Here is a 115,343-nt window from a genome sequence, read left to right as displayed (position 1 = left end):
GTTCCTAATGACATGGATGGTATTCCAGGGGTTACTCAGAATGCCGTTCAACCCGGAGAAACTTTCCAGTATGAATTCACTCCTGAAGATGCAGGTACATATATGTACCATACTCATCAAAATGCAGTCGAACAAATGGATAAAGGGTTATATGGATCTTTAATTGTCGAGCCAAAGGAAGTCAGCTATGACAGAGATTATACGCTCATGCTCGATGAATGGATAAGCGAAGAAAAGAACTCGGGTATGGATGAGATGGAAGGCATGGACCATGAAAAAATGAATTCAGAAGGGGGTCAGAACGAAAACTCTGAAAAAATGGAGAACGATGAGGAAAATTCTATGGGTCATGATATGAGTGAGTACGATGTATTCTCCATAAACGGTAAAAGTGGGGAAGCAATAGAACCACTCAAAGTCAATGAAGGTGAAAAGGTTCGACTTCGCCTTGTGAATGTTGGCTTCATGTCCCACAAAATACATTTACATGGACATGATTATAAAGTAGTCGCAGTTGACGGTCAGGAAATAACGAATCCACAGAAACTTAAAGACGAAGTTGTCTCCATCGCTCCAGGCGAACGCTATGATATCGAATTCAATGCCGACAATCCCGGTGAGTGGTTCCTCGAATGCCACGGTGAAATGGAAGGCACAGAAGGTATGAAGACTTTAATAAAATATGAAGGTGCAGAGACCAGCGTAGATAAGTCAAATCAAGCTCAAAAATTGCCGGAATTTAACTTTACATCGTACGGGGAACCTGATGAGAATAAGTTCACCCTTGATCAACAATATGATGTTGAATATACAATGGATTTGAATACCGCAATGAACGACGAGGGAATGGCCTATACCATCAATGATAAAACATTCCCTAATACAGAAAATATCAAGGTAAATGAAAACGACCTTGTAAAAGTTACATTGACAAACAATTCGAAAAGTGATGACCATCCCATGCATTTACACGGACACTTTTTTCAAGTATTAAGTAAAAACGGTATACCAATAGAAGGTTCTCCAATTTGGAAAGACACAATAAATTTAAATCCCGGCGATGAATACGTAGTGGCATTTAAGGCAGATAACCCAGGAAACTGGTTATTCCATTGTCATGATCTTCATCATGCAAGTGCTGGGATGGTGAATATGGTGAAATACAGTGGTTTTACACCAAATTTCACTCCAGACCCAGAAGCGAATAACCAGCCTGAATGATAAGTGTGATTGCTGATTAATAAAAGCCCTGTATTTTTGAATAACCTACAGGGCTTTATGTCTTATTTCTTTTTTTATTTCTTTTCATCTTGAAAATTAAATAGCCTAGGACCATTACTGAAGCAGCAACCATTAAAATCAAACTTCCCTGCGATGCTTCAATTACATTTATAACAATTAACGCTTCCAATAAAAGAGCTGGAATTTTCCCAATGGTGCTGATTATCGAAAATGCCAAAATATGAATGTTGCTGAAAGATGCAGCCACGGTTACCACACTCGAAGGAATAAATGGTACAATTCTAAATGCAAACAACAAGAATATCCACTCATTCCCCTGAGCATTTTTTAATTTAACAAAATATTTGTTTCTTGTTACTCTATCAAGTTTTGAAGCTGAAATCCCTTTTCTATACAATATAAAGCTGATTATAGCTCCTAAAGATTCACCCAGGATTGATACTACGATTCCTGTTTTTAGACCAAACAGAGTTATATTCATTGCTGTTATAAAAAAGGTTGGTATTACACCAATAACGCTTATAAAAATATTTATGGCTATACTGAATAAAGCAGTTAAGAATAAATTCTCCTTTAGAAATTCATCTATAACGATAACACAAAGTTGCGACAACCATTCCATATTATTCTTCATTCCTTCTTAATTAGCTCACATATTACTTATTCCTGAAAGTCCAATGAATTCAATTCAATCAAACTTAAATTCCACCAAACTTTATAAATTCATGATTCAGCAAAAACTTGTTGCAAAGACAGGTACTTCTACCTCTAATAGATGAACATGAAGATATTCTCCTTATGTGGATCCAAGATAACCACACGGACAAGGGTTCAAAAGAATTGCTCGGGTACTTTCCCGATCAAATCAAAGTGTAACTTCACTGCTTCTTAAAGCCCTTGAAATTAATAATACTTGATGTATACCGCTCTTTAAAGAAAATTTTCACTTTCTACCAGCTTAAAATAATAACTGCTTTCACCCCTCTTCCCCTATATTTAAGGGTATGGTTACACTATGATATTTTTGCTGGTTGGCTTGTATTTGAAAATGCTTTGTAGCTACCATCGTCTAAGTCATGGTTAATTTAAAATGAAGCCATGAGTTATTAAGTTTAAAATAGTGTATCTATACACCTACATTTTTGAAAGTACTGAATTTAATGCAAATTATATTTTAAAGGTAACTTAGGAATGGTCTGTCTTTTCTTCTCATATCATGTAAGCAAACAAAGGCGGAGATAACGATTCAACCATATCAACTATTTATTTCTTTCACTCTTTTACTCTTAGTCTTGGTTTGTATAATTATGGGTAAAATATTTAAAGAACGGTTACTTTCCATGTCATACATGATGATTTCCATGTATACAGGAATGTGTATTGGATTGACGCTGGGAGTAATGTTCGGCGCACTATACCAAGGGGATTTATTCTATACCACTTTATTATCTATTGGGATAGGAGGTACTGTCGGACTGATGATTGGAGTCATTCATAGTCATTATCTTCCATCGAAGGTTTAATGGCAGGTTTGATGGGTGGCATGATGGGAGCAATTTTTGGAGAAATGATTTCTCCTAACGAATCTATTGTGATTTTGAAAATTTTGTCTGTGCTTTCGTTAAGTTCTATATTTCTATTTTTTATTTTTCTGCGAGCCAAACCTGACCAATACTTAATTACGAAGAAATGGCTATTTAAGCCTTTGATTGTCTTTGTCACCTTCCTTATATTTTTGGTTTCTGGTGAACTAATTTTTAAATCTGCAACTATGCCCTATGCAGACTCACCTAAAGAACAGACGGGGCATCAATCGCAATATATTCATAACAGTTCAAACCAGCATGAAGGAATACACACAATCAACATCATTGCATCCGATATGCGCTATCAGCCATCCACCTTAACTGTGGCAAAAGGCACAACTGTCAGAATTGTGTTGCAAAACGACGATCAAGTAGAGCACGATATTGAAATTAAAGGAATTACAGCTAATTTTACTGATTCACCTGGTGGCGGGCCCGACCACTCTTCTCAATCTAATAAATCATTCCATCTTCATGCTCAAGTAAACAGTTCAAATCAACTAGAATTTCATTCTGCTGAAAAAGGGGTATATGATTTTTCTGCACCATCCCTGGGCATAAAGAAAAAGGTATGACCGGTTTACTGATCGTAACTTAATATATATTTAAAGAACCTCTTCTAAGGGGTTCTTTTTTGTATTAGATAGCTGTTTCGATAGCAATGTAATTAAACTTTTCCCCACACTTAAAGCTCCTTTCTTACTTATTACATTTTACGTAATCAGTTAATCAAAAAAATACTCACACGAATAAATTCATCGAGTAAATTTTGAATCCATTGGTCTGCATACAATCTGCAAATTATTTGGGGAAATATCTAATTACATCTTATATTTTTAGGAGGATTCGATGAAAACACATAAACAATTAGAAGAGTTTGCCAGTAAACCAAATAATTATAATGATCGCGCAGTGGTTAATCTTAAGACATATGATACGAAAAATGTCTCGAGACTAAATACAGATAATACGCTGGAGGCTGCAATCTATACTTCCCAGATGATCTGGCCGGCCACACATGATGAAACGAGACCTGGCACGGTTATTCTTTTCCCGAATAAATCGTGGAGTATTGGCTTGGCCTCGGTAAATTTTATTCATCACCCAAATAACGGACCTGTTTTTCATTTTGACTCGGAAGGTGTATCGGAAGAAGTACTTAATGAAATCGACAGACTACAACCTAAAGGAAATTCTGAAGGGATTCAAATTATGGTTATGGGAGACATTACTGATCATGTGAATGAACAATTGGCTTCTTATAAAGTTAAATCGTTAACAGCAGAGACGGCTGCTCAGTTTGCTTTTAAAGTCGATGAGGAATATGCAAGATTGACAGATGAGTATCCTGAAAATATCCTCGTTGTATCCTCCGAGGATCATGCAAAGCTTTTTTCTCTAGTAGCTGGTTATTGGATTGCTCATATGCCTGAGCCCATTTTATATGTAGAAACGAATGGCGTTCCATTAGAAACAATTAAAGCCCTTAAGAAAAGAAAGAATCCAAATATTTATATTGTAGGGCCTGAAAAAATAATTTCTAAACACGTAGAAGAAGAACTGAGCACATATGGTAGCGTTACTAGAATTCCAGGAGATAATCCCGTCGAAGTCTCAATTGAATTCACAATGTTTAAAGACCAGGATAGTGGTTTTGGATGGGGTATCGACAAGCCAGGGAGGGGGCTTTCCTTCATCTCAACTTCCCAGCCTGAATTGGCCATTACTACAGCTCCATTTTCCCACCTGGGAAAGCATTGTCCGCTAATTTGGCTGGACCAAGGTAAACTGGAGGACTCTGTTTATCATTTTCTTGCAAAGATTAAACCTACTTTTCAAGATAGTCCCCAAGAAGGTCCATATAATCATTCCTATTTAATGGGGAGTATTGAAACCATCTCTTATGAAACCCAGGGGATAATCGATAACAAGCTTGAAATCGTTGCAGAAAGTGACGGGGGACACCACTAAATCATGAAATAAAAAAAGATGGAGCCAAGTATCGCTCCATCTTTTTTTAGTAGTTATTCACACACGCTGACATATTCTCCTTCGATGTTTGAGGGTGGCAATGAGATTCTGGGTCTTCTTCCGGCTCCACTTTCACCACAATCCACTTGTCACGATGAAATTGTAGGGTTAGTACGACGGCTCTAAAGGCAATATCCAAACCAATCGCCATCCAGACACCTAGCAGCCCCCATCCAAGCTGAATGCCCAATACATAAACAAGTAACGTTCGGATAGCCCACATACCGATTCCTGTTAAATACATAGGAAATTTTGTATTATTCGCTCCTTGAAAGGCACCTGTTAAAACAAGGACAACTGCCAAAAATGGCTGAAACACTCCTGAGACTTTCAATGCTGTTCCAATGTTTCCGATCACTACTTTGTCTTCTGTAAATAAACTGCCTGCCCATCCGCCTAAGCTAAATAATATGAGACCAAAGACAGCCATACTTCCAACTGCTAAAAACACACACAGTTTTGCATATGTTTTCGCTTCATCAAACTTACCGGCTCCAACCTGCTGACCTACCAGAATCGTTGCTGCTGTGGCAAATCCAAACCCGATCATGTAAGAGAAGACTTCAATGTTACCAGCAATCTGATGAGCTGCGAATACATTGGTTCCAAGAGCCACAACAAATCCAAAATAAACAATTTGACCTGCCCTCATAATCAATCGTTCTCCTGCTGCGGGAGTCCCTAGGATAAACAGCTCTTTTAAATGAACAGGATCTACTTTCCAATATTCTTTTTTGAAAGTTAATGAAGTATTTTTTTGAGTATAGCGAAATAGTATAAAAGTTCCTAGTGCACGTGCTACGACTGTAGCAGTTGCTGCACCGACTATTCCCATTTCAGGTATGACCCAAAAACCAAAGATAAAAACGTAATCCAGTAACGCATTCACAATGTTGATGATAATACTCGTCTTCATCGGGGACTTTGTGTCGCCTGCCCCCCTGAGAATAGCACTCAAAACGAACATCAAGGCCATAAATACAGATGGAATGGCAACAATCCTAAAATATGTCACCCCTGCATCCAGTACATTGCTCTCAATCCCCATTAATTTAAGCAACGGCTCTGCAAAAAATATAGTAATAATTCCAGTGATTATACCCACAACAATCGTTACAATAATTGATTGTTGTGCAATGTGCCGTGCCTTCTCTATTTTATTGGCACCTATAAAGTTAGCAATATATACATTAGCCGCGACCCCAAGGGCCATGAATAGAGCGAAATATATAGCGAGTATAGCATTTGTTACCCCTACAGCCGATACTTGTATTAGGCCCAATTTCGAAACAAAGTACGTATCAACAAAACCTAAGATAGTCTGAAAAAAGTTCTCCACAACTGCGGGTAGTGCGAGTAGAAGGATCAGCTTTATCTTTTTTCTGTTAGTATCTGCTTCTTGAACCTTTTTCCCTTCAATGTTTGTCGTCAGTTTTCACCACTCCTAACATTATTTTCTCCCATACCTATATCTTTCCCTGAAAATATGAATAATTTATGCAAAACAAAAAAACGCATATGTATTAAGGATAAGCATTCACTTGAAAAGTCAAAATATCGTTTCTCATTTTGATTTCATATTTTATTTAATTGTTGAACATAAAACAGGGGAGACATTTGAACTGTCTCCCCTGTTTAGGTTTAAGCGATTTTTTTACACTCTTCTGCACAATTAAAGCAGGCATCTGCACATTCTTGACAATGATCATGATCATGTTTCTTACATTCTTCTCCACACGTTTCACAAATCTTCGCACACACTTGAGCCAGTTCAGATGCGAATGGTGTCCCTCTCACTAGGGATTGTTCTAAGTATGCACACATATCCGCGCATTCTCGATCTAACCGAATGCACTCTTTCATCATATTGATATCTTCTTCCTTTAAACAAGCATCATAGCAATGATTACAAGCTTCCATACACTCATGCAGCGATTTGATAGCAGATTGGTACCTTTCATGTGACATCTTACATTCCTCCTTTGGGTTTGAGTTATTTGTTACATAATTACTATATCCATTTATCATGCCAGTAAACGGATAAATAATTTTTTATCGCTCGTAAAAAGATATTTTTTCATTTGCATGGATAGTGCATATTTTGTGGGTATAAACCGTAAAGCTTACCGGAGATATCTGGTCAATTGATATTTGTGTTCAGCAAAAGAATTTGCATTCCAGCGTTTTATAAGAGAAAGGATCGTCAAGTAAAAAAACCGCCGAAATTTTCGGCAGTTTTAGATAGAAATCAAACCATGTGCGCTATGTCAGATGCTGTTGTAGGGTATGCGTAAATTATCTGTTTTAATTCTTTTGTGGAAGTACCAAAATGAATTGCGGTTGCAAAATGGTTAATTAGTTCATCTGCTTCATTACCTACTAAATGTGCACCTACAATTCGATCTTCATCTTCGTCAATCAACAATTTATAAGCAGCAAATTTTTCATTTGTCCGTTTATACGTAAACCAATCTGAAATATTTTTTGATTTTACAACGATGTTTCGCTTTGTAGATTTGGCTCCATCTTCCGTCATACCTACCATAGCCAACTTAGGTAGTGTGAATACAACCGATGGTAATGGAGGGTATACAGCTTCCTTACTGTTTCCTTTTAACAAATTCGTCGCTACAATATGAGATTCCATACTGGCTACAGGCGTAAGAGGTAATCCTTCTGTTGTTGCAGCATCGCCAGCTGCATATACATAAGGGTTACTTACACTTTGTAAATATTCATTGACGTGGACACCACCGTTCTTCTTCTCCACGTTCCCCTTTTCAAGATCCATGTCTAAAGCTGGGACACGTCCGGCACCATGGACTGCAAGGTCTGCTTGAAACTGAACAACTTCCTCATCTTTTTTTGCATGTATGATGAGCCTATCTTCTTTTTTTTCGATGGATTCTACCGAATGTTCCAAGTGTACTTGTACTCCGATATCCTTTGATTTTTGCAACAAGATATCGACAAGATCTCTATCGAAATTTTCTAATGGTCTTTCGCCTCGATGGACGATGTGAACATCGGAACCTGCACGTGCAGCGATATGTGCAAACTCAAACGATATATATCCTCCACCGACAAATACGATTTTACGAGGTAACTCATCCAACTCTAAAAATTCATCGCTGTAAGTAAGGTGTTCCTCTCCCTCTATTTGCAAAGGGGTCGGCATTGCACCACTTGCGATCAGTATATATTTCGCTTCCAAAACATCTCCATTTACATCTATTTGATGCTCATTAAGAAAGGATGCCTTACCATGATACGTATCAATTCCTTTTTTATTTAGTGCCTGTTCTTTCTTTTCAGGAACTGGTTCTGTAAATGTACGTTTAAAAGTCATCAGTTCTTCCCAATCAATTTTTGCCTCTGACTTAACACCATTTTTCTGCATTCGTTCGATCCAATCAATTAACTCTGCAACTCCATGTAATACTTTTTTAGGGTCACATCCTCTTAATGCACATGTGCCGCCAAAGGGTTTTTCATCCACCATAGCTACACGCCACCCTGCATTATTGCATTTCGAAGCTGTAACGGAGCCTCCGGAACCGGAACCAATTACAATGAGATCATAGTTTTTCGTCATTTTTAGCCTCCTCAACATATTTTTGTTTTTAGTTTTCCTTTTCGATTGATTACTTAAACCCTGTACCTTCTCCATGGTTGTAATTTCTGACATGTTTTTATAAAGCAATAAAAGAAACGATTATCCGAGTATCCTTCTCATTATTAAAGAGATACTCGTCATCTAAATAAACCCGTGAGTCATAAATATTTGGTACAAGTATTGTTTACCCTGCACAACAGGACAGCTTATTTACGTCTTTATCCAAAGTTAATGCAGCAAGCTTTAATCCTTCAGCCATCGTTAGGTAAGGAGCCATCGTGTTTTTTAAATCTTCTGCTGTTAATCCAAATTGGACAGCCAAAGTTGCACCATAAATTACTTCCCCGGCGGTTTCAGAAACAACATGAGCCCCTAATATTTTCTGGGTCTTATTATCAACGATCAATTTGATTACCCCATCTGTTTCACGGTTGACAAGTGCCCTCGGAACACTATCTAATGGAAGAATAGAACTCTTCACATCATACCCTTTATCTTTTGCTTGCTTTTCGGTTAAACCCACTGTAGCAATAGAGGGATTTGTGAAGGTTACTCCGGGTACAAACCTGAGATCCACTTCTTTCCGCACATCGCTAAGTGCGTTTTCAACTACGATTCCGCCTTCATAAGCAGCCACATAGACAAATTGTGGTCCTAGTGTGACATCGCCTGCCGCATAGATGTTTGGATTGCTTGTCTCCAAGTAATCATTAACAATGACTTCCCCTTTTTCACCTACTTGGACATTTGCTGCCTGTAGATTAAGTGAGCTTGTATTCGGTCTTCTACCTGTAGCAACCAGTACCTCATCAGCTTGAATCACCTGCTCTTTACCATCCACTTCAATAAAAATTTTTTTTGTTGAGCCGTCTTGCTCCACCTTTTTATACGTGACACTAGTGATGAACTGAATACCCTGGTTAGTTAAAGCTTGATTCATAGCTTCTGAAATTTCTGGATCGTATTCTCTAAGGAGTCGTTCACTTCTCTGCATCAAAGTAACTTTGGATCCCAGATTATTGAATAACTGTCCTAATTCCATGGCGATATAACCAGATCCGATCACGGCAAACTTTTTCGGAACTTTTTTTAACTCTAATGCAGTTGTACTGGTAAGAAAGCCCACATCTTTTAGTCCTGGAATATTCGGTACTGATGGGGACGCACCTGTTGAAATCAGAAACTTGTTAGCTGTGTATTTCTTTCTATTGACTTCAACCGTTTTTTCATCAATAAAAGTCGCCTCTCCTTTTATTAATTCAAAACCGTAATCATCAATGAGATCGACATACTTTTGTTGCCGCATCTCTTGAACAAGTTCTTCTTTTTGATTTGTTAGCTCTTCCATATTTATAGCTTCAGCACTTGTATTTAAACCAGCAAATGGATTTCTGCCTGAAAGATGGTTGATTTCACCTGCACGAAGCATTGTTTTTGAAGGAACACATCCAATATTTACACAAGTACCTCCAATGGTACCTCTTTCAGCCATAGCGACCCTCGCCCCTTTTTCGACAGCTTTGATTGCTGCAGAAAAAGCTGCCCCGCCAGAGCCTATGATAAATAGATCATACTCAGCTTCATTACCTAACTGTACCATTTCTTGCGATTGTACTTCTTCTCCTTTTCCTGGTTGATATTTCGCATCAGTGATCGCTTTTTTCGCTGTTTCAACCTCTAAGCCATTCGGCAGCTCAAATACAGCTTCACCACGGCAGGAATCTACATCAACCCCTCTTGCACCCATGTCTTCTAGAGCAACAGCCACATGCTTTTCACAGCCCGTGCAGGTCATCCCTTGAACGTCTACTCGATACTTTTTCATATTAATATTCCTCCATGCTACAATTATCTTGTTTCGTTGTCCTTTCTTTCTTTGTTTCCTTTTTAGTTTGTGGATCAAGTTTCCTCCAACCCATGAAAAGAGCATAAACAAACACCAGACCTATCATGACGAAAAAAATATCTTTATATTCCGTGAAGTACGATGCCAATGCTGTTCCTGCAAATATTGGAAGCTATAAAACCAGATGGCAGGGGCATGTGATTAGAGTGACAAGAAACCAACCTGTGCTTTTTAGTGTATTTTTCATCCGTTTCACCTTTTATTTTTTCATCAGTGTTTCAATAATAGGACATTCGTAAATATCTTTGTTTTCGGGACATCTTTCTTTAAGATCCACCAGTATTCGTTCAATTCTCTTAAGATCTTCAATTTTACACTGGATGTCCTCTATCTTAAGAATAGTGAAATCATACATATCACGGCACTTGGTTTCGTCACGATCGACTACCCCTAGCAATTTATCAATTTCATATAAGGTAAATCCCAGTTCCTGCATCCGTTTTATAAAACTCAATCGATCGATGGTTTGTTCAGAATACATTCGGTATCCATTTTCAGTACGATCTGGCTTTAGAATTAATCCTAACCGTTCATAATATCGTATGGTCTCCTTGTTAACGCTACACTTTTCCGCCAGTTCTCCAATACGAATTTGCATTTATCTCACCTCATATAAAGTATAAACCCTGTACCATAGTACAGGGTCAAGAGAAGAAGTGTTATTTACTAGTTCACTTTCAATAAGCCTTACTCAACAGCAGGCACCTTGATGGAATAAGGTATGATTATTTGTTCCCTTACGATAGCTTTCTATATAATGAAGCCCTAGATACATTTGTAATTTCACAAATTTGATTTACAGTCATACCTCCTTCTTTATATATCTTTACTGCAAAATCATACCTGCGTGATTTTTATGATAATTCTTTAATCTGCCTTTAAACTTTCCTTCTTTCTTGGCCAGCTCCATACCTTTACGTTGACGCATACGGATAAAATCTCGCTCTAATTGGTTAACACCAGCGATAACCGTAATTAAAAATTGGCTGTATGGATTATCTTCTGATAAATCTAGCCATGTATCCTTGAGTGATTTTAAGCTTGCTTTTTTTATTTCGTATAAATCAATCAATTCAAATAAATTCTGCGTACTTCGAGTGATCCGAGTTAAGTCTGTAACATAAATAATGCCACCCTCCTGTAAATCCTTCAACATTTTTTGAAGTTGCTTACGATCATTTGTTGCTCCAAAAACTTTTTCTTCAAGATAATATCCATTCCGATTTCGTGCAATTGTTGAAATTGCCTTGAAGGGTTTTGGCTAGTTGAACTGACACGTATATAACCTATTTTTCGCAGAATACCACCCCATTTTTGAGACAAGTCCTATGAGACACTCTTAATTACAAATTTATCAGCCTATTATACTTGTATCAATAGAGTACACTCTATTGATATATAAAGGATGATCGGACAACAATCAACCGTCATTACTATGAAATCGCTTTTTCAACAGAACTTCGTGAGCATGTAAGAGCAGGGAGATGCTTCCATTGTTAGTAGCAGACAATATAGAGATTTTAAGGAATATTTATTTTCAGAAGATACATGGAATCAAACGAAGGAGATTACTAGATTATCAGTTAGTTTATCATTCGAAGATTATATGAAGGAAAGAGCCAACAGTCTTAATAAAAGGTTAAAGTGGATAACTACCAATTTTCGTTTTTCTTGAAAAAGGAAAGCTATTACTTTCACGCTTAGAACAAGATGTTCCAGAAGAGGAAAAAAATTTTAGTGCAAACCTGTATCAGATGCTACCAAGAATAAAATTAACCAATTTTTCACTGGTGGATATTGTTTATATAACAGGATTTCATGAGCAATTTACTCATGCTTCCAATAGTCGAAAACCGGATAAAGAAGAAACGATAATTATATGGCTGCACTTTTAGAATGGGGATGAATATAGGTTTAAGCAAGATGGCTGAAGCAACACCCGGACTTACATATAAGCAATTAGCCAATGTATCTCAACGGCGCATGTACGAAAATGCAATGAATGAAGCCCAAGTTGTATCAGAAAATTTTTATCACCAATTACAATTATCTTCCTTTTTGGGAGACGGTACAACATCCTTATCAGACGGTATGAGAATACAGCTAGGTGTATCATCAATACATGCAGATGCAAATCCATCTTATGGAACCGGAAAAGGAACCACCATCTACCCTTTTACTAGTGATCAATTCTCTTCTTACTACACAAAGATTACTCATACTAATTCAAGGGATGCGATTCATGCTTTGGATGGTTTGTTGCACTATGAGACGGATCTAAACATAGAAAAGCATTATACAGACACAGTTGGTTACATAGACCAAATATTCGGATTGACTCATTTATTAGGGTTTAAATTTGCTCCAAGAATAAGGGATTTATCAGACTCGAAATTATTTACTTTAGATAAAGCAAGTGAATATCCAAAATTAGAAGCCATTTTACGTGGACAAACAAATACAAAGGTCATTAAAAGAAATTTATGAGGATGATTTGCGATTAGCTCATTCTATAAGGGAAGGAACAGTTTCAGCATCCTTTATTATGGGGAAACTAGGTTCTTATTCAAGACAAAACAGGTTGGCTACGGCTTTACGTGAAAAAGAACCATTTCTATTTAGGTACAACTTTATTTTAAAAATGACCACGCACATTACCATAAAAGTTCACAAAAGCACACAATTGAATATTTAATGGGTTTTTTCCGTAAATTCCTTTACATTAAAACGACCTAAATGGACTTATTTTAACGTATTTAATAACTCAACGTTCGCTGGCAGCCAAAAGGTCAGCGGTTCGATCCCGCTATGCTCCATACCGAAAACCCTTGATATTCAAGGGTTTTTTTTCTTAATAAACAATCTATGTCAATCAAAAACAGACCACTTAATTAAAAGTGGTCTTGTTTGGTTAGTAAACACTGAAACAGGTTTCAATTATTTTATTTTTAATAGTCGAAGAGCATTTAAAATGACGATGATTGCAGCTCCTGTATCGCTTAGGACTGCCAGCCACAAAGTCAGCCAACCTGGGAAAATCAGTGCCAGCGCGATGACCTTTACCATCAATGAGAACCATATGTTTTGTTTGATGATCGTTAGTGCTTTTCTGCTCAAATTGATCGTGTGAGGAAGTTTTTCAAGATTATCCGCCATTAACACAATGTCGGCCGTTTCCATCGCAGTGTCTGTGCCTGCACCGCCCATGGCGATTCCTAAATCAGCGGTGGCAAGTGCAGGGGCATCGTTAATGCCATCCCCGACCATGGCTACTTTATGACCTTCGCTTTGCAGTTTCTTGATCGCATCGACTTTATCTTGGGGCAATAGCTCTGCAAAGTAGCGATTGACGTTTGCTTCCTTTGAAATCATGTTGGCGGTACCTTCATTATCACCAGTCAGCATCACTACCTGGTCAATACCTGCTCCCTTCAAGCCGTCAAGTGCTTTTACAGTTGTTTTCCTGATCGAATCAGCAACCGATATGACTCCAAGTACACCCTCCTTTGTACCAATGATCACGACGGTCTTCCCTCTGCTCTGTAAATCTCGACCAATTGTTATCGCTTCGCCTAAAGGGATATTCATTTCCTCAAAAAGCCTTGGATTACCCGCATAGTGGATGACACCTGCTATAGTTGCCTGCACACCTTTCCCCACTATACTTTTAAATAACTCGCCACCTTTCGATTCAATTCCTTTTTCATTCGCAAATTCGACTATGGTTTTTGCAATCGGGTGGGTCGAATAATTCTCTAAAGTCAGAGCAATGGATAACAACTCTTCTTCTGTTAAATGAAATGCCTTAACTTCAGAAACCTTTGGCTTTCCTTCGGTTAAGGTACCCGTTTTATCAAACGCTATGGCCGAAATCGCCCCGGCTTTTTCAAGGAATGTGCCACCTTTAATTAAAACACCGTTCTTCGCTGCATTCCCAATTGCCGAGACAATCGCGACAGGTGTAGAAATGACCAGGGCACATGGACAGGCAACGACTAATAATTCGAGCCCTTTATAAAACCATTCTCCCCAAGTACCAAAGCCAACCAGTGGCGGGAGAACCATGACGACCAGCGCAAGTATAAACACAATCGGCGTATAGACAGCTGCGAACTTATCGATGAATGCCTGGGTCGGTGCCTTCTGCTCCTGTGCTTCTTCGACCAGGTGTATGATTTTTGCAATGGTTGTATCTTCAGCCAGCTTCGTGACCTTTATTTCAAGAGAGCCATTTTCGTTAATCGTTCCCGCATAGACTAAGTCCCCGGCTTCTTTATCCACAGGGATGGATTCACCTGTAATTGGAGCTTGGTTGATGCTTGATACACCGGTTATGATTTCACCGTCCAGAGGAATTCGATCTCCAGGTTTTACGATTAAAATATCACCCACACCAACTTCTTCAACAGGCTTCTTCTTTAACTGCGACCCATCTTTGATCCACGCCTCCGATGGTGCCAGATTCATCAGGTTTCTGATGGAACTTCTCGTCTTCTCGATCGACATCGTTTGAAGAGTGGTTCCAAGTGCAAACAGCCAGACCACCGTGGCCCCTTCAAGCCATTCCCCGATCAGCGCAGCTCCGATGGCTGCAACCGACATCAATACATTCATATCTAATGAACGGCTCTTGATAGAGTAATAGGCACTTTTAACCGGCTTATGACCACTTATGAACATAGCAGCTGCGTACATCAGGGTGATTACTATAGAGGAAATCCCTGTTAACGTTCCTATGAACCCCAAAGCAATCAATATTCCTGAAGTGATGATGGCTCCAAACTCTTCTTTTTTATTGGATGCAACAGTGCTCCCATCACGTTTTGAAAGCAAGGATGCTTGGAATCCAATCTTAGAAACTTCAGAGACGATTTCTTCCACACTGTTCTCATGATCCACTTTCATTTTTCCCGAAGAAAAATTGACGCTTACATGCCGGACTTGAGGAATCGTATTCAAGTGGTTTTCAATGCTCTTGGCGCAGCTCCCGCAATCCATCCCCTCGATAGTGTATGTTCTCAAGTTATTGTTCTGATGGATTGGTTCAATCTTGAATCCAAGCTTATGAACCTCCGACTCGACTTGATCAAAGCCGCTGTTTCCTGCTACCTGAAGTTTGGCAGAGTTATAGTGGACTCTGGCCTCATCAATTCCATCCAGCTTTACAAGAGCTTTTTCAATCGACATTGCACAAGAAGGGCAATCCATCCCATAAATCCGGTATTCAGCCTTGTGGGATACAGAAGAAGGCTCATTTCCCTTTTCACCGTTTTCATTTTTTGATGTACAGCAGGACCCTTTTAAGTCAATACTGTCCTTCTTGCCATTGCTGCAGCATGAGCTCGTATCGCCGCTATGTGACTCTTCACTCTTGACCGCCGCCAATGATTCTTCCTTTTCAGGCTCTTGAAATTGTTCCTGACTGCCGCAACAGCCTTTAGGGTCTTGTTTTTTCTCCTCACCTTGACTACTGCAGCAGCTTTCTTTTTCAATCTCTTTGCTTGTTTCTTTTTTTCTTGAGTTGCAAGATGACTCTCCCATTCAATTCACCCTCTATACGATATGATTGTTACAGCACGCAACATCGTTTTCAACTTCATCAAGTACGACATCAAACATATTTAGCAAATCGAGGACATGCTGGTTGCTTAAACTATAGTACGTATACTTTCCTTCCTGACGGCCAACAATCAACCCGCATCCCCTTAAACAAGCAAGGTGCTGGGAAATACTAGACTGACTCCCATCTAGCTCCCCGACAATTTGTGAAACCGTCTTTTCTTCCGTTTTTATACTCTCTAATATCTGTATCCTGATTTTGTGGGCAAATCCATGCAGGAACTTCACCTTTGTATCCAAATTCATTTTTGTACTCATATCTTTGTCTCCTATCACATTAGATTTTTCTAATATGTACAACTATCATATTAGCAATACCTAATATGTGTGTCAAAACTTTTCTTAATATCTGAGCTGAACTGCACCGATCACTTTGAAGTAATGAAAAAGAGCTCATCCATTTGGACAAGCTCTTCAAAAAGTACTGATCGTACCAAAATAGCTGCATGCGGTATGCGCCCTTATTTATTGTCAGGTGCTGCAACAGACCCTGAATGCTCACCTGTTTGTTCCAACTTCTTAAGCTCTTTCGATGACTTTCTCTTAAAAAACAGAACTATAAGACCTGAAGGAATCGATAAAACCAAATAGACCAATATGAAGTTAATAATATCCATCTTCTCATTCCTTTCTTTTAGCATCACCATTCAAATGCCGTTGCTCCTGTCATACGGTGAAATAAGGTTGTCCTTTTTTCAGTGAGTGCTTCTTCCGTACAGAATGAATTTGCTTCATAATCAAGTTCATCAAGTTTCGCAACCGTTGTTTCTTCCAAGAAATTGGTGGCATCCGCCTGATTGAAACAAGGAGGTGCAATATAAGTCTTTTGATCATGATCGAGGATCACCCTGGTTGAATCCGGGGGGCTTAAGTTAAATGGGACATAAAAGAACACAACCATTCCGACAATCAAGACGATACTCGCTATCCGAATATATTTTAATAAACCCAAATCTGCTGCACCTTCTTTCTACTGAACATTCACATCTACTTTTGGCATGTTGTGAAGGTCCCTTGCCGTTACATGGGCAATGATGAAATACTTCCCTTTTTCATCGAACGTATAGTCGATGGCATATTTTCCATCCTCTTTATGCTCGGCTTCTTTCTTTATGTGATCTTCTTCAGATGCTCCTTCCTTCCAGATTTCAAACAGGACTTCATCTGCATCGGACACCTTTTCCTCACCTTGGGTAACGATGGCGTTTACTTGAGTGGTATTACCCGCCGAGAGTTCAGCCGGATCGGTTTTTACTTTTACATCTAGCATTTGAGGCATTTGACCTTCTTCTTTGTCTTTTAGATTTTCGTCGGACCCGCATGCTCCCAATATCCCCATTAATAACATGATACTAAACATAAAAATGATTCTTTTTTTCATCTATTTCACCCTATTCATACGATTTCTTCAGAAGCTTGATGTCTGATACGATTTCTTCATAAGGGACATCCTGTACCCCGCTGTAATTCTTAACCACTTTCCCTTCTTTATTCACCAAATAGAAGCTGGTGCCGTGTATGACTTGATCAGAGGAGGGATCATCCCTTACCAATACCTTAAACGACTCTTCAGCAAGTGTGCTGATTTCTTTTTGATCATAACCAGTGAGAAGATCCCATTTGTTTGTATCTGTTTCGTAATTGCCTATGTATTCTTTCAACTTTTCCGGTGTATCGACTTCTGGATCAACGCTAAACGAGACAAACCTAATATCGTTAATTCCCTCCTCTTTTAATTGTTTTTGAATTTTGGTCAGATTATATGTCATTGGTGGACACACAGTTTCACAACTGGTAAAGATGAAATCAGCTATCCAAATGTCACCCTTCAAATCTTTTAACCCCACCTCTTCACTCTTTTGATTTGTATAATTGAAGTCCTGTACCTGCCAATCCGTTTCGGCTTCAAATTCTGCACACCCTGAAAGAAGAAGCATAGCAGAGATAAGAATGCTCCCCCAATAAAATTTCTTCATTATTCATCCTCCTCCTCCTCTGTAATATTTATCATAAATGTACCATGAGTATCAGGCCGGACATAGTAAGAAAAATGATCATAATGTGACAAGTTATCATAAATAAAAGGAGCAGAATCAGTCCTGCTCCTTTTACTTATTTTATTGCTTTTGCCTTTCCCCAAGCATTACCGTAAGACTTACCAACGTGACCAAAATGGTTGCTCCCATATCGGATAAGATAGCAATCCACAATGTTAATAACCCTGGGATAGTCAAGAGCAAGGCGATTAGTTTTAATCCCAATGCCAATGAGATGTTAATTTTTATAATTTTATTGACTCGTTTAGCAATCTTTATGGCTGATGGCAGCTTCCCAAGATGATCCTGCATCAGTACGATATCGGCTGTTTCAATCGCACTATCCGTTCCTTTGCCCATCGCGATTCCCAAATCCGCTGTAGCCAATGCAGGAGCATCGTTAATACCGTCCCCAACCATGGCAACCTTGCCTTGATTTGTGAGTTCCTTTACTTTAGAAACTTTTTCATCTGGAAGGAGACCAGCATAATAGTTTGTCAACCCCACTTGTTTTGCCACTTTTTCTGCTGTCTTGTCATGATCTCCTGTCAACATGACCGCATTTTTAATACCTGCTTTATAAAGGCCTCCAATAATCTCTTTACTTTCTTCCCTGATTTCATCCGTAATACCAAATAGCCCAAGAACTTCTGTATCACTTGACACAATTACTAGCGTATATCCCTTGTCTTTTAGCGATTGAATCCTTTGATTCACTTCAATTGAGATGGTAATATCGAGGCTTTTTTCATTGCCGACTTTGTAAGTCTTCCCATCGATTACAGCGGATACACCTTGACCAGAGATCGTATTGATTTCTTGTGGCTCTGAATATGCCTGGTTATGAGAGCCTTCGTTTATCTTTTTCATGACTGCCTTTGCGATTGGGTGTGAAGAAGTTTTCTCGATTGAACCTGCAATTCGGAAAAAGTCTTCTTCATTGTAAACGGCTATTTCTTCTACATAAGGATGCCCTTTGGTTAAAGTACCTGTTTTGTCAAATGCAATCGTATCAATTTTCCCGAGTTGCTCAAGGAAGACTCCTCCCTTGACAAGGATTCCGTTCTTCGCATTTCGGGCAATTCCAGAGACAATGGCTATTGGCGAAGAAAGAATCAAGGCACATGGACAACCGACAATGAGAACAGCCAGCCCTTGATAAAACCATGAACCCCAATCTCCATTAAATAGAAGCGGTGGTACTAGCATGACTAAGGCGGAAACAACCATGATAAGTGGTGTATAATATCGGGCAAACTTGTTGATAAATTGTTCTGTCGGAGTTTTGGTTTCCTGTGCTTCCTCCACCAGATGCAGTATTTTAGCAAGTGAAGAATCTTTATATTCTTTAGAAATCTTTACCTTTAATACCCCTTCATTATTGATACTTCCACCAAATACCTTTTCTCCGGGTCCTTTTTCGACGGGCATGGCTTCTCCGGTGATGGCTGCTTCATTGACTGAGCTTTTACCTGACTGAACCATTCCATCTGAAGGAATCTTTTGCCCAGATTTGACCAGGACGATGTCTTCAATTTTTAGTGAACTGATGGGAACCACCCGTTCTTTCCCACCTTCAACAAGAATCGCTTCCTTAGGTGCAACCTTAAGTAGTTCTTCCATGGACTTCCTAGCTTTCTCCATCCCCATTCCTTCTAAGAGTTCATTGAGACCGAACAGAATAGCGACCAGTGTTCCTTCCTTCCATTCTCCGATTGAAAAAGCTCCGACAAGTGCGATTGTCATGAGAGTATCAATATTAAATTTAAACTTAAATAAATTTTTTACTCCTTTGAGGAATGTCGAATACCCGCTTGTTGCTGCTGATGTCAAATACAAAAGTACTGGTACAATATTATCCAGTTGTGAATCTACATAAATGGCAGAAAGAAATATGATTGTCGAGATTCCCAGCAAGATCTTCATTGTACTGCTATTTGTATGAGAATGGTCGTGATCATGAGGTTCATGGTCACCTTCCTTATCTTTCAAGATGGCAGCTCCATCTGAGGAAAGGATTTTTTCAACCTTATTTAAATCAACACCTTCAGTCAGCATCATTTTACTGCTGTTATAAAGTATTCTGGATCCTTCTCCGTGCTCAAGCTTATTGATCTCTTCTTCCATTTCCCTCGCGCAATTTCCGCATGTGAGCCCTTGTAATTTATATTCATCCATATTTAGTCCCCCGTTAAAACATTAGTGATGTCTGGCATGGTGTATCGTCTGTTGAAGCATATTCATTACGTGATCATCATCCGCTGAGTAATATAAAGTTGTTCCTTCCCTTCTATATTTAACTAAGCGTAAATTCTTCAAGAAACGAAGCTGATGAGAAACAGTGGTTTGTAGTAAGGATAGTTTCTCGGCAATCTGATTTACTGAATGCTCTTCCTGGGCAAGCAGATGAAGAATCTTTACACGAGTAGGTTCTGATAAAGCCTTAAAGGTTTGTGTGACAATAAAGAGCGTTTCCTCATCAATGTCTTCGCAGATACACATTTCGGTCTGTTTGACCTTTGCTTTATTTAATTCAATTAATTTCTCGTCTTTTTCATTTTTCCCCATACTGACACTCCTATCCTATTCCATTATATGATTATATGTTCATGTATTGTAATTTTAATGATAAAAAAAAGATCTGCTTTTGTCAAACAGACTTCCTTTACGTTTCAAATAAATGCATCATCGCGTAGATTAGCGAGCCTATCGACACACCCACAACCCAATTTGCCGTATGCTCATTCACTTGATAATTAGTCCCAGCCAACATAGAAAAATAAAATACCACTGTAATTAATATTCCAGAAGCAACTCCAAGGGCAAGGTGCATTTCACTTCTTTGTTTTAACAAGAGACTTGCCATGCCTATCCCTTCTCCTAAGTGATGAATGAACATTCCTTTCAATTGTTTCAACGCTAAAACCCAGTCAATGACAGCAGTTATCCCGATGGTGAAACCAGTCGGAATACTATGTAGCATAAAGCCTGAAATCAGTGCTATAAATGGCAACCTTTTATTTATGCTTTTTTTTCGATTAGAAAGTTGAGCTAATGCGAAAAAAATGATTATAGCACTTGTACTTCCTAACAAGACACCCTTGTAATTGTACTCTCCAATAATTTGTGGGATTAACTCCAACATCAGATATAATAATATACAAAACCCAATTAATTTAGAGAGGATTCTTTTATAATTTCCAATCATGGAATAGGTGAATATACCGGTCATAACACCAATGACTAAAGGAATTCCCACGTATAAACCTGTATAAATGTGAATACCAACTCCCCCTATTCCTACTAGAAATCATATTCAGGGAAAAGGACATATATTCTTTCGTAAATCTGTTGATATAATCGATATAGAGAAAAAGCATTTAATGAAATAATTCATGTTAAAGTTGCTGTTGATTTTAAGATAATCAAGGAACTCCACCCAGAGAAATAAGCTGAAGTTATCTGGGGCAACTTCAGCTTGTTTTTTAATCATCTTGTTTCTTTTCTTCTAAAAATCTTAACAAGTCTCCATAAACCACTTGATCCGAATAATCTAATTCGTCTTCTGCCTGTTTGATATAGGGCTCACATGCAGTTTGTTCCGTCAGCTTTTCTGTCCTTTTGTCATAACACTTCTGATCGGTATACACGTATTTATCTGTAATGAAGCTGCCGTCTCGGAGTACGACAAATTGATCAGGATCCTTCGTAAATAAATCCGATCCGAACTGGATGTCTTCATCTGGCTTTATCCCCAACATGTTTAATATGGTAGGTTTCACATCGATTTGTCCGCTTACATTTGATATGGTGCGTCCATTTGTTTCACCTGGAATATGAACAATCATCGGGACTCGTTGAAGCTGGGTATTTACGAATGGGGTGATTTCTTTACCTAAATACTGCCCCATTGCATCATTATGATTTTGAGAAATTCCATAATGGTCTCCCATGATGATGAAGACTGAGTTCTCGTATAAACCTTCTTCTTTCAACCTTTCAAAAAATAGCTTTAACGCTTCATCTTCATATCTGACTGTAGTGAAGTAACGATTCACCGTTCCGTCATTTGATGTCCATTCCGGGATCGATTCATCTTCTTGTTCAAGAGAAAAAGGGAAATGATTCGTTAAGGTAATGAATTTTGAATAAAATGGCTGTGAAAGATCTTTTAAGTAAGGAATTGATTGTTCATAGAACGATTGATCTTTTAATCCCCACCCGATTGTGTTTTCACTATTCACCTTGTAGTATGACTCGGAAAAGTAGTTATCATATCCCAAATTCCGATACATAACATCCCTGTTCCAAAAGCTTTTGTTATTGGAATGGAACACGGATGTTGTATACCCTTTCTCTTTTAACAATGATGGAAGCCCTTTATATTGGTTTTGAGCATGTGTAAAGAATGCTGCTCCTCTCGGCAGTCCATATAATGAATTTTCAAACAAGAACTCAGAATCGGATGTCTTTCCTTGTCCCGTTTGATGATAGAAATTATTGAAATAATACGTATCCTCTTGACTGATTAACTGATTTAGAAAAGGAGTAATTACTTTTCCATCCACTTTATTATTAATGACAAAGTTCTGAGTGGACTCAAGTGAAATCACAAATACATTCTTTCCTTTTGCAGCCCCAGTCATTTCTTCGTTTACCGGTCTTTTAATGGATTCTGTATAGTTCAAGACTTCAGCCAGCTCTGAATTATCCGCAAGGGCCCGATTCATATTCGTCTTGGCTTGCAGAAATCCGTCATAAAGATGATAATTGTACACTCCTAAATTTTTCACAAGCATTTGACGGTCAAAGGATCTGGTCAGTAGCTGGGGCCTTTCTATATTCGCAAGACCGATATTTAACAATAAAATGAGAACAGATGCGAATGCAAATTTGAAGTGTTTTTGCTTATTTCTAACGAAATTCACATATTTGAATAGATAAAAGATGAGCAAAAAGTCAGCAATTAAAAAGATATCCAATGGATTCATCAAACTAACTATACTCCCTCCCAAATCCGACGCGTTGTCTGTTTGAAAGAGTACCGGCATTGTAATGAAGTCATTGAAAAATCGATAATACACCACGTTAAAATAGAGAATGGACGTTCCTAGGATATTGGTGACCAAAAGCTTCCATTTCAGTGTTTCTTTCTTACCGATCGCCACTAAGGAAAGAATGAGCATGATAGACCCTGCATTCGCCAGGAATAGAATCAGTTCCTGCATGACATTCTCAATCTCCAGATTAAAGACGAACCGACTGACTACGTATGATTTTGCAATTAAAAAGATGAGAGTCAACAGAAAGAAGTTGTCTCCCATTTGTTTCTTTAATAAATCCAATTTGTATCAACTCCATAAATCTATTATTGTTTATTTTATATTACATGAATGGTGAACGTTATGTGAAAACCGCCTTAAACGTTTGAGCTGACTCGCTTGAACCTGTTAATATATGAACATATATAAATATAATACCCAGTTTAACATGAAAGGACTACTATGAAAAATGAAAATTAATTTTTCCTTATTTACAATTAATATAACGATCGTTGCACTAATTCTTGGAAATTTGGTAGTTGCCACTAATTCAGGCGATGCCTGTGGTACTGATTGGCCATTCTGTAACGGGAAAATCATTCCGGATATAACCGATTATCACATTGTAATCGAATATTCTCACCGTTTATTTACTACTCTGCTCGGGCTGGTCATTCTTATCAACGCAATCTTGGCATGGAAGAAATCATCCGATAAAGCAGTAAAAGTCATTTCGGTTCTTTCAATGATTCTCTTATTTATCCAAGCTATGATTGGCGGGATGAATGTATTACTGGGAACACCAACCGGCTTCACGACACTTGATGTGATGTTTAGTCTATTTCTATTAATCTCTCTCATTTTCCTTTATGCAGGGTTAAATAAAAGACCTGAAAACAGGGATCTGGAAGAAATAAGAATACCTTTGTTTTTTGGATTTACAGCTCTTATGACAGAGGTGCTAGTAGGTGCTCTCTTTAAACATTTTGAACTAAGTCAACTTCTATTCGAAATAAACACCACAGAAATCAAACTGGCAACCTTCGTATATTTGATGCACGGTGTTTTAGGAATGGTCACACTATTCTCTACGGGATATGCACTATTCCTTTCGTTCAGGTATAAAGTGATGAAGAAACAAACCTTGCTATTGATTTTGCTGGCTGGATTTACAACCTTTGGAGGATTTATTGCCAAAACGGAGGAACTCAGCCCAATCTCTTCATCTCTACACATGATTTTTTCCATTCTTACCGTAGCATTGCTTAGTCATATGACAGCAATCTGTTACTTCAACCAAAAGAAGAAAAACTAGGCAGCTTCTTCTGCCTAGTCTTCTTTTATATGAATTTCTATAGTGGAATGTTTAATATGAAGATGTGAAACTAAATCTCTTACCTGCTCTTTTATCTCTTCTTGTTTTTCGCATGCAAAATCCTTCGAAGTATATAAATGAGTACTCATGGCATTCTCTTCTCCATCGATCGACCAGATATGAAGATGGTCAACCTCCTCCACACCGCTTATACTCTTAATTTGTTTACCAACGGCATCCAAATCAACTTCATCCGGCACTGCATCAAGAAAAATCTTTATCGTTTTAATAAGGTTTCTAACTACGTTAAATAGTACAAAACACGTAATCACAATGGAAAGAATGGGGTCCAGAATATGTATATCCTTAAACATCATCACGATACTGATGATCAGGACCCCTACCCAGCCGAGAATGTCCTCAAGAAGATGCCAGGACAGAACCTTTTCATTCATGGAGCTCCCACTATGTAACCTCCATGCAGCGAATCCATTAATGGAGACACCCAATATTGCAAACCACAACATCCCCTGGGCATCTGGATGAGTTGGATTAAACAATCTGGGTATAGCCTCAGTCAAAACGAATATCGATCCGAATAGCAATACGGTCCCGCTTATCAACGCGCCCAGTGCTGAAAACCTCTTGTATCCGAAGCTGTACCTGTTGTTCCCTTCTTTATTTGAAAGTCTCTGTAAATACCATGATCCCCCGAGCGACAAACTATCACCCAAATCATGTACTGCATCGGATAATATAGCCATACTATTGGTGAGGTATCCTCCAATAAACTCGATAATGGTGAAAATTAGATTTAAGAAAAAAGCTAACCTGGTATTTTTGGTTGATGAATGACTCTTAGACAATTCGAATCACGCTCCTCTTACATTATTTTTTCATCTTATTTCCTTTCTTATAAGCAGCAAGGATAAAGAACCTATAAAGAAGGACAATGATCAAAATAAATAAACACGTTAGTAGAAAGGCAGTCTCCACAATTTGAACCTCTTTCTTCTTTAATATCCCAATATGAACATATATACACATATAAATGCAAGAATAAACATCGCATAAACCACAGACGATTTCCTAATACTAATCCATATCCATCCCCATTAATCGAGGTGATACACCATGGAATCAGTCGGTATAACATCAAATGAACTAATTACCATTATCAGTGCGATTGTAATTGGAACGATTGCAAGGATCATAACCATCAAAGAAGACTTCAGGCAGTATCCCAGTTACCCCAATGGTTATCTTATTCAAATCATTACGGGTTTTGTAGCAGCGGCTCTCGGGGCCGTGGCAATTCCTGCGTTACTAAGCAAAAACTTTGTGGCGGTGACGTTCCTAACATTGGCTCTTCAACAATTTAGAGATGTACGAAAAATGGAAAAGGAAAGTTTGAGTGACTTGGAGGAAACAGAATTTACTTATCGGGGAAAGGCATACATAGATGGAATAGCCAAAACATTTGAAGCTAGAAATTATATTGCTTTTCTCGTCGCACTCGTCACTTCCTTCACAATTTCCCTGCTCCGAGGCACTCTCGATTTGAAAAATCTAATGATTTGTATAATCGGGGGTGCATTGGCGGGTTTCGCACTCTTGTATTATTTGCAAAGATTCACGAAAGGCAAGACGATCGGGGATATTGCAGAGGTAAAGGAGGGAAAAGTAGTCGTAAAAGATTCATCCCTTTATGTAGATGATATGTATGTCAGCAACCTGCTCGGAACGGACAACGCTGAAAAGCTATTTACAGAAGAAGGAATGGCCGTCGTCATCTACCCTAAAGAAAATCATTTCAGGATCAATCTGGATAACTTCGGACAACGGCAGGCCGCTTTATTTGAAGCATGCCGGGCATTGGGTGTCAAACGCTATCAGTTCACAAGAAAAGATTACGTGGATGGCAAGGTCATGATCACTCTTGTTCCGATCAAGCGTGACATAGATGCCTTCATCGAGGCCGTAAAAAAATGCCCCTTACTTGAAAGTACGAAAAAATCTCACGCTGTGATGAAAACCAACTTGAAAGGGTGAGTCTTCTTGGGCAGGGAAAATTCAATGAAACCTCCATATCAAATATTGGCTTATTTAACTTCAGATCGTGACAGGGTGATAAATGGAGGACCGCTTCTTTTATACAGTGACAATCTTGAGGAATTGAAACAAATGACGGTCGATATAGCGAAAGGTTTAAAAGCAGATGTTGTGCAGATGACGAACGGTGATTACCTGGTTATCAGAATATAAAATGAGCCATGATATTTCATGGCTCATTTGCTGTATAGCATTTCCATTTCACTTGAATATCGCTGCTTAATTACTTTTTATTTGCTGATAGCAGGGTGAAAATAGTGATAAATACAAAAGCTGTGAGGGCCAGGAATGGAATCGTGATGAATCCGAGCCAATTAATATATTCGGCATTGCAGGGAACACCACTCGCACAGGGCTTGATCCCTCCGAACCCTTCAATTTTTTGTTCCAAATAATGCAATATGGAAATCGTGCCTCCGACGATCGACATAGGAAGTATGATTTTTCTAAGTCCGCTATCATTTTGAAACGTCGCCACTCCCAGAATCAACGTCAATGGATACATGAATATCCTTTGAAACCAGCATAATTCACAAGGAATGAACCCTCTTATTTCACTGAAATATAAACTTCCGAGTGTTGCAATGATTGAAACGACCCATGCACCATAAAGAAAATATTGACTTTTGCTAACTTCCTTCATCTATTCTTGCCCTTCTTCAATTAACGATTTAATTCGCTCGTAATCATACGGATCCTCAAGTTTTACCCCATTGATGATCACTGTCGGTGTCTTTTCCACCTTGAACTCTTCCACGAGGGAATTATCCACCTCGAGTTGTTCCTTGAACGTTTGCTGCTCTATGTCTTTTTTTAACTGATCAAGATCCATATCGGTCGTATTACCCGCCACTTCCAACAGTTTTTCCACTGTAATCCACGGTGCATCATGATCTTCTTCAGGCTGCTGATTAAATAGTTCTTTTTGAAATTCCCAATAAGAATCGGGATCATTTTTAAATACTGACTCGGCTGCTAACGCACCCAGGGTTGATTCCTCACCGTGAAAGAGCACATTTACATAGGATACATTTGCTTTGCCTGTATCAATGAAATCTTCTTTTAGTTGAGGATATATCCTTTCCCCCCATGCCTTACATGCAGGACACTTAAAATCACCGAACTCGACCACTGAGACAGGTGAATCCTTTTCACCTAAAAGGGGCTGATTTTTTGTGTCTGGGTGAGACTCCAAGGCTTCATCCTTGTTTTGCGCCTTGTTGTTCAGCATAACGATCGCCGCCAAAATGACAGCCACTAACACAGTAAGTAATACCAGATATTTCATCGGGGATGATTTTTTCATAAAAGTACACCTCTTCAAAATTATTAAAACTAGCTTCATCATATCAGCTGTCAGAATCCTCAAGAACCACAATTATTACAGAATTTCAACAATCTTCTGAACTCCGTAAAAATGCCTTGCCCTTCTATTGCCCGAAATAAACTAAACTGTTAATTTAAATGTACATTCAAATATATATTAGATTCAAACATATTCTACTAGAAACTGTGAGGGAAAACAATGAAAAAAAGCAAGAGAAGATTGGTACGGACGGGCATTTTACTTGTATTGATCTCTGCTGTAGTCTATACACTCTATCTAAATGCTACGAAAGATCGAGCTATCATAGGGGAAGGGGACATGGCACCCGGTTTTAAATTAGAAACGTTAGACGGTGATACAGTTCAATTAAGTGATTATAGAGGGAAAGGTGTATTTCTGAACTTCTGGGGCACTTGGTGCAAACCGTGTGAAAAAGAAATGCCATACATGGAAAAGAGCTACCAACAATTTAAGGATAAAGGCGTTGAAACGTTAGCAGTTAATATCGGAGAGTCTGATTTCCTTGTCAACAAATTCGTTAATAAACATGGTCTGAGCTTCACTTTTCCAATGGATCGAAATCGTGATTTAATTGACACATATGGAATAGGACCCATCCCGACGACATTCCTTATAAACCCTGAAGGAAAAGTATTAAAAGTAATTACGGGAAGTATGTCACAGCAAGACATTCATGATTATATGAATATGATCAAGCCAGAACAATAAAGGAGGATTGAAATTGTGCAAGAATTAAACATATTATTCGCTTTCGGGGCAGGCTTGCTATCTTTTCTATCACCATGCACGCTCCCCATCTACCCAGCTTTTTTATCGTATATAACAGGTATGTCCATAGATGAATTGAATAACCGCAAAGGAATGCAGCAAAAAGCCATTTTACACACGGTTTTCTTTTTGATCGGTTTTTCTATCATCTTCATATTCTTAGGAGTGTCTGGATCTTTCATCGGGAATTTTTTCATACTGAACAAAGAGTTGCTCCGCCAGATTGGGGCTATACTCATCGTATTTTTCGGATTGGTGGTATCAGGTCTCCTTAAATTCAATTTTTTGATGAAAGACAAAAGGATTCAATTCAAGAGGCGGCCATCTGGTTATTTGGGCACGATGTTAATCGGTATCGGTTTTGCTGCCGGATGGACCCCTTGTACAGGTCCCATCCTGGCGGCAGTCATTTCTCTTGGTGTTACAGACCCTAATGCAGGGTTGTTCTTTATGGCGTGGTACATTCTTGGCTTTGCCGTCCCGTTCTTTGTGCTAAGCTTTTTCCTCGGGAAAGCAAAGTGGATCAATAAGTATAGTGCAAGAATCATGAAAAGCGGCGGGTACTTAATGATCTTTATGGGAATCATTTTATACTTTAATTGGATGAATCCCATCATTTCTTTTCTTACGAACTATTTATTTGGCGGTTTTACGGGATTCTAGGCATCCATGTAGAATTTATTACAATTTACTAACTCCGTGACATTCCAGACATTTAATAAAGATGAAAGGAACTTAGTGACTTTTAAAAAAGGGAAGGGGATTCATTCTATAAAATGAGTCCCCTTCCCTTTTTATATGTGCTGAAATACACGACTTAGATTACCAGATTCTGTTGGAACGGGAACCGTGATACAATGTAGATAGTTCTATTATTACTATGAGGTGACTGAATTGAAAAACACAGATATATGTGAAATTACTTGTATAGATAGTGAAAAAGTATCCTTAATAAAGAAAAAAATAGAAAAGCAAAATACCTTGAATACTGCTCAAATGTTTAAAGTTCTTTCAGATGATACACGTTTAAAAATTGCCTATGCACTCTCGCTGGAAAAAGAACTTTGTGTTTGCGATGTTGCAAACATAGTAGGCTCTTCTATAGCCACTGCTTCTCATCACTTAAGATTATTAAGAAACCTGGGCTTAGCTCAATACCGAAAAGAAGGAAAACTTGTTTATTATTATCTAGTTGATGAACACATTAAGAGCTTAATACAGAATTCATTTGGACATTCTTAGTATAAAGTTTTTTTAGACTCCATCTTTGATTTAATTTTATTTGCAATAAATTCTGCATCCTTTCCCACTCCCAACAGCAGTGCAGATCCTCTTCGGTATTGCCATGAACGTCCTAAAAGATAGAATCCCTCAACATTTGTTACTCCCCTATCATGAGGGATGGACCGATCTTTGAAGAGTTCTGGTATGTCTACCATTGAATAGTCATCCCTGTAACCTGTAGCCCATAAGATGCAATCAGGATTCAAAGTTTCGTCATTACTAAAAATGGCTGCTTCTCCTTCAAAATCAACCGTCCGCGGTTTAGTCCTTATTTGATCATGTTTTAGATATGGTCTGATTTCTTTACCAATTATCGGATCATTTTTTCTTAAAATCCTTCCTATAAAGGAATCCTTAGTAGCTCTTGCAATCCTTAGCTTGTCAAACCACCAAAACAAACTTTTCCCAAGAATGATACTCGGAACTATCTTCATATATTTCCCCACAGAAAGGGTTGTTTGGAAATTCTCCGAAAGTTCTATCGCTATTTGGACACCTGAGTTACCTGCACCTACTATTAGCACGTTAGACCCTTTTATTTGTGAGGGGTTAGTATACTCCGAAGTATGCAGCTGCTGAATATTCGGAGCAGCCTTTTGAGATATATTTGGAATAAATGGTTTTTGAAATGGTCCGATTGCCGTTACAACAGTGCGGGACACTATGTAGCGCTTATCACCTGTCATCACCTGATAAAAATCAGATTCCTTTTTTATGCTGTTTACGCTTGAGTTTAACTGAATATTCAATTGGAATTCTTCTGCGTAATCCTCCAAATAATCAGCTATTTCATCTTTACTGGGAAAGCCGTCAGGATCCCCAGTAATTTTTTTCCCTGGTAAGGCACTGTACTCCCTGGGAGTGAACAAAACCAGAGAGTCATATCGATTTCTCCATGAATCTCCAACTCTTTTACTTTCATCCAGAATAATATAGTTAAGGTTCAAAGCTTTTAAATGATATCCTAGCGACAGCCCGGCTTGGCCACCCCCAACTACAATAACATCATAAATTTTATCGATTTCGCTCACCTATTCTACGTATTTTTCTATCATTCCAGCTTTTTTTCAGCCAGAAGGAGAAGCTGCTTAGCTACTTTTTCCCTAGTGGCGTAATCAAAAGGTTCTCCTCACGGCCGGCCAAGTTTAAATGGAACGTGCAGTGACATTGGTATCTTTGCCTTTTGTGATACTTCTGGAAGAAGAGTAACCATAACTGTATTAATGCATTTTCCTCTAAACTACGAGCATACAGCCCAAGTACATTGTGACACTCACCTCAGCCATGTATTAGTATTACGCTCTCCACTTCTTTCTGTTTCAGCAGCTTTAGCACTCTTGGGGGCAGTTACCTTCTCTCATGTGATTCATGATTTAAGGTTCCCCTTTTTGAAATATTTTTGTTGTTATTATTTTATTGACCAAGTCTAGTTTGTCATTAAGAAAAAAATTTATAAATATGATCGAGGAAAATTGAGATTCTTCAACCAATCACTTACAGCTGTTCATTAAAACATATTATTTACAATTAACGTTTACCAAAGCACGTTATTCTGCTATCCCAAGGAATCTGTTAGTCAGTTAGTATCTTTTAAAACTAAAAAAGCCGGACATGGTAAGAGCTTCTCCAACTATAATGAAAGTAAAATTAACGAAATAACTAAAATTTCAAAAACATTAAAAGTTGCTTTAGTTGGTATATTGACTAATATCAAACTGAAAAGTTAGTACAACAAAAATTTCATTTTAATCTCTTTTGATTATAAGTTTTTGAATTAAGTTTGGATATATCATTTTTATCAAAGTAATATGATGATATTCTTTCAACCTCATCAATTGAGATGGGCTGCAATTTGTTTTCAAGTATTTGTGTTATGAATTTTATATGACTCCCACGAAACATTTTTAGTGCTTCATTATACGAAAGTAAATTTTTTTCATTATCTCCTTTGATAATCTTTTTAGAATTAATTTTAATTTGTTTTTTTATGCCATCTACGCTGCATTTGCTTATTCTTGCAATATGGCTATTAGTACAGGGAGAATTATCATTAATTAATATTGACAAGTCACATAATTGTTTAGTTACATATGCCGGTATTCCAAGCTCGTATGCAGTTTTATTTATAGATAAACTTTTATCTTTATTTTTTATGAAGGTTTCCAAACTCTTTCTATTTACTAAAATTAGTTTTTTTTCGTTCCTTTCCTTTATTACCCCCTCAATCTCACCAGACCTAATAAATTCACTAATTTTTTATAATCAATCTTTAGAATCTGCCTTGTTTCCTCAGCAGTAATATATAATTTATCTTCAGCATTTTTAAACCTTTTTAAGTGTCCCCCATTCCAATACTCCAGAAAATAGTTTTCAACTCCTTGTTTGATAAATAAATATTTTGGTTTACTAAAATGAACATTGATTTCACGATTAAAATTCCCAAACTCTTGTTTTATTCCCGACAACCTTTGGGCCTTTGGTATTTTTCTGTATTCTTCTAGAAATGAATACAGATTGTTTGGCCAATCGTTAAATATATTAAAAACGCAAATTAAATTTTCTTGAAGAATTCGTATTGATATTTGAGTTGTGAATTTTATTGGTTCTTGGTGGGCACCATACTTAAGACTTTGGAGGCAGAAATATTTTAATATAAAAAGAATCTCTCTTAGTTCAAGTTCATAAAGCGGATTACCAGTTGAAGATGGTTCATTAAAATTTGCTAATTTAGAGTGAATTAAGTTACTAAGAATTATGTCACCTTTAGAAACAGTAATGGTATTAGATTTTCTTAGATAAAACCCACAATCACATAAATCTAACTTTGAACCTTTTTTGAAATTCCTAATTTTTTTTTTTACATTTTGGACATTCTTCTACTAGTAGTATGCTATGTTTAGAACAACAAGTATAAAAGAATAAGTCCCAAACTTTTCTATAATAGAGTTCTTCAGTTAAACACTTAGGGCAAATTCTAGTTCTGGATGATAAAACATGCCATTTTTGCATTGAGATTAATTCAAGAGGATCTGTAAAATAATACACGCCGAAATGGTAATAAAAAGTTAATGATTTTAATTCTTCTATTGAATTATTACTTATTAATGATAAATTCCCCAGATCAACTTCTTCTGTTATAAAACTCAAGTTAGTATTAGACCCGTTATGAAAATTCGATTTTTCATATATCCAATTTATGGTTCGATAACAATTAAGACTAGTTAATCTTAGTATATACCCTCTTAAGCTTTCATCCTTAAACGGCTTAGGACTTAATAATAATCTATGCATTATAAAACCTTCCTCTAGAAAAGACCTAAGATTTTTTTCTCTTAGGTCTTTGTCTCGAATGATTTATGAAACATTCCTGAGAAGTATGCATGAATTCCGTTTATTCATGAAAAATAATCCGGAGAAATACGACTGAATTCCGTCTATTTATGAAAATTTACAATCAGCCTCTGTGCGATTTTTTCGTTTTTGGTTATACACACTGAAGGCCCCACTATCTATCAGACAATAATAGTCATCATCTTCTAGGATTCTACTCCAGTTTTTTTGATGGCGAATATGAAAATAATTTAATAGAAGAAAGTTTCCCCCTGCTGCTTTGATCAGATTTCTTATTGCAGGATCCCTTTCAGCTCCTGAAGCAAAAAAACGCAGACTGTTTAACGATAACCGTAACAATCCATTCTTTAACCGCTTTACCAGGGCCTGTTCTTTAAATACTTCAAAAAGTATTCCTAATAATGCAGAAGTGTATTTTGTGAATCTCTGCAAGTCATTTCTAATAGCTGTACGATTAAACCATACAAAGTGGATAGATTTTCTTAATTGTTTTCGTGAAATTTGAATATCACTTCTTCCAACGCTTGTCTTTATTACAAGATACTCCTGCGATAAGTTCACGAAATAATTAATCCTACCTTGAACAGTGTGAAAGTATCCTTGCTTCTGAAGGTACCTTATAAACCTTCTTTCCTCTGTTCTTGCCTTTAACTCGTATTGTTTTATCATAGCTTTTCTCCCTTTTCATTAATGAAAAAGAGAGTTATTGCTTAGCAATAACTCCCACTCTGCTTAATTTGTTATTTAGAATCCCCCACAAGGCATTGATAATAAGTCAATTTGTTCATATTCAGATTCTGCCTTTTTAATAAAATCCAGAAGGGAAATGGGTTTTCCCTTTTCATACCGCATCGTATGGCCCATATCTTTCTCCATTTGAACAAGCTTAGCAAATTCCTCAGGATGATGTTTAGAAATTGAAAGCATTTCCTTTGGAGAAAGAAAAATACAAAACTTACAAGAACATCTGCTCACCTTATATTTGGTATAACAAGGGTGAAGATCGATTCCTGCTAATTCCATTAGTCTCAATACTTGGTCAGTACTCAAATGAAAAATAGGGCGATACCAGTCAACTAGACGTTTTTTAGTCACAGCAGTAGCGGTTTTATAAGGTTTAAAATTCTCCTTAGCCAAATTTTTAGCACGGCGACTACTCTCAGCGGCACGCTCTCCAGAAAGGCATAAATATCTTCCAGGTCCCCTTCTTCTAGCCCACTTACTATAGACATCTCTCTTGAGCGAACTTGTACAATATTGTGAATTTGGACCCGGCCACATACCTCTTTCCATTACTCTCTGCTTAAGCCCCTTATCGGAGTGTAAAAAGATCAATTCTAAATTGAACATTTTTGCTACTTCTTCAATGTAAGAATCTGTCTCTTTGTAGTCGAAGAAGGCTGGATTATATTTAGGATCCCCATCCACCCGAAAATGGACTAATTTAATTTTTTCTTTAGGCAATTTATATCCAAATAGTAATAAGACCATCATTGCCCAAGAATCCTTGCCTCCAGACGTATTAATATGAAATTCATCATATTCATCAAATGATGGTATTCCAGATGGCAGTGGAACCGCTAAACTTCGTGCATATTCGTAAAGTTCTTTATTAATAGACATATAGATACACCCATAGCAAAAGAAGGACAGAGGGCCCTTCTAAGTCGCTAGAGGGGCTCTATCCTCCCTTATTAGTTTTATAAGATTACTTTTCTTCCTTTTCCAACTTAATATCAACATAATTCATTGCCTCAATTTGTGTTGAGAAAGTAAGCTTTTCTTCCTCTACGCCTTCTTCTAAAGGCACATATTCTCCAGTAAACGTGTAAAACTCACCAATTACCCAACCATCTCCATCTGGATTCCTTAATACATGGTACTTAGGTTCATCAAATTGAGGAATAAGTATATGGTGACTAAAGAAACTTTCACTTACGCTCTCTTTCCAGTTAGGGATTGTTTGAACAATCTTCACCTGCAAATAATTCAGAATGTTTCGAGTTGCTGCAGCATCGTCTAAGTCTGCAAATCCCAATTCCTCACATTTAGTGATTTGTTTATTGTATTCCTGAATAATTTCTTCATCCTCCCAGTTGTCTGAATGCATGAAGATTTCTAAAAAGACTTCATCTTCATTCCAGTATTCTTGTAGGACCGGATGGAATGATAAAGGACTCGAACATAATAAGTCCCCGATGTAGTCTCTAACCTGGTACAAATTAAGATCAGAAGCCAACTCTTTTTCATCATTATTCATTGAAATTACACTAAAACGTATTAACTCCTCTTTAATTAACATTTTTTGTCCTCCTATAAATTAATAAGTTGAAATAAACTCGCTAAATTCTTTTTTAAAATTATTAAATTGTTCGAAAGTGAAAATGTGGGAACCTGGACCATTCCATTCTCGTAAAGGAATGCCTCCAGCAAGCCCTTCTATTTGATGGATGGGCGAGTGATCAGCACTTACAAGTAGGCTACTGAGTCTATCCTCTGTCATCCATGAAATGGTGTAACTTTCAAATTTATAATACTTCTCCGTCTGATCATCTTTTTTATAGAATGCAAACTCTTGTAAGCCATCTTCGCTAAAGGAAACATTCAGCAATAGTAGTGAGTTCCATTCAAAATATTTAAATGGAACCTGAGTACAATTGATCACTGTGTTGACTAGTTGTTTCAATCCATCATAGTCAAATGCAAACTGAAGCATTTCTAATCCCACCGGCATGAATACGTAGTGCTTCCCTTTAAAAGTTAACGCCAATAAACCTTTTTTCAGCATTAAGTCGTTAACTTCTTTTTCATTACATTCTTCAAATCCAATTACTTCTACATCATTCCTCGAATACAATTTATTTTTTGTTAACATGCCAAAACACCCTTTCAAAAAGTTTGATAAATAAATAGAAAAAGACCATTATCAAGGGTCAGCCTTGGTAATGGTCTTAATCAAACAATGTTTAATATATGTCCCAATCCTTCTCCAAAAAAGCAAAAAGAGCCCATGTGGAGCATGGAAGATAATCCATGAACCGCATAGGCTCTAACATTTAATAGTTAACCGCTAACCATGAAGGTTGCAATAGAAAAAGAAAAAAGAAAGTGAATATAAATTTATTATATCAATGTCATATTACTAAAACCATAGAATAATAAAAATTGTTTCATCTAAATTATAACTAACAATGACATAAACAGATGTAAATCATATTTATATAATAACGATTGTCATAAAATATATCTTTAATTGTCATAGATTATAAGAAGAAATGTCAGTTTTGTATGTATAAAAAATGAGATTTTTAGAGATATTAATATTAGGAGTGGTAGATCTTTAAATTGCCGGCAAGCCTGCTGTCTCCTGTTTCACCCACAAACTAAGCTCGAGCTGATGGAATACCAATATCGCCAGCGAAAGGTACATATAGAGTATGTAACGTAGCGGCACACCGGTTGAGGTATTCAGAGTCCTTTCTGACGAGAAAAGGGCTCTTTGTGGTGTGAAAAAACAAGTTGGTCCAATTGGACACAACTTGTTTAATTTAAAATAATGATAGTTGTTCAATATTCAATGGTTCTAATACTTCCACTTCAAGATTAACACTCAATTTTTGATTTTTTAGTAATTCAATTTCCTTTTCTGAAATTGGTTCTTCTATTTGAAAATCTGTTAGGTGAAATCGTCCTTTATAGCATCCATTTAAAGAATAAACATTCGCGGTACAAGCGGAAATGTTTCTTGTGGGTTTCAGAATACATGATTCATTATTCTGAAGCTCTGATGTGCTTTTATTCGCCGTATATATAGCTGATACAAAATGTTCTTCGTTTTTAAATTTGAATACGGGTTCTTGATTAATTACTTTATCTTTATGGTGTCTTTGATAACAGTTACATTATTCTTTAGCTTCTGGATCTATCTCTTCAAGAACACAAGATAGCTTACCCATAGAACAAGAATTCCAATTACTACATGCGCTAAAATTGTTTTTAGAAAATCCTAATTTTGTAAAACCCGTCCTTGGTTTATTCATTATACTTCTACCTCCGAATCTAATCTCAAGTCATCATGCCAATCTATATAAATTCCCCTACTTTCAAAATAGTCCTTGTCCGCCATCCAGTTTGAATAAGGGTCAGTAATTAGGTCTAGGTCTTTTTTTGATATAGGTTGGTTAACTTGACTCCATGCCTTTAATTTACGGTCTTTCATTTTCTTTTTGATTTCATATAAACAAAGATACATCTCTTCTGCCGCCTCTTGAAATTCGTAGGCTTCCATAAATTCTCCACTGTTTAGTGCCAAGGATATGTAAACTCTAAGTGGTGAATAATGCTCATTTCCTCTAGAATTAGTTTTAAGGAAGCCATCTCAGTTTTGTAACATATATATCCTCTTTGACTCCTCACTGGCTGTCTGACAAACCCAGCGCGTTCAAAACAGTATCCTGCGTTTTTGGATTGGACGGAGGCAGGATCAACATACGAAATATAACCATCCTCAGGAAATTCTCCCCATTCTTTATAAGTGGCATATAGGGGTACCACCAACAGTTTGACATAAAACCCACGCTAAGCAAATTTCGACATAAAATAAGCCGATGATTCTCTACGCTAAGGAATTATCGGCTTATTAGTAACTATTCTAGCCGTTTTATTATCTGTTTAAATCTAGACATATTTCCATTTGGTTATTCATGATAATCAATCCAAACATGCTGGTACTTGTCATTTTTAGGGTTCCTTTGTGGTAACTCCTCAGTTTTTTCTATTGAAATGTTAGTTAGCCCCTGTGTTGCAAAGTAATCTAATAGGGCTTCATAAGCTGCACTCTGTATTAGTGACAGGATATGACCAATGCTATATTTACTTTAATGATCCACTAGCAAACACAAAGAATAAAAAGGCCAAAATAGCAGACTTTGAAGCTGCACGGGTGCAACTGGGTAGACAAGCAATTACTTATATCAAATAGTTAGTTGGTTAAGGTGTATTCCATTATTTGTAAATAAGAAAAACAAAAGTCCCAACTGTTAACTAGAGGGACTTTTGAAGATTATTTTTTAATAATTTATTTAACTCAAAAGGGCACTGAAAGTTTCGTTCTCCACCATGATATAGATTCCTAAACCAATAAAGACAATGGGTATAATCCACCTACCGTAATTCTCTAAGGTTTCAGAGACATGTTTAAAAGCCGCCAATCGATATCCAATAAAACACCAAATTGCAACCATAATAAAGAAAGTAATAACCGTTACTGCTAGTTGGTTCATGGTTAAAGTAGAGAAGAAAGGAACGTATATTCCAATGTTATCTCCGCCATTAGCAAATGTTATAAATGCTACACTTAAAAAGACACTATTATACTTTCCAGAATTTAAACTTGAAAGAATTGCATTTTCATCCTCATCTTCTCCCTTTATAAACAACATAATCCCTAAATAGATTGGAATTACTCCAAGTAATCCTACCCATTTCTCTGGAATTAACATAACTCCAAAAGTTCCTAAGAGACTTACTACTACTAACAAGGTAAAACCTAGATATTGTCCAATAATTATATCCTTAGGGGATATATACTTATTCTTTGTCTGGTTACCTTTTAAACCTTCACTCGTTTTCACCTGTGCTTTTGCCTGTGAAAATAGCAGCATCAAAACAAAGATATCATCAATATTGGTAACTATAAATGCCCCTATTGCAGAAATAACGTTCAAAATTAAAGTCAATTACATCAACTCACTAACTGATTTTTTATTATATTTAGAAGTTGTACTAATAATGAGCCCATTTTAGAAAAGGAATTTCCATCTGTCTGGAAGAGCCCTTTTTAGCACTTTTCCCTTTATTCTTTCACTCTCATTAGTCGCAAACCATTTAGAGCTACTAGAAGGGTTGCGCCCATATCGGAAAGAATGGCAATCCAGAGCGTTAACCAACCTGGGATAACCAATAGTAAGGCAATAAATTTAATAGCAATTGCAAAAGTAATGTTAGCTTTGATTATATTAAGAGTTTTCCGGCTAAGTTTTACAGTGAATGGAAGTTTTCTTAAATCGTCTCCCATTAGAGCGACGTCTGCAGTTTCTAAGGCTGTGTCTGTACCAGCTCCACCCATTGCAATACCAACTGTTGAGGCCGCCAATGCAGGTGCATCATTGACCCCATCTCCTACCATTGCTACGTTGCCATACTCGGATCTCAACTGTTTAATAAAGTCTAATTTGTCCTGTGGCATTAATTCTGCCTCTATATCAGATACTCCAACCTGCCCTCCGATAGCTTTCGCAGTACCTTTGTTATCACCAGTAAGCATAATTGTTTTTTTGATGCCAAGTTGATGTAACTTTTGAATAATTTCCTTACTTGACTCACGAACTTCATCAGCAACTGCAATAACTGCAAGTATTTCTTTTTCGGTTCCAATAATCATGGCTGTCTTACCTTGATTTTGAAGAGTAGTAACATTTTGCTCTAAGTCTTTATCGAAATCATTAGTCAATAATTCCTTAAAGAGTTTCGGGCTACCGATATAATAAGTCGTCCCGTTTACGATACCCTTTATACCCTTTCCTGTGATAGAAGAGAAATCCTCTACCTGTACGTCAGAATAAGTAATGTTTTCTTCTTCTGCTTTTTTCATGATGGCTGAAGCAAGAGGATGCTGAGAACGATACTCCAATGCAGTAATAATGGATAGTAATTCTTTTTCATTTATCTGTTTGTTCAACACATTATAATCAGTTACAGCTGGGACCCCTTTTGTTAATGTTCCTGTTTTATCGAATGCAATAGCCTTTAAGGCGCCCATTTCTTCTAAATACACTCCACCTTTTACAAGGACCCCTTTTTTCGCAGCATTTCCAATCGCTGAAACAATAGAAATAGGAGTCGATATAACCAACGCACAAGGACAACCAACAACAAGAACAGCTAATCCTTGATAAACCCATGTTTCCCAACTGCCATCAAAGAATAATGGAGGGACTATAGCAACTAATGCTGCAATGATCATAATGATCGGTGTGTAATATTTTGCGAATTTATCAACAAATGCTTGCGAAGGAGCACGTTCCCCTTGTGCTTCCTCTACAAGATGAATAATTTTAGAAATTGTTGTATCTTCTACAAGTTTCGTTATTTCTACTTCAAGTAATCCTTCTTCATTTAAGGTACCTGCAAATACTTCATTATCAACCGTTTTCTCAACAGGGACTGATTCACCTGTAATAGCTGCTTGGTTAACGGCAGAGTACCCACTTACAACTACACCATCCATCGCAATCTTTTGACCAGGTTTTACAATCATGATATCCCCAACAGCAATATCATCAACATGAATCATTATTTCTTGTCCATTACGTCTAACAAGTGCCTCTTTAGGAGCGATATCCATTAATGAACGAATCGATTGTCTTGCTCTATCCATAGAGAATCGCTCAAGTGCTTCACTGATTGCAAAGAGAATAACAACAATGGCAACTTCTGCCCATTCTCCAATAATAGCACCACCTATAACAGCCACTGTCATAAGGGTTTTCATATCAAATTCAAAACGTAGTAAGTTTTGCAAACCAACTTTAAAAAGTGATAATCCTCCGATAAACATGGATGCTAAAAACAATAAGGTAGTAACAATGTTCTCTTCTCCATTCACATACGAGGAAAGATAACCAAAGGCAATCAATAAGGAAGCATAAAGTAGAGCACTATGCTTTTTATAAAACGGCACTTTATCTTCTTTCGTATCTTCTTTTACCTCTTGTGATGCTTGGCGAGCAGATTTTTCAGGTGTCACTTTGAGATTCTCAAATGCACCTGCTTTTTCTAGTTCTTCTATCGTTGCATTACCATAAACAGCAATTTTAGATGCACCAAAATTTACTTTTGCATCCTCAACTCCAGATAGCTGTTTTACATTTTTTTCGAATTTACCCGCGCAGTTTGCGCAAGTAAAACCTTGTACACGATAGGCCTTCATTTCTTGTTCAGATGTTATTGCCTTTTGATCAGACATTGACATTCACTTCTTTCTTATGTTCTAGTACAATCATCATTATTTGTCTAATATGTTCATCGTCTAACGAATAAAACGCTAGTTTTCCTTCTTTTCTATATCTTACAATCCCCTGCTTATGAAGGGTCCTTAAATGATGAGAAGCATTTGCCACCGTAATACCAATAATATTTGCTATATCACACACACATAACTCTTCATCTTGACACAAAGCATAGGTAATCTTTGCCCTATTTTCATCTGCAATTGCTTTTAACATTTGGGCAACACTAACAATATCGATTGTTTTTAAATCACCTTGTATTCGATTGACCTTTTCCTCGTCATAACAAAAAATTTCACAAGTGTCTTTCTTATTCACATTATCACCCCATTGATATTCAAGTGTTCACTTGAATATAGTATATACCTTTCCTTGGTTAATATTCAAGTGAATATTTGAATGAAAAACATAAAATAATTTTTCTAATAGTAATTCCCATTAACGAACGTTTTAGGGAATTTTTTTACACGCTTATATTTACATAGTTTTGAACTGTTTACCATTCCCTAAACTATTCCCTTTAACTTATTCCCTAAAATTGACGGTACCCTCGTATTAGGGAATAATTAATTTCAGGAGGGGAATAGAATGGGGAAAATTTTTGGATATGCTCGAGTTTCTACTCAAGATCAAAATTTAGAATTACAAATGGATGCCTTACAAAAAGCTGGTGCAGCTGTTATCTACAAGGAAAAAATGACGGGCACAAAAAAAGAGCGTTTAGAATTAGAGCAACTCTTAAAAGCAATAAGTGAAGGAGATACAGTGGTTGTCTATAAACTAGATCGTATCTCAAGATCTACCAAGCACTTAATTGAATTAGCAGAAACCTTTGAGGAAAGAAAAGTGAATTTTGTTTCTATAAGTGACAACATTGATACGTCAACTGCAATGGGACGTTTTTTCTTCCGTACCATGGCAAGTATTGCTGAGTTAGAACGGGATATCATCAGTGAACGTACTAAAGCAGGGTTACAATCTGCAAGAATTAGAGGTAGAAATGGCGGAAGACCAATTAAGGATCCAAAATTAGTAGAACGAGCATTAAAACTACATGCTTCTAAGGAGTACAGTATAAAAGAGATTTCAGATATGACTGGTGTTAGTAAATCTGTGTTGTATCGAGCTATAGAACGTATATAGAAATGAACAGGAGGCATTATCTTGTATTTGAGAGCAAGAGAACTACTTACACCTGAACAACGTATAGATTTCATGACAATTCCAGCTGATATTAGCGAGTGGGAAATAGCTACCTCCTACACTTTATCACCACATGATTTAGAAGTGATTAAACGTCGAAGACGAGACTATAATCGACTTGGATTTGCCGTTCAGTTATGTCTGTTTCGCTTTCCGGGATGGACATTATCGGATATTAAAGAAATACCTAAGACAGTTTTACGGTTTATTGCCAATCAAATTAAGGTTGACCCCTTAGAATTTCAATCATATGCCGAACGGGAACAAACTAAGCATGAACATATGGTTGAAATTCGGAAAGAATATGGTTATAGGAACTTCTCAACAAGAGAATATCGTAACATCTCTTCTTCTTTACTAAGCCATGCAATGGAAAATGAGAACTCAATGTATTTGATTAGGACGGCTATCGAAGAAATGAGGAAGCGAAAAATTATTCTTCCAGCTATGTCGACTATTGAACGTCTGGTTTGGCAAACACGTCATCGAGCTGAACAAAAAATATATAAGATATTATCGCGGTCTCTATCCTCTTTGCAAAAGGAAAGTTTGATCCTAATGACGGAGTCTACTCTGGATAGTGGAAAAACACCTCTTGCTTGGTTAAAAGAAATCCCAGGACAATCTTCACCTGATGCCTTCTTAAAAGTCATTGAACGATTAGAGTATGTGAAAAAACTTGAGTTATCTATTGATTATAATGACATACACCCGAACAGGCTTCTTCAATTGTCGCGTTTAGGTGCGCGATATGAACCTCATTCCTTCCGAAGATTTAATGAGTCTAAAAAATATGCCATTCTTGTGGCTTATCTCTTAAATCTCAGTCAAGACTTAATTGATCAAGCCATTGAAATCCACGATCGCCAAATTATGATCTTGCAGTCAAAGGGCCGTAAGGCCCAAGAAGAAATGCAGAGACAAAACGGTAAAACAATTAATGAAAAAATCATACAGTTTGCTGACATCGGTGCTGCACTAATAAAGGCAAGAAATGAAGGATTGGATCCGTTTACTACATTGGAAACCGTCATGTCCTGGGAGAAAATGATTGCATCGGTGGAAGAGGCCAAACAATTATCACGTCCTATCGACTATGATTATTTAGATCTTTTAGAAAGACGATTTTTTTATCTTCGAAAATATACGCCTACCTTACTTAAATCACTAGAATTTCAATCGACCCAATCAGCAAAACCATTGATAGAAGCACTAGATATTATTAAAAATATGAATGATTCAGGTAAACGAAAAGTTCCAGAAGGAGCTCCTCTTGGATTTGTCTCTAACCGGTGGCAGAAACACGTATATGACGAGGATGGAAGTATCAATCGACATTATTATGAAATGGCAGCATTAACTGAATTACGAAATCATATTCGATCTGGAGATGTATCTGTTCGAGGCAGTAAACAACATAAAGATTTTGAAGAGTATCTAATTCCAAAAGAAGAATGGTTAGAAACTGGATTACATCATAATCGCCTTGCTGTAGGCAGTTCTGCTGAAGAATATTTGACCGAAAGAATGGATTCTCTTCGAAAACGGCTGCAAGCTATGTCCGATAACGTTGATGAACTAGAGGGTGTCAGTATAAATAAGGGGAAATTTCGCATTGACCGTCTCGAAAAGGATACTCCAGAAGAAGCCAAGACGTTTAGTTCATCCCTATACAGCATGTTGCCACGGATAAAACTAACAGATCTGCTAATGGAAGTTGCAAGTTGGACAGGTTTTGATGAACAATTTATTCATGCTTCTTCAAGCCGTCCTCCCAAAGGAGAGGAAAAGTCGATCTTATTAGCCACGATAATGGCGCTGGGTACAAATATTGGCTTAACAAAGATGGCAGATGCTACACCCGGAATTACCTATCACCAAATGGCTCATGCTTCTCAGTGGCGTCTTTATGATGATGCGATGAATAAAGCTCAGGCAACACTTGTGAATTTCCATCATCAGCTTGCTTTATCTTCATATTGGGGAGATGGAAGTACTTCCTCTTCAGATGGTATGAGAGTACAAGTTGGCGTGTCTTCTCTACATGCAGAATCAAATCCTCATTATGGTTCTGGTAAAGGAGCTACGATTTATCGCTTTACAAGTGATCAGTTTTCTTCTTACTACACAAAAGTCATTAATACCAACGCTCGTGACGCAGTTCATGTGATAGATGGGTTGCTGCATCATGAATCTGAATTGAATATTGAAGAACATTATACAGACACAGCTGGTTATACCGATCAAGTTTTTGGACTGAGCCATCTACTTGGTTTTCGTTTTGCACCTCGCCTTCGAGATCTGTCTGATACTCGACTATATGTAATAGAAAAACCTGGTGAGTTTCCAACAATAGAAAAATTACTACGAGGGCGTATTAATACAAAGGTTATTCTAGAAAACTATGATGATGTTTTACGTCTAGCCCACTCCATTCGGGAAGGGAAAGTTTCTGGTTCACTCATTATGGGAAAGTTGGGGTCCTATTCAAGGCAAAATCGTTTGGCTACAGCACTCCGTGAAATGGGTAGAATTGAAAAAACAATCTTCATATTAGACTATATTTCAAATGAAGCAATACGTCGTCGAATTCAACGAGGGTTAAACAAAGGGGAGTCTATGAATGCCTTAGCACGAGCCTTATTTTTTGGAAAACGAGGTGAACTAAGGGAAAGAGCGTTACAAGACCAGCTTCAACGTGCAAGTGCATTAAATATCATCATTAATGCTATCACTGTATGGAATACAGTTTATCTCACAGAAGCAACAAAAGTTCTAAGTGAAAAAGGGATACTACGAGAGCAAATGATAAAACATATTTCACCATTAGGATGGGAACACATTAATTTCTTAGGAGAGTATACTTTTGACATAAAAAAAATGACAGGACTCAACTCTTTAAGACCATTAGATCGATAAACTCCAGAGCCGGTACCCTTAGAGTAAAGGATATCGGTTTTTATATGGTAAAAAATGTCTTAAAGTGGGTTTTGTGTCAAAATGTTGGCGGTACTCCTTTACATAAAAAAAGCATTTACGGATGAAAATCCATAAATGCTCTCTTTTCTAATATCATTAATTCATAATCATCGTTTTTTTAAAATGGTAAGTCATCGTCCGATATATCAATCGGCTGACCACCGTGAGAATCTTGCTGGTACCAATTGTTATTAGTACTCTGATTTCTTCCCGGGCCATTTTGATCGCCTTGATTATTATTAGTACGTTGGTTTCTCCTCTGATTACCTTGATCACTTTCTCCATCATTTGAAGTTTTTTGATCAAGGAATTGAACAGATTCACAAACAACTTCTGTCATAAAAACCCTGCGGCCATCCTGACCTTCAAAATTACGAGTTTGAATTCGACCTGTCACTCCAGCCATACTTCCTTTCTTAAGGAAATTAGCAACGTTCTCAGCAGGTCGACGCCATACTACACAATTAATAAAATCTGCTTCCTTTTCGTCAGCTTGATTTGTAAAATTGCGATTTACCGCTAAAGTAAAACTAGCAACTGCCACTCCACTTGGGGTATATTTTAATTCTGGGTCTTTTGTTAAACGCCCTACTAATACAACAGAATTTATGCCACTCATGTTCAACACTCCATTTGTTTTATTTACATTACTACTCTCTCTTTTTATACAACCTAATTTCGATTAGTCTTCTAGCTCAAAGAAATAATTCATTACTGCCTTAATCTTCGTCTTCAAAGATTTTTTTGAATAGGATTTTGTTAAGTTACTTCCTAAATGGAAATTTTTTTCATTAAAGAATCTCCAAGCGACAGTATCACCAGTCGCTTGCTGCATACAATCCACAAAATGAAGAATCTCATGAACCGCTTCATCTTTGTGTAAAGATTTACAGCGAATAAACCGGCGTGTTCCATCACGAAACATAACTTCCGCTTTAATTCGGCTTCTTTTTGTTACCACAGTAGGTTTTGAAAAATGTTCTGTTACAAGATCTTTCTCCCTGTTTAATAATTCAACTAATTGCATTGTCAAATACACCCTTTCGAAAGTTTTTTTTGCGAATAAACGCAAAAAGAGCCCTTCGAAACGTCTGGTAAATATACCTCAAAAAGGTATATAAGACGCTCCAAAGAGCTCATAGTTTAATAAATAACCGCTAACCTAAATAAAGGTTGCTAAAAAAGAATAAAGAGTAAAGTAATATACTTTTAGTATACTCTTTATCCTTTAATTACTCAATACTCCATCTTTAATTATAGAAAAAAGAAGAACTAAAATAAATTTAGTTCCCCTTTTGAAAAAAACGATCTATATTGCAAGTGTAAATTGCCCTTCACAATTCTCCTCTATCTTTATTAAACTTCGTGAGGGTTTAACAGGCTCTTTGCCTAGTGTGACTAACACCTTATTTATTTCAATAAGCTTTTGCAAATCATAATAGGGGTCTTCCATTAATATTTCAGCCTTTTGATAGTATCGTGTAGCAAAACGATCCCAATCCATCTCTTCAGTTGGCTGGGGTTCATAAAGCCATTCTTCTATCTTTTTAAAAGCTTTTTTCTCACTATCCACATCATCAGCAGCAACTAAGAAGTAAGCAATATTCCATGCGAATGCTTCATCTTCTCCCATATCACAATGATTAATATAGTAAAAAAACGATTGACATGTCTCTTGTTCTTTTCGTTCTAGGTACTCAACAAGTTCGTCTCTTCCCAATGAGAAGTCTCTATGGACCCAATATTGAGGGTTCTCGTTGGTTGTTTCCTGTTTATTTAAAGAACCTTCACCGTCAAACACAATTGCACCATCGTATTGCCAATCCAGCGGTGTAACCTGCTCTTGAGTAACTTTATACCCTTCTTCCTGCCATACTTTAATTATTGCCTCAACAACATTTGCTCCAATTAGTTCGAAACCTGTTTGTTCTTGAATTGCTAATAACTTACGAGTCAGTAAAATTCGCGCTTCAATTGTAAAGGATCCTGGACTATATTCCACATCGTCCGCACGATCGAAGTGCTCATACTCTGCTTGCTTTTGCTGAGTTAACTGATTACCATGGTAATCGAGTAAGCCATCATCCAAGAGGTCTAATTGATTCTTCTTCAAGTCTTCCTCAATTAACCGTTTATGGGCTTTTTTTAAGACCTTCCGCTTAAGTGGCATACGGTAACGAGCATCATTGCGTATTTCCGCTAACAGGAGTTTATAATCATATAAAGGCTGCAATGAAGGATCCTTTATTACCAAATCTTTCATCATCTTATCTTCCTTTACAGCGGTGCATACGTAGCACCCATTTCTCCCATTTCCGCATGAATTACCTTGCTCTCCATCTGTCTTAATGGAACATTCAAAGATATTCTCAGGATAAAATTCTTGTAACTCTGAAACAAGGGTCCCCCAAGGGAATACCTCAAAATCATAAAAATAACCCCATATTTCACTTCCACTTAGTTCCTTTATAGTATGGTAAACCAGCACATTCGAGCGAGACTGGTGCCTGGCAAACTTATCTTCTAATTGAAATTTATTAATACTAGCAGTTCTAGAGGCACTCTCAGAATCTCTTACACCTAAATGTAATAAAATATCATATTGATCACCTAATCTAAACGCACTGTCTTTAATAATGTAATCTAAAATATCATTAATGGGATTTATTTTTAGCTTTGATGAACACCAACGAAATCTAGATTTATAGCTAACCGGGGGATTTCCTTTTCCTAATACATTCCAATAATAATTATTCTTCATTGATGGGGTAACCAAGTGAGGAATAATTGGAAGTTTTTTGTTTTCAGCTGACTCTGTAAGTCTTTTTACAGAGTTTTTGATGTAACGTTCTAAGTATGGTTCTTCAACCTCGGTATTTGAAGTAATAACATGAACCTTTTTGGTACGCTGAGACTCCGATAAACCTTCTAACATTTCCCATATTAATAAAAGCATCATTGTGCTGTCTTTACCGAATGAAACACCAACTACCCACTCTCGGGCATCTCTAAGATATAATTCTTTTAACTCTCTTTTGATTTTGTTAAATACATCATAAAATGACATTTATATTCCTCCCTTAATAATAAAAAAGGATACAGCTAGACTAGCTATATCCTTGTCTAATAATTATTTGATTTTTCTCTAACTGGATTTCCTCAAAGAAGCACGAATTCGCTGGTCATGGTACATAGCAGTGACTCTTCTATCTACATCAAGTTTCATAACAATAAAGTCAAGCGGCATATCAATTATCGTTTTAAATTGTTTGACCTCTTTTTCAGAGATCCACCCATTTAAAATAATACTTTCTAATAATTGAGAATCCGGTTTACTATGCTTAATAAGAAACTCATGCCCGAAATCTTCAGTAATTTTCTGTATATCGTATTGTGGTTTATTAGATATTACAGTTACTGATCCATACTTGTGCTTCAGTAACTTTTTCAGCTGCTTAACCTCGGATTGATCTTTATATTGATGAATAATATCTTTGACAATCGAACATTTCATCATTTCCCTTTTCAATTCCTCATAAGCATTCTCGTAGTATTCAGATACCGGTATAAGGCGATTTAAACCTTTAGCCAACATATCTGTCTCAACACCTTCGAATGTCTCTTCAGAAGGCCTTATGAGCTCCTTCCCACTTTTATTAAAGGAAGGCTGTATATAAAAGGATAGTGGCAATTGATAATTTGCCAATTGATTACAAAGCTCTTCATCTTCCTTAATAACAGTATGATCAACCTTTGCAACATGTAATAGCAGTCCATAATGGTCATGTAAATATTCATTTAATCCCTCATAATCAACCTTATAGGTGCTTTTAGGGACAAATTTACAGACCAAATTATGCTCTTCCATTTCATGTCTACGGTTATCTGATCCTTTTAATTGGCGATGAAATTCATTTTTAATTCCTTTCATCCTGGATGCAACTTCTTTCATTTCAGAATATAACCCTTGATGAAGGAATTCTTCCATGATAATAGCCGCATAACCAGGTGCCGGATTAAAAAAATCTAACTGAGTTTCTGATAACTCCCTAAAATTTAGTCTCTTCTTCATAATGTTCCTCCCGATTACTCCCCCACCTAGCAAGGAGAGTAAAGATTGATAATTCTCCCCGCTAGAAAGGGTCGGAAGTATTTAATTAGCCTTTAACGCTTGCTTGATTTCTTTGTATAGCAAAGGATTCCGAATTTGTTTCAGTTTCCCGCCCATTAGAGTAATTTCCAAATCTCCATGTTCATTTAATAAGTACACCACGGGCATGCCCTTGTGTTCTAGGATATATTGAGGAAGTGCTTCTCTTGTGATTGAAGCCTTCTCTGATACTAAGCAATCATCATTAACTGTAAACCCCATGTATGTCATATTTTCACTCCACTTTGCTCTTTTGTTAAGTTCATGACTATTTTCATTAAAACTGCTTTCGCCTCTTTGGGATCAAGATTATCAACGAGGTTAAAAGCCTTATATTCAGAATCCGTTGTCATTAATTTTCGATAAATTTTTGATATCTTTTTATCCGACATAACAGATCCTCCTCAACTGATAATCTTGACCGCTACAATCATATAGGCACGGCAAATTCTTTATAAACATAGTCTTATCCCCTCTCCAGACCCTTCTTGCTGTTCAACAGATTTATGAATTTGAATATCTAAAATGACTGCAGTCGGATGGCTGGCTTGAATAAATTCAATTGCGTGAAGTTCATCAACTGTCACACAGCTATACTTTTTAAAAATTGTCCGGCCGTCTTGAGTAACTTCAAAATTCACTTCATAAACTTGTTTTTTCGGGTTTATTTCGCCATCGTATACTTCAAAATGTGGAAGAATACTGGTGACTGGTTTTGTTCTAACAGTTTGTGGAGGACAGAAAGCATTTCCATTTACAATAAACCATGCTGGATAACCCAGCATAAGGTAAAATACAAATACATTTCCTTCAGCAATAACCTCCCCATTTCTTGAAATAGCGGATTTGGTTACTGTAAATTGGTTATCATCAGTATAGAAATCAAAAATCATACCGCGACACCTCCATCATTGAAAAGGTCATATTCAATAGGAGTAATTTCTTCTCTTATCAAATCAACCTCTCTTAAGAACTCTGCAAGCTTTGTGTACTTGCTCTTTTTTCTCAATTGGATGTTTACGGTATGGACCGGTAAACAGCAAATGCCTATACTTCCTTTGGTAAATATTCCATTTAAGCTACCTGGCTCAAATGATGGTCTCTTATTAAATTCGTGGATCCAATCTTGTTGGTATTTATTCGGATGTACGAGATCAAATTCAACTGCTTGAATATTGGGTTTGAAACAGCTCATACTCATTTCGAATAGATACAATCCTCCATCGATCAATCCATCAAAAAAGACTCGATAGCCATATGATTCTTGAAATTCACCTTTTGGTCCAAAAGGTGAAATTAAGAATGAATGTCCGTCGAGTCTCCACTCAAAGCCTTTAGTTGTTTGTTCAAAGTGTAAACCTTTTAAGGCTTCACCAAGTTTATCAGGATGAACAGATGCAAAAGTTGTTAACTTAAACATGTTAGGTCCACTCCTTCCCCAGTCAAAAGACAATCATCACAACAATAATTGTGTCCTTTAACTTTAAAGTAAATGTCCTTACAATCATTTTTACAACAATTACACCCTATCCTTTCTACACTCTTTACGTTACCTTCCTTCTTTAAAAGAAGACTCATACACTTCGTCAATATTGACATGTCAAAACACCCTTCCTACAGTTTATTAAGTATCTTTCCAATGAACGCAAAAAAGCCCCTGGACAAAGGTTTAATAAATACTCATGAGAGTAATTAACCTTAGCCCAGAGGCTACACGTTCAAATTTAATAAAAAAACCGCTGACCTTATCTTAATGGTCGCCAATAGAAAATAAAGAAAAAATACTTATGAATTAAGTATACTATTGGGGACCAGGTGTTTCAATAATATGTTCAAATAAATACCGTTCTAATTATTTTTAAGAAGTTCCAATAATTCCTTATTAACAGCAAATAGATTATTACTATAATTATCTTGAAGGTAATCAACTTCAGACTTTTTTAAAAGAAATTGTTCTCTAAATTTCTTTTTTTCATGGATTACTGTAGCAATATCTTTAGGAAGAGAACTTAAATCAATATGTCGTGAATCGTATTCAATTGGTTCTGCTCTTTCTGAGATATCTCTATCGGTTTCAATGCAATTGCTACGTAAAATATAAACTAACTCCATAGCTTTACTTTCATCCAAATAATGATATGTTCTCTTAAAAAAGTAGCTTCTTTCAGCTAATGCCATAAATTTATCGCCCTTTATATTTCGCTTTTCGTTTAATAAATACATATCATTTCCCTCGCCTTGAACTGTTATTTACTATAACTATACCCAAATTCATATACATTAATTGTGGTATTCAACAATAATTATCAAAGTTATAAAATAATTGAGGTTATTATTCAAAAAATCAACAAATATCCCTAAAACAAAGATAGCTATCTTTATTAGTATCGTATTTTATAGGAGAAATATTAGTACTAGGTGATATGTATATATAGGAATTATATCCTAAAGACATGATAAATTAAAGTGTTATAAGTAGAACTTTATGTAATTTTATACATTTTATACCAAAAATTATTTAGTTTGAATATATTTTTCTAAGTTTTTTTAAAATACTAGTTTCGCTTGGAAGTGCCAACGTGATCTGCAGCATTTATTATTTAGTATGTAGAGCTATTTAAGTTCACAAATTCGAGTAAAAAGGAGAATTTTTATGATTAAAACTTATAGTATGGTTGTATTCGTAAAAGAAACTGGGGATTTCAAGAACGCTACTATTTTAAGTGTTAGCGAGGAGTTAGCTAAAGAGACGTTTGAGTTACTATTTGGAAACAATATTATGGTTATTCATACATTTGAAGGTGAATTCCCTTCAAAAACATATCGTTCCCTTCCCTACATTAATTAAGCAAATAGGAGAGAACCAATTTACAAGCGGGTTACTAATTAAAAAAGAAGAGCTGGTCTAACCAGCTCCTCTTTACTAATAAATTCTATGCATTTTAAAGTACTCAAAAACATCTCCTATTATTTGGATGGTGACATCATCTGTCTTGACAGTTCCATTTGTATATTCAACTTCAAAGTGAAATTCCGCAGGTCCATTTTTAAGAGCTGTTCCTGTTTCCATCAACATAGGATCTTCATATTCTGTTTGGTGCCTTGTCCCACTCGTATATGGTATTGGGATCTTAGGCTTGTAAATTGTACCTTTTTTCTGTACAGCATTCATGGTTACGGATAAGTTTGAGATTGGATAATTGGTTGTATTGGCTACAAGAACAAACTTTTCTCCGCTATAAAACTCATCTATACGATTGCCTTTTGATTGATGGAGTTTTAACCAGTCGGGAGTGTGTAAAACTTGACCTATGATAGTAAGTGGTTTGGAATAAAATGAGATTGTTACATCAGAAGAATCGTAACCATCGTCAACGGTCGCTTTAAATTCATAATCTCCAACTTCAGATTGATTTAGGTAATAACAGACTTTTTGACCAGAAGACAAATTTGTTTTATTTAGTACTTCAACAAATCCAGATGACTTCTCATTCATTTCTATTGTTACTTCCAAGGGATCCCCATCAGCATCAGTAGGAATAGCACATACTTCTACTTTATCACCCTCGAAAACATCTGAAGGATTATATGTCAATGTAATTTCTGGCTTTTCATTAACATAGATGGATGTAGAAACTGTATTATCGTTATAATTTGATTCAATTACTTGTTTTGTCTCATTTACATGTCCTTTAAAAGTAACGTTCCCTTTTGATTTAGGTGTAAATTCCCAGGTTTGAACTCTTGTCTTCCCAGCGTCAAGAGAAGATGATGTTGTTCCTCCTGCTCTATAGGTATTATTCTCGAACATTTTGTTTATATGATTTCCAACTGTAACCTCTCCGGTGTTTGTATAGGTGAATCTTGCATGATATTTCTCACCTATTGTTAAATGGTCAACTGGCTTATCATTTATATCAAGAATCTCAATGGAATCAGCAGTTAAATTCCTGTCTTTAACTGTGAAATAAGCGGTAGAAGAATAGTTATCCCCCTCATTTGATTCAATGATACGATTATCATAATCTGCAAATGCTTTAACTGAATAGTCTCCAGGAGCTAAATTTTTATATTCTTTAACAACGGATCGATTCATTGCACTTGGGTAATCAATTGCTGTGATATTTCCTTGTGTTTTCCCATTTAAGACATGTGTGTGATTTACAGTGCCAAGGGGTGCGTCACTATGTATATAACCCACGACCCTCACTGTATCTCCATAAACAAATTCATTTATATCATAACCAGTAGGCGTTAGTACTCTTGTACTTAATCCTTTTAAATTGGGATCGTTCACCTTAATAGTTTTAGAAACATCATTATCATTTTCATTCGTTTCTTCGACTAAATTTCCTGCATCCACATTTGATGTGAAGGTGCGTGAAGAACCCGAACTGTTTGCAGTAAATTCAATATATGAGGTACGGGTATCACCTGGCCACAGTTTGCCTTCTGATACATAATTCAAATATTGACCATTATCCGTTAAATTTACTTTATGCGCATCTGCGATCGTATCTCCGGTATTTTGGTACACAATTTTCGCTATATATTTATTCCCTTTTATAAGTGAACTCATCGGCTGATTATTCAAGTCTAATAACTCGATACTTTGAGCAGTTAAATTTATCTGGTGATATTTATAAGGTCCTTTATAGGTGGTTACGACGTTGCCCACATGGTCCTCAGCTTGTATATGCAGATACCATTCACCCTTGCTTGCTTTCGAAACAGAATAGTTTGAAGATGTTGACCAACTTGACCAGCTACTCGGTGTGCTAGATGAAGTGGACCAGGAATATCTTGATCGTTTATATCCTGAATCACTATCGTTAAATTTCAATCGAACGTCCACAGGTGAAAACGCCCAATCTCTACCAGTATAATCTGCTGTATCAGCACTATTTCTAAATTGAACCGTCGGCGCAACTCCATCCACTCGTAAATTTGCCCCAATATTGTTATAACCATCTACATTAGAGACATTATCCTTTGTGTAATATTGAATGGCATAGGAATCACCATGGGTTTTTGCCGTAATTCCCCAATCCACTTTAGAATATGCTCCCGAGTGTTCCTCTCTGTTTGCTGAATCAATTGCCGCATGGGTACTAGTCATAAACTGATCATTGTAACCTTCCCAATAGCTGAATATGTGAGAGGATCTTACATCTTGACCACTACCTAGAAGTCTTAAATATTGAGTGTTATTCCCTGAGTGAGGATCATATTGTCTAATCTTTACATTTATTTGATCGTTTGGTCTTACCCAATAGTCTGAACCGTTCTTATACCGATAATTATAAACACCACTTGAGGTTAACTGAGGAGCCACACCATCTACTCTTAAATTCATTCCAGTGTCATCGTAACCTACAGAATTATTGTCTTTATCTCGATAATAATATAGGACATTAAATGAGTCTCCATGAATCTTAGGAACAACCCCCCATTTGACCTTTCCATAAGATGTGTTTTCCTCTCTTGCTGCTGAATTTATGTCGAGATTGCTACTAGTCTGGAAATCATTATGGTTGCTAGAAGAACCCATAAAATCATGTTGCGACCTTACATCTTGGCCAGAACCATCAAGTCTCAAGTATTGAAATAAGTTTCCCGAGTCTGGATCACGTTGTCTCAAACGAATATAAACCTGATCATTAGGCTGGACCCAGAAGTCATTTCCATTTTTATACCTCTCATTTATTAATTCATGAGAAATATGTATTGGAGGTTGAGTATCTGGTGGAGGAGTATAACTTAATACTGCTTGTGAACCCCCGAAGGTCCAGTACACTGTATTTGCCCATTTTTTAGTACCACCATAATTTACTCCATACCACACCGCAGTCTTACTTTCTTCCATATCTATTGATGTATAATAATTTCCATTTGTGAAGTAAACGTTAGGAGCACTCGAAGCCGGTTGTCTAGGATAATTCCTTCGAATTACTGGATAGTCATTCATCCGCAAAAGCCTAGTATTGGTCCCACTGGACAGGTCTACTTTACCTGAGTTATAAGATAAAGCACTGAATTCAAAAGGAACAATTAGAGAAGAATATACAATTTGATTATCCACTCTCTTAACTATGTATAATTTCCATTCTGCATCTTCCTTTTGGCTAGCGAAGATTTCATCTAAAGGAATATAAGCTGTAAAACCCACGTCATCATATCGCATGTTACAGGTTGTATTATTCTTATTTCTAGCGGAGGCAGAACACTCATTCCAAACCCCACTGCCCTGGTTGTTATATTCAAGATCTTCAGTAGCATCAATCGAAATAGGGATTGTGTTATATATTTTGGTAGTTCCTACTCCTGAAGATCCTGAAGTTTTCTTTAACACAATGTGAGTTGATTGATTAGATGAAGTATGCCGTTTGTACCCTGCAAGAACCGCCCATCCGCTAAATTTCAAATACTTTTTTGTTGTTCCTGTGAAATTTCTGCTTTGAATCTCCCAGCCATTGGATTGATATTTTGAACTATATACGTCATAGACTAGACGAGTACCACCTGTCCATGAGTTAGATTTTGATCCAAGCTTAACATTACCGCTATTCCAAGCATTCGATACGCTTGATTCAACAGCATGAGGGGAAGCTGCTTTTACATCTGACTTAAAAGCAGCAACACCCGTCATTATTAAAGTAAAGACTAATATTAACTTAATCCACTTTTTTCTCAAGGGAACCCTCCCCCTTTATATGATTGTTACTTCATAAACTTTTTACGGATCCATTGATTCGTTGGTTTATGAAGATATGCTACCCATCCTCCGATTAACAATAGAATGGAGGTTATGGTTAAACCCCAAACTAAAAAGGAAGACTTTTTTTCTTTCTGTTGAGACTTAGTAAATGAAGCTGTTTGCTCACTTACCTTACTCTCACTCTCAGAATCTTTTTTAACATTTTCATCATCTTCTTTTAACTTCGAATCTTCTTTATTTTCATCCTGTTGAGTGTCTTTTTCTTCTTCATCATCAGTAGATACTTTAGAAGTAGATGATTCATTGTTAGAGCCTTCATCTTTATTTTTTGAAGAATCCTTAATAGCAACGACATCTACATCTTTATTTTCATTGGAAGGACTTGAAGTATTGTCTACTTCATTTTTGTTTGTTGAAGTTGTTTTAGTATTCGTAGAGCTACTTCCAGACGTTGAATTATTAGTGCTCTTATCCTCATTTGTTGTGGTTGGCTTTGGTGTTGGAGTCGGTGATGGCTTCGGTTCAGGCTTTGGCTCCGGCTTCGACTCTGGCTTTGGCTCTGGCTTTGGCTCTGGCTTTGGCTCTGGCTTTGGCTCTGGCTTTGGCTCTGGCTTTGGCTCTGGCTTTGGCTCTGGCTTTGGTTCTGGCTTTGGTTCCTCAATTACTTTGGTGTAAACAGTCAAAATCTCTTTGACGTTAGGAGAAAATGGATTAGTGATTTCAAACTTTTGACCACTATATTTAACTTGACCAGTGTATACACCATCTAAGTGGAACATCCCAGCTTGGTAAAAGCCTACTACAGACCCATTACAGTGGTTAGTAGCACCCACTGCGTTGGAAATACCAACATTATTTGATGTGATTGACATTTCACAGGTTCCTACTGTACCACCCTCTGCAGAAGCATAGCTTGATAACATTAAGAACGATAATACGATTAAACTTATTAATTTTTTCATTTTCTTCACCTCAAAATAAAATTTAATAGTACACTCTCTTCTTACTACACACCTAAGAATCAAATACCTTATTATGATGGATCCCCACTACTTAAAATCCCCACAAAAAAAGCGATCAATGGGCAAGTGAAGACAAGGAACACGTCCTTATTCAACACAGCCCAAAGACCGCTTTATAGTTTAGTAGATCGACCGCTAACTCCAAGAGTTGCCATAAAAAGAAAATAAATACTATTTATATTCATAATAGCAATCTCCTTACTACTAATCTAGCTTTTTTGGGCATCAATTAAATTGGTATACCTTTTATATTTCGACGTATAGAGAAGATTATTAAAAGCGTACCTTCATTTTAAAATTTATATTCATATACAGCTGCTTGACGAATAGGGATCTTATTGCCTGCAAAGTATCTCGGTGAAGGGGTACTAATTACAACTACAATGCTCGGCCCGTCTAAAGTATCAACAATGTCATAATCCGAGTTGTAATATGTAAATGGGAATGTTGCCATGGTATCGTCTATGAATTCTATGTGCTCAATAGTAACTTTATCTTGATAAAGGGAATTGGTAAGTGGATTAAGACTTGTATCAAGTTTTAAGTGAAACTGAAGACTTTTCTTAAGGTTATCTGTCGCCTTCACCTGGTTAAACACTAATTTACCATTTGCTAATTGCGAGGAATCTATGGCAAGAGAAGCGTCATGAGCGGCCAGTTCTACGGCATTTTTTAATTGTCTGGTTGCTGTCTTATCAGTATCCAGGTTCGTTTGTATAGTCATGATAAATGCAAATAGTAATGTAAGTAAGATCGCTCGTATAGCTTCTGCCATGTTTTATCTCTCCTCCCACATTAGATATGTTCACTTAAAACCTTGATATCTTTCTTAAATAATTCGGGGCCTTGATTAAAGATATCAATTATAAATATCATTCCTCTTGGCACCTCAATACTTGCGGATATGTATTGATTCCTTGGTGTAAGAGACTGTGTTGCGGTTATAGTAATTTTAGAGGCATCAAAATTATAATCGTCCACTAAAGTTTGTTTCATTTCATTTATTATAGATGTCGTAAATCTACCCTCAATAGCGGCTTTCTTAGCACCTTCATTTAATACCACCTCAACCGCTTCTCTTTCTAAGCTATCTTTGTAAGAAAGAATGGGAGTAAACATAAAGTTAATGACTAAAAATAGAGTCATCCACATCCCCACTGCCTTACTCAATGCCATTCACCTCTTTAATTCTATAAGTTAAACCTTTTAGAACCGCCGCAAGAATACTCCTGCAACGGTACAATTAATTATGGTAATAATGTCTGTTCTGTTTCAATCTCAGTTTCATAGTGGTCTGCTTCATCCTGGACCATTGTGTAACCAACACCGAAAAGAAAAGCTCCGATTGCTACTGCTGTAATTGCGAATTTTAAAAAGGTTGATAGTGTTTGATTCATTTAAAAATTTCTCCCTTATTAATATTAATTTTTTTGTAGTTGGTGACTCGTTTCCATTAAATCTTCATGTCTGTCATTCTTTTTCTCTAGCGATTGGTAAGCAACACCAATGACTAATGAAATAATCAAAATCGCCGTAATCGCGACCCCCATAAAGGTTGATAAGCTTGTATTCAATGTAGATCCTCCCTCTTAAGGAAGTAAAGTTTGTTCTGCTTCGATTTCTGTTTCATAGTGGTTTGCCTCATCCTGGACCATTGTATAACCAACACCGAAAAGAAAGGCTCCAATTGCTACTGCCGTGATCGCGAATTTTAGAAATGTTGATAACGTTTGATTCATTTTTAAATCTCTCCCTATTGAATTATTTTTATATTTAAACCAGCTGCTAAATTACAGCTAGAATTTAACTATTATCAATATACTCTGCTACGTCATCACTAATATCTGAAACCCGATCATGCATGGCTCCAAAGATGAGTGTCCCTATAGTGACAACCGTTATAGCTATTTTCATGAAAGTACTTAGCGATGTATTCATGTATCTAATTCCTCCTATCTGTTAGCATTTAAAACAACGGATACCATTGTTACAACGACAACCACAAAATTTAGGATAATAAGGAAGTGTGTGACTTTTACAGGAAGACCAAACAAATCAGTCGTTACTTTTCGTTTCCGACGATTGTTTTCAATTTGAGCCCTACTAAACATCGATTGCATCCCTTTTAGTGACTTTATTGCCGTTTCCCTGTCTACCTTATCGAGGGATTTTAAAACAGACACAAGAGATTTACTTTCTTTTGTATTAAGACCTTCGGCCAAATTATCTAATGCTACTTCTGGACCAACACTACTTGACCATTCTGAAAGTGTTTTAGCTAAAAGTGGTTGAATCGTTGAAAAATATGGTAGTAATTCTTTTATCAAATTATAGGAATTTATCCTGCTCATCTTCATCATCTCTAATTCGTTTATCAAAAGATCGTAAAGCATGAACACTTCTGCATTTTTTTTAGCTTGCCGATATTCTACAAGTCTTTTCATGATGAAAGTAAACAATGAAAATGGCATTGCTGGTAAAAGGAAGATAAATCCCATCACTATTACTGCAAATCCAATCAAGTTGAAATCTCCATGGACTATGAATGGAAATAAAATATAATTTATCAATAAGAGACCCACAAGACTAATGAATACTGCATGGTATGAAAATGAAGTTATTCCAAGTGGGTTTCCTGCTTTTTTTAACCAATCCTCAGCTACCGATTTTGAAGCAGAGGATTGAATACTACTCTTACCCTTTGCAATGGTACTCTTCATTCTTAATCGGGTTTGAACACGCTCGGTTGGATTTGAGAGCCCTGTATAAACAAGTACACCACTGCTAATAGCCATTAAGAAACTGACTATGTATACGAGATAAGGTAATAATTTAAAGAGAACAACATTTTCCAACTTATTCCTCCCTCCTATAAATCATTTTTAGGTTTTCGTAACACTAATGATATGAATACTGAGAAGATAACACCTATGAAACTGGCAATTAACAATAATAAAGTGTGGGTATTTCCAAACTGCAGGTCGAACCAACTTTGGGCACCAGATGAATAGTATCCTAAAAACAGGGACCCAATGAAGATTGGAACTGTAATAAATCCATTGGCAACACTGTCCATTGAATTCGATTTCTCTTCTTCCAACATCTCTTGAGTTTCTTCAATCTGCCTAGATAGGGTAAGTAAAGCATTTAAAACATTTTCATTGGTTAAATAAGCTTTTAATATGATACTCCCCAATCTCTTCGCCCAGCTTGTATTTGATGAATACGTGAAAATTTCTATTACCTCTCTTAATTGCTCCTCGTTTCTTGATACCTGAAGCTCTGAAATGAGTTTAAAGAAGACTTTTCTAAGTTCTTTACTTTGAATATCTCCCTGCAATTCAACTAGAGCATGATAGATATCATATGAATTTGCACTATACTGTTGGGTAATACCTTGGACGATTGAGAGGATCTCGTCACTCACCTTATTACGAATCATCCTTAACTTTAGATTTAAAAGTAAATAAGGCATTAACGCGATTAGAACTGCAATAACTGCGGCACCTACAAGGTCAGAGAACCTAATAAACGACGCAATATAAGTAAAGCTAAATAAAAGCAATGTAATCACATAGAATGACAATACATCTGAGTCAGATTTGCTAGTCGTTGTAGATTTAATTAACAGATAAATATGCTTAAACAACGGTTTATTGCTTTGAAGGCTCCTGGTCTCATTTTCCGTTCTCATAATCCTTAAACGTGATCGATACTGCCATTCATTCACCTTTTCTTTTAAAGGTAAAGCAATGATATGTTTGGTGGCCATTAGTGAAGCAATAATAACAATTCCATAGAGAATGTAATGAAGGCCAGATAACCAAAACCAGTGAAGGAACTTATCCATCAGGATTCATCCCTTCGAGGATTTCTTTCATCATGTCATCATACACAGTATCTTTAAGCTGTTCGTAATCGGCCATAGGAGATTCCTTCTCTCGGACCAATAGCATCTGCATAAGTGTCTTGGCATCGTCATAACTTTCTTCTGCCATTTTCAATAACAATTCTTTTGAAATATTAGAAGAATAATAATACTTTTCGGTAACAGGACTAAATTTAATTAAATCCCTCGTGGAGTGCTCTCTTTTTTCCTCATTCCAAAGGATTTCGGTTACACCCATTACCCGCTTTTTCCTTCTATCACGGTCACTTTTCAAAACCACAATAATATCAATATTTCTAGCCACACGGGCAATTTCGTTTTCAATATTTCTTGTAGGGAATTCATCAAGGATATGACGCGCAATTTGCTCTACAATATGTTCAACATTAGTTAAATGATATGTAGTGAAATTGCCTCTTTCTCCCCTCTCTGCACTCTGTAAATACCCTTCTGTTTCAAGGCTACGAATTTCCCCGACGACAATATAATCGTGTTCCATTCACAGCAACCTTGGCATCGCTTTATGAAGGTCTCCTTCTTTTGCTTGAATTTCAAAGGTGAGACGATCTTTAAAGTGATCAGATAGCCGTAATTCAAAATGCTTTTCCATTACTGCTGCAACGTATTTTGGGTTTCTTTCTCTAATCATGGACTTCATAAAAGTAGTTTTGGCGGAACGAACACGGCCAGCAAATACAATATTGGCCATTACCCGACTTAGAGCTCCATACAGTGCTACATCTCTTTCAGGGATAGTTACTCTCTTCGCCTGTTCTTCTAATGAAAGGTCTTGAACAGTGAAGCGGCGGAACATGATATAGTTGTCCCGGGATCTCGGCTTTTGAATCATGGTAATCCTAGATCCATCTTCTCTTTCAACTTCTAATTCAGGGTTTTGTTCATTAATGATGGCATCCTTAGTTCTTAAGGTGAAAGCACGTTTTACACGTTCTACTGCCTCTTCATTTTCAAATGCCTCATCTTGCTTAACAAAAGTCCCTTCGATATCAATCCAAAGTTCAGTTCCTCTTATTACAGCAGCTTCAGAATCAGGGAAGGTTTCCCATTTGTGTAATATCCCCACTCCCCATATTTCATGAAAAATGGCTTCAGAGAGTGAATCATAAAAACTGGGATAATCTTGTGATGTAATATTATTTTTTCTCAATACCTCTGTAATTTGTTGAACAAATCTGTGCATGGCTTGCTTGTCACCAATGACAGCTTTGTACTGCTGTTCCAGATTAGAAAGGTTACTCTTAGATTCATCCTTATCTGTATCAATCATGTCACTTAATTCTTTTCGAACAACGCTACATATTTGTTGAAATGATTTCTTTCTTGCATATGTAGTGATCTCTGCTTTTGTGTTTAAACCCTTTTCTTCTATAACTGCCCCCACAAATTGAGCGGGGTCAAAAGGTTGGTCTAAACCAAACTCACTGTCATAATCAGTGCCTTCTATTTCTCTTATAGCATCATCCAAGGTCTTTACCATACCTTCTCACCCCCGCGGTCCTTTTTAGGCAGGAAACTAAAGAATCCCTTTGACTTTGGCTGGAATTCATCCAATGGTTTTTCCGAAAGTCCAGCTTCTGCAATTAGCAAATTACTTATTGTATCTATTGGTTTCCTATATGCTTGTTCACCTAGTTCATATAAGAGTTTGCTCTGTCGGATCGCAATTGAACCTATTGGGCCCATATCAGGAATTGTAGCTATTCTACTCATTTCTAGATCTTCTTCTAGATCTTTTTCGCTGATTAGAGACATATTAGGTTGAAAACTATTAATGATAAGCATAAAATCTTCTCGTTTCCCTCCAACAGGTTCGAGCATCTGTTGAAACACGTAAGGGAAATATCCGCGATACCCTTTTTCTTCCTGATTAGTTACAATAAAGCGCATATCCGATGATACATAAGCTTGAGCAGCAATCGCTGTATCAAAATGTGTTCCTCCGTCCACGAGAATCAGGTCAAAGTTTTCTTTTGCAACACTAAGCAAGTGCTCAATTTCTTTTGGTTTGTAGTATCTCTGCATTTTAATGTCACGATTTCCCGCTAGATGGTAGAAATTCTTATATTGATGCAAGCTGGATGTTAGCCTGGCTTGTGTAAGTGACTCTGTCTTCAGATCCACTTTTAAATCGCTAAGATAGTGACCTTTATAATCATAGAAGTAATCCGATGGATCCCATGCATTAAGACTAAGTACTAAAATCCGTTCATGTACTCTTGAAGATAATGACCTGGCCACATTAAGTGTGGTTGTAGAAACTCCTGCTGAACTATGAGTTCCAAAGAATGTTATTACCCTTTTCTTCTTGGTGTTTTTCTTTGCAATCAGATGTTCCATTACCTCTTCAATCACTTGACTCTCCGTATAATACTCATTAATGGGGGTTACTTTCTGTGATGCACATATTCGTTGAATTGTCTGGATAACCATTTCTGTTTTCGCATCGTGGATGATATAAAATATCGGTATATCTGCATACTTCTCTCTAATTAGTTCAAGCTCTCTATAAGGTATTAATTTTCCGTCGATTAGTATGGCATTAAAATCAACCGTCTCATTCCCAGGCTTTTCTGTTAACAGTGCTAGTTCAATTTCTTCTTGTTCGCTCATTAGCTCTTTATATTGAGCGTTAGAGCTGATAATTCCGATAATCATTTGTCTTCTCCTCCTCCCTCATTAGTTGTAAGTGATATACAGTAGGTAACCTTCCTTGACTACTTTGTCCATAAGCTTTTGAAAATCTTCTTCATTTAAAATGACTTCTAGATCTGAAATTTTACCGCTACCATCAAGACGTTCATCCTTTATTTTTTCAGGGTTACCGTTCATGACCTCTTTATTACTGCTATCTTTCACATAAACCACACGTACATCTTTCAGAAGAGGACCATTTACAAATTCTTCTTTTGTTAATTTTTTGTCAGCTGAGTTAGCTACATTAGCTGAATTTGCTCGTTCTGTTCCTTTCTTTACTAGATAGATGTCTATTGAATCTTTCCTTCTTAAGGAACCTGGTTGCGCTTGAATCATGTCCCCTGTAATCGGACGAATTGCTTCTCCTTCAGATTCATCAGGGATCATACGGTCATAGTCAATCATCTTTTTAGATATCATGGAGTTACTTACAATGTTTTGAGCAGCTGAAGACGCATATATTTCATTCATTTCTTCTTTTAAAATTGCACCTTCAATTAAATCCTGCTTTGGTCGCCGCTCTACTGTAACCTTCGACCTGTCAATTAAGTCCTTTTTCTTTATTTCCTCTCCAGCCTTTACCACTACGACTTCAACTGAATCTATACGGTCTTTTATGTAGAGATCGTAAACTACTACGAAAGCCATTGTTGAAAGGGATAAAAAAATCCCTAAAAATATCTTCCAGCCGGGTTTCACTATACTTCCATCTCCTTCTTATTTATCCTTACTTTTTTATTGAGGATCGACTTGAACAATCCTGTTTTTTTCTTTTTCATCTTAAGAAACTCTTTGGGTAAAAGTTCTGCAATTATTGGCTTCAAGGCCTCATTAATTTTCTCCTCTTGATTAGGGGTATCATTGAAAAAGGCCCCTTGATACTGTGCGTCAAAAACATCTGCCACTGAAAATGAAGGTATTACTGCTTTCAACTTATCCTTATATACCTGCTGCACTACTTCATTTTTTAAAAGTGAAGGTTCGAAGCGATTGCCGATAAGCTCGGCTTTATCATCTTTCAATACCTCTCTAAAGAACGGAATAGGCTCATTTTCGGATTCTTCTACATACTGCATAGCAGATATATCCGGTTCAATTACAAAATAAGCATTACTTGCAATATCATATATATCTCGATGAATTTCTTTGTTCCAATCATCTCCAACGTCCACAATTATTATAGTCGATTGTTGAGATAGAAGGATCTTCACATATACATCAAATGGGATTTCATCAGGGCTGTATATTGGTTCATTGGCAGGATGTTTACAAACCATATTTATGCCATCAAGTTCCCATTCGAATACACTCGGAAGCTTAGGGTCAATTTCTTTAGTAAACTGATAAAATTTACTTCTTAAATCAGGAGCCTTTTCATGTCCAATAAATCGATCATAGGAATAGGCATATGTGTAGGGACTTTCTACATAACTCACACTTACTCCCATCTTTGTGAGTTCTCTGGCCAATAAGTGTGATACAAAGGTGCTTCCTGTCCTAGCAAAAGGACTGCCGATTAGAATTAGTTTCCTCTCAACTGGTACACCAACAATTTTCTCGACCTGGTTTGTTACTTGAATGTTATAATCACGCTTAATCACGTTCTTATTAACAACTTTTTGAACAACCTGTTTGTTAACAAACTTCGTTTGCTTTTCTTTAGTTCTTTTAGCCTCTGTTCTATCTTCTGAGGAGATTTGTTCCTGCTCAGATGTTTCCTCTTCACCAGTATCCTCTTCAACTCCTAGTGGTGTATCAACACTCTGAACAAGATGTTTTATCTTAGAAAAGCGGGGCTTGTCCTTCAGCTGCTCAATCATATCTTCTCGGCTAAAGGTACCATCATTGAAAATGTCGTATACGCCTCTTAAAACCAAGTTTGCCAGGAATGGATCCCTACGATCTCTCTCACAAACAAATACAATTCGCAGGGAGTCGTCATATTCAATTTTCATTTTCTGTACGAAGTTAAACCATTCATCTTCTCTTTGAGGTTGTGTCTCGTGGTGACTAACAAGATATGTATCATGAAGAATGAGAATATCAGGTTGTTCAGTTTCAACCACTTCCTCAAGATATTGAGAGTGCAACACTTCATTCTCCAATACCTCGAATGACTGCCGGTGTTCCTCTAATGACTTCCTCAATATCAGACTCAGTGATTGATCGCCAATAGCAAGTAGAACTTTTTTCATTTGTTTCAACTCCATTGAGTGGGTAAAAATATTAAATTGGGTTTCGGGTAAAAATAGGTAAAATATGTTATTTAGTTTTAGGTACAAAAAAACCCCATAAAACACACGAAGAATTGAAGTATAAGAAACTTCTATTCATGTATTTTATGGGGTTTTCCCATTAGTATATTTAATTAAGGGTGTACCCAGCAAAAGCTGAGTACGAACATCTTCCTAAAAACTTTAGAAAGAGTGTTTTGACATGTTTATACTATCATTCTCCTATGTTGAAGTCAACAATACTAAAGAACAAAATGAAATATTTTCCTCATAAAGTAAGTGGCCAATTCAACCTCTTACTCTATGAGATTTTACTTATGCATTGTTCAGTTTCAAGGCTTCAATCTCTTCCTCTTTAAGTCCTATTTTCTTTAAGACTTCTTTATCGGCTTTTATGAAATCGCCTAGCATATCCTCCAGGAAAGAATAATGTACAGTCTTGTTATTTATATTCAGTATTACATTTCTAGATCTAATCCTTTTCTCTACTAATTGTAATTGCGGTGAATATGACAATACCTTTAACATTTTCTCAGTTGTAATTTCCCCTTCGAATTCAGGTATTCTTGCAGCATATCCCTTGTTTCCAATAACAAATGCAGGAGGAATCCTATCTAGGAACCTGATAAATGCTGAGTGATCAATCAAGTAAGTGTTCTCTTTGAATAGCGGTTCTCCTAGGATAGCGGTAGTTAAGACAATTTTATATACATTATTTGGTTTCCAGCCTTCTTCCAAGCCTAATTCTTTGGTTACAATCTGTATGTTAGTCTCATAATAATGTGACGATCGGTTCAATTGTTCAACTGCACTTCTTTTATTATCATCTGCGCTGATTTTTTGTTGAGGTCCTAACAGTTTCAACATAAGACTGTAATAGTCTCTTATAGATGATGGTTGTCCAAAAGCTTTCAGTTCTGCTATAAACAAGTCCCCATCCAGTTCGAAAATCACGTCACTTTCAAACGTATCACCATTATCATTCCTTTTTAAACGACAAGCCCGAATACCTTGTTCTGAGAACTTTTGTAGTATATCATCTTCAAATCCTTGGCCTTTAAAGGATATATCGGCTTGATTCTTATTTAAAAGGGATATTAAGCTCATTGCTGGATCAATAGCATTACCTATGGAAGGGATTATAAACAGATGGTCCTTCCCATTCTGAACTATAGGACAATCTAATAAGTCTTTTGATTTTTCATTGAATGTTAAGGTTTCAATAATAATTTCGCTACTTGCTTCTGAAATGCCTCGTTCTACAAATAGCTTTTTCAAATCAGCTGCAGTAAAAGTGAGTGTCCAATTTTCTAAAGAGATTGGCCTTACTCTCCTTTCATTAAAGCGATTATCTAGCTCTTCTTGAGACAACATTTGAATCAAAGTATATGCTCTGACCCACTCACTAAGCGATACATCTAAACAAAGAATATTTAAATCATGGGTATGCAAAAACTCTGTAACAGCGATAGAGAAGAATGCTTCCTCTTCGCAGAGATATTCCTCCGGCGCTAAAAGACTACTGTTAGGATTAACTATCCCTGTAAACCCAGCCCTTTTGAAATCAGCATACCATTTATTACGCTGACTACGGAAGCGAACCCTTGCTGCTTCTACTGATTCTAAGAATTTTATATCTTCGTGTGTGATACTGTACTCATTGCCTTCAGTAAATACTTTGGTATTAGAAAACCTCCATTTTTGTTCAATTGACATTAGTGATGAAAACGTATCAAAGAACTGTATGTGGTCCCTAGCTTGTCGGACCTGATTCATTGAAGGAGTCTGTGCAGTATTTAGAGGGCCATTTTCAAGCTGTAAGTATCTCATAACACTACTTGCATTTTCAGCTATACTGTCATAAACAGACCTTGCATGGTCAAAACCTTGCTCTACAGGGATTAATTTCTCACCTGCTCCATCCGCCAGGGTGACTACAAATGGATATACTTCTTTAACTGCGTATAATGACCTACCTCTCGTATATTCATATTGTCCACCTAACCATATTTCTAAAGCTAAAACAAATGACAATAGTCGCCTTCGCGGTGGTATCATAGCAAGATTGCTTGAATCTCTTTCCTCAAAAAAATCAAGAAAAAGGTTACGTAATGTGCTTACATCTGTAGAAAATTCATGGATCTCTTTACTTTCATTAGGAAATCGTTCTTCAAGGGTTTTTATTACTTTATCAAATAGCGTATGTTTATTTGGAGAATAAGGATTAAAGCATATACCTGAGACCTTAATAAGTTCCAATATTTCGCCAATTGAATAGTCATCATCAATCATAAAATTGATATATTTCAAGAATTGTTTATCTTTCTTTCCGAGTCTTTCAAGTTCATAGAAATCCCAAAATTTCATAATAATGTTGTCCCTTCTATACATATTATTTCAATCAACACCTATTTCTCCTTAATTTTACCATAGGATTTTTTTCCAGACTTAATGATTACCAAAAGAAAAAACAGCCCAATGGCTGCTCTTCCTTAATCACTTATTTTTTTAAGAAAAGGGAGTTTAATTCTCTGGAGCGTTTCTCCTTTGGGTGTCATAAACGCCTTTTCAAGTCCATCTTTCTCCATATATTCCTCAATACACAACCAGACTTGAAATGGGTATTGATCCAACATTAAGCTATTATGAATATGTTCCGCTAATGAAACAGTTGACGCATAAATAACGACTACTGGACTGTTCTCAGGAGCTTTTTGAATAGGAAATGTCCCATAGTTATCGAATATACTTGTCCATTGTTTTAAAGTCTCCTTTAAATAACCTATAAAGTTCTGAGACATTTGTGGCCGCTCTATAACAAAATTGATTTGACCTTTTGGAGTTTCAATGTTTGCTACTCCCATAGGTGTTCGGAATCTACGATGATTCCCAATTACCGCGTTCCACTGCCATCCTTTAATTGTTTTACTTTCAACTAAAGCACACCTTAATTCATTCATCGCGACATATCGTTGAATAGCTTTTGCATTTGTCTTATCCCAACTATCCGGGTTCATAAATGGGCAAGCACTATAGAAATGCTTCATTAATTTGAACCCCGCCACTCCTAAAGTAAAAGGAGCTGGAGGTCGGAATTCTTCAGTTTCATCTTTTTCTAGACGACAATGCCAACGGTCCACGAAACCATTTCTTCTTAAAAGATCTAATCGTTTTGAGACTTCTGAACGACTCATTTGGGAACTGAGATATCGGCGGAGTTGATCTTCATTAGCCGCTATTGCATCTCCTAACACTTTCAATATCATAAAATCTTGTTCTTTTATCTTGCTTCGTTTGTAGGCTTGCAACACTTCCGCTTTCGTCGTATAAGGATAATAGTGTTTAGGAAGTTTGGGGTAACCATACATTAATGGGTGATCCCAAAAAGGTATATCCCCTTCCCTGGATAGATAATAAAGATTTTCATCAAAGACTTCCTCTGCTGGCACCTCTTGTACCGGTACATCATTTAAGTTTGTAATTGTCATAACCTATCCCTTATTGATAAAGGAATGAGCCTAAATCTTTACGTTTTTTCTTACCGCGGGGATAATCAACAATAACAACTTTCCCTTTACGATTTTTAGCATCTATTGAGCGGATCTTACATGATACAATATCGCCTACAAGCGGTTCTTCCAAATAGCGCGGTTTCGAAGCTTTTAATGTTACGCCTTCTTCAATTTGAACAAAAATCCCATGGATTGAGTCAACATCTGCAACCCTGCCAACCACTACTTCCATTTCTTTCATGTTTTCTAATTTTTTGAAAGGATCTTCCATTGTGTCTTTTCGAGAAATACGTACCATTTTTCTCTCTTCATCAAATTTCAAGACTTTTACTTGAATGGGAGTACCACGCTCAACAGTCGCCATAACATCAATGTCTCTATTCCAGTCCCAATCATATTTCAGCATAAAGCAGTCCGTTCCTTCTACTCGAACATGAATACGTTCATTCTCAGGGTTCACTCCAAATACGACACCCTCAAATACTTGTTCATCCAAAGCATCCTTCTTTTCCAAGTATTTCAGGGTATCCCAGAACACTTGTCGTTTCTTTGCATCTGCTTCCTTTACAGAAACCAGGGCCAGCTGGTGTTTTAGATCTAACCTAGTAATGATTAGATTCTGTTCTGTTCCCACAAATCCATTTAACGTTTTGAAAGTTCTTTCTGAGAATTCTGGAGCCGGGCAATAGGCAGTGACTCCACCCTCTAAACGAAAAATTGCCACTTCCGTTTCCTTCGTTACCGTTTTACCGCCTTCTTGAACAGGGATATTCATAAATCCCACTGACTGTACCATCCCTTTAATAATCTCACTCTGACGGTGAATTCTTGCGAGTTGCTCTAATTCTTCTTGGGACCATGAAATCGTACTTTGTGCCATTTTTTATTCCTCCTACTATTCTTAATATCTCTCTTTGTTTAATAATTGCTTTTAGATAACGTCCTACCAGATGCATAAAAAAGAAACCCACACTAAAGTTAAAACGACAGTATCATCGCTTTTATATAGTGTGGGTTTCGTCCCATTTCATATATTAAATTGAAATTATGCTAGGTAGAAAGTTACAAGTAGATTGTATACTATCTTCCATATTTCTGCAATAGCACATTATTTTTACATTAATAGAAATGTTATTCATCCTCATCCATGCTCTCGGCTAAGCTATCAAACAGATTTTCCTCTTTAATTGTTGGGACACTCACTTCTACTTTTGGTTTCGAAACTAAATCTTTAACAACCTCATGATTGTTATTTGAAATGCTTTCTGGAAGATAATCTAAGCCATCCTCCCATTCTTTGTCCAAATTCTCCTCAACGGAGTTATCTGGCTCCTTAAACGTAGTAACTTCACTCAAAATATCTGATTCTGATCGCACTGGCTCAGTTTCTATTTGCGAAGTAACGGCAGCGGCTATTTGCTTCTGAGTTTGGTTGGAGATTTCATTACGATGTTCGCCCACTATATCCGTCTTATCTGAATCTAAGATATCACTATGATTTGTATTTGCGGATGCCCGCCTTATTCTCGGCTTCGGTGTGGAACCGTATTGTAGTTTGCTATTAGGTTGCTCGATATGTTTATGATTTAACGTTTGTGACAAGACTTTTGCCTCGATTTTGGACTCTTCCACTTCCTTTTGGATCCTGATTTCCTGTTCACTAACACTCTCTATATTTGTTTCAGAGTCAATCCCGTGTTTCGCTTTCTTCAATAATCTTTCACGCTCTTCTAACCAGTATGCCGCTGCTTCAGGGTTAACCTGGTTCTTAGCTTCAACAAATTCCTCTCTTGGTACAAAGTTTGCTTTAATTTTCCTTGCCGGTTTGGATTCGTTGTTCACGACTATTTTAGCGGCCGCTTCAAAAGCTTTCAGAGAAAGAATATCTCCTGGTGTTAGTATAGATTCCTTTTCTTGCTGATAAGAGCTACCTTGTCTCGACACAGGTGAATCTTGCAACGGTGATACTGATTGTTCAGATGTACTCTCAACATAATTATTCTTCTCATGAAACAAAAAGCTAAATGTCTTTGCGTCAAATTCACTAACATCAGCATAGACAACTTTATTACGGAAAGTGGTTAAAAGTGTATGCATGAAGTATTCACCATAGTCATCAGCGAGCTGCGCAATTGTTTGAGCGATTACGTGAATATTTGCTTTATATTTACGTGATTGAGCAGGGAAGTTTCTGAAAGGTTTATAAATGTACTCAGGAAATTCATCTGCGTATATAGAGTGGTAAGGCGATATCTTAGGTTGTCTTCTAAAAACAGCATTCTGAACTGATAATAGGACCATCTTCCCTAATACGATTGATAATTCCATTAGGCTCCCCTTTTCAGTATTAACCAATAAAATTCCTCCTGCTTCTAAATGGGCATCAAAATCAAATGAAGATTTCTTGAATAACACCCTTCTAAGCAATACATTTGATGATATATCAGAAAGGATATTTCTTAATCCTTCGATGAATTCTCCTTTTTTATCAAAGTACTCAATTTCCCCTCGGTATTTGCCCGATGTAATCTTGCTTACTTCGTTATTTCTGTCCCTTACAGGAATTACATTAGCGTCAAACCAACGATCGGTATCTTTTACAACGTCCCAGAAGTTCTTCTCATCTTCTGTTTTAGCTAATGGAGCATACTTTTCTATTCGACCTTTCAATTTCAAGTGCATTTTATGAACAAGTTGCACATCATTGTACATTTCATAGAGCTCTGCTAACGTTGGCTCCTCCTCTTCAGAATGTAATTTAAGTAAGTATATATATTGTTTGAAGTGAGCGCGTTGTGCTTGGGCAAAGAAGAAATTATCATTTTCTCCCAAGCCTTCAACCACCATTGTCATAGATTCCGCTACTTTATCAACTGGACCCTGGAGCGGGTTTATAGATGGAGTGTTTTCATTAGACGGATCTACATAATAAATGGCTTCTTCAGGAATCCCGTGGGCCAAGCATAATTTATAAACATCTTTACATAGATCATTGGACGGTTCGATAACTACTAATCCATTTAAATAGTTGCCTTTAATTTGCTCGTAATCATCTCTTTTAGAGACAGATGGAAAATCATTAATATATTTTGTGAAGTGGTCTAAATCTTGATTAATAAGGGGTGTTGCTACAGCAGCGGTTTTACCGGTTCCAATCGATCCGACGATCATTGTGTTCAGACTACGGTCTCCACCTGGAATGGTTACCATTTCTTTTGTATCAGAATCCGGACCTAAAATAACATCTGGCAGTCCAGTATCCCTTTCGGACTTAGTAAGTTTTTGAAAGAACCTTGAGGTCACTTCGTACTCCTTAAAAGCTTCCACAATTTCACTTCTATTTTGATTAAATAATCCACCTAAATATAGCGACAACAACCCCAACATGATTAAGGGTAGTGACATTACCAGCAGCAAGAATGCTTCAGTATTCCCAATCATTACATCTCTTAAAGCATCTGAAGATACAGTTATCATTTCTGATCGTTGTAAGAAGTATGGCACTACATTGTTATAAATCGATGCCGTTACATTCAATAAGAACATTGATAATATTGCTCCAACTAAGGTGAAGAATTGAACTAGCCTCCATTTAAATGATTGATAATATCTAACTCTGGTCGAGAATAGCCATCCGATTATCATAACTGGTGAAAGTAACAACATAGACCAAATACTCGGATGAAGCGGATCTCCAAAAATCCATAAGTAATGTAATTTCTCAGTCATATAAGATCGGAACAGGAAAATCTCGTTAGTTACTCCTCTTATTAATTGGTACAAGGTGTGAACAAATAATATAGTCGATATGATCACAGGTAACTTCTTTTTCCAGTTCAGTTTTGTGCTACTCATATGTAGTCACCTCCAACCTATATGGAGACACCTGTTTATAAAAGACAGGTAATGTAAATAAGTTTTCTTCCCATGAACTGTTATCCCCTAGTAGCAAGTTTGAATATTCTTCTCCTAAAACATCAGACTCCAGTTCTTCTTGATTTTCATAAACTGCAATCAAGCGGTCGATTCTTCTTTTCATTTTTTGCTCATTTATTAAATGGTATGATGCGTCTAGCCTCTCCAAAGAAAGTAAGTGACCTTCATGTAAATGGATCATTCCGATGGTTTCAATTAGCGTGCCGGATTCATTCTGTACCTGATATACTTTCTCTACTATGTGACGCTCGTTTGTGTTTTCAAAATAAACCTCATCTAACGGTATTTCGGACAAATGATAAGGAAAGTCACTATTTAATTCTGAGAAAAGGCGCATTCCCACCTCTACCTCAAGAACACGTTCTTCCTTGTTGAATGGGACAGTATTAGACAGCATCTTGTTAATAGATGTTGACGCAGTTCTTAAAGGTAAGAAGAAAATTTCTAAATTCTCCAACTCTGGGTCCTCATTAAAAATATTCATTGAACTCCTCTTCATATTTCCAATCCTTCTAACTTTGTCCCCATACTTCTTTTTCGATTGAAAGGAATCATCTAGTGAAACAAATACAACAAAGTGTTGTTGCTCCGGATTCATGTTAGCCCAACCTCTGTACCTTTCAACCTTATCCTTTATAACAGGTAATCCTTCAGTACCAGTATCCAATTCCAGATATACAAAAGTATTCTCATCTTTCAATATCCAATCAGGGATCACAAGAGCTGTTTCAGAAAATTCATCTGAAAAAAGTAAATGTTCTTGGGGATGATAGGATTCAATGGAAGTTCTATCAGTGCTACATAATGTATTAATTACAACTTCTTGCGTCCCAAGGTAATGATCTAAATTCCTGATGTAGGAGACCTTTCTTAAAATCTCTAAATCCCCAGACTCAGAATATGGTATTAATCCTATATTGACTAACACTGAGTACCCTTTCGGTCCCAGACGATAGTAATAAAATCGTACACCCTTGACCCCTAGATCATACTCATGCCTTACTAACAAATTATACTTAACAAATTTCCTTAGCCTTCTAGTTAGAGAATGATAAAGTGATGAACCCTTGGTAGCTCCAACCAACATACATATTTGTTTTGTAGTTAATAGCCGGTGCTTGTAAACCAAGTGCAGCAAGTTGGTCTCCTTATCTTTCAATATGACTCCTTTTCTATCGTCATCTATTAGAGCATGACTCAACATAATTCACTCCTTCCAAAGCAAAAAAACCCAAGAAGAAAAAAGAGACATTTGCAAAAAGCCTCTCTTATTTCATCTTGGGTTCTTCCCATTTGGTTATGTAATTTTTTAACACTGTCATTATAGCACATTCAATCAAGAATTTAACATATATTATAAATTCAACATTTTAATACATGAAAATACAGAATAGATGTTACCAGGATTATCAAATTATTTATTGATTGGGTTAATTTCATAGAGTAGAAAATTAAACTCGGTTTGTGGAGCTCTTTCAGCTGAAAAAATGCCCTAAAATGAATCTACCAACAGGATAAAAGCCTCGCTTCTCTCAGAAAATCCATCCTCTATGTATCAATGGTTCAACTCTACTAAAGTATGTTTCTGGCAGAAACATACTCAAAGAAACACCCTTTATATGTTTCTTTGGACGTGTTTCTTTGAATGTGTTTCTTTGTGGGGAATTTCGAATGTTTTCACTACGATAATATGCGGTAAACCTAAAGCAATTTATACATATTGTATGAATTAGATTTATACAACTGTACCGATTGGTAGTCCAATAATTATTGGATTTACACTACTGGACTTCCACCGGTAATCCGCGGTAGCTCAGTTATAGCAAAAAACAGCGATAATCAAAAATAATCAACGGTTTCTTTTAGAACAACTAATTTACGAGTATAGGTTGTGATCAGGTTACATGCAGCTATTATCAATTCACCATTCTTAAGTTAAATACTAATATTTAAAATTTCGAGTCTGAAATTTATTTGCAAAAGTGGAATTTGTAAATATGAATTTAAAAATCCCAATTCATTTCTGCTTCTTAATTGCGGTCCGCAATTAAGGTACACAATTGAGGTTCGTATAGGAGTTCAATAAGATATATTCTCTTAAACTCTTATTAATAAAGGGTTTGTTTGCGGACCACAATTGAGGACCACAAAGGAAAATCTAACTCATGATGTAGTTAAATCTAATGGAATTATTGGATAGTTTTTCTTGTCATAGTAGGTTCATTGTTTTATAATGTTCCTTAAAGGTACATTATATAGTTCCTTTAAGGGACGCATACTCCTGCAGAGGGGGGATAAAATTGGAGAAGGAAGAGAAGATGGTAAAGTATAAAGGCAGAATATTAGACTTAGATACCATTGAGTACGACGACAAGACTTTGCTTTTTCTCAGAAAAAAGCTGGATGATTTCACAATCGACATCTTCAGATTAGTAGTTAATGAAGCCAAAAATAATAATCTGGGATTAGTTAAAACCAGAATTGAGGATTATAGCAAATCAAGGAAAAGATATGATAATTCATTTCTTATGCTTGAGGCACAAGGCTTTATCGAAAGAAAGTTAAATGGAACGTCAACTCCTTATTATTTAACTGAACGAGGAAAGCAATTAATAGCGCTACTTATAGAGGAAAAGAGAAATAAACAAAATATAGATGGGGTGAGTAATTAATGAAAGCAATTAATGAATTGAAATTAGGTGCTTTACCACTTATTCTTAACAAACAGCTTTTAGACTCTGAAGAGGTCCAAAGAGAAAGATCCCGTTTCCCTAAACAAGCCGTAATTGGATTAGGTCAAGGCGGTGGGCGTATTGCTGCTGAATTATCAAGATTTGGTATGGATACATTCTTAGTGAATTCTTCAAAATCTGATATGGAAGAACATAGAGATTTAATTCCTGCAGATCGACGCATTGTAACAAAGAGTGAGAAACATCCCAATTTAGAAGGTACAGACAAGAATGCTCAATTAGGCTTTAATATTGCTGTAGAAAACAAAGATATCTACATGGATTTAGCAAGAAAACCAGAAATTACAGAGGCTGAATTCGTTTGGTTATCAGTAAGTTTGGGTGGAGGTACTGGGAACGGTGCATTAAAAGTAGCTTTAAGTTATTTGTCGCAAGTACGTAAGAAGGTAGCGTCTCTTCCAGATGGGAAAGTCACATTAGGAGTTATTTGCTCTTTACCATCAAGCGATGAAAAAGGAACTTCTTTTAGAAGGAATGCTTTAGCAGGAGTATCTGTACTTCAAAATTTAATTAATGAAAAGAAGATAGGAAACGTTCTAGTTATAGATAATGAAAAAATCCGAAATTATTATGACGAAAAAGCACTTGAAACAAAAAACAAGACACAAATTGATGCTAAGTCTTATTCTAATATGGTAGTAACTTCTTCGATCGTTGAAGTTTCAACAATACCCTTATTAAATGGTCGTTCCGTCCTGGATAAAACAGAACTTCTAAGTACATATTCTACTCCTGGATGGTCATCAATATCAAAAGTAAATGGCCTAAAGGAAGAAAATAAACTCGAGGGAGTTATTGAATCTCTATTTAAAGATAATGAAGTTTTGGCCAACTATGATTATAAAGAAGATACACGTGCTCTAGCTGGTGCAGTAGCTGTACTATATCCATCAAGAAATAACATTGATCCTAGAATTGCAGATAGTATATATACGATTTCAGCAGACTTCTTACAATCAAAGGTGAATCACGCTATTGCAAATGTAAATAAATTAGAATCTATAACTGTTTATGGACTTTCAGTCCTTTCTACTCCCCCTACAAGAATTCAACAATTAAGAGAAGAATTAAAACAGTGGGAACAAATTGAAAAAGAAATTGAAGAAAAACAGAAAGCTGACGCCCTTTCTTTAGGTCTTGATGAATTTAATGATTTCTTCACTGTAGATAATGAAGAAACTAGTAAATCAATGGATGAGTTTTCATTTGAAGATGAATTCGGTTCAGATAAACCGGCAAAGAAAGTTGACTTGGCTGACTTGAAGGACGATTTTTAATCAAGGAACTCCATACGGAGTTCTTTTTCTTTTGTTCAAGTAATCTCTTAATTAGATACTTCTTAATCCCCCATAAATATTCATTGCATTCTCTTCGCCCCCAATAGTTAAATTCAACCCCTATGAAGAATACGGTGTTTACACCAAACACCATTAAAACCCCTCAAAATAAACCCCGGTCAACACTATTATCGCATTTGATCGCGAGCGGTAATCAAAGAATTAACTCCGGTAAACCTAGATAAGTGATAAATTATCTGCGATAATCGTATATTATTGATAGATACCGAATAGACATAAAGTTATCGTTGATTATCAAAAGTTATCATTTGTTGTTCGTCGGTGATTTTTTGCGGTCATTTGCGATAATCGGCTTAATATCGAGGTTTTGTGGGTATAAAACTGTTGAATCTAACAGTTTTGGAGGGTAATATAAAGATATTAATTTATGTTGAAGGTGGTGAAAGTGTGTGAGTATGCAAGAATTTATCTTAGAAAAGTTTTCTGAAGATCCATTACTCAAAATGATCGATCGAATGGGGTTTACAGAAGATCTACTACATACAGACTACTTTGAAAATATACATCTAGAAGGTTCTTATTCTACTAAGGAAGCTTGTTCTATTTTGGGCCTACCAGAAGGGAAAGACTGGATGTTTAGGAATTACTTAAAAAGACATGATTTAAATGAGTATTTAGATGTTGGAAAAGTAGGTAACCAACACCGATTCGATTACAGCAACTTATTTAAGTTTAATATGATCTTTCTGTTAGTAGATAAAGGGAAAAAGACTCCTATGGACATTGCTCTTGAAGTAGGAATGAAACATGAATCCTATATGGAAAGAGAGCCAATTTCTAATAAAAGGACTATTAATCCTAATGCGGCGCCGTCTGTCTTTACAGAGGCAGGGAATGGCTATGAAAGTCTTCTGAATGACATGGAAAATTTAAAGACTATGTTTCTTCTCAATCAATATAAAGAAAAGAAGGCCGAGTATCTTCAAGTTATTAAAGATGCTAAGAGGATAAAAGAAGATTGGACTAAGGACATGGAAGACACAGTAGAAAAAATTGAGATCCTGGAGTTATCAAGGGAACTAAACGAGGGACTGAATAATACTCCATCATTTTTACAAAAAGAAATTAAAAAAGTTCAATTAAAAAGAAAGAAGTTTTTGTTCTTTGGACCTACAATTGAGGACGAATATGTAGATGAAACAGCTGCATCTGAGATCCAAGTATCTGCACCGGAAAATTTAGAGAAGATATATGATAACCTGAAAGATCGACGAGATAAATTGGAACGTGAAAAAGAAACACTTTTTGCTACTTCAGATAATCAAATTAGCAAGCACCAGAAATTACTTGCGGAATTAGATGAAAAGACACAGCCTTTATTATCGAGATTAGACACTGAAGATACATTTGTACGAAGTTCGTTATTCATAGAAGGTGATGGAGATAAAGAAGAATAAAATAACTTGCATAAGTATTATTACATGTTATATAATAAACCCATACTAATTTAAGAGGTGATTGCAATGTTTTCAAACTTAAAAGACAGCACTAAAAATGTTCTGGATAAAGCTGCTATTTATCTAGGAGTAATTTTAGTCCTTAACGCAATCACAATTACAATTCTTAAGCAATTTGTTTAATCATCGCATCCATCATCCATCAAATCATTAAAGTATCTCTTCAGCTCCCAGCTATCCCTGGGAGCTACTTTTTTATCGATAATCCCTGAGTAATTTGCGATAAATCGGATAAAACTAAAGAATAACCCAAAAAGAAAGACCCTTTACTAAATTGTAAAGGGTCTCTCTTTTTGGGTAAAAGCAACAGGCATAACCAGCGCTTTAAAGTTCATTTATTAAGTTAACTCTAATATAGCATAGGCCAGAAATGCTTGCAACTAAAAGGTTAATAAATTTTATTCGACAATATATCAAAGTTTTAACCACATTGATCCTGGAGGAGGAATCTCACTACTTACGTAAAACGACAGAAATTTTAAAATAGGTATTGCAGAAATTAAATTCACTGTGCTAACATTGAGGTGGGTAAAAGTAAAAGGGTTATCTAGGATGACTTTTCAGAATGAGTCGATCCTTTACCGTTTTTAACGGGAGAGGTCTATCCATTTAGGGTAGGTAGATTCATAGTGAAAATTGATCACTGGATAACAGCGTATTTTTTATACACTTTTTTAGTGGATAAACTTAACAAAAAATAAAAATAAAGGAGAAACCAAAAAAAAAATCTTAGGAAAACAAGTCTCCTAAGATCTCGCCCACACAGGCAAAAAACATTAATTTGATATGTATATTGTAACACCTAAAATGAGTAGATTCAACAGTTTTTAACACTTAAAACATTATATAAATAGAGATAAATAGATAAAAATAAAAAGTGTGTGGGCGAGATTTTATAGACCAGTAGAACAAATTGATCAAAGAGAAATATCCCTTATAAAGCATAGGGTTTATTTATGCAAAGAAAAATGAGTTGTTATTTTCATTTGCTACTTACTTTGTTCAGCTGCTGGAGGTGTAAAATTCTCGCTTTTTTGTGTGCTTTTTTTGAGAAAATTGCTTGCAGATTAGCTTTTGACGAATTACACTTCGCCTTGGTGACGGGTTTTCTTAAGATTGGAGAGATTTCCTTGAGTAAAAACCTACTCAAAGAAATCCTTCCGGTTTTAAGGAGGGTAGACAAGAGCTATGGTAAAAAAACAGGATCTCAAAAGTAAAGAAAATAGTGCAATTACATATAAAATAGATGGCTTTCCAATGCACCAGGAAGAATTAGATGCATTTAGATTTTTGAAAAACGAAGGAATACAACCCCCTGCAAGTGCATATGTAGTGTATTTGACAATGATGAAGCAACTGCAAACAGAAAGCAGTAAACGAGGGATACTGAAAGATTATAAATTGTCATTTTGGGCAAAAAACCTCAATATTCCTTATTCCTCTTTATATTACGGTTATCAATTTTTACGAAAGTATGTTTTTTTCTCTGAAAAAATCATGGGTGGTGTAGAGGTACTACACTTTCCTAACATTGAAAAATTAAATAACCCGGAATCAAATAGGGTGAAAGATGGCAGCTTCGATCTTAATTATCTTACAATCCCTAATTATCTATTGGAGACAAATGTCCTCGCTGAGTTAGTTCGTACTTCCAACTCAAAAACCATTGAGCTCTTGTTCTCTTTATTGAATCAATTCAGGGCTGGTTTAAGGCAAGGGAAAATTACGAATACTTCAAAAACATTTGATCGTAATATTAAGACTTTAAAAAGTGAATTAAATAAAAAAGCTAAAGGAGTTCGCTCAGCATTAAATCTTCTTTCACCCATCCTAGATATTACATACATAAACAAACACATGCGTGGTATGCAGCTCTGGATTGAAAAGGTTTCGTTTGCTTTAAATAAGAATTGTTTTGTGGAGAATACTGCGAATAAAGATATCCATCCAATTTTGGCCACTATGAGTAAAGAATTTGAATACTTCTTATCGCGACACAGCATCGCTTTTAAAGGATTAGATCTCCGAAACATGGTTACTGCATTTAGATTTGAAATTTTGGAGAACTTCAAAAAAATTCCTCAAGAAAAGGAATTTAATTTTGAATACCTAAAAGCTAGCAAAGATTATGTGAGCTATACTTTGCATTACCTGGAAAAATTATGGTTAGAAGAAGGTAGACCTACAATCAGAGTGCTAGGGGCCTATTTCAGAAAAGTATTTAGAGGGGGACTTAACTATTGGGTTTATACCAATGTCCCAGAAGAACTACTTTATAATATTAAATTCAAACAGCTAACTGAAAAAGGATTAATAGATGATTTCTTAAAGCCGTTAGCTGCATAAATAGAATATCGTATTCAGCCTTGCGAAAAATTCAAAATCGCAGGGTTATTCACATTTCTCTTCATTTCTATTTAGAACAATATTAGGGCATTTCACCAATCTTTATATACTCTTGATACCAGAAAAATGAAAGGGGCTACTCGATTTGAGTGGGCCCTTTTCATTTACCCTTATATTTTGTTCGAATGTAGTCCTCTGATTTGAAATAATGTTTAAATGTTTCCTTGTGGATTTGTGATAAGTTTAAATGTCTTCTTGTGAATTTGTTAGTTGTAGAATATTTATCATGTGAATATCTTAATTATTGAATAGATATTATGTTAGGAATTGATGCAAACCAAAGCCACAACTGGGTTCGCCAACTGTTTATGAACTTAGCTTATTTCTCTTTGATATTTTTTATTTTTCCTTGAACATTTTAATAGTATTTGTATATTTATCTTTAGTTGGATTATTTACCATAGAAGATGCTATCTCTAATAGCAGAAATATTGTAAATGCTACAATGCTACTCATATCAAGGATTATGCTATAATATAAGGAACTATATTCCAGAGGTGAGATAAATGAGCTTCAAAAATTCCTTCACCTACGACTATGAACAATACTTAATTAAAAATAAAAAGTTTAAACCAATAACTCTTCATCAGTACACTAATGCCGTGGAGATGCTATTCGAACATTTAAAGTTTAAATATAAAACCTCTATTGTAGATCCAGTGAATGTTAAGCCCAGTGATATAAAAGGGTTTTTAGATGAAAAATTGGATAAAGGTATTTCGGCTAATACAGTTAATAAATATCTTTCAACGCTTCGAACTTTTTTTCATTATATGTGGGAGAATAATAAAGTAGGAATCGATCCTGTGGTTAAAATAAAATATTATAAAGTTGAGTCGGTAGGTACTAAAGAATTCACCTTTTCAACTTTACTGGATATATCACCAAAAATTTTAAAAGATAGCCAATATCCATTAATATTGAAATGTATTTTCATACTTGCTATGAAGGGCTGTCGATTTTCTGAGTACCATTTTAAAAAGGACGACGTTATTGAATACGGTGAAGAGGTCATTATAAACACTAAGAGGAGATCTATTCGGCTTAAAGGACAAGAGGCCAATATTTTCATGTCTTTTTACATTAATAGTCAGTTTGATCCTGGAGAATATGTATTTACAACCAAGAGGCATAACACCGGGGAATTTGCTCCAATAGAATATGATTCATTATATCTTTATATTGGATACATCAGGGATGATTTTAAATTACCAAAATCGTTTAAACTAGATAATATTAGAATGTCCTATGTTTATTATAATAAAAAAGTTAATAACTATAGTGTTGAAGAATTAGCTTCTGATTTGGGCATTGAACAAGCAAGCGCAGCTGCACTTTTAAAAGAGTCCATTGAAAGATTTGAGAGTGAATAGTATAATGAAAAACAGCAAACAAATTATATAAGAAAATAATGGGATAAACCCATAAAATTTCCACAAAAGACCCTTGTGTCTTTTTCTTTGTGTGAAATTTTATGGGTTTTTTTTGTGTAAAAGGAGGGGAAATGGTGTTTGCTAATGCTAATAATCGAAAAGTACACAAAGCTTTAAGAAATCTTGTAGTTGCATGTTTTCTAGGTGAAGGAGATATTTTCCTCCATTCGGGTAAATCGCGAATAGTGTTCTGTTTTGATCGTTCAAAAGCCTCGTTTATTAAGAACTTCATCGTAGAAAACAACTTAGAACAAGCTGTTGAGATAGATATGAATAAGCAACAATTTATGATAAAGGAACATCCTATTGTATTTGACTGTTATTCAAAATGGTATGACGGTCCACATAAGATCTATTACGATAAAATGGTTACTTATGAATCTATAATTATTAGTTTAATCTTATTCGGAAAAAGAAAACTTGAATCGTTAACTTTTTATACTTCATTCGATAAAAAATATTTACCAACTGTGGCGTATGGATTAGAGTCTCGCTTAGGTATTCCTCTGGTTGCAGCAAGGGATTCAATAAAAATTTATGATACTTCCCAATTATTTTTGGACGCTATTCAAAGGTTAGGTTTAATTGAGTGTACTGAAATTGCACATTTTTTGACTTCTAAAGAAAGCAAAGTATTATCTGAAAGCATTGATAAAATGTCTATCATCGGAGGCAGACTTCATGAAATATCGTAAATCTATAATTTTAGCCATTGCAGCATCATCTTTATGGCTTTCTGCTTGTAACAATAAGGTCCTCCAAGACTCAAAAGAAACGGATGAAAAAAATTCTCACAGATTGGAAAAAATTGAAAATAAAATCTCTAAGGAAGACCAGGAAGAAAAAGAGCTTTATAAAGAGATGGAAAAACCAGTAGAAGAAGTGGTGGATTCTATTGAAAAAGATAATGTTACAGTAATTGATCCAAAAATTGTAAAAAAACCTAAGTATGATGATCCAAATGAGTTTGCTAATAAGCTTGCTAAAGTTCTCTTTAGCTTTTCTACTGGTAAGATGACAGCCTCCGAGTATTATTCTTTTTTAGATGTACACGCTTCTTCTTTTTTTAAAGATCAATACTTACCCAACAAGGAAGAAGGGATCCTCTACTTTGAGAATATTCAAGGGTTGCTTACAACAAACAATCCCGCTTTAAAAGATGATTACACGGTAACCGAAGTGAAAATAGAGCAGAGTAAAATAGAGGGATACTTCTACAGAAGAATGATGACCTCTGAAGGCAAACCACTTTATAACATTACTACAATTGTAAAAGAACAGGATGGATGGAAATTTCAAGATGACAGTCCAGCACCCCCGTTTGATGAACAAGGAGGAATTCATTAATGGAAAGTTTAACAGAAAAAGATCTTACTCAATATGCTTCAGATAAATTGAGGGCGCATTTCGAAAACGATTCTACTTTTTTAGAAGAATTTATGGAGACTTTAGGGTTTTATAGTTTAAAGTTTCATCGTTTTTTTAAAACAGAAGAAGATTTAAAAGAATTTAATGACGCTCTTTATCAAATGTCAAAAAGTCAAATATTTCAAGGCTATTACTTGATGCTTGAAATTATTCATGATGAGGGGACAGAATTACCTACTGAGTTTTTTAATCGCCCCGATGGTTATATACGACAAGATGCCCCTATGTTATTACGTCAGGCCCTTGGAGATGCCCTTAAAGATGTGCTTAAGACTGATAACACTCAGAAGTTTACAATGTGGCTTATAAAGCGATTTGAGGACGTATATGACTTGATTGACCAGACTATTTATGACTTAGCTAGTTTGGGGGCATTCCAAGCCTTACTGGATGAAAGAGCTAAGCGGAATATCAAACTTGATGTAGAACCTCAAGAAATGTTACTGGGGGATGCAGGTGATCTTATTGTTTTGAATCCTCAGATTCAAATGGTTGCAACTGGTAAGTCTGATACATTTGAATCCTGGGTATTTCAGTTTTGGTCCACACATACCAATAGCGATAAAATAGGGGAAGTGGTTATATTAAGCTTCCTTGATTCTGACAAATTAAGATACTTACTCAACATTCAAATACATGAGAGCATTAGTGAAATTGAGAGAGAAAGCATGGTCGAAAAAATTTCCATCTTATTAGCTGCTCGTAATGATGTAAAAAAGGAAGATATACAAATACAGCTTGCGGTTGTTAAAGATTTCTATTTACTTAGTCTTTAAGAAAAGTTATTAAGAAAAGTTATAATAAAAAAGGAACCTAACTCAAAAATGAGTTGGTTCCTTTTTTACAGTTTCTATATACTTTCAATAAGTCTATGTTTCTCCTCCATTAGCTCTTCAATATATGCTATATCTAAATCACTTGAGGCTTTTTGAATAAGCTTATTGATTCGTCTAAGGTCTTTACGGATCTTCAAATACTTATTTTTAATCTTGAATGGATTATACATCCATCTCATCCTCCTTGAATTTAATCTTTTCTGATTGCATGTACCCACGCTTAGCATGAAAAACTGTCATACTGTTAGAGAGGGTACCGCATTCAAACAACTCTGATAAATACAAACTAATGCCCATTGCGGCCATTTTATTGACCCCTAACCTCTGTGGCTCACTGGCAACTAGCTCTTGACAGGAGAGCTCTGATGGTTTTATTTCATCTGGATCTTCCTCCATGATGTCAGGAAATCGAGTAGCTACAGGCTCTAATATTGTTTTTCCTTTTATTTTCAAACCCGCTACAACTTGTCCAGTCCAGCCAGATTCGTTATAAGCTTCTACTTCGCTATAAGTCCATTTATCTTTTGGGCGTTGCAAGAAGTCCGCCGGGATAGTGGTAGATTCATTTCCTGCGTCGATATATAAAATTGTTGGAGATTTTTCGAAGAACTCATGAAAGACTCTCCGGGAATAATTATTATCTACACAGCCTATTAAAATAGGAAGAATCATAGTGTCATAGTTGTCTCCTGGAATATCAATATAATTAGTATTGTAAAGAGATAGTAATGTATTGGTATCCTCGACAAACCCCTCGGTAAAGGAATGTATGTTTAAGTTATACGCTGCAGCATAGCGTTTCGCTAACACTTCTGCTTTCTTTTTCCCTACTGTAGAAGCAGTGAACAGTTGGTTATTGATGTTTTTCTGTTCAATATGGTCCGGATCTGCCAATAAGTAATAAGCATTTTGCTTAAACATAGTCAACATTTGAGCTAACTGTTGAGAGAGATTCGAACCTGTACCCCCGACTCCACACTGTACAATAATTGGGAATAATTTCTTTTTATTACTATGAGTATGTTCACTTTCTAATAAGTTAATCATTGTTCATATACCTCTACATTCGACGTATCATAATCCTTATTCATTAAATAGAAAGGGGATTCAAATACCTTGTAAGGATTGATATCAAAATGCTTATCCGCTTTTTTATTAAAAATTCTTACTGTAATATCAGGAAAGAAATTATCAACTCTTCCTATAATTACATAAAGAATATTCTCTTGACGTTCGCTCTCATTATCTAATCGAGAGGGTTTGGCCAACATTTTATGATGGGAATGGATTTCCATAACTTTAATAAACTTTTTATCTTGCAACTTCATTGCTGTGACATATGCGTCCTCAATTCGCTCTACAGTAAGCGGCGTTGCAAGTTGATGAGGAATATCCATAAAGAACTCCTGTTGAGTTAAGTCGTAATATACATCCCCATAAAGTTCTACACCAAATTGATTAGAATATTCCTTAGATAGGCAAATGAAATCACTTAATATAGAAAAAGGAATAGGATTGAAAGAAGGGGCCAAGGAGTCCAAAGACTCTTTGACCTCTTGGAATAATCCTTTTCTTTTCGCCTTGGGCACGGCCATAATCATGTTCTTATTCTTGATATAAACCATTTCTGTATAAGCCGCCACTAGATCAGGAAAGGTCTTTTCTAAACGTTTCCTAACTTCATTGCCTTCAATTTTTTTGTATGTTACTTCCTCTTCACCTTTCTTTTTACTAGGAAGTCCATTTTCGATTTCTTCTGTAGAGAAGTAATCAGTAATTGGAATTTCTTGCCCCAAATGACAAATGAATGTATCCATATTTAAATCAAAAGTCTCTTCCTTTTTCGTTATAGAAGAAGCAGTTCCAGAAGTAGAAGTAGCTCCCGCTTTTTTCCGTTCTTCTGCTCGCTTTGCAGCTTCTTCCATTTGTTTCTTTCGTGCTTCTTCCTGGCGTTTCTTCTCTTCTGCGTACTCATCTTCAATTCCGAACATGCTAAAGATATCTGTTTGATTTGTCATTATTAAATCCTCCAATAGTTTAATGGTTTAGTAATTTACTCGCTTAATTTTTTAATATTTTCCTAATAAAAAAAACTCATTAAGGGTTCTTTCTGCTGGAACAAGATAGCTATCGTTAAAGTCCTTTTCATTGAATGTATCTGAAAAAAGCACTGCCAACGGTGTAGTTGGGTTCACCTTTGCTCCATAATCTTCCGAAAAGGGAGAAAGTAGAAAATAGGAATGAAAAGTCTCTAACTCTGTTAAACAATCTATATCCCTTAATTGATTTCCCCCCATACAAACGGATCCTTGAAGCTTATCCACATGGGAATAAGGGAACTTATAAACAGGTGTATCGCCGGTGATTGTTCCTTTGTTTTCAATCGCTACTATTCGAGATAGTTTAACTCTATATTTTTTTTGTTCCTTAGCAATCTGCTGGTTATTAAAGATTTCATATTCAAAAACCATCTTGGGAAAACCGACCTTAAAGTGGTTTCCATTATAGTTGATCATCCATTGTGACTTAGGAATACTACAATACACACGAAAGCCCATCACTGATTGCACATATTTTATACAATTTTTGGGTAAAAAAGGGCTCTCTGTTTTGTCTGCTTCACCAGCTGAAGATAACAGTTGTATGAAGTTGCTGAGGGACATTTTATAGTCCTGTGATCGATTATTATCGGTCTCCCTTATCTCAACTAAATCATTAAAACTATGCAGATTTTGAGTATCCAGCTTCACATTTAGTATCATTTTCATACTCCTTTAATTTGTTAATTAAATCTTCTGATTCCTCTTTTAACTTCACTAGGGCTTCTATCACTTCACTTAGTTCCATCCCCATGAAAGTCATGTCCAGTAACAAATAGTGATCATCCAGAAGTGTGAGTGTAGCCTCTGAATGGATAAATTCTACATTTTTTATTTTTTCCTCTAAATCTTTAGCAAGTGCGCTCCCCATCAAAATTTGGAAGCATTGTTCTTTAATAATTACTATGTTTTCGGAACATTTATCCTTTAATTCAGGATAAGGAAAGTCATCTCGGTGTATGTCATCATAGTCATAAAATATGCAGTCAAAAAGCATCTGAATTCCTTTGCTAAATATATCGTAGGTTTCAGTGCACCCATGATGAACATGACTCATAAACGAGCGAAATGATGAAACATCCACACCCTCATCATGAAATAATTTGAGCATGCGTAAGTTATCGAGACTGATTCGATAAGAGTCAAAATCATAACAATCCATTTCCATATTCAAATTCCTCCTATTTACTAAAGGAATAAATCATCTTCCTCTAGGTGAAATATTTTATTTTTGGTTTTAGCAAACCCATAAGCTATGTCAGTAAGCTGGTCAATTATCATTAATCCATTTGAGGGATCACATAAAAAATGTTCTCCACCCTCATCCCATGTCAAGGGTAATGACTCTAACTCATCAATCGCTAAGTCTATGTCTATTAGGTCGAAACTTTCAAAGTTAATGTCAGAAGGATGGGAGTGCATCCACATATGTTCTAACACCCTGGCCATTCCGTTACTTGATTCGCTTTTATTATTTTCATTAATTTCATACTTTTTAAGGTTTTTTAAAAAGCGATCCCCATTAAATTTCAAAAAAAAACGCTCCTTTTAAATAAAAGAAGAGAACACTTAAATAGTGCCTCTTCTCCTCTCAAGATTTTTTAATAAGTACGTACAGGTAAGATCAATTGCAGTTCTTCTAATGCCTCATGTTCTCCAACAGGACAAATGAGAAATGGACGCATATCTCCTTGGAACTTCATTTCAACGAGATCACTATCTAATGTCTTCAGCGCATCCAGAGCATACTTACAACTGAAACTTATGGTGAAATCATCATCCCCATCTAAATGATCATATGGGAGAACAATTTTACCCTTACCTCTTTGATTACTTGCAGTGGTGAATGTCGCTACTCCATTCACATGAAGCTTTACAACACCACTACTATTATTGCTATCAGAAGCACTTGCAATCTCCTTAAGAGAATCAATGCTATCAAATAACTCTGCTCTATTGATTGTCATAACAGATTTGTGACTTTCAGGAATCAACCTACTTGTATCTGGATAAGATCCATCTAACAAGCGGGACAAGAACATGGTTCCATGATTTCTAAAGAGAATATGGTTTTGATTCTCAATAAAAACGTCTACATCCTGGGATAAATCAAATACCTTTGTTGCATTATCAAAAGATTTAGCGGGAACAACGACTTTCAACGCATCTTTTTCAGAGGCCGATTTTTGGTTGACTCTCGCTAATCGGTGAGAATCTGTACATACCATTCGACAATTGCCATCTTGCAATTCAAAGCATACACCTTGCAGAATAGGGCGAGTTTCTGAAGTGCTGGCAGCGTAAGCGGTTTTTCTAATCATATCGTGAAATTCATTGCCTTTGAGTGTGAAAGTCGGCCGGTCCAATTTATACATAGGTAGTTTTGGATATTCTTCCGGGTCCAGACAATTAAAGTTAAAGTCCTTTTTACCACTAATAAGATTTAATGAATAACCTTCTAGGGTAAAGTGGATCTCTTTATTACACTTCTTGACAATATCTACAACTGATTTTGGAATAACCGTTTTTCCGGTTCCTAGCACATTTAGGTCCGCTCCATCTACAGGAATACAATGTCGGATGGTTTCGCTGCTGTTAGAAGCTGTTAAGCAAAGTTCTTCCATGCTGGCTTCAAGCAAGATTCCTCCTAAAATGGGAATAGAGGTGTTATTACTAAGCACCTTTGACACCTTTTTAAATCCTTCAACAATGACATCTTTGTTCACTTCAAAATTCATTTATAATTCCTCCCAAGGTCTTTTATTAATAAAAAAAGCATGAATGGGCATTAACCCTTTTTCATGCTTACTCTCTGTCTTTAGGCTGTTTGTTGGTTTCTAGAATGCTGAGCATCCGCTTTAATCATTGAGATTATTTCTTGTACAGATACATTATCCAATTTAAAGAATAGGTTGAATAACTCATTAACTTCTTCTTTAATCACAATTTGTGAAATATCCAGTAAATGCCGTAAAGATATATCGTTATTCTGAGCTACTAAAACTATGTTACTTACAGGTTGTAAGGAATAGTAATAATTTTCAAGCTCTTTTTCACTAGCATCTTGGAAATTGGTTGTTTGAGTACCTGGATTTGATTTCTTGAACAAACCAAAACGAATTTTCTTATCTGCTTGATCAAGTCCAATTACTCGCTCATGCTTATTAATATCTCGGATAGCTTCCTTTCTATTAAAGCCTGAAGGATTGCTATTTGATTGATTCATATTTGTTTGAGGACGCTTATTTTCAGGTTGTTGTTCACTTTTACCTCGATGTGGATTCTTATGACCCTGATTGTTTCTATATCCATCAGGCGTCGCAAATGCAGGAAGTGGCGGGGGAGTGAAATACCCTTTTACCCATTCGTCCTTATTTCCGACTTTCATTTTTGAATTCACATAAACATCATTAGATGTTTTTCTGTTAGGGTTAACCGTGGCCCATTGACCATCTAAATCATATAAGTACCTTCCGATTCCCCACTGGACTGCAGCCCGTTTCATTGAAGCAGATAGTCCACCTTTAGTTGCTTCAATACTGGTTAAATCAGAGCCATCCCATTTTGGGATCTTTTGACCATTAAAGAAAATGGAGATACCACAGATAATTCCTTTATGAATTTCTCGGTATTCATTTTCCCATCCAAATGGGCTAAAGACTTCATCTAAACGGTTTTGAATTGCTCTGTTCTGAAGGTAGGCAACGACCATAGCGGTAGGTTTACCGTCCTTCTTAGTTAAATGACTAACTCTCCATTCAATGTCTTCCTGTGCAAATGGTTCTTTTAATTTCTTCATTAATTCTTGTGGATCACTACAATTTGTTTTTTCTTCCATGTCAAAACACTCTCCCTTGTTTTTTTAAAAAAAATAGAGTAGAAAATCTCTACTCGGTACTCACTCATCCTTCTTTTAAGGTTTAAAAAACAAAAAAAGCCTTTGGATGTTTGTTATAAAAAAACACTGAAAGTGTCTTCAACAAACGCCCAAAGGCTTTAAAATTTAATAATAAACCGCTGACCAACAAGTGGTCGCAAAGAATCAAAAAGATAAAGTGAATATACAATAAGTATATATTATTCCATAAAATTCTACAACGAAATTATTAATTGTTCTTGATATTAGACGCCAAATGAGTATGTTAGCTTGTTCACCTACGAAAAAGTATATGCTATAATTTAAATGAATCTGATTTAGGATTCTACAAAATTAAATATTAATAAAGCAAATCAATGCTCATACTTACCTTTTGTTAGGGAGAAGTATGAGCTTTTTTTATGCTTAGATATGGTTCCGAATAAAAGATATATATGAATTGTGGGTTGAAAGGATGAATTATTAAAATGTACTCAGTAGATGAAAATGTAAAAATCACTAAACTAAGTGAAGTTGAAGCCTTAACTGACGTGGAGAAATTAATTGTATTAAGAAAGCGTCTAGGTAATAAGAAACAATATGAATTTGCAAGAGATATTGGTATTAGCCCTAATTATCTTGTAGCAATTGAGAATTATCGGCAGCCTTTTACAGAAAAATTAGCAATGAAAATTAATGATTATCTAAAGGGATTAGAAACGGAGCATAGAGCCTATGACCAGAGTATTAATTTACCTAAATAAGACTCAATCAGACTTTGTTTCTAAAATAAAATTAGCTCTTGATAAAAGCTTAGAGAATCCCCAATTTATAATGGCTGAGGACCTTGTGGAGTTTAAAACCCTTCTAGTAAATGAAGAGTTAAGCTATATCCTTGTTGATTCACTTGAAAGTATTAATCTTCTTTACGATGTTGAAACGAATATTGTGTTTTACTCCTCAGAATCTATCGATTTGAATAAGTTCTCTCATGGACAAGTAACTCAATTTGATAATATAAAACAATTATTGTCTTGGTTCCCAGCTGCTAAGCTTTCTATTCGAACACGAGACACAAGAGGCATAATAAAAAATAACAAACAAGAACCTTCAAATATACCTTTGGTTCAGACTGAGGCCCATGGAGAAACTTCCAAAAATGAAGGTACTAAGAAATTAGATAGTGTAGTTGAAGCATCTAAGAATTTAGAAAGTAATCAGCTGGTGTCTTCATCTGATGGTATTAAGAGTAAATCAGTTTCAACACCGCCCGCCCAGGAGGGGAAAAAAGATATTTCGGAAAAAACTCTACATAATGAAGTTGAAAATTCAATTGACCAAGTTAAAGAGGACTCCGACCCCGGACAGAAAAATAAATCTGTAAAATATGAAAATAGCTTAAAAATATCCGAGAGAGCAATTGAGATTAGAAAAAGAGGGTTTAGTCGAGCTAAGTGGGATCGGAATAAAACTATTGGGATCTGGTCCCCGATACCACGGATAGGCGTTACAACATTCACAATGAATTTTTCCATTTTCTTAGGGAAACATCGAGTTCAATGTGCTACATTAGAGGGTTTAAATGAGCAGCATATAATGAAAACGATTTTAAAACGTTTCACAAATACTCCAGTAGGGTGGAACTCATATGCGAATGCTCTCCATAATGAGGAATCATCTTCTGAAAATATTTCATGGCCATATAATGGCGTATATTGGATTCCACTGGATGATAAAGATATAGAATCTAAGTGGGATCAAGACATTCTTTATCATTATATTAACAATGTGAAGTATTTTGATGTAGTACTAATTGATTTGCCAACTGGAGAACTTGAAGCATATACAGAACACACCTTGGATCATTTAGATGAGCTTTGGGTATTAGTGGATGATTCTTTTCATCAAATTGCGGCTTGGAAAAAATACATTCACAAGCAGTTAGAAAAATATAAATTACCGGCTAACCTAATATTTAATAGACAACATTCTTTTAGTCAGATGGAAAGATTATCAAAAGAATTAGAAATTCCATTAATAACGTCTATACCATCTCTTAACGTTGAAGCAGCAAAAAATAATTATGAAAATGTCCCTTTGCTCGAGCATAAAGAAATTTATGAGAAACTTAAATTACCATATACCCAATTAGCACAGCATGTTGTAGGAAATTCATTTGAAGCTGACGAATATAAGACAAAATGGTTCGCCAAGTTAAAAACTTTAATTACCGCTCGTTGAAAGCAAAAAGTAAAAGTGATATATTGAAATTAATAAATTTTCACTTTTTTTCTTTAGGCAACCTTCATGTGTTGGTTAGCGGTTAATTATTAAAATAAAGCGGACTTTGGTTCGATAGTTAATTAGGATACTTGTGTCCTATTCTATCTTCTGAAGCCGCTTTTTTATTTTATCTGAGGGGTGGTGAAGGTACATGAATAAAGCACACGAAAGAAAGTTAAGGGGAATCAAAAAAATCTTAATGGGCTCTCAAGGGTACATTCGAGTAGGTAAGCACACATACCAAAGAATGAAAAAAAGAGGATATCATCGCTCTGATATTGTTTCTTGTATCATGAGAGGATTTATCCATGAAGTACAAACTGGCTACAATCATACCATTGAAAGACTGGCTTTTAATTATGTGGTTACAGGAAAAGATGCTTCAAACAATCCGATTGTAGTTGTTCTATCAGAAGAGGGTGCTCAAAAGTATTCTGTTGTTACGGTTATGCCTCCAACGGATCATAACCGGTTTAATGATTGTATAGGCTAAAAATTTTACAAAGGGTGTTTAGACAATGAAACAAAAAATGAGAGGGACACTGAGAGCAACTAGTATTCCTAAGTGGTTCGAAATGGTGAGGGAAACATGTCCAATATGTAATAAAGCAGGAGCATGTATGGTACATGAAAATGGTAAGGTGGTCGCTTGTATTCGAGTTGAAAGTGAACGACCATTTTCTAGTAACTCTGCATGTCCCTCATGGTTGCATTGGTTATCAGGCGAATCAAAGATGAAAATTGATAAACAAGATATTCAGCAAGAGGTTAGCGAGAAGAAATTAAGTCCTGCTGCCCTCAATACGGTCTATCAGTCGCTAATTGATTGTACAATCATGGAGGATTCTCATTATGATCATTTAAAAAGCGAAAAGCGCCAATTAGCTGATCAGCAAATATATATAAGAGGATATCGTTCATTTCCATCACAAGCTTGGAATCGCGTAAAAGATATAAGTGATGCAACGGGTATTACCGACTTCACTGGAATTCCAGGATTTTATCAAGCAAAGGGGAAGTACGGAGATTTTTGGAACTTGGCGGGTTCCGAAGGGATAATGCTGCCATTCCGAAATATTCGAAATGAAATTGAGGGATTTCAAATTAGAATCGATAATCCCCCTAATGATGTTGAAATAAATAAAAGAAAACAAGGTTTAAGAGCAAGGGTCATTCAGCAACCAAATTTAGTTCAAGTTACCTATGATGGAGAAATTATTCTTGAGAAAAAATTTTCACTAAAAGAAACTGTCACTATTAATTATGATGATGACATTTTAGGATGGGTTAAATTAGTGAAAGGTAAGCGGTATTTCTGGTTATCTTCAGCTAATAAACCTAAAGGTACTGGTTCAGGTCAGCCTGCTCCTATCCATGTATCAGTTCCAAGCAAGGAATTGCAAAATTGGAAAACAGGTGAAGTAAGAAAGACTAAAACAGTTTGGTTAGGTGAAGGGCCATTAAAGCAAGATATAGCTGTCGATAAGATTGTTGAAATGTTTGAACAAGAAGAATTAGAAGAAATAGGAACAACTATGTTGGGTTTACCAGGGGTAGGAAGTTGGAGATTGGCACTTCCTATTTTAAAAGAAATGGGTGCAGAAAAAGTGATCATATGCTTTGATATGGATGCTGTATCCAACCCTTATGTCCAAAAGCATTTAAAAGAATGTGCTAAAGCACTTAAAGCTGAAGGACTTACAGGGGACATTGCCCTTTGGGATGGTGAAAAAGACGGAGTTGGACTCGATGATCTATTACTTCAAAGAAAATTACCACAAATAAAGAGGCTATTCTAGCCAATTTGTAATTCAGTCTAATTTAGTCCTCGGATCCTTATATCGGGGGACTATTCTTTTTTTTGTATAAATTATGCTTCAAAGGTTACAACCTTTTCTTGTATTTTTAATTTGCTTTTGATAATTAATCGAATATTATCGAAAAATAGATTGATTTTAAACGGCTAATTGTATAAAATTGTCTTGTAAGCGAGCAAGACTATATATATTAAAACTTAATAATCTAATGGGAAAAAACCCACTAAACGTATGAGTTAGAATACTACAGTTGTATTCTCTTATTCTCGTACCTTTAGTGGGTTTTTTTGGTTTTATGGCTTAGAAAAATCCAAAATCTATTGGAGGTGCGCCTACACAAATGAAAAAGGTAATCTTAATGAGTTTTTTAGTAGTATTTGGCTTATTTGCAGCTAACGGAGTAATTGACATGGTTGATCCGTCTACTGCTCACGCAAGCACAGGTGTAACAGAGTTTAAGAAAGGTGCGGGAATCACCGGGGATGCAGGAAATGCGGATCTTACAAAAGACTTGAAACAAATCGTCTATTTAGTAATGGGAATTGCGGGTTTGTGGAGTATTTTCTGGTTAGTTGTTGGTGCTATGATCCTTCAAGCTTCTGCTGGTAATCCTCAAAAACGTGGACAAGGTATCGCTTGCCTAGTGAGTACAGCTATCGGAGTTTTCGTAATTGTGAAAGCATATGACATCGTAGGATGGGTTTCTGGATTAGGAGCTTAAGTGAATATTCAATGATTTCCCCTCCACAAGAGGGGAAGTTTTTTATCTAAGACTCTATGGATTTACTATTTTAAACGAGGTGCAAACATGAGGAAAGTAATGGTCCCTGTAGATATGCAGAGTGAACAGAAAGAATTACTAGGAATAATAAGCAAACGACAGCTGATCTATTTAATTGTTGGAGGAATAATTCTCTATTGGTATTTACCGTTTGTATTTTCACTTTTTGGAACAAATTGGATTGTTGCAGTAATTGCTGCAATTGTTTCGGCTCTACCTACCCTAACAGTTACCCTTCTTCTAGCTTTTTATCGTATAGAAAAATACCACATGTATATAGATCGATTAATCTTAACCAAATTACAGTATAAGTCACAACTTGGTAACTGGCGTAAAGGTACACAAAACATTATTGATACGGAGGAATTATAACAATGGACATAATAATCATGCTTGTAATTGGAGCAGGGTTATGGACCTTTTATAGGATCATGACAAAGGAGCCAATTCTACCCTGGGGGGAAAAGAAACATAAATCATCAACTGCAAATGTAAAAGGGAAAAAGAGCGTGGACTTCAATGAAGAAGAGGAACCAGATCTTTTTAGAGAGCTATTTTCGGATGTGAAAGAAATTACTCATCATATGATCCGATTCCAAAATAATAAGTTCGTTATGCTGTGCGAGGTGGATCCCTGCAATTACTTTCTATTAAGCAATGAAGAACAGGAACAAATTGATGTTGCTTTTGAAACCTGGCTTTCTCAAATAAATTATCCAGTTCAGTTTTATCTTCAGAATCGTTACATTGACTTAAGTGAGCCCATTGATCATATGAGAAAAACCATGAGAGATGAAGATGATTTGAATGAAAATGCTTATGAGTATGGAAATGCATTACTTGAAGAACTAGCAAAATGGCAGGCATCCTCACCAAGGTATGAAACTAAGCGTTTTCTGACTTTTACTTACATAGTAAATGAAAAAGATATTAAAGCAGACGACGATGAAGAGTTAGAAGAAAAAATCTTAGATAAAGCTTTCTCAGAATTATATAGAAGATTCAACACGGCAAAAAATTCTTTGAGAAAAGCGGATATGTCTGTTGAACTTCTGACTAATGAAGGAATTGCGGAGACATTCTACTGTGCTTTCAACCGTAGGAAAGCTGTTAAAAATAAATTTAAGGATTTAGGTATTCAAGAAAGTTTAGCTCTATATTGCACATCTGAGCAAAGTCAAAGTCGAATTGAAGCAGTAAAGGAGATGATTGAGAATGAAGAAAAAAGAGAAAATGACAAACTTAAAGAAGTCGGATAAGAAAAGTAAAAAAAGTGTAGATATTGATGCCAATAAAGAAATATTGACCCAAGAAGAGGTAAGGCCGGATTTTTGGACCATAGTCTCACCTGAAGGCTTAACTATTCAAAAAGAATTTTATGATTATGGAATCATTAAACAATCATTAGGAACAAAGACTTTTGCAAGGCCTTTTTATTTACCCCGGGATGGATACCCCCGAAAAATGCAAACTAATTGGTTATATTCACTAACTTCATCTGGTGAAATTGATGTGTTAGTTGATGTGCATAAAGTTAAGAAAAATGAAGCTCTAACTATGTTACAAAGACAAATCACCATGTTAAAATCCAACCTTACCTTTCAGCGCAAACGTGGAAATATCGATCAGGAACATGATCTACAAACCAAAATCCATGATACAGAGACTCTTATGGCAGAAACTCAATTCTCTGAAAACGACAGCTATTTAGTTGGTGTAATAGGAATGCTTTATGGACAAAGTGAAAAGGAATTGGATAAGTTTAGTGAGTTTGTTGAAGATGAAATGTCTGGATTGTTTTTTAAGCTTGCATCCACCTGGAGCCGCGTGAAAAAAGGCTTTCGGTCCGCCCTACCATTGGGGATAAATGAAATAAATGATTCATTACGCAATATGGATAGAAGAGCATTAAGTACATTCAGCCCATTTATTAGTGGAAGCGGTAAATTTAATGGCGGTATTCCGATCGGGAACAATAAAATCACCGGACAGAAAGAATTCTTTAATGCTTTCGGTAGCGAAGAATTCCGTCCTGATAATTACAATGCAGCAGTGTTCGGGACCAGCGGAAGCGGAAAAAGCTTATTGTTAAAACTTATGATTGCTCGTGAAATGATCGGGATGGGTGTCCATCAAGCAATCATTGATGTTGAAAATGAGTTTTCCAAGCTTACAAAACGACTTGGCGGGCTGAATCTAGACATATCTGAGGAGTCAAATATAAGAATTAACCCTGTGGCTCTTAATTATACAGATATACCACTTGAAGATGATGATGAAGAACTGGAGCTAGTGGACGAGGCGGATGATAAGGAAATAATTGAGAAAGAGGATGGAAAACGGTTTATTCGCTTTGTTGCCATAAGGGAAAAAGTCGGAGAGGTTATAGAATTCTTTGATATTATCGCTCGTGGGAAAAATTTGGAGGGTCAAGGGTTAGATGTTTTTGAAAGAAATTATTTAGAAGAGGCGATTAACGGAGTATTTGAAAAAATGAAGTTCACCTCTCATCCCAACTCATTATTTGAAAATCAAGCCAAGGAAGTTGATGGGCAGATTATTCAAAGCAGAGCAAGAAAGCCAGAGCCAACTATTACAGATATATATAATTATATAATTGAAAAATTTGAGAATGAGAAAAAAGCAGAAAGACTTATTGCAGTTATAAAACCTTATTTGAGAGATGGAAGTAAGCCAATATTTGATGGCCAAACTTATCTTGGAAAAGGAGTCACTACTGAGCTACACAAAGCAAGACTAATAAATTTCAATATCTCAAAGATGGAGACTGGTGGCCTTAGAGAAATTGCATATCATGTAATTCTTACTTTCTTATGGGAGCATTTTATTAAAAATGTAGAAAACGCTAATAAAAAGAAAATTGTATATGCAGATGAAGCATGGCAGCTAGTTGACTATGAAGCGACCGTTGATTTCTTAGAGCGAATGGCTCGACGCTCCCGAAAAAGAAACGCCGGCTTAAGAATTGCCAGTCAAGATTTTGTGAGAATCCTTGAAAGTAGAAAAGCCCGGGGGATTCTACAGAACACCTACACGTTTATCTTTTTAAAACAAAACAAAATCGATCTTAAGAAGATTAAGGAAAACTTTGATTTATCTGCGGGAGAATTAGGGATTTTATTTGGAAAACCGGACAAAGGTGAAGGTATTTTAAGACATGGAAAGTCGTCAGTTTGGCTGAGAACAGATCCATCGGATGAAGAACTTGTCTTTGTAGAATCCAATTCTGCTGTATTAGAAGAATTAAAAAGAAAACGGAAGTTACAACTACAAAGATAGGTGGTGGGTAAACAATGTTAGGCTCAATTGGTGATAAGCTTGGTGACATTCTCGGTTCACTTTTCGCGACCATGTGGGAATGGTTAGTCAGTCCCTTTATGCAATTAAAATCATTAAAGGCTTGGGTATTTGGAAAGGATAAATCACTAACTTCCGACTTAGTATACGGGACATTCTCCACGGACGAATTAACTACCATTTGGTGGCCAGGCTATTTAACTATATTAACTGTTGCTGGTTCTCTTTTCGTTCTTGCTGTTGTTTTGCACGGGATGAGAATACAGACCGCTGCCGTTAATCCAAGTGCAAGGGGAGCATTAATAGAGTTCATTAAAGACCTAGCAATTGTAGGAATTTGTTTATTCAATCTTCCTGCAATAATGGGACTCGTATTCGATCTCAATATGGGGTTAGTTGGAATATTTGAGAATGACTTTGAAGCTGTTAAATTACAAGATAAGATGGATCCCTCTAATGATAGTGTTCTTGGAGATATTTTAATGGGGCTAATGTTACTGGGATTAAGTTTCTGGGCGAATTTTTATTACATGATGAGGAAATTCACTTTAATAATCTTAATGATATTCGCTCCATTAATGGTCGTATTCTTTCTCTTCCCAAAACTCAAAGGAATTACAGCTGGATGGATGAAAGAATTTGTTGGAACGGTGTTTATTCAATCAATTCATGCAGCTTGTTATTGGATAATGACTATATTTGCAACATCGACAGCAACGGGAATTGAAACTATTATTCTATATTTAATCTTTATTCCTGTTGGTGAATCTTTAAGGGGCCTTCTTGGACTAGGTGGGGGAATGCACAATAACATGTCCAAAGCAGGAGCGATGATGGGTATGTCCGCCCTAGCTGGTATTGCCGGGTCAGTAAAGGGTGCTCTTGGTGATCAATCCGTATCAGGAGCTTTAAAAGGTATGTATAATGGCGTAAAAGATAAAGCAAAAGGCCAGGGTTCTACAGAAGTAGATGGCAACCCTACAATTGCAGGTAACACGGGAACCGATACAGGATCTACATCAGTTGCAGAGAAAATGCTCAAGGCTGGCGAAATTTCAAGTAAAATGGGTAAAGCCGTTCTTGGTTCAGCTGGAAGTGTAGCAGGTTCTGTAATGGGGCCAGTTGGAGCTATTGCGGGGGCTTCTGGTGGAGCACTACTAGGTAGTGCTGCTGGGGGTACTATAGGTAGAGTCGGTGCTTTGGCTGGAGAAGGTATTAAAGACCGAATGAGAAAAGGAAAAGAAGGTTGGAATAATGCAGGAAAAGACTTAGACTTCGATCAAGAAGAAGACATTGTTTCAAAAATGGCTGACGATAGTACGACCGAGTGGGCTAGTAAAAATCGGGAAGGCTTTATGAAGGACATGAAGAAACGATTCCCAGATGCGCATCAAAGTGAGCTTGAAGCAAAATGGCAAGATAAGTTATCTGCAGTAAAAGATCAAGAAACCTCGAAAGCTAGACAAGATTGGGAGAATCTAAAGGAAAAAGGTTCATCTACGGATATTGCTAATAAATCTGCTGAAGCAATGACAAGTACCTGGGCAGCACAGAATAAAGAAGATTTTATGAAACAGTACTCAAAAGACAATCCACCTACCAAACAATTAGAATCCCTTCCGGAAGATGAGCAAAAAGAATATCAAAAACAAAGATCCAAAGCGTGGGATGATAAAGTAGGTCAAAAACAATCAGAATTTATTGCGGCTGCTCAGTCAAAAGCAGACAACATGACTAAAGAGTGGGCTTCTCAAAATAAAGAAGATTTTATGAATCAATATTCTAATGAACAGCGATCTGAAAAACCATTTGAGGCAATGACCGAAGGAGAACAAAAACAGTACAATGTCCAAAAAGGAAAGGCATGGGAAAATAAAGTTGCTCAAAAGAAAGCAGATTTTCTTAAGGCAGCTTCTACAAACGCAGACAACATGACTAAATCCTGGGCTGATGAAAACAAAAAAGATTTCTTAAATGGATACGATAGTAATAATCTTCCTTCTCAATCCTTAAATGACATGACAGATAGTCAGAAAACTGCTTACAATGAACAACGTGCTGAAGCATGGAATAATAAAGTGGCTCAAAAGAAAGCTCAATTCCAACAAGCTGCTCAGTCTACTGTACAAAGCATGACGGGCACAAAAGGAAATTCTGCAATAAGTAAGCAAGACTTCGCGGCCAACTTTGCAAATAAGGTTGCTGGTATTGAAAGAGCAGAGATTAAAGAAAAAAATCCTAATGCTTCTAAAGAAGAAATTGAAGTGGAATATAAAAATTCAGATACAAAAAGAAAAGCTTATGTGGAATCAATTAATGAGGCTTCAGAAAAAGCATCAAGTTTTGCTATGCCAAACAACAAAGTTAATACGATGGGTGTGGCACAATATGTGGCCAATAATAAGACAGCAAAACAGAAAGAACAGTTTATATCAGCACAAGAATCGCAAGGTATTTCTAGAAATGATGCTATATCACAATGGAAAGATAAGGAGCCAGAGGTAAGAAATCAAAACTTTAGTCAAGCAATGAATAATTTATCTGCAAATGTACCCCTTAAAAGTGCGGTTGTCGGTACTATGAGCAAAGCAAAGCTAGGTGGAATAACGAAGTTTGCAATTCAGTCAGCTGGTGCTGTAGGAGGCGCTACCGGTGTTAGTTCAGCAACAAGCTTCGCTACTAACATTGGTAAAAATATTGGCAATTCAATAGGTCAAATAGGTGCTGCTGGAGCATTGGGATGGTCAGGTGCAACTGAAATAGGAGCATCTACTGCAATAGCTCAAGTCGCGACACGTGCTACAGGTGCAGCTATTGCGGTAGGGAAAGAAACTGGATCTCAATTCAAAAATCAAGTAGGCCAGATTCGTTCAGGCTTGACGTTTGATAATGGAGATGTAGTTGCTAAACAACAGTCCTTTAGTAATAAAGTAGGCTATGTCGGGGGAGTTATTGCCGGAGATAAGGGTTATCAAGTGGGCTCCAAACTAGCAACTAAGATTAACCCATATAACAATGCGGTTAATTCAAAAATTAATGAACCTCAAGAAGTTATGCATCTTGCTCAAAAAGTAATTGGAGATAATGGAACTGAGCAGATTGCAAATGGTGCCGTTAGAATGGTCACTTCAAATAACGAATCATACATTCAAGTTCGAACTCGTACTGGTCAGTTACAGACTGTTTCCAGAATGGGGCGAGGGGATAGTGGACTTAAACAGGGTGAAGTAGTTTACCAAGATTTAAATGTACAAGATGGTGCTTTCGTTCAAAACAAAATTAATGGTTCCCAAACAAGTGCGTATAAGCTTGATTCAGCGGGTGCTAAAATTCCTTTTAATCGTACAATCAATGTAAATCCCAACCAAATACTTGGAAATAGAGCGCCAAAAGGTGTTCAAGCTGTTAAACAAATGCAACCATATAATCAACAAGTGGACGCAGGACAATTCAACTTAGACGATCTTAGAAAAAATAGTATGGTTGAGAAAATTCAGCTAGTTGTAAATAGTGGGAGTAGCTATGTACAAGCTAAAGCACCGGATGGCGAGACTTATCGAGTAAGTAAAATCATGCAAGGGGATGCTCGTTTAGGTTCTAATGAGGTTAAACAAAATTTAAGTCTTCGTAACCGCAAATTAGTAAAAGAAGATTACTTTATTGAGGATGAACCTTATACATCTAGCATTGATCCAAATGAATTAATTCCTCCACAGCCAAACAAGAGGTTTATGGCAAGGCGTGATAGTGATAGAGGTAGGTTTAAAGGGGTGTCCATCTAATGGGCATTCCTCAAAACCAAGATCCTCAACAGCAGGAACAACAAGAAAATAGTGCGGTGAAATTAGGTAAGAACTTTGCCAAAAAGAAGGTTAAACAAGCTGGAAAGAAAGCGGCCAAAAAAGTAGCTAAAAAGGCAGCCGCTTTAGCAAAGAAGGCACTTAGTGCAGGCCTTAAAGCATTAGCGAAATTATTAGTAAGCCTAGTGGGTACCATAGGGGTCCCTACTATATTAACTGTGGCGGGTATCATCTTACTAATTGTTATCATCATGTTTGTTTACAGCAGTTTCTTTGGAAGTGGTACTGATTTAAAGGGGGAGGATCAAGAACTCTATGAATACATGATTAAGGAATTAGATAAAACGATTGATACCTCACGTCCCGAGCAAGCACAATATAGGATACCTCCAGAGCTTCTAGCAGCTGTAGTCCAATCAGATTTCATGATGAAAGAGTACGAAGGTAAGGAAAAAGAACTGATTCGAAAAATGGCTCAAGCTTTAAAACCTACTTTTGAATATGAGGACTTCAATGAATACACTGAAATATATACCGAAACCTGTGAAGAAGGGAAATGTTCGAAAACTAAAGTTAAAAAGAAAGATCATTATGTAAAGAAAATTACATACGTTGATGCCTGGAATGGTAATGCAACCTATGAATATGATGGGAAATTATCCGATTGGGAAGGTACTCTTTCAACTCATAATGAAACGCGTTATAAAATGGAGAAAGTAAAATTTTATAAGAATTGGGATGAAGAAAGAGGATATTTTGATCCTTATTGGGCTTGGGTCCCGGTACCTCATGAAGTCAAAATCGAGACGTATGATTATTCAAGAAAAATGACATTTGAACAAACTACAGTACAGCAAACTGAAGATTATTCTACTTTTGATTCCATATTAAATCAATATGGGTTTAGTGAACGTGATAAAAAGATGGTTGAAGCCCTATATGAATTTAGTGGTGGCTCAATTGGTTATACTGAGTGGCTAAGTGGAAGCGGATTTGGTTTTAGTGGTGGGGGGTTTCAAGGAACTGTTATTCCAGGTGGAAATGTTCCGGCTCAATTTATGGAGTTCTATCGAAAGGGAGAAAAAGCTTTTGGGGTTGACTGGTATACATTAGCTGCCATTCACTTTGTAGAAACATCTTTTTCTGACTCTCAAAACCCTTCTAATGTAAGCGTAGTAGGTGCAATCGGTCCAGTCCAATTTATGCCACTTACATGGCTGGGATGGTCCGCTAGTGCAGACTTTGGTGGAACAAGGTTAGGTAATGCTAGTATACCTACAAGTGTACTTACAGATCCCAGCAAAATAAAAAAATATGGTGGATATGGTTTAGATGGAAATGATGACGGAAAAGCCGATCCTTGGTCAGTAGCTGATAGTATGTACTCGGCAGCTTCTTATCTTGCAAAGAACGGATATGGAAGCGACAAGAGGAAAGCGATATATGCATATAATCACGCAGAATGGTATATCGATAAAGTTCTAAAGTATGCTGAGATGTTCCACCTTGCAGCAACTTATCAACCAGGAGAAGGTATGCCTTCTATTCCTGTAGGAGAGATTATGGCTCCAGCTACAGGTAGAATCTCAACGAATTATGGTTGGGATACCCTTAATGGAAAGAAAAGGTTTCACTATGGTTTAGATATTGGTCTAGGAGGCCGGGGAAATGTGCCGGTAGTAGCATTTGCAGATGGAACAGTGAAAAAAGCTTATCTATCAGGCTCATATGGTAATTGTATAATCATCACCCATAACATAGGAGGGCAACCTATAGATTCTTTATATGCCCATTTACAAAATAGAAATGTAGTGACTGGCCAAAAGGTAAAGAAAGGGACCTTCTTAGGGTATATGGGAAATACCGGACAATCATTTGGGGCGCATCTACACTTTGAGCTTCATAAAGGAAGTGGATGGAATGCAGCTAAATCAAATAGTTTTAATCCGCTTGAAATGGTTCAAATTCCTTCTTCTTAACAAAAATATTTAAATAAGGAAGGAGATAATTTTTTGAGACAAGAAGCCAAGATCGCTATTTTAATAACCGTCATTATAGTTATTATTAGCGGTCTTTTCTTTGTAAAATATATACAAAAAAATGAAGAACCGGTATCAATTAATGTTACTCAGGCCAAAAAAGAAATGAAGGAAGAATTAAAGGATAGAGAGCTTTTACTCCAAGCTGCTGAGTCTGTTCCACAAGAGGAACATGTTGGAGTTCTAGAATTTAAAGACCCATCGTCTGAAGGAATGCAACCGACCATTGAAGGAACAATAGAGAGGTTTTCAGCTAGTCTTTCATTAAAGAATCAAAGTCAATTTCTTCAGGCTTTTGATCCTCAGGTAATGAATGATAGCTTAATAGCCGCCCAAAATGTAAATAATCATGAAGTGATTTCAGAGTTTATGGCTGGTATTGATAGAAATGGGATTAAAAGCATGGAGATCGAGAAGAAGACGGGGATGTTTGGGGAGCAAAACACTGCGACGCTCTACATTGTATATAAAGATAAGTATAGAACTAGTGTCAATCTTGAATTCAGCCAGGCAGATGCCCACTTTCATGATGCTGATAGCCCAAAGGGGCAATACTTAATAACAACACTTATACAGAACATTATTAGACAAATAAATGATAACCTTCAAGAAGTGGATGATTAAAAAAGCACATGCCTCTCTCATAAGCAAGTATGAGGCAGGTGCTTTATTTATTCATTTGTTCTACGTCCAGGTCATTAATGAAGGATTTCTCCCTTTGCCTTTCTCCAGGATCCATAACGACGATAATATGTTAGTGATGTTGGTAAATTGTTTTCTTTGGCAAAACTATCCCATTTTTTTGAGGTAGTGAAGTACTCTCTATATCTAATGGCAATTTCTGAAAGTTCTTCGGTTGAATAATTACGTTTTGAGTTAATGAAGGGTTTCATTTCTTCATAAGATAAGTGCTTTCTAATCGTTTGATAAATTGGAAGGGAATGTTCATTAGCGTATTTATCCCATGATCGAGGATTCTCATATTCTTTCCCATGTTCTGTTAGAACATCGATGATTTGCTTCTTTGTATAGACATTAGTTTCTCTAACAGGAGACGCTCGTGGCAATTCAAGTTGGCTCTTAATATTAGACCATTTCCCCAGGTTTTTTATTAAAGTATCCGAAGTAGGGAGGGCATATTGCTTAGCAAATGAATCCCACTTTCTAGCAGAGATTAGTTGTTCTCTATATCTGTTAATAATCAGTGACAATTCTTTATTACTGTATCTATTTTTACGTGGAAAATTAAAATGAGATAAAACATTTTTCCAATTTGAATATACGGTAATGATTTCACTAACAGAAGGAAGATCATCTTCACATTTAGAGATGTAATCTTCCCATTCCATTGGTGATTTTAAATGCTTTTGATGCGCTTCTAATACCTGGTATAACCGTTCTTTAGTATACATAGAGGTTGTGGCTCCTAACCGTAGATTCCTCTCCCTTGATAGCTATATCAAGCATTTCTTCGTCATACATTAACTCTAAAACATCAGCATGAGTAGCATTCAAAGCTTCAAAGTAGTTTTGAGCGCTTTCAAAATGCTCAGGATTCTCGGTGCTTTTCATCTTTCTTCTACAGTGCTCTCGTTCAAGAATGTACCTTCTATTAGCACTTCGGGTATATGACTGGATTTCATTATCATTATTGATACGATAAAAGATTTTTTCTATGTTTTCATCATGCTTTTTAACAATTATGTGGAATCTGGATAATGAAATATATTCGATAACAAGGGGGGTTCTAACAAAATCTAGTTCATTTTTACCTTTTTTAGTAAATTTAATTTCAATACAAGAGATATTATTTTCGTCTTTGTTAATTTCATACCTTTCTTCATGAGTAAGATATATTCCTCTATAAAAGGGGGAGGGTAATAAAATATACATTCTAAATTTCTCACTGTTCCATTCTTTTACCAATCCTATCAAATAATCTTGATCATCTTTCATATATAGTCTATTTAAACGTTGTAAAGCTAATTCATTTGTAATGTCTTGACTATCTTTAGATACAAAATGAGACTCCTGATTTTTCATATAATTATAGGTTTCTTGCCGATTAGATTTCCTATCTTTAATATCCTTTATAAAATTTAACGGACTAGCAATAAAAGAAACTGCATTTACAATAATTAATACAGGTATTGTTATTGGAGAAGTAATTATCCAGAAGAAGGCTATCCCTATTTTTTCAGCTATTTTCTCTCCTTGTTCCCCCTTAAACATTAACATCACTGTCCAGAGGAAGAGTGTATATAACACCATGGCCGCCAATAGAAATATTAATAAGATAACAATAAAACCAAATATACCAATAAATACATTCCAAGCAGTTAAACTTCCTGTATCGGTGACAAGATTAAATTTATATGCTAAGTTCACTAAGCCAATAGAGTTAAAAAATGGCAAGAGTAAAGAATCCCAATAGACAGCTCCTAAAATGATCAACCCTACACCAATTAAACCCCAAAGACCAGTTTGCTTTCCTCTATCATAAGACATTTTGGCTTCAGCAAGCCACAGAAGATCTCTCAACATAATAACACACCCTATCTCGTCTAATTTATATTTGAAATACAATTATTATAACAAGTTGTACTACTTATGTAATAATTTTATCAACATTACCATTGTTTGTCAATGGATTAACGTTGTTATAATAGGCTTTTCTAGAGTAATGAAACTAAATATTGTACATAGCGATTTTTGACTATATAATAATATGTATAAAATGCCAAAATTTATAATTTATATAAGCAGATGGGACACCCCACGTATAAAGCTATAAGCTTTTTCCGTGCGGTGTCTTTTTGCTTTCATAAGGAGTGAAACTGTGTCTGTTGTAAATCGGATTATGATTCTTTTTAGTTTAATCGTTGTATCCATCATCAGCGTTAACACCATTATGACATTTCTTTTTGTGAATGAACCGATCTATATTTCTATTGTCACTTCTATTTTAATATTTAGCATTGGTTTTTTGTTTTCAAGGCGGATAATGAGACCTTATATACAAGCTGCCGAACACCTTAAAAAGTACAGTGGGAACATTATAACGAGTGCCGAAGATCCTCTTAGGGAAGAAGATTTTATCCAGGTTCATGTTAAAGAAGTCTTATCCGCTGCCAATTCTAATCGTAATGAATTAGAAGCAAGTAAAAAAATAATAGCTCATCAACAACATCACGATATATTAACCGGCCTTCCCAATCGACATTACCTCAATACATATATATCGGATGCTTTAAACACACTTTTATATCAAAATGATATTTCACTAGTATTTATCGATATTGATCGATTTAAAGATATTAACGATACAGAAGGTGATCACGCCGGAAATATGATTTTAAAAGAATTAGCTCAATGTTTGAAAAGTTCTTTCGGAAAAGAGCACTTTATAGCCAGACAAAGCGGAGACGAATTTAGCTTAGTGATAAGTAATTCAAGTAGAAAAGAAGTCGAAGCTATAGCACGTCGAGTAATGGAACAATTGGAAGAGCCATTTACTTATGCTGGGCGAGATCACTATATCAGATGTTCAATTGGTATCAGCCATAGCGAAGCAAATAATCCGAATATCGCACTACAGAGACATGCAGACCTGGCACTAGGGGAAGCTAAGAATAACGGAGGAAATCAATATATTCATTACCATGTTGAAATGGAAGAATCTAAAAGAGAACAAATTGAAATTGAACGACGATTACGACAAGCTTTAGAGTTAAATCAAAGTCAGTTCCATGTCTATTATCAGCCTAAAGTTCAAACCATGACAAAGCAAATAGTAGGGGTAGAAGCATTAGTTAGATGGAATGAACCCGATTTAGGGATGATTAGTCCGGGGGTTTTTATACCGATTGCTGAGCAAGCTGGCCTGATTAATATGATATGGGAAGTAGTAATGAATGAGGCATGTAGTCAAATAATAGAATGGAATAATCTATACGGAAAAGCTATTCCTGTTTCGGTAAATTTTTCAGCTACTCAATTTATGTATGATGATTTGCTTGTAGAGAAAGTGAAGGATATCCTTTATAAATATGACATGCCACCTAACTTACTTGAAATAGAAATAACAGAAAGCGTCTTATTTTCAAAGGACTCTTCGGATAAGCTAAGGGAATTTGAAGATATGGGGATTAAAATTGCAGTCGATGATTTTGGTACCGGATATTCCTCACTAAGTTATTTAGTGGACTTACCCATTCATACAATTAAATTAGATAAGAGCTTTATTCAAATGATACAGAAAGACTGGAAAATAGGAGAAGTTGCTTCCGCTATCATTAAGCTGGCTCATAGGCTTAATCTTAATGTAGTTGCTGAAGGAGTAGAAGACGAAATGCAGTTAAGTTACTTAATAGAATTAAAGTGTGATGTGATCCAAGGGTACTATATTGCTAAGCCTCTTTCTTCAAGTGAATTTAGGAAATCTTTTATTATGGATACGCTGCCTAGAGAAATTGAAGCATGAGCCACTGAGTTTGCTCAATCTTATTGAATGAAAAAACAGATCTGGACAATGAGTAAGTTCATTTAAGCATGGTATGATGTAATTAAGTGTAATCTTTCGATAAGGGGGCCAAAGGTTTGAACAAAATTGTTCTGTATTGGAGAATTGTATTTATCTTCGCATTGGTCTTACTATTTCTTTTTCAATATATTAGTCTATCGATTTTTTTAGCTACTGTAGTTGGTATTATCTTTTTTTACGGTATTCCATCGCTCGCAAACAAGCTGAGACAATCGAAGAGAGAATAGATTTTAAAGAGGAATGGAAAACGGTTTTAATTATAAATTCAATATTGAGATATCTATAATAGGCGTAAAAATTTCGCTATTAGCAATTACAAGGTTACATCAAGAATACAGATTGGTCTTTGTGTTTGTATGCATCTTGGACGGTTTGTGCTTAAATGAAAGGAATACATTAGAGTATCACCAAAGAACAATCAGAATTAGATAAAGACCACCAAATGAGATATTATTTCTCATCATTTGGTGGTCTTATTTAATAATTTTTATTTATTAAATGATTTTTGTCTTTGATAATTTAAATAGAGCATACCGATAATAATTAATCCCCATAAAGCTACTGTATATCTAAGTGGATGCATTTCGACATAAGGACCTATGAAAGGAATATTAATGAGTATATCGTTAACTATGAATTTTAATCCTCTATAACTTAGCAGGACTGTTAGTAGAGAAGTCACAACATAAATAAAGGATTCATTTCTTTTAATTTGGAAATCCCTTTGTTTATCTATATCATCTTTTAGATCAATAAATAAATTTTCAACTTTCTCTAATAAAGAATTTGTATTAGTTTTATCCAATAAATTTTTATAGAGTTCTTTTGGACTTCCATCAGCTTGAAATAGAGATTCTTCATTGTATTTTAATCTGATAAGACTCATATCTTGCTTTACTTTATTATAGTCAGAAAGGGTGTTGTAGCTGTTGGAGTTTAAATCCTCTAAAACTTTTCGTAGAAAGAATTTTTTTATAAATGTTAACTCATAAAACCTCAAATATTCAAACATATATTTCCAGGTTAATTCTTTATACAGATTATTTAACTCTTCCTCGTACAATTTTTCTTTTTTTAATGCTTTTTCTTTATCTTTTAGATAATTAACAGCTATTGGGGAAAATAACATATGGTTAATTGATAATATACCAGTATGGCCATTAGCGTAAAAATGCATATGCTTATGACTGGCAGTCAAAGCTTTTTCCAAAGATTGGTCCATATCTTTAGTGGAAAAATGCTTTACATAATCAGCCGGACTATTTTTTAATAAGGAAAAGTAATAGCTTTTGTTTAGGCTTATAAACTGAGAATGTTCTAGGTTTTTATGTGGGTTAAAATCCCCCAAGACCCAGGAAGTTTGTTTGAACTCGGGATTGGAGAAAAAATTTGCTGAGCAAATATGTTTGATTAGGTCTTCATAATAAACAGTAACGTCCTTAATTGTAACAGAATCTTTCCTTTCTTTTTTCCAATAGTCCTTTGACTTGTATTCTTTTTGTTTAGGGTAAAATTCAGCATAATCAAAGTTGATAATTGAAGGGGGTTCCGTACCAACCTTACCTACTGAACTTTCAGTAAAAGATATCATAATATTGATAGTTAATATACCGTCTCTATATACAGTTACTAGGATTGTTGGTTCAACAAATTCCCCATCTATTTTAGCAATAAAAGGGAATAGGGTAAACCTTGCCTGGTTAAGTATTTTATCTTTTTTTAAATAGGATAGATCCGTTTTTTGAATATATTCTTCTGTATCTAAAGCCAAATTATGAATATGACGCTCTACAGGATTAATCATATGATTAATCGCAAAAGTTTGCCCATCTTCACTATATAGCTCTTTATGATAATAATAATCATCCTTAACCTCCTGTTTGAATGCAAACTGAACGTCTTTCGGAGGATATTTTGAGATATTAGGATCAAACACTGAATAAGAAAAGCCCTGGAGGCTTTTTTCTTTATGAGGAACCTGTCTCGTATAATAACTTTGCTTAATATTTAGATATTTCGCAAACCTCTTGTTTTCTATCCCTTTCTCTTGGGATACATCTATATAGCCAAGATAAGCGTATGATTTTTTAATATTTTTAATTATGTTATCAAACTCTTCAGGAGGAAAAGTCATTATTGTGTATTGATTAAATATTTTATAGAACAAATTATTGTCTCCCTTCGTACAATAAAGTAGGAGATAACAAAGAGATTATTGAAATCCTTATCGACCTACATTAAAGCGCTACTAATCATCTAAATTATCAATGGCCTGCTGAGCCTGGGCTTCAGTTGTATTTACATATAGACTAGAAGTCTCCGTTGAGGTATGACCTAATTGCCGCATAAGATCATAAACGGAATTCTTCTTTGCGTACTCAGTGGCAAAAGAATGCCGCATTTTATGAGGAGATAGCTTTTCATCCCTATAGGATTCTGTATACTTCATTATCAGTTGTTGAATAGCGCGTACAGAAAGCGGTTGTGCGGTTCCTTTATAATTCGTAAGGAAATAGTATTTGTTACCCTCTTTTGCCTTGTAACGGGTGTTTCTGACGCGCTTATACTCTTCTAAATAGGGGAGGGCGAACTTGCGGAAGAACACCGTTGCTTCTTTACTACCTTTTCGAAGGACGGAAAGCTTTCTCTTTTTCATATTTACAGAAGAAAGGGAGAGGTTTGCCAATTCACTTACCCGGATTCCAGAAGCGAGAAGAAGGGCGATAATAGCGAGGTCCCGCTCGTGATCACGTTTATAATATGCCAGCTTTTGTTTTTGCTCTTGTACCGCAGCAGGGTAATCAAATGCTACAAAGTTAATAAAATCTTGAATTTCATTTCCGTGAAAGATTTTCTCACTTATCCGCTCGGCCCTTGCATCCAATGTTTCAGTATTCTTCTTCATTTTGACTTTAGCCATAACATTTCTATAGAAATAACACTCACCCTCATCATCTTCAGTTCTTTCAGTTAAGAACTTGAATAGGGACTTAAGGGAGCTCTTTTTTCGATTAATCGACTCATCCTGTAACTCCTGATCGATCGCCAGGTAAGAAAAGTAGGAATTCGCTTCCTGCAACTTAAGTTTTTCAAGTGTATCAAGAGAGATATCCTTAATATGACCAACCTTTGCAATACCCTCAGCTTTCAACCAATTAAAAAATTTCTCAAAATCATGAAAGTAACCCAAAAGGGTAGAAGGAGATACGTTTCCTGAAAACATATCATCCTTGTATTCTTCGATGTAAGGGGGGAGGTTTTTTAATTTTTCCTCTAGTTTAACTTTATGGAGGCGTTGCTGCCTGGTAAGTCGTTCACGTTTAGCCATTAAATGAAACACCTCTCTAAATGTTGAATTTTGTCGAATCTATGCGTGATAGACAATTTTAACGAACACATGTTCTTTTATTTATTATCTATGTTCCGGTTTATTATTAAATCTTTTTGCTTTTAGCTTTGTTCTTCCTTCGCTTAATAAATGATATAACCCTAATAAGGTGGCGGCTGTAGCGAATTCAACGTAAAATTGTCCATTATTAAGTATGTAAAAGATTTGTTCAGAAGCTGATAAAGATTGTTTTTCTAATCTGTCTAATAGGGGGATCAGTTTAATACAAAACCCATAATAAAAAACATATACTAAAACTCCTATTAGAATTGAGTAAGTAGCTATAAACGATACTATATCGTTTACAAAAGAAAGGAAATTCGCCCATTTCCTTTCAACCTCTTTGTTAGGGTTATGGGGTGCTTTCAAAGTTAAGTGTGTAATAAAGCTGCCGGCAAATATACCAATTAATACAGCGGCCCAAATATTCATACCTACTATCTGTAGGATAATTGGAAGGAGTATCAATATATAAACGAGAAGAACAAGATACACAATGATTGTTTTATTTTTCATATATTAACCTCAGTATTTTTATATTGGTATTTAAATAAATCAAAAGTTTTCTATGTTTGAATTTATAAAAATATTTAGATAGCTATCGAAATTGACTTCAACTAGCTCGTGAGCGATGCCCCATTCATAATATTTAATCCGGCTAAGGAATGTGCTGAAAGCTGGTTCCGCCTTAAGTAAAGAAATAATTAAATTATTCTTTTCTCTTGTTGAACGGGTAGTCGATTCTTCATTACGGATGATACTGCGAACGATCCCTAATAATATATCCGTAATTTCTATTCCGACTTCAGTTTGTTTGGGTAAATAATCAACTTCTTTAATCGTGAATCTTTCACCTCTATAAATTGATTGTATGTTTAATTGCTGAAATAGCTGAGTCCTTAAGTCATATTTATTATTATGATATTGTGAATCATCCTCAATAAAAATTTGAGTATCAAGATGAACATGAGAACCGTATCCACGTAATAAACCATAAATTATGCGTTCAGGAAACTTCATGAAAATTGTTTGATCAGCAATATCCGGATACATACTAGCTAACTTTTTTGAGTTTTGCTCAATTTTAGATTGATTGTATGAAATTATGTTCATTGTTAATAGTCTTTCATCTTTAAGAATTGTACGTAATATCTTCCAAATTTGATTCCTTTTTTTACTATCACCGTTATAATCGGTCCAATGGAGTTTTGATGTTTTTATGATCTGGTTGAGTTCCTGTACAGCAACTGAACTGTAATATTGTGACGGAATGAGTAAACCTGCCATCAAGTGTGGATGCTTTTGGTTTTTACCGCTTTCGTCAAAGAAAACTTTTATGGAATGGTTAGAAAATGGTTGCTGCATATAAACGCCTCTTTACAACTTTATTTTTTTAGTGGATAATGCTATTATAAATATTACTAAGTAATATATTGGGGTATAGTAATACATAACTTGTTGCGCCATATAATTAGCGACACGTTATTTATTACTTTGGTGTACTACTCACTGTGCCAATAATTAACGGTGCGTAGCGCTAATACCTAAGTAAAAGGACTAGAAATAATTTCTAGTCCTTTTATTATAGCAAACATATATTCTCTTGGTCTACTTATATACGCATTAAATTACTATTTCACGCATAGATTGGTAGATATGTAGTATGGTATAGTAACCTCCCCTTTGTATTATTGTTAAAGACTATTAAAGTTATGACATGCGTATTTAAGTTATAACATAAATAATTAAAATGTTATTTGGTTATTATAGTCCCAACATCAGGATAATTACTCCTTTCAATAACTCCGGTATTAGTCCGGAGTTATTTTTATTCAAAAATTCAAACTTAATATCGTTGATAGGTAACAAAACAACTTAAAAATAGCCGTTTACCATTATTTGAGCAAAAGAAAAGGCCAAGATTATAATATAATTCTCCTAGACTAACATAATTAAATGGGACAATATAAAACACCTCCGAAATGGTACACTTATTACAAGTACTGAAAACGGAGGTGTTTTTGCATGGGCAAAAACGTATATTCAAGTGAGACGAAATGGGCCG

The 115,343-nt window shown here is 36.0% G+C and carries 107 protein-coding genes and 3 pseudogenes (1 of these 110 running past the window's edge); 36 read left to right on the top strand and 74 right to left on the bottom strand.

Annotation, left to right across the window (positions count from 1 at the left end):
• Positions 1 to 1,221: the 3' portion of a multicopper oxidase family protein gene (locus BAA9072_RS15350; protein WP_201715559.1), read on the top strand. It extends 375 nt beyond the left edge of the window; 1,221 of the gene's 1,596 nt are visible here — the last part of the coding sequence; its start codon lies beyond the left edge, outside the window; the stop codon is at positions 1,219 to 1,221.
• A 55-nt stretch (positions 1,222 to 1,276) separates the two neighbouring features.
• Here BAA9072_RS15350 and BAA9072_RS15345 read toward each other — a convergent pair whose 3' ends face one another.
• Positions 1,277 to 1,876 (bottom strand): TVP38/TMEM64 family protein, encoded by a 600-nt coding sequence (locus BAA9072_RS15345; RefSeq protein WP_201715558.1) that lies wholly within the window; start codon positions 1,874 to 1,876, stop codon positions 1,277 to 1,279.
• Positions 1,877 to 2,549: 673 nt separating this feature from the next.
• On the opposite strand from BAA9072_RS15345, the gene BAA9072_RS15340 reads away from it, so the two are divergent.
• From BAA9072_RS15340 to BAA9072_RS15330, 3 genes are all read left to right on the top strand, one after another.
• The gene (locus BAA9072_RS15340; protein WP_201715557.1) at positions 2,550 to 2,765 is read left to right on the top strand and encodes a hypothetical protein; all 216 of its coding nucleotides are present in this window, start codon (positions 2,550 to 2,552) and stop codon (positions 2,763 to 2,765) included.
• Positions 2,765 to 3,403 (top strand): cupredoxin domain-containing protein, encoded by a 639-nt coding sequence (locus tag BAA9072_RS15335; RefSeq protein ID WP_201715556.1) that lies wholly within the window; start codon positions 2,765 to 2,767, stop codon positions 3,401 to 3,403. The genes BAA9072_RS15340 and BAA9072_RS15335 overlap by 1 nt, the downstream gene beginning before the upstream one ends.
• A 274-nt stretch (positions 3,404 to 3,677) precedes the next feature.
• The gene (locus tag BAA9072_RS15330; RefSeq protein WP_201715555.1) at positions 3,678 to 4,799 is read left to right on the top strand and encodes a cell wall-binding repeat-containing protein; all 1,122 of its coding nucleotides are present in this window, start codon (positions 3,678 to 3,680) and stop codon (positions 4,797 to 4,799) included.
• 46 nt (positions 4,800 to 4,845) lie between these two features.
• Here the strand turns inward: BAA9072_RS15330 and BAA9072_RS15325 are convergent, their stop codons facing one another.
• The 6 genes and pseudogenes from BAA9072_RS15325 to BAA9072_RS15300 all read right to left on the bottom strand — a co-directional run bounded on the left by BAA9072_RS15325 (position 4,846) and on the right by BAA9072_RS15300 (position 11,680).
• Positions 4,846 to 6,279, bottom strand: a complete 1,434-nt coding sequence (locus BAA9072_RS15325) for an MATE family efflux transporter (protein ID WP_201715596.1) — start codon at positions 6,277 to 6,279, stop codon at positions 4,846 to 4,848.
• A 221-nt stretch (positions 6,280 to 6,500) separates the two neighbouring features.
• Positions 6,501 to 6,827 (bottom strand): four-helix bundle copper-binding protein, encoded by a 327-nt coding sequence (locus BAA9072_RS15320; protein ID WP_201715554.1) that lies wholly within the window; start codon positions 6,825 to 6,827, stop codon positions 6,501 to 6,503.
• A 280-nt stretch (positions 6,828 to 7,107) separates the two neighbouring features.
• A complete protein-coding gene (locus BAA9072_RS15315; RefSeq protein WP_201715553.1) occupies positions 7,108 to 8,454 on the bottom strand; it encodes a dihydrolipoyl dehydrogenase family protein in 1,347 nt (448 codons plus the stop codon).
• Positions 8,455 to 8,659: 205 nt separating this feature from the next.
• Positions 8,660 to 10,300 carry a mercury(II) reductase gene (gene merA, locus BAA9072_RS15310; protein WP_201715552.1) on the bottom strand — a complete coding sequence of 547 codons (1,641 nt, stop codon included), beginning with the start codon at positions 10,298 to 10,300 and terminating at the stop codon, positions 8,660 to 8,662.
• 280 nt (positions 10,301 to 10,580) lie between these two features.
• Entirely contained in the window at positions 10,581 to 10,979 is a 399-nt protein-coding gene (gene merR1, locus BAA9072_RS15305; protein ID WP_201715551.1) for a mercury resistance transcriptional regulator MerR1, read from the bottom strand.
• 139 nt (positions 10,980 to 11,118) lie between these two features.
• Positions 11,119 to 11,680: pseudogene (locus BAA9072_RS15300) on the bottom strand (recombinase family protein).
• A gap of 102 nt (positions 11,681 to 11,782) precedes the next feature.
• Here BAA9072_RS15300 and BAA9072_RS15295 point away from each other — a divergent pair.
• Positions 11,783 to 13,016, top strand: a pseudogene (locus BAA9072_RS15295) (Tn3 family transposase); the annotation flags it as partial.
• Positions 13,017 to 13,318: 302 nt separating this feature from the next.
• Here the strand turns inward: BAA9072_RS15295 and BAA9072_RS15290 are convergent.
• From BAA9072_RS15290 to BAA9072_RS15245, 10 genes are all read right to left on the bottom strand, one after another.
• Positions 13,319 to 15,922 carry a heavy metal translocating P-type ATPase gene (locus BAA9072_RS15290; protein WP_201715550.1) on the bottom strand — a complete coding sequence of 868 codons (2,604 nt, stop codon included), beginning with the start codon at positions 15,920 to 15,922 and terminating at the stop codon, positions 13,319 to 13,321.
• A 12-nt stretch (positions 15,923 to 15,934) separates the two neighbouring features.
• The gene (locus BAA9072_RS15285; protein WP_201715549.1) at positions 15,935 to 16,258 is read right to left on the bottom strand and encodes an ArsR/SmtB family transcription factor; all 324 of its coding nucleotides are present in this window, start codon (positions 16,256 to 16,258) and stop codon (positions 15,935 to 15,937) included.
• A 203-nt stretch (positions 16,259 to 16,461) separates the two neighbouring features.
• A complete protein-coding gene (locus BAA9072_RS15280) occupies positions 16,462 to 16,647 on the bottom strand; it encodes a hypothetical protein (protein ID WP_201715548.1) in 186 nt (61 codons plus the stop codon).
• Positions 16,641 to 16,952: a hypothetical protein gene (locus tag BAA9072_RS15275; protein WP_201715547.1), complete on the bottom strand. Its 312-nt coding sequence runs from the start codon at positions 16,950 to 16,952 to the stop codon at positions 16,641 to 16,643. The genes BAA9072_RS15280 and BAA9072_RS15275 overlap by 7 nt, the downstream gene beginning before the upstream one ends.
• Positions 16,953 to 16,970: 18 nt before the next feature.
• The gene (locus tag BAA9072_RS15270) at positions 16,971 to 17,381 is read right to left on the bottom strand and encodes a FixH family protein (RefSeq protein WP_201715546.1); all 411 of its coding nucleotides are present in this window, start codon (positions 17,379 to 17,381) and stop codon (positions 16,971 to 16,973) included.
• Between the two features lie 10 nt (positions 17,382 to 17,391).
• On the bottom strand, positions 17,392 to 17,976 hold the full coding sequence (locus BAA9072_RS15265) for an SCO family protein (RefSeq protein ID WP_201715545.1): 585 nt from the start codon (positions 17,974 to 17,976) through the stop codon (positions 17,392 to 17,394).
• Positions 17,977 to 18,117: 141 nt separating this feature from the next.
• Positions 18,118 to 20,214: a heavy metal translocating P-type ATPase gene (locus BAA9072_RS15260; protein ID WP_201715544.1), complete on the bottom strand. Its 2,097-nt coding sequence runs from the start codon at positions 20,212 to 20,214 to the stop codon at positions 18,118 to 18,120.
• Between the two features lie 21 nt (positions 20,215 to 20,235).
• Positions 20,236 to 20,538, bottom strand: a complete 303-nt coding sequence (locus BAA9072_RS15255; protein WP_094075216.1) for an ArsR/SmtB family transcription factor — start codon at positions 20,536 to 20,538, stop codon at positions 20,236 to 20,238.
• Positions 20,539 to 20,701: 163 nt separating this feature from the next.
• Entirely contained in the window at positions 20,702 to 21,295 is a 594-nt protein-coding gene (locus tag BAA9072_RS15250) for a hypothetical protein (RefSeq protein WP_201715542.1), read from the bottom strand.
• A gap of 226 nt (positions 21,296 to 21,521) precedes the next feature.
• Positions 21,522 to 23,360: an LTA synthase family protein gene (locus BAA9072_RS15245; RefSeq protein WP_201715595.1), complete on the bottom strand. Its 1,839-nt coding sequence runs from the start codon at positions 23,358 to 23,360 to the stop codon at positions 21,522 to 21,524.
• Between the two features lie 187 nt (positions 23,361 to 23,547).
• On the opposite strand from BAA9072_RS15245, the gene BAA9072_RS15240 reads away from it, so the two are divergent.
• The gene (locus tag BAA9072_RS15240) at positions 23,548 to 24,393 is read left to right on the top strand and encodes a COX15/CtaA family protein (RefSeq protein ID WP_201715541.1); all 846 of its coding nucleotides are present in this window, start codon (positions 23,548 to 23,550) and stop codon (positions 24,391 to 24,393) included.
• 14 nt (positions 24,394 to 24,407) lie between these two features.
• Here BAA9072_RS15240 and BAA9072_RS15235 read toward each other — a convergent pair whose 3' ends face one another.
• On the bottom strand, positions 24,408 to 25,259 hold the full coding sequence (locus BAA9072_RS15235) for a cation diffusion facilitator family transporter (RefSeq protein ID WP_201715540.1): 852 nt from the start codon (positions 25,257 to 25,259) through the stop codon (positions 24,408 to 24,410).
• Positions 25,260 to 25,527: 268 nt separating this feature from the next.
• Between BAA9072_RS15235 and BAA9072_RS15230 the strand changes: the two genes are divergently transcribed.
• Both BAA9072_RS15230 and BAA9072_RS15225 read left to right on the top strand, forming a co-directional pair.
• Positions 25,528 to 26,445 (top strand): YIEGIA family protein, encoded by a 918-nt coding sequence (locus tag BAA9072_RS15230; protein ID WP_201715539.1) that lies wholly within the window; start codon positions 25,528 to 25,530, stop codon positions 26,443 to 26,445.
• Positions 26,446 to 26,469: 24 nt separating this feature from the next.
• Positions 26,470 to 26,658 (top strand): capping complex subunit for YIEGIA, encoded by a 189-nt coding sequence (locus tag BAA9072_RS15225; RefSeq protein WP_230980890.1) that lies wholly within the window; start codon positions 26,470 to 26,472, stop codon positions 26,656 to 26,658.
• 70 nt (positions 26,659 to 26,728) lie between these two features.
• On the opposite strand, the gene BAA9072_RS15220 is transcribed toward BAA9072_RS15225, so the two are convergent.
• Positions 26,729 to 27,148 (bottom strand): disulfide oxidoreductase, encoded by a 420-nt coding sequence (locus BAA9072_RS15220; RefSeq protein ID WP_201715537.1) that lies wholly within the window; start codon positions 27,146 to 27,148, stop codon positions 26,729 to 26,731.
• Positions 27,149 to 27,811 carry a DsbA family protein gene (locus BAA9072_RS15215; protein ID WP_201715536.1) on the bottom strand — a complete coding sequence of 221 codons (663 nt, stop codon included), beginning with the start codon at positions 27,809 to 27,811 and terminating at the stop codon, positions 27,149 to 27,151. It lies immediately after the preceding gene.
• A 219-nt stretch (positions 27,812 to 28,030) separates the two neighbouring features.
• On the opposite strand from BAA9072_RS15215, the gene resA reads away from it, so the two are divergent.
• From resA to BAA9072_RS15200, 3 genes are all read left to right on the top strand, one after another.
• Positions 28,031 to 28,561 (top strand): thiol-disulfide oxidoreductase ResA, encoded by a 531-nt coding sequence (resA, locus tag BAA9072_RS15210; RefSeq protein WP_201715535.1) that lies wholly within the window; start codon positions 28,031 to 28,033, stop codon positions 28,559 to 28,561.
• 15 nt (positions 28,562 to 28,576) lie between these two features.
• Entirely contained in the window at positions 28,577 to 29,284 is a 708-nt protein-coding gene (locus tag BAA9072_RS15205) for a cytochrome c biogenesis CcdA family protein (protein ID WP_201715534.1), read from the top strand.
• Between the two features lie 231 nt (positions 29,285 to 29,515).
• On the top strand, positions 29,516 to 29,863 hold the full coding sequence (locus BAA9072_RS15200; protein ID WP_230980889.1) for an ArsR/SmtB family transcription factor: 348 nt from the start codon (positions 29,516 to 29,518) through the stop codon (positions 29,861 to 29,863).
• On the opposite strand, the gene BAA9072_RS15195 is transcribed toward BAA9072_RS15200, so the two are convergent.
• From BAA9072_RS15195 to BAA9072_RS15155, 9 genes are all read right to left on the bottom strand, one after another.
• Positions 29,860 to 30,936, bottom strand: a complete 1,077-nt coding sequence (locus tag BAA9072_RS15195; protein WP_230980888.1) for a flavin-containing monooxygenase — start codon at positions 30,934 to 30,936, stop codon at positions 29,860 to 29,862. The two genes, BAA9072_RS15200 and BAA9072_RS15195, sit on opposite strands and share 4 nt — an antisense overlap.
• A gap of 709 nt (positions 30,937 to 31,645) precedes the next feature.
• Complete coding sequence (locus tag BAA9072_RS15190) at positions 31,646 to 32,071, bottom strand: hypothetical protein (RefSeq protein ID WP_201715533.1); 426 nt, start codon at positions 32,069 to 32,071, stop codon at positions 31,646 to 31,648.
• A 47-nt stretch (positions 32,072 to 32,118) separates the two neighbouring features.
• Entirely contained in the window at positions 32,119 to 32,370 is a 252-nt protein-coding gene (locus tag BAA9072_RS15185) for a hypothetical protein (protein WP_201715532.1), read from the bottom strand.
• Between the two features lie 379 nt (positions 32,371 to 32,749).
• Positions 32,750 to 33,196, bottom strand: a complete 447-nt coding sequence (locus BAA9072_RS24700; RefSeq protein ID WP_201715531.1) for a TniQ family protein — start codon at positions 33,194 to 33,196, stop codon at positions 32,750 to 32,752.
• 147 nt (positions 33,197 to 33,343) lie between these two features.
• Positions 33,344 to 33,925: a hypothetical protein gene (locus BAA9072_RS15175; RefSeq protein ID WP_201715530.1), complete on the bottom strand. Its 582-nt coding sequence runs from the start codon at positions 33,923 to 33,925 to the stop codon at positions 33,344 to 33,346.
• A gap of 75 nt (positions 33,926 to 34,000) precedes the next feature.
• Positions 34,001 to 34,879, bottom strand: a complete 879-nt coding sequence (locus BAA9072_RS15170; protein WP_201715529.1) for a phosphoadenosine phosphosulfate reductase domain-containing protein — start codon at positions 34,877 to 34,879, stop codon at positions 34,001 to 34,003.
• A gap of 85 nt (positions 34,880 to 34,964) precedes the next feature.
• Positions 34,965 to 35,558, bottom strand: coding sequence for a hypothetical protein (locus BAA9072_RS24295; RefSeq protein ID WP_230980887.1), 594 nt, complete (start codon positions 35,556 to 35,558; stop codon positions 34,965 to 34,967).
• 18 nt (positions 35,559 to 35,576) lie between these two features.
• Positions 35,577 to 36,131, bottom strand: a complete 555-nt coding sequence (locus BAA9072_RS15160) for a hypothetical protein (protein WP_201715528.1) — start codon at positions 36,129 to 36,131, stop codon at positions 35,577 to 35,579.
• A 1,164-nt stretch (positions 36,132 to 37,295) separates the two neighbouring features.
• A complete protein-coding gene (locus tag BAA9072_RS15155) occupies positions 37,296 to 37,544 on the bottom strand; it encodes a hypothetical protein (RefSeq protein ID WP_201715527.1) in 249 nt (82 codons plus the stop codon).
• 537 nt (positions 37,545 to 38,081) lie between these two features.
• On the opposite strand from BAA9072_RS15155, the pseudogene BAA9072_RS24775 reads away from it, so the two are divergent.
• Positions 38,082 to 38,237: pseudogene (locus BAA9072_RS24775) on the top strand (C39 family peptidase); the annotation flags it as partial.
• 100 nt (positions 38,238 to 38,337) lie between these two features.
• On the opposite strand, the gene BAA9072_RS15150 reads toward BAA9072_RS24775, so the two are convergent.
• The 3 genes from BAA9072_RS15150 to cadC form a co-directional block, all read right to left on the bottom strand.
• Positions 38,338 to 38,994, bottom strand: coding sequence for a CadD family cadmium resistance transporter (locus tag BAA9072_RS15150; protein WP_201715526.1), 657 nt, complete (start codon positions 38,992 to 38,994; stop codon positions 38,338 to 38,340).
• 116 nt (positions 38,995 to 39,110) lie between these two features.
• Positions 39,111 to 41,282, bottom strand: coding sequence for a heavy metal translocating P-type ATPase (locus BAA9072_RS15145; protein ID WP_201715525.1), 2,172 nt, complete (start codon positions 41,280 to 41,282; stop codon positions 39,111 to 39,113).
• The gene (cadC, locus tag BAA9072_RS15140; protein ID WP_003322301.1) at positions 41,275 to 41,643 is read right to left on the bottom strand and encodes a Cd(II)-sensing metalloregulatory transcriptional repressor CadC; all 369 of its coding nucleotides are present in this window, start codon (positions 41,641 to 41,643) and stop codon (positions 41,275 to 41,277) included. Before cadC ends, BAA9072_RS15145 begins: the two co-directional genes overlap by 8 nt.
• Before the next feature lie 270 nt (positions 41,644 to 41,913).
• Here cadC and BAA9072_RS15135 point away from each other — a divergent pair, with 270 nt between their 5' ends.
• On the top strand, positions 41,914 to 42,468 hold the full coding sequence (locus BAA9072_RS15135) for a recombinase family protein (protein WP_017154440.1): 555 nt from the start codon (positions 41,914 to 41,916) through the stop codon (positions 42,466 to 42,468).
• 21 nt (positions 42,469 to 42,489) lie between these two features.
• Positions 42,490 to 45,447, top strand: coding sequence for a Tn3 family transposase (locus BAA9072_RS15130; protein ID WP_201715524.1), 2,958 nt, complete (start codon positions 42,490 to 42,492; stop codon positions 45,445 to 45,447).
• 178 nt (positions 45,448 to 45,625) lie between these two features.
• Here the strand turns inward: BAA9072_RS15130 and ssb are convergent, their stop codons facing one another.
• The 9 genes from ssb to BAA9072_RS15085 form a co-directional block, all read right to left on the bottom strand.
• Positions 45,626 to 46,126, bottom strand: a complete 501-nt coding sequence (gene ssb, locus BAA9072_RS15125) for a single-stranded DNA-binding protein (RefSeq protein ID WP_201715523.1) — start codon at positions 46,124 to 46,126, stop codon at positions 45,626 to 45,628.
• 63 nt (positions 46,127 to 46,189) lie between these two features.
• A complete protein-coding gene (locus BAA9072_RS15120) occupies positions 46,190 to 46,534 on the bottom strand; it encodes a DUF6018 family natural product bioysynthesis protein (RefSeq protein ID WP_201715522.1) in 345 nt (114 codons plus the stop codon).
• Between the two features lie 282 nt (positions 46,535 to 46,816).
• Positions 46,817 to 48,574: an adenine nucleotide alpha hydrolase family protein gene (locus BAA9072_RS15115; protein WP_201715521.1), complete on the bottom strand. Its 1,758-nt coding sequence runs from the start codon at positions 48,572 to 48,574 to the stop codon at positions 46,817 to 46,819.
• A gap of 78 nt (positions 48,575 to 48,652) precedes the next feature.
• On the bottom strand, positions 48,653 to 49,579 hold the full coding sequence (locus BAA9072_RS15110; RefSeq protein ID WP_201715520.1) for a hypothetical protein: 927 nt from the start codon (positions 49,577 to 49,579) through the stop codon (positions 48,653 to 48,655).
• An 81-nt stretch (positions 49,580 to 49,660) separates the two neighbouring features.
• Positions 49,661 to 49,888 carry a hypothetical protein gene (locus BAA9072_RS15105; RefSeq protein WP_201715519.1) on the bottom strand — a complete coding sequence of 76 codons (228 nt, stop codon included), beginning with the start codon at positions 49,886 to 49,888 and terminating at the stop codon, positions 49,661 to 49,663.
• Positions 49,885 to 50,049 carry a hypothetical protein gene (locus BAA9072_RS15100; protein ID WP_201715518.1) on the bottom strand — a complete coding sequence of 55 codons (165 nt, stop codon included), beginning with the start codon at positions 50,047 to 50,049 and terminating at the stop codon, positions 49,885 to 49,887. Before BAA9072_RS15100 ends, BAA9072_RS15105 begins: the two co-directional genes overlap by 4 nt.
• A 60-nt stretch (positions 50,050 to 50,109) precedes the next feature.
• On the bottom strand, positions 50,110 to 50,550 hold the full coding sequence (locus BAA9072_RS15095) for a hypothetical protein (protein ID WP_201715517.1): 441 nt from the start codon (positions 50,548 to 50,550) through the stop codon (positions 50,110 to 50,112).
• Positions 50,547 to 51,077 carry a hypothetical protein gene (locus tag BAA9072_RS15090; RefSeq protein WP_201715516.1) on the bottom strand — a complete coding sequence of 177 codons (531 nt, stop codon included), beginning with the start codon at positions 51,075 to 51,077 and terminating at the stop codon, positions 50,547 to 50,549. The genes BAA9072_RS15095 and BAA9072_RS15090 overlap by 4 nt, the downstream gene beginning before the upstream one ends.
• A 428-nt stretch (positions 51,078 to 51,505) precedes the next feature.
• Complete coding sequence (locus tag BAA9072_RS15085; protein WP_201715515.1) at positions 51,506 to 51,880, bottom strand: hypothetical protein; 375 nt, start codon at positions 51,878 to 51,880, stop codon at positions 51,506 to 51,508.
• A gap of 430 nt (positions 51,881 to 52,310) precedes the next feature.
• Here BAA9072_RS15085 and BAA9072_RS15080 point away from each other — a divergent pair, with 430 nt between their 5' ends.
• Entirely contained in the window at positions 52,311 to 52,505 is a 195-nt protein-coding gene (locus BAA9072_RS15080; protein WP_201715514.1) for a hypothetical protein, read from the top strand.
• 75 nt (positions 52,506 to 52,580) lie between these two features.
• Here BAA9072_RS15080 and BAA9072_RS15075 read toward each other — a convergent pair whose 3' ends face one another.
• From BAA9072_RS15075 to BAA9072_RS14990, 20 genes are all read right to left on the bottom strand, one after another.
• Positions 52,581 to 56,351 carry a CARDB domain-containing protein gene (locus tag BAA9072_RS15075; protein ID WP_201715513.1) on the bottom strand — a complete coding sequence of 1,257 codons (3,771 nt, stop codon included), beginning with the start codon at positions 56,349 to 56,351 and terminating at the stop codon, positions 52,581 to 52,583.
• Positions 56,352 to 56,377: 26 nt separating this feature from the next.
• Positions 56,378 to 57,337: a hypothetical protein gene (locus BAA9072_RS15070; protein ID WP_201715512.1), complete on the bottom strand. Its 960-nt coding sequence runs from the start codon at positions 57,335 to 57,337 to the stop codon at positions 56,378 to 56,380.
• A gap of 352 nt (positions 57,338 to 57,689) precedes the next feature.
• Positions 57,690 to 58,172, bottom strand: coding sequence for a peptidase M23 (locus BAA9072_RS15065; protein ID WP_201715511.1), 483 nt, complete (start codon positions 58,170 to 58,172; stop codon positions 57,690 to 57,692).
• Between the two features lie 20 nt (positions 58,173 to 58,192).
• On the bottom strand, positions 58,193 to 58,567 hold the full coding sequence (locus BAA9072_RS15060) for a hypothetical protein (RefSeq protein ID WP_201715510.1): 375 nt from the start codon (positions 58,565 to 58,567) through the stop codon (positions 58,193 to 58,195).
• A 77-nt stretch (positions 58,568 to 58,644) separates the two neighbouring features.
• A complete protein-coding gene (locus BAA9072_RS15055) occupies positions 58,645 to 58,794 on the bottom strand; it encodes a hypothetical protein (protein WP_201715509.1) in 150 nt (49 codons plus the stop codon).
• A gap of 24 nt (positions 58,795 to 58,818) precedes the next feature.
• Positions 58,819 to 58,971 carry a hypothetical protein gene (locus BAA9072_RS15050; RefSeq protein ID WP_201715508.1) on the bottom strand — a complete coding sequence of 51 codons (153 nt, stop codon included), beginning with the start codon at positions 58,969 to 58,971 and terminating at the stop codon, positions 58,819 to 58,821.
• Between the two features lie 15 nt (positions 58,972 to 58,986).
• The gene (locus BAA9072_RS15045) at positions 58,987 to 59,136 is read right to left on the bottom strand and encodes a hypothetical protein (RefSeq protein ID WP_201715507.1); all 150 of its coding nucleotides are present in this window, start codon (positions 59,134 to 59,136) and stop codon (positions 58,987 to 58,989) included.
• Positions 59,137 to 59,200: 64 nt separating this feature from the next.
• The gene (locus tag BAA9072_RS24535) at positions 59,201 to 59,335 is read right to left on the bottom strand and encodes a hypothetical protein (RefSeq protein WP_269139964.1); all 135 of its coding nucleotides are present in this window, start codon (positions 59,333 to 59,335) and stop codon (positions 59,201 to 59,203) included.
• Between the two features lie 14 nt (positions 59,336 to 59,349).
• Positions 59,350 to 60,252: a hypothetical protein gene (locus BAA9072_RS15040; RefSeq protein WP_201715506.1), complete on the bottom strand. Its 903-nt coding sequence runs from the start codon at positions 60,250 to 60,252 to the stop codon at positions 59,350 to 59,352.
• Between the two features lie 14 nt (positions 60,253 to 60,266).
• Positions 60,267 to 61,247 carry a hypothetical protein gene (locus BAA9072_RS15035; RefSeq protein ID WP_201715505.1) on the bottom strand — a complete coding sequence of 327 codons (981 nt, stop codon included), beginning with the start codon at positions 61,245 to 61,247 and terminating at the stop codon, positions 60,267 to 60,269.
• A complete protein-coding gene (locus BAA9072_RS24290) occupies positions 61,240 to 61,785 on the bottom strand; it encodes a CpaF/VirB11 family protein (protein WP_230980886.1) in 546 nt (181 codons plus the stop codon). Before BAA9072_RS24290 ends, BAA9072_RS15035 begins: the two co-directional genes overlap by 8 nt.
• Positions 61,786 to 62,784 carry a hypothetical protein gene (locus BAA9072_RS24285; RefSeq protein WP_230980885.1) on the bottom strand — a complete coding sequence of 333 codons (999 nt, stop codon included), beginning with the start codon at positions 62,782 to 62,784 and terminating at the stop codon, positions 61,786 to 61,788.
• The gene (locus tag BAA9072_RS15025; protein WP_201715504.1) at positions 62,778 to 63,962 is read right to left on the bottom strand and encodes a P-loop NTPase family protein; all 1,185 of its coding nucleotides are present in this window, start codon (positions 63,960 to 63,962) and stop codon (positions 62,778 to 62,780) included. Before BAA9072_RS15025 ends, BAA9072_RS24285 begins: the two co-directional genes overlap by 7 nt.
• A gap of 21 nt (positions 63,963 to 63,983) precedes the next feature.
• A complete protein-coding gene (locus tag BAA9072_RS15020) occupies positions 63,984 to 64,700 on the bottom strand; it encodes a hypothetical protein (protein WP_201715503.1) in 717 nt (238 codons plus the stop codon).
• Positions 64,700 to 66,283 carry a hypothetical protein gene (locus BAA9072_RS15015; protein WP_201715502.1) on the bottom strand — a complete coding sequence of 528 codons (1,584 nt, stop codon included), beginning with the start codon at positions 66,281 to 66,283 and terminating at the stop codon, positions 64,700 to 64,702. Before BAA9072_RS15015 ends, BAA9072_RS15020 begins: the two co-directional genes overlap by 1 nt.
• 267 nt (positions 66,284 to 66,550) lie before the next feature.
• Positions 66,551 to 68,602: a hypothetical protein gene (locus BAA9072_RS15010; RefSeq protein ID WP_201715501.1), complete on the bottom strand. Its 2,052-nt coding sequence runs from the start codon at positions 68,600 to 68,602 to the stop codon at positions 66,551 to 66,553.
• Positions 68,603 to 68,727: 125 nt separating this feature from the next.
• Entirely contained in the window at positions 68,728 to 69,723 is a 996-nt protein-coding gene (locus BAA9072_RS15005; protein ID WP_230980884.1) for a hypothetical protein, read from the bottom strand.
• A gap of 10 nt (positions 69,724 to 69,733) precedes the next feature.
• Positions 69,734 to 70,627, bottom strand: coding sequence for a S1 RNA-binding domain-containing protein (locus tag BAA9072_RS15000; RefSeq protein WP_201715500.1), 894 nt, complete (start codon positions 70,625 to 70,627; stop codon positions 69,734 to 69,736).
• 251 nt (positions 70,628 to 70,878) lie between these two features.
• Entirely contained in the window at positions 70,879 to 73,602 is a 2,724-nt protein-coding gene (locus tag BAA9072_RS14995) for a type IV secretory system conjugative DNA transfer family protein (protein WP_201715499.1), read from the bottom strand.
• A complete protein-coding gene (locus BAA9072_RS14990) occupies positions 73,595 to 74,887 on the bottom strand; it encodes a replication-relaxation family protein (protein WP_201715498.1) in 1,293 nt (430 codons plus the stop codon). The genes BAA9072_RS14995 and BAA9072_RS14990 overlap by 8 nt, the downstream gene beginning before the upstream one ends.
• 1,096 nt (positions 74,888 to 75,983) lie before the next feature.
• Between BAA9072_RS14990 and BAA9072_RS14985 the strand changes: the two genes are divergently transcribed.
• From BAA9072_RS14985 to BAA9072_RS14950, 8 genes are all read left to right on the top strand, one after another.
• A complete protein-coding gene (locus tag BAA9072_RS14985) occupies positions 75,984 to 76,355 on the top strand; it encodes a hypothetical protein (protein WP_230980883.1) in 372 nt (123 codons plus the stop codon).
• Positions 76,355 to 77,713: an FtsZ/tubulin family protein gene (locus BAA9072_RS14980; RefSeq protein WP_201715497.1), complete on the top strand. Its 1,359-nt coding sequence runs from the start codon at positions 76,355 to 76,357 to the stop codon at positions 77,711 to 77,713. The genes BAA9072_RS14985 and BAA9072_RS14980 overlap by 1 nt, the downstream gene beginning before the upstream one ends.
• A gap of 470 nt (positions 77,714 to 78,183) precedes the next feature.
• Positions 78,184 to 79,191: a hypothetical protein gene (locus BAA9072_RS14975; RefSeq protein WP_201715496.1), complete on the top strand. Its 1,008-nt coding sequence runs from the start codon at positions 78,184 to 78,186 to the stop codon at positions 79,189 to 79,191.
• 1,248 nt (positions 79,192 to 80,439) lie between these two features.
• Positions 80,440 to 81,597: a hypothetical protein gene (locus tag BAA9072_RS14970; protein WP_201715495.1), complete on the top strand. Its 1,158-nt coding sequence runs from the start codon at positions 80,440 to 80,442 to the stop codon at positions 81,595 to 81,597.
• Positions 81,598 to 82,163: 566 nt separating this feature from the next.
• Positions 82,164 to 83,030, top strand: a complete 867-nt coding sequence (locus tag BAA9072_RS14965) for a tyrosine-type recombinase/integrase (protein ID WP_201715494.1) — start codon at positions 82,164 to 82,166, stop codon at positions 83,028 to 83,030.
• Between the two features lie 131 nt (positions 83,031 to 83,161).
• Positions 83,162 to 83,785, top strand: coding sequence for a hypothetical protein (locus tag BAA9072_RS14960; RefSeq protein WP_201715493.1), 624 nt, complete (start codon positions 83,162 to 83,164; stop codon positions 83,783 to 83,785).
• Positions 83,772 to 84,437, top strand: a complete 666-nt coding sequence (locus BAA9072_RS14955) for a hypothetical protein (protein ID WP_201715492.1) — start codon at positions 83,772 to 83,774, stop codon at positions 84,435 to 84,437. The genes BAA9072_RS14960 and BAA9072_RS14955 overlap by 14 nt, the downstream gene beginning before the upstream one ends.
• The gene (locus BAA9072_RS14950) at positions 84,437 to 85,294 is read left to right on the top strand and encodes a hypothetical protein (protein ID WP_201715491.1); all 858 of its coding nucleotides are present in this window, start codon (positions 84,437 to 84,439) and stop codon (positions 85,292 to 85,294) included. The genes BAA9072_RS14955 and BAA9072_RS14950 overlap by 1 nt, the downstream gene beginning before the upstream one ends.
• Before the next feature lie 222 nt (positions 85,295 to 85,516).
• On the opposite strand, the gene BAA9072_RS14945 is transcribed toward BAA9072_RS14950, so the two are convergent.
• From BAA9072_RS14945 to BAA9072_RS14915, 7 genes are all read right to left on the bottom strand, one after another.
• Positions 85,517 to 86,401, bottom strand: coding sequence for a ThiF family adenylyltransferase (locus BAA9072_RS14945; RefSeq protein WP_201715490.1), 885 nt, complete (start codon positions 86,399 to 86,401; stop codon positions 85,517 to 85,519).
• Positions 86,398 to 87,372 (bottom strand): hypothetical protein, encoded by a 975-nt coding sequence (locus BAA9072_RS14940; RefSeq protein WP_201715489.1) that lies wholly within the window; start codon positions 87,370 to 87,372, stop codon positions 86,398 to 86,400. The genes BAA9072_RS14945 and BAA9072_RS14940 overlap by 4 nt, the downstream gene beginning before the upstream one ends.
• Before the next feature lie 51 nt (positions 87,373 to 87,423).
• Complete coding sequence (locus BAA9072_RS14935) at positions 87,424 to 88,116, bottom strand: hypothetical protein (RefSeq protein ID WP_201715488.1); 693 nt, start codon at positions 88,114 to 88,116, stop codon at positions 87,424 to 87,426.
• The gene (locus BAA9072_RS14930; RefSeq protein WP_201715487.1) at positions 88,076 to 88,621 is read right to left on the bottom strand and encodes a hypothetical protein; all 546 of its coding nucleotides are present in this window, start codon (positions 88,619 to 88,621) and stop codon (positions 88,076 to 88,078) included. The genes BAA9072_RS14935 and BAA9072_RS14930 overlap by 41 nt, the downstream gene beginning before the upstream one ends.
• A 20-nt stretch (positions 88,622 to 88,641) precedes the next feature.
• Positions 88,642 to 88,986, bottom strand: coding sequence for a hypothetical protein (locus BAA9072_RS14925; protein WP_201715486.1), 345 nt, complete (start codon positions 88,984 to 88,986; stop codon positions 88,642 to 88,644).
• A gap of 68 nt (positions 88,987 to 89,054) precedes the next feature.
• A complete protein-coding gene (gene dnaN, locus BAA9072_RS14920; protein ID WP_201715485.1) occupies positions 89,055 to 90,191 on the bottom strand; it encodes a DNA polymerase III subunit beta in 1,137 nt (378 codons plus the stop codon).
• A gap of 80 nt (positions 90,192 to 90,271) precedes the next feature.
• Entirely contained in the window at positions 90,272 to 91,291 is a 1,020-nt protein-coding gene (locus tag BAA9072_RS14915; RefSeq protein WP_201715484.1) for a Rad52/Rad22 family DNA repair protein, read from the bottom strand.
• 506 nt (positions 91,292 to 91,797) lie between these two features.
• Between BAA9072_RS14915 and BAA9072_RS14910 the strand changes: the two genes are divergently transcribed.
• The 11 genes from BAA9072_RS14910 to BAA9072_RS14860 all read left to right on the top strand — a co-directional run bounded on the left by BAA9072_RS14910 (position 91,798) and on the right by BAA9072_RS14860 (position 105,971).
• Entirely contained in the window at positions 91,798 to 92,073 is a 276-nt protein-coding gene (locus BAA9072_RS14910; RefSeq protein ID WP_201715483.1) for a helix-turn-helix domain-containing protein, read from the top strand.
• On the top strand, positions 92,045 to 93,550 hold the full coding sequence (locus BAA9072_RS14905) for a hypothetical protein (protein ID WP_201715482.1): 1,506 nt from the start codon (positions 92,045 to 92,047) through the stop codon (positions 93,548 to 93,550). The genes BAA9072_RS14910 and BAA9072_RS14905 overlap by 29 nt, the downstream gene beginning before the upstream one ends.
• Positions 93,551 to 93,743: 193 nt before the next feature.
• Positions 93,744 to 94,085: a DUF4258 domain-containing protein gene (locus tag BAA9072_RS14900; RefSeq protein ID WP_201715481.1), complete on the top strand. Its 342-nt coding sequence runs from the start codon at positions 93,744 to 93,746 to the stop codon at positions 94,083 to 94,085.
• 25 nt (positions 94,086 to 94,110) lie between these two features.
• Positions 94,111 to 95,391 (top strand): DUF3854 domain-containing protein, encoded by a 1,281-nt coding sequence (locus BAA9072_RS14895; protein ID WP_201715480.1) that lies wholly within the window; start codon positions 94,111 to 94,113, stop codon positions 95,389 to 95,391.
• Positions 95,392 to 95,749: 358 nt separating this feature from the next.
• Positions 95,750 to 96,130: a hypothetical protein gene (locus BAA9072_RS14890; RefSeq protein WP_201715479.1), complete on the top strand. Its 381-nt coding sequence runs from the start codon at positions 95,750 to 95,752 to the stop codon at positions 96,128 to 96,130.
• A gap of 87 nt (positions 96,131 to 96,217) precedes the next feature.
• On the top strand, positions 96,218 to 96,562 hold the full coding sequence (locus BAA9072_RS14885) for a PrgI family mobile element protein (protein ID WP_201715478.1): 345 nt from the start codon (positions 96,218 to 96,220) through the stop codon (positions 96,560 to 96,562).
• 2 nt (positions 96,563 to 96,564) lie between these two features.
• On the top strand, positions 96,565 to 97,449 hold the full coding sequence (locus tag BAA9072_RS14880; protein WP_201715477.1) for a hypothetical protein: 885 nt from the start codon (positions 96,565 to 96,567) through the stop codon (positions 97,447 to 97,449).
• Positions 97,406 to 99,490, top strand: coding sequence for a VirB4 family type IV secretion system protein (locus BAA9072_RS14875; RefSeq protein WP_201715476.1), 2,085 nt, complete (start codon positions 97,406 to 97,408; stop codon positions 99,488 to 99,490). The genes BAA9072_RS14880 and BAA9072_RS14875 overlap by 44 nt, the downstream gene beginning before the upstream one ends.
• Before the next feature lie 14 nt (positions 99,491 to 99,504).
• The gene (locus tag BAA9072_RS14870; RefSeq protein WP_201715475.1) at positions 99,505 to 103,290 is read left to right on the top strand and encodes a type IV secretion system protein; all 3,786 of its coding nucleotides are present in this window, start codon (positions 99,505 to 99,507) and stop codon (positions 103,288 to 103,290) included.
• Positions 103,290 to 105,287, top strand: a complete 1,998-nt coding sequence (locus BAA9072_RS14865) for a peptidoglycan DD-metalloendopeptidase family protein (protein WP_201715474.1) — start codon at positions 103,290 to 103,292, stop codon at positions 105,285 to 105,287. The genes BAA9072_RS14870 and BAA9072_RS14865 overlap by 1 nt, the downstream gene beginning before the upstream one ends.
• 33 nt (positions 105,288 to 105,320) lie before the next feature.
• Positions 105,321 to 105,971 carry a hypothetical protein gene (locus tag BAA9072_RS14860; protein ID WP_201715473.1) on the top strand — a complete coding sequence of 217 codons (651 nt, stop codon included), beginning with the start codon at positions 105,321 to 105,323 and terminating at the stop codon, positions 105,969 to 105,971.
• A 74-nt stretch (positions 105,972 to 106,045) separates the two neighbouring features.
• Here BAA9072_RS14860 and BAA9072_RS14855 read toward each other — a convergent pair whose 3' ends face one another.
• Positions 106,046 to 106,759 (bottom strand): hypothetical protein, encoded by a 714-nt coding sequence (locus BAA9072_RS14855; RefSeq protein ID WP_201715472.1) that lies wholly within the window; start codon positions 106,757 to 106,759, stop codon positions 106,046 to 106,048.
• Entirely contained in the window at positions 106,749 to 107,891 is a 1,143-nt protein-coding gene (locus tag BAA9072_RS14850; protein WP_201715471.1) for a hypothetical protein, read from the bottom strand. The genes BAA9072_RS14855 and BAA9072_RS14850 overlap by 11 nt, the downstream gene beginning before the upstream one ends.
• A gap of 295 nt (positions 107,892 to 108,186) precedes the next feature.
• Here BAA9072_RS14850 and BAA9072_RS14845 point away from each other — a divergent pair, with 295 nt between their 5' ends.
• Positions 108,187 to 109,830: a putative bifunctional diguanylate cyclase/phosphodiesterase gene (locus BAA9072_RS14845; RefSeq protein ID WP_201715470.1), complete on the top strand. Its 1,644-nt coding sequence runs from the start codon at positions 108,187 to 108,189 to the stop codon at positions 109,828 to 109,830.
• A 116-nt stretch (positions 109,831 to 109,946) separates the two neighbouring features.
• On the top strand, positions 109,947 to 110,117 hold the full coding sequence (locus BAA9072_RS14840; RefSeq protein WP_201715469.1) for a hypothetical protein: 171 nt from the start codon (positions 109,947 to 109,949) through the stop codon (positions 110,115 to 110,117).
• 260 nt (positions 110,118 to 110,377) lie between these two features.
• Here the strand turns inward: BAA9072_RS14840 and BAA9072_RS14835 are convergent, their stop codons facing one another.
• The 4 genes from BAA9072_RS14835 to BAA9072_RS14820 form a co-directional block, all read right to left on the bottom strand.
• Positions 110,378 to 112,057, bottom strand: a complete 1,680-nt coding sequence (locus BAA9072_RS14835; RefSeq protein ID WP_201715468.1) for a hypothetical protein — start codon at positions 112,055 to 112,057, stop codon at positions 110,378 to 110,380.
• A gap of 81 nt (positions 112,058 to 112,138) precedes the next feature.
• The gene (xerS, locus tag BAA9072_RS14830) at positions 112,139 to 113,218 is read right to left on the bottom strand and encodes a tyrosine recombinase XerS (RefSeq protein WP_201715467.1); all 1,080 of its coding nucleotides are present in this window, start codon (positions 113,216 to 113,218) and stop codon (positions 112,139 to 112,141) included.
• An 84-nt stretch (positions 113,219 to 113,302) separates the two neighbouring features.
• Entirely contained in the window at positions 113,303 to 113,794 is a 492-nt protein-coding gene (locus tag BAA9072_RS14825; RefSeq protein ID WP_201715466.1) for a hypothetical protein, read from the bottom strand.
• Positions 113,795 to 113,833: 39 nt separating this feature from the next.
• Positions 113,834 to 114,643: a DUF3800 domain-containing protein gene (locus BAA9072_RS14820; RefSeq protein ID WP_201715465.1), complete on the bottom strand. Its 810-nt coding sequence runs from the start codon at positions 114,641 to 114,643 to the stop codon at positions 113,834 to 113,836.
• Positions 114,644 to 115,343: the final 700 nt, after the last annotated feature.

Origin of the sequence: Rossellomorea arthrocnemi (assembly GCF_904424705.1) — a bacterium.
Taxonomy (GTDB): domain Bacteria; phylum Bacillota; class Bacilli; order Bacillales; family Bacillaceae_B; genus Rossellomorea; species Rossellomorea arthrocnemi.
The sequence above is the reverse complement of the archived record's forward strand: the minus strand, read 5'-3'. Positions and strand labels throughout refer to the sequence as shown.

Excerpts from the sequence above, each read along its gene's own strand:
- BAA9072_RS14905 (WP_201715482.1), top strand. The coding sequence starts at position 92,045 with ATGACCAGAGTATTAATTTACCTAAATAAGACTCAATCAGACTTTGTT.
- dnaN (WP_201715485.1), bottom strand. The coding sequence starts at position 90,191 with ATGAATTTTGAAGTGAACAAAGATGTCATTGTTGAAGGATTTAAAAAG.
- BAA9072_RS15270 (WP_201715546.1), bottom strand. The coding sequence starts at position 17,381 with ATGAAAAAAAGAATCATTTTTATGTTTAGTATCATGTTATTAATGGGG.
- BAA9072_RS15340 (WP_201715557.1), top strand. The coding sequence starts at position 2,550 with ATGGGTAAAATATTTAAAGAACGGTTACTTTCCATGTCATACATGATG.
- BAA9072_RS14930 (WP_201715487.1), bottom strand. The coding sequence starts at position 88,621 with ATGGAAATGGATTGTTATGATTTTGACTCTTATCGAATCAGTCTCGAT.
- BAA9072_RS15055 (WP_201715509.1), bottom strand. The coding sequence starts at position 58,794 with ATGAATCAAACACTATCAACCTTTTTAAAATTCGCAATTACAGCAGTA.
- BAA9072_RS15090 (WP_201715516.1), bottom strand. The coding sequence starts at position 51,077 with ATGTTTAAGTTAACAACTTTTGCATCTGTTCATCCTGATAAACTTGGT.
- BAA9072_RS14825 (WP_201715466.1), bottom strand. The coding sequence starts at position 113,794 with ATGAAAAATAAAACAATCATTGTGTATCTTGTTCTTCTCGTTTATATA.
- BAA9072_RS14910 (WP_201715483.1), top strand. The coding sequence starts at position 91,798 with ATGTACTCAGTAGATGAAAATGTAAAAATCACTAAACTAAGTGAAGTT.
- BAA9072_RS24290 (WP_230980886.1), bottom strand. The coding sequence starts at position 61,785 with ATGGAACACGATTATATTGTCGTCGGGGAAATTCGTAGCCTTGAAACA.
- merR1 (WP_201715551.1), bottom strand. The coding sequence starts at position 10,979 with ATGCAAATTCGTATTGGAGAACTGGCGGAAAAGTGTAGCGTTAACAAG.
- BAA9072_RS14855 (WP_201715472.1), bottom strand. The coding sequence starts at position 106,759 with ATGTATACTAAAGAACGGTTATACCAGGTATTAGAAGCGCATCAAAAG.
- BAA9072_RS24295 (WP_230980887.1), bottom strand. The coding sequence starts at position 35,558 with ATGTTAATTAAAGAGGAGTTAATACGTTTTAGTGTAATTTCAATGAAT.
- BAA9072_RS14970 (WP_201715495.1), top strand. The coding sequence starts at position 80,440 with ATGGTAAAAAAACAGGATCTCAAAAGTAAAGAAAATAGTGCAATTACA.
- BAA9072_RS14980 (WP_201715497.1), top strand. The coding sequence starts at position 76,355 with ATGAAAGCAATTAATGAATTGAAATTAGGTGCTTTACCACTTATTCTT.
- BAA9072_RS15225 (WP_230980890.1), top strand. The coding sequence starts at position 26,470 with ATGAAACCTCCATATCAAATATTGGCTTATTTAACTTCAGATCGTGAC.
- BAA9072_RS15335 (WP_201715556.1), top strand. The coding sequence starts at position 2,765 with ATGGCAGGTTTGATGGGTGGCATGATGGGAGCAATTTTTGGAGAAATG.
- BAA9072_RS14960 (WP_201715493.1), top strand. The coding sequence starts at position 83,162 with ATGGTGTTTGCTAATGCTAATAATCGAAAAGTACACAAAGCTTTAAGA.
- BAA9072_RS15005 (WP_230980884.1), bottom strand. The coding sequence starts at position 69,723 with ATGACAATTACAAACTTAAATGATGTACCGGTACAAGAGGTGCCAGCA.
- BAA9072_RS15135 (WP_017154440.1), top strand. The coding sequence starts at position 41,914 with ATGGGGAAAATTTTTGGATATGCTCGAGTTTCTACTCAAGATCAAAAT.
- BAA9072_RS15260 (WP_201715544.1), bottom strand. The coding sequence starts at position 20,214 with ATGGATGAATATAAATTACAAGGGCTCACATGCGGAAATTGCGCGAGG.
- BAA9072_RS15100 (WP_201715518.1), bottom strand. The coding sequence starts at position 50,049 with ATGTCGGATAAAAAGATATCAAAAATTTATCGAAAATTAATGACAACG.
- BAA9072_RS15110 (WP_201715520.1), bottom strand. The coding sequence starts at position 49,579 with ATGAAGAAGAGACTAAATTTTAGGGAGTTATCAGAAACTCAGTTAGAT.
- BAA9072_RS14965 (WP_201715494.1), top strand. The coding sequence starts at position 82,164 with ATGAGCTTCAAAAATTCCTTCACCTACGACTATGAACAATACTTAATT.
- merA (WP_201715552.1), bottom strand. The coding sequence starts at position 10,300 with ATGAAAAAGTATCGAGTAGACGTTCAAGGGATGACCTGCACGGGCTGT.
- BAA9072_RS14870 (WP_201715475.1), top strand. The coding sequence starts at position 99,505 with ATGTTAGGCTCAATTGGTGATAAGCTTGGTGACATTCTCGGTTCACTT.
- ssb (WP_201715523.1), bottom strand. The coding sequence starts at position 46,126 with ATGAGTGGCATAAATTCTGTTGTATTAGTAGGGCGTTTAACAAAAGAC.
- BAA9072_RS14885 (WP_201715478.1), top strand. The coding sequence starts at position 96,218 with ATGAGGAAAGTAATGGTCCCTGTAGATATGCAGAGTGAACAGAAAGAA.
- BAA9072_RS15285 (WP_201715549.1), bottom strand. The coding sequence starts at position 16,258 with ATGAGTACAAAAATGAATTTGGATACAAAGGTGAAGTTCCTGCATGGA.
- BAA9072_RS15070 (WP_201715512.1), bottom strand. The coding sequence starts at position 57,337 with ATGAAAAAATTAATAAGTTTAATCGTATTATCGTTCTTAATGTTATCA.
- BAA9072_RS24535 (WP_269139964.1), bottom strand. The coding sequence starts at position 59,335 with ATGAATACATCGCTAAGTACTTTCATGAAAATAGCTATAACGGTTGTC.
- BAA9072_RS15255 (WP_094075216.1), bottom strand. The coding sequence starts at position 20,538 with ATGTGTATCTGCGAAGACATTGATGAGGAAACGCTCTTTATTGTCACA.
- BAA9072_RS15265 (WP_201715545.1), bottom strand. The coding sequence starts at position 17,976 with ATGAAGAAATTTTATTGGGGGAGCATTCTTATCTCTGCTATGCTTCTT.
- BAA9072_RS15175 (WP_201715530.1), bottom strand. The coding sequence starts at position 33,925 with ATGATAAAACAATACGAGTTAAAGGCAAGAACAGAGGAAAGAAGGTTT.
- BAA9072_RS15115 (WP_201715521.1), bottom strand. The coding sequence starts at position 48,574 with ATGTCATTTTATGATGTATTTAACAAAATCAAAAGAGAGTTAAAAGAA.
- BAA9072_RS15035 (WP_201715505.1), bottom strand. The coding sequence starts at position 61,247 with ATGGATAAGTTCCTTCACTGGTTTTGGTTATCTGGCCTTCATTACATT.
- BAA9072_RS15085 (WP_201715515.1), bottom strand. The coding sequence starts at position 51,880 with ATGTATTTATTAAACGAAAAGCGAAATATAAAGGGCGATAAATTTATG.
- BAA9072_RS15330 (WP_201715555.1), top strand. The coding sequence starts at position 3,678 with ATGAAAACACATAAACAATTAGAAGAGTTTGCCAGTAAACCAAATAAT.
- BAA9072_RS15215 (WP_201715536.1), bottom strand. The coding sequence starts at position 27,811 with ATGAAAAAATCATCCCCGATGAAATATCTGGTATTACTTACTGTGTTA.
- BAA9072_RS14865 (WP_201715474.1), top strand. The coding sequence starts at position 103,290 with ATGGGCATTCCTCAAAACCAAGATCCTCAACAGCAGGAACAACAAGAA.
- BAA9072_RS15160 (WP_201715528.1), bottom strand. The coding sequence starts at position 36,131 with ATGTTAACAAAAAATAAATTGTATTCGAGGAATGATGTAGAAGTAATT.
- BAA9072_RS15230 (WP_201715539.1), top strand. The coding sequence starts at position 25,528 with ATGGAATCAGTCGGTATAACATCAAATGAACTAATTACCATTATCAGT.
- BAA9072_RS15315 (WP_201715553.1), bottom strand. The coding sequence starts at position 8,454 with ATGACGAAAAACTATGATCTCATTGTAATTGGTTCCGGTTCCGGAGGC.
- BAA9072_RS15000 (WP_201715500.1), bottom strand. The coding sequence starts at position 70,627 with ATGGCACAAAGTACGATTTCATGGTCCCAAGAAGAATTAGAGCAACTC.
- BAA9072_RS24700 (WP_201715531.1), bottom strand. The coding sequence starts at position 33,196 with ATGCATAGATTATTATTAAGTCCTAAGCCGTTTAAGGATGAAAGCTTA.
- BAA9072_RS15345 (WP_201715558.1), bottom strand. The coding sequence starts at position 1,876 with ATGAAGAATAATATGGAATGGTTGTCGCAACTTTGTGTTATCGTTATA.
- BAA9072_RS15290 (WP_201715550.1), bottom strand. The coding sequence starts at position 15,922 with ATGGGAGAGTCATCTTGCAACTCAAGAAAAAAAGAAACAAGCAAAGAG.
- BAA9072_RS15045 (WP_201715507.1), bottom strand. The coding sequence starts at position 59,136 with ATGAATCAAACGTTATCAACATTTCTAAAATTCGCGATCACGGCAGTA.
- BAA9072_RS15320 (WP_201715554.1), bottom strand. The coding sequence starts at position 6,827 with ATGTCACATGAAAGGTACCAATCTGCTATCAAATCGCTGCATGAGTGT.
- BAA9072_RS15120 (WP_201715522.1), bottom strand. The coding sequence starts at position 46,534 with ATGCAATTAGTTGAATTATTAAACAGGGAGAAAGATCTTGTAACAGAA.
- BAA9072_RS15155 (WP_201715527.1), bottom strand. The coding sequence starts at position 37,544 with ATGGAAGCCTACGAATTTCAAGAGGCGGCAGAAGAGATGTATCTTTGT.
- BAA9072_RS14880 (WP_201715477.1), top strand. The coding sequence starts at position 96,565 with ATGGACATAATAATCATGCTTGTAATTGGAGCAGGGTTATGGACCTTT.
- BAA9072_RS14915 (WP_201715484.1), bottom strand. The coding sequence starts at position 91,291 with ATGGAAGAAAAAACAAATTGTAGTGATCCACAAGAATTAATGAAGAAA.
- BAA9072_RS24285 (WP_230980885.1), bottom strand. The coding sequence starts at position 62,784 with ATGGTAAAGACCTTGGATGATGCTATAAGAGAAATAGAAGGCACTGAT.
- BAA9072_RS15170 (WP_201715529.1), bottom strand. The coding sequence starts at position 34,879 with ATGTCTATTAATAAAGAACTTTACGAATATGCACGAAGTTTAGCGGTT.
- BAA9072_RS14955 (WP_201715492.1), top strand. The coding sequence starts at position 83,772 with ATGAAATATCGTAAATCTATAATTTTAGCCATTGCAGCATCATCTTTA.
- BAA9072_RS14995 (WP_201715499.1), bottom strand. The coding sequence starts at position 73,602 with ATGAGTAGCACAAAACTGAACTGGAAAAAGAAGTTACCTGTGATCATA.
- BAA9072_RS14950 (WP_201715491.1), top strand. The coding sequence starts at position 84,437 with ATGGAAAGTTTAACAGAAAAAGATCTTACTCAATATGCTTCAGATAAA.
- BAA9072_RS15010 (WP_201715501.1), bottom strand. The coding sequence starts at position 68,602 with ATGAAATTTTGGGATTTCTATGAACTTGAAAGACTCGGAAAGAAAGAT.
- BAA9072_RS15245 (WP_201715595.1), bottom strand. The coding sequence starts at position 23,360 with ATGGGAGACAACTTCTTTCTGTTGACTCTCATCTTTTTAATTGCAAAA.
- BAA9072_RS15220 (WP_201715537.1), bottom strand. The coding sequence starts at position 27,148 with ATGAAGGAAGTTAGCAAAAGTCAATATTTTCTTTATGGTGCATGGGTC.
- BAA9072_RS14900 (WP_201715481.1), top strand. The coding sequence starts at position 93,744 with ATGAATAAAGCACACGAAAGAAAGTTAAGGGGAATCAAAAAAATCTTA.
- BAA9072_RS14850 (WP_201715471.1), bottom strand. The coding sequence starts at position 107,891 with ATGTTGAGAGATCTTCTGTGGCTTGCTGAAGCCAAAATGTCTTATGAT.
- BAA9072_RS15145 (WP_201715525.1), bottom strand. The coding sequence starts at position 41,282 with ATGTCTGATCAAAAGGCAATAACATCTGAACAAGAAATGAAGGCCTAT.
- xerS (WP_201715467.1), bottom strand. The coding sequence starts at position 113,218 with ATGGCTAAACGTGAACGACTTACCAGGCAGCAACGCCTCCATAAAGTT.
- BAA9072_RS15025 (WP_201715504.1), bottom strand. The coding sequence starts at position 63,962 with ATGATTATCGGAATTATCAGCTCTAACGCTCAATATAAAGAGCTAATG.
- BAA9072_RS14875 (WP_201715476.1), top strand. The coding sequence starts at position 97,406 with ATGAAGAAAAAAGAGAAAATGACAAACTTAAAGAAGTCGGATAAGAAA.
- BAA9072_RS15095 (WP_201715517.1), bottom strand. The coding sequence starts at position 50,550 with ATGATTTTTGATTTCTATACTGATGATAACCAATTTACAGTAACCAAA.
- BAA9072_RS15065 (WP_201715511.1), bottom strand. The coding sequence starts at position 58,172 with ATGGCAGAAGCTATACGAGCGATCTTACTTACATTACTATTTGCATTT.
- BAA9072_RS14895 (WP_201715480.1), top strand. The coding sequence starts at position 94,111 with ATGAAACAAAAAATGAGAGGGACACTGAGAGCAACTAGTATTCCTAAG.
- BAA9072_RS15105 (WP_201715519.1), bottom strand. The coding sequence starts at position 49,888 with ATGACATACATGGGGTTTACAGTTAATGATGATTGCTTAGTATCAGAG.
- BAA9072_RS14820 (WP_201715465.1), bottom strand. The coding sequence starts at position 114,643 with ATGCAGCAACCATTTTCTAACCATTCCATAAAAGTTTTCTTTGACGAA.
- BAA9072_RS14990 (WP_201715498.1), bottom strand. The coding sequence starts at position 74,887 with ATGTTGAGTCATGCTCTAATAGATGACGATAGAAAAGGAGTCATATTG.
- BAA9072_RS14890 (WP_201715479.1), top strand. The coding sequence starts at position 95,750 with ATGAAAAAGGTAATCTTAATGAGTTTTTTAGTAGTATTTGGCTTATTT.
- BAA9072_RS14945 (WP_201715490.1), bottom strand. The coding sequence starts at position 86,401 with ATGATTAACTTATTAGAAAGTGAACATACTCATAGTAATAAAAAGAAA.
- BAA9072_RS14940 (WP_201715489.1), bottom strand. The coding sequence starts at position 87,372 with ATGACAAATCAAACAGATATCTTTAGCATGTTCGGAATTGAAGATGAG.
- BAA9072_RS15280 (WP_201715548.1), bottom strand. The coding sequence starts at position 16,647 with ATGGTGATGCTAAAAGAAAGGAATGAGAAGATGGATATTATTAACTTC.
- BAA9072_RS14935 (WP_201715488.1), bottom strand. The coding sequence starts at position 88,116 with ATGATACTAAATGTGAAGCTGGATACTCAAAATCTGCATAGTTTTAAT.
- BAA9072_RS15240 (WP_201715541.1), top strand. The coding sequence starts at position 23,548 with ATGAAAATTAATTTTTCCTTATTTACAATTAATATAACGATCGTTGCA.
- resA (WP_201715535.1), top strand. The coding sequence starts at position 28,031 with ATGAAAAAAAGCAAGAGAAGATTGGTACGGACGGGCATTTTACTTGTA.
- BAA9072_RS15080 (WP_201715514.1), top strand. The coding sequence starts at position 52,311 with ATGATTAAAACTTATAGTATGGTTGTATTCGTAAAAGAAACTGGGGAT.